The 115,343-nt window shown below is 34.5% G+C and carries 111 protein-coding genes and 1 tRNA gene; 74 read left to right on the top strand and 38 right to left on the bottom strand.

The window, feature by feature from the left end:
• Positions 1 to 512: 512 nt before the first annotated feature.
• The 3 genes from lpdA to clpB all read right to left on the bottom strand — a co-directional run bounded on the left by lpdA (position 513) and on the right by clpB (position 5,825).
• Positions 513 to 1,901 carry a dihydrolipoyl dehydrogenase gene (lpdA, locus tag NLM59_RS08785; RefSeq protein WP_304417398.1) on the bottom strand — a complete coding sequence of 463 codons (1,389 nt, stop codon included), beginning with the start codon at positions 1,899 to 1,901 and terminating at the stop codon, positions 513 to 515.
• Positions 1,902 to 2,155: 254 nt separating this feature from the next.
• Entirely contained in the window at positions 2,156 to 3,001 is an 846-nt protein-coding gene (locus NLM59_RS08780; protein WP_304417397.1) for an OmpA/MotB family protein, read from the bottom strand.
• A 232-nt stretch (positions 3,002 to 3,233) separates the two neighbouring features.
• Positions 3,234 to 5,825, bottom strand: a complete 2,592-nt coding sequence (gene clpB / locus NLM59_RS08775; protein ID WP_304417396.1) for an ATP-dependent chaperone ClpB — start codon at positions 5,823 to 5,825, stop codon at positions 3,234 to 3,236.
• A gap of 275 nt (positions 5,826 to 6,100) precedes the next feature.
• On the opposite strand from clpB, the gene NLM59_RS08770 reads away from it, so the two are divergent.
• Positions 6,101 to 6,529: a DUF2147 domain-containing protein gene (locus NLM59_RS08770; protein ID WP_304417395.1), complete on the top strand. Its 429-nt coding sequence runs from the start codon at positions 6,101 to 6,103 to the stop codon at positions 6,527 to 6,529.
• A gap of 118 nt (positions 6,530 to 6,647) precedes the next feature.
• On the opposite strand, the gene NLM59_RS08765 is transcribed toward NLM59_RS08770, so the two are convergent.
• From NLM59_RS08765 to NLM59_RS08755, 3 genes are all read right to left on the bottom strand, one after another.
• Positions 6,648 to 6,721: transfer RNA gene (locus NLM59_RS08765), tRNA-Arg, on the bottom strand.
• Between the two features lie 47 nt (positions 6,722 to 6,768).
• Complete coding sequence (locus NLM59_RS08760) at positions 6,769 to 7,746, bottom strand: YpdA family putative bacillithiol disulfide reductase (protein ID WP_304417394.1); 978 nt, start codon at positions 7,744 to 7,746, stop codon at positions 6,769 to 6,771.
• Positions 7,747 to 7,791: 45 nt separating this feature from the next.
• The gene (locus NLM59_RS08755) at positions 7,792 to 8,358 is read right to left on the bottom strand and encodes an anthranilate synthase component II (RefSeq protein ID WP_304417393.1); all 567 of its coding nucleotides are present in this window, start codon (positions 8,356 to 8,358) and stop codon (positions 7,792 to 7,794) included.
• Between the two features lie 73 nt (positions 8,359 to 8,431).
• Here NLM59_RS08755 and sbcD point away from each other — a divergent pair, with 73 nt between their 5' ends.
• Positions 8,432 to 9,646: an exonuclease subunit SbcD gene (sbcD, locus tag NLM59_RS08750; RefSeq protein WP_304417392.1), complete on the top strand. Its 1,215-nt coding sequence runs from the start codon at positions 8,432 to 8,434 to the stop codon at positions 9,644 to 9,646.
• Entirely contained in the window at positions 9,647 to 12,661 is a 3,015-nt protein-coding gene (locus tag NLM59_RS08745; RefSeq protein ID WP_304417391.1) for an SbcC/MukB-like Walker B domain-containing protein, read from the top strand.
• A 1-nt stretch (position 12,662) separates the two neighbouring features.
• Here the strand turns inward: NLM59_RS08745 and NLM59_RS08740 are convergent, their stop codons facing one another.
• From NLM59_RS08740 to NLM59_RS08730, 3 genes are all read right to left on the bottom strand, one after another.
• Entirely contained in the window at positions 12,663 to 13,361 is a 699-nt protein-coding gene (locus tag NLM59_RS08740) for a Dph6-related ATP pyrophosphatase (protein ID WP_304417390.1), read from the bottom strand.
• Positions 13,358 to 15,067, bottom strand: coding sequence for a M1 family metallopeptidase (locus NLM59_RS08735; RefSeq protein WP_304417389.1), 1,710 nt, complete (start codon positions 15,065 to 15,067; stop codon positions 13,358 to 13,360). Before NLM59_RS08735 ends, NLM59_RS08740 begins: the two co-directional genes overlap by 4 nt.
• A gap of 96 nt (positions 15,068 to 15,163) precedes the next feature.
• The gene (locus tag NLM59_RS08730; RefSeq protein ID WP_304417388.1) at positions 15,164 to 16,183 is read right to left on the bottom strand and encodes a nucleoid-associated protein; all 1,020 of its coding nucleotides are present in this window, start codon (positions 16,181 to 16,183) and stop codon (positions 15,164 to 15,166) included.
• Between the two features lie 122 nt (positions 16,184 to 16,305).
• On the opposite strand from NLM59_RS08730, the gene NLM59_RS08725 reads away from it, so the two are divergent.
• Positions 16,306 to 17,781 carry a T9SS type A sorting domain-containing protein gene (locus NLM59_RS08725; RefSeq protein ID WP_304417387.1) on the top strand — a complete coding sequence of 492 codons (1,476 nt, stop codon included), beginning with the start codon at positions 16,306 to 16,308 and terminating at the stop codon, positions 17,779 to 17,781.
• An 80-nt stretch (positions 17,782 to 17,861) separates the two neighbouring features.
• Here NLM59_RS08725 and NLM59_RS08720 read toward each other — a convergent pair whose 3' ends face one another.
• From NLM59_RS08720 to nadD, 7 genes are all read right to left on the bottom strand, one after another.
• Entirely contained in the window at positions 17,862 to 18,293 is a 432-nt protein-coding gene (locus NLM59_RS08720) for a DUF2752 domain-containing protein (protein ID WP_304417386.1), read from the bottom strand.
• 6 nt (positions 18,294 to 18,299) lie between these two features.
• Positions 18,300 to 18,644: a CD225/dispanin family protein gene (locus NLM59_RS08715; RefSeq protein ID WP_304417385.1), complete on the bottom strand. Its 345-nt coding sequence runs from the start codon at positions 18,642 to 18,644 to the stop codon at positions 18,300 to 18,302.
• A gap of 61 nt (positions 18,645 to 18,705) precedes the next feature.
• Positions 18,706 to 20,145 (bottom strand): NupC/NupG family nucleoside CNT transporter, encoded by a 1,440-nt coding sequence (locus tag NLM59_RS08710; RefSeq protein ID WP_304417384.1) that lies wholly within the window; start codon positions 20,143 to 20,145, stop codon positions 18,706 to 18,708.
• Positions 20,138 to 20,770, bottom strand: coding sequence for a bifunctional nuclease domain-containing protein (locus NLM59_RS08705; RefSeq protein ID WP_304417383.1), 633 nt, complete (start codon positions 20,768 to 20,770; stop codon positions 20,138 to 20,140). Before NLM59_RS08705 ends, NLM59_RS08710 begins: the two co-directional genes overlap by 8 nt.
• Before the next feature lie 105 nt (positions 20,771 to 20,875).
• The gene (locus NLM59_RS08700; RefSeq protein ID WP_304417382.1) at positions 20,876 to 21,817 is read right to left on the bottom strand and encodes an electron transfer flavoprotein subunit alpha/FixB family protein; all 942 of its coding nucleotides are present in this window, start codon (positions 21,815 to 21,817) and stop codon (positions 20,876 to 20,878) included.
• A gap of 18 nt (positions 21,818 to 21,835) precedes the next feature.
• Positions 21,836 to 22,582: an electron transfer flavoprotein subunit beta/FixA family protein gene (locus NLM59_RS08695; RefSeq protein WP_304417381.1), complete on the bottom strand. Its 747-nt coding sequence runs from the start codon at positions 22,580 to 22,582 to the stop codon at positions 21,836 to 21,838.
• Between the two features lie 178 nt (positions 22,583 to 22,760).
• Positions 22,761 to 23,339 (bottom strand): nicotinate (nicotinamide) nucleotide adenylyltransferase, encoded by a 579-nt coding sequence (gene nadD / locus NLM59_RS08690; protein WP_304417380.1) that lies wholly within the window; start codon positions 23,337 to 23,339, stop codon positions 22,761 to 22,763.
• 113 nt (positions 23,340 to 23,452) lie between these two features.
• Here nadD and NLM59_RS08685 point away from each other — a divergent pair, with 113 nt between their 5' ends.
• The 8 genes from NLM59_RS08685 to NLM59_RS08650 all read left to right on the top strand — a co-directional run bounded on the left by NLM59_RS08685 (position 23,453) and on the right by NLM59_RS08650 (position 29,628).
• Positions 23,453 to 23,920 (top strand): regulatory protein RecX, encoded by a 468-nt coding sequence (locus NLM59_RS08685; protein ID WP_304417379.1) that lies wholly within the window; start codon positions 23,453 to 23,455, stop codon positions 23,918 to 23,920.
• A 189-nt stretch (positions 23,921 to 24,109) separates the two neighbouring features.
• The gene (locus NLM59_RS08680) at positions 24,110 to 25,006 is read left to right on the top strand and encodes a cell division protein FtsX (RefSeq protein WP_304417378.1); all 897 of its coding nucleotides are present in this window, start codon (positions 24,110 to 24,112) and stop codon (positions 25,004 to 25,006) included.
• Positions 25,003 to 25,275, top strand: a complete 273-nt coding sequence (locus tag NLM59_RS08675) for a DUF3098 domain-containing protein (RefSeq protein ID WP_304417377.1) — start codon at positions 25,003 to 25,005, stop codon at positions 25,273 to 25,275. Before NLM59_RS08680 ends, NLM59_RS08675 begins: the two co-directional genes overlap by 4 nt.
• A complete protein-coding gene (locus NLM59_RS08670) occupies positions 25,272 to 26,066 on the top strand; it encodes an undecaprenyl-diphosphate phosphatase (RefSeq protein ID WP_304417376.1) in 795 nt (264 codons plus the stop codon). Before NLM59_RS08675 ends, NLM59_RS08670 begins: the two co-directional genes overlap by 4 nt.
• A gap of 6 nt (positions 26,067 to 26,072) precedes the next feature.
• The gene (gene truB / locus NLM59_RS08665; protein WP_304417375.1) at positions 26,073 to 26,783 is read left to right on the top strand and encodes a tRNA pseudouridine(55) synthase TruB; all 711 of its coding nucleotides are present in this window, start codon (positions 26,073 to 26,075) and stop codon (positions 26,781 to 26,783) included.
• A gap of 121 nt (positions 26,784 to 26,904) precedes the next feature.
• Entirely contained in the window at positions 26,905 to 27,483 is a 579-nt protein-coding gene (locus tag NLM59_RS08660; protein WP_304417374.1) for a PhnA domain-containing protein, read from the top strand.
• Positions 27,484 to 27,657: 174 nt separating this feature from the next.
• Positions 27,658 to 28,629, top strand: a complete 972-nt coding sequence (locus NLM59_RS08655; RefSeq protein ID WP_304417373.1) for a PDDEXK family nuclease — start codon at positions 27,658 to 27,660, stop codon at positions 28,627 to 28,629.
• A gap of 33 nt (positions 28,630 to 28,662) precedes the next feature.
• Positions 28,663 to 29,628: an endonuclease/exonuclease/phosphatase family protein gene (locus NLM59_RS08650; RefSeq protein WP_304417372.1), complete on the top strand. Its 966-nt coding sequence runs from the start codon at positions 28,663 to 28,665 to the stop codon at positions 29,626 to 29,628.
• 52 nt (positions 29,629 to 29,680) lie between these two features.
• On the opposite strand, the gene NLM59_RS08645 is transcribed toward NLM59_RS08650, so the two are convergent.
• On the bottom strand, positions 29,681 to 30,082 hold the full coding sequence (locus NLM59_RS08645) for a hypothetical protein (protein WP_304417371.1): 402 nt from the start codon (positions 30,080 to 30,082) through the stop codon (positions 29,681 to 29,683).
• 324 nt (positions 30,083 to 30,406) lie between these two features.
• Here NLM59_RS08645 and NLM59_RS08640 point away from each other — a divergent pair, with 324 nt between their 5' ends.
• Both NLM59_RS08640 and NLM59_RS08635 read left to right on the top strand, forming a co-directional pair.
• Positions 30,407 to 31,867 carry a potassium/proton antiporter gene (locus NLM59_RS08640; RefSeq protein ID WP_304417370.1) on the top strand — a complete coding sequence of 487 codons (1,461 nt, stop codon included), beginning with the start codon at positions 30,407 to 30,409 and terminating at the stop codon, positions 31,865 to 31,867.
• A gap of 24 nt (positions 31,868 to 31,891) precedes the next feature.
• On the top strand, positions 31,892 to 32,713 hold the full coding sequence (locus NLM59_RS08635; RefSeq protein ID WP_304417369.1) for a universal stress protein: 822 nt from the start codon (positions 31,892 to 31,894) through the stop codon (positions 32,711 to 32,713).
• Between the two features lie 123 nt (positions 32,714 to 32,836).
• Here NLM59_RS08635 and NLM59_RS08630 read toward each other — a convergent pair whose 3' ends face one another.
• The 3 genes from NLM59_RS08630 to NLM59_RS08620 all read right to left on the bottom strand — a co-directional run bounded on the left by NLM59_RS08630 (position 32,837) and on the right by NLM59_RS08620 (position 36,544).
• Positions 32,837 to 33,841 (bottom strand): ABC transporter ATP-binding protein, encoded by a 1,005-nt coding sequence (locus NLM59_RS08630; protein WP_304417368.1) that lies wholly within the window; start codon positions 33,839 to 33,841, stop codon positions 32,837 to 32,839.
• Positions 33,842 to 33,843: 2 nt separating this feature from the next.
• Complete coding sequence (locus tag NLM59_RS08625; RefSeq protein ID WP_369426788.1) at positions 33,844 to 35,391, bottom strand: ABC transporter permease; 1,548 nt, start codon at positions 35,389 to 35,391, stop codon at positions 33,844 to 33,846.
• Between the two features lie 97 nt (positions 35,392 to 35,488).
• Positions 35,489 to 36,544, bottom strand: a complete 1,056-nt coding sequence (locus NLM59_RS08620; RefSeq protein WP_304417367.1) for a Fe(3+) ABC transporter substrate-binding protein — start codon at positions 36,542 to 36,544, stop codon at positions 35,489 to 35,491.
• 161 nt (positions 36,545 to 36,705) lie between these two features.
• Between NLM59_RS08620 and NLM59_RS08615 the strand changes: the two genes are divergently transcribed.
• From NLM59_RS08615 to NLM59_RS08530, 18 genes are all read left to right on the top strand, one after another.
• Positions 36,706 to 37,323, top strand: coding sequence for a class I SAM-dependent methyltransferase (locus tag NLM59_RS08615; protein ID WP_304417366.1), 618 nt, complete (start codon positions 36,706 to 36,708; stop codon positions 37,321 to 37,323).
• Positions 37,324 to 37,371: 48 nt separating this feature from the next.
• Complete coding sequence (locus NLM59_RS08610) at positions 37,372 to 37,758, top strand: DUF6122 family protein (protein WP_304417365.1); 387 nt, start codon at positions 37,372 to 37,374, stop codon at positions 37,756 to 37,758.
• A gap of 704 nt (positions 37,759 to 38,462) precedes the next feature.
• On the top strand, positions 38,463 to 38,729 hold the full coding sequence (locus NLM59_RS08605; protein ID WP_304417364.1) for a hypothetical protein: 267 nt from the start codon (positions 38,463 to 38,465) through the stop codon (positions 38,727 to 38,729).
• A gap of 87 nt (positions 38,730 to 38,816) precedes the next feature.
• Entirely contained in the window at positions 38,817 to 39,188 is a 372-nt protein-coding gene (locus NLM59_RS08600; RefSeq protein WP_304417363.1) for a VOC family protein, read from the top strand.
• Positions 39,189 to 39,208: 20 nt separating this feature from the next.
• Positions 39,209 to 39,628 carry a DUF1801 domain-containing protein gene (locus tag NLM59_RS08595; protein WP_304417362.1) on the top strand — a complete coding sequence of 140 codons (420 nt, stop codon included), beginning with the start codon at positions 39,209 to 39,211 and terminating at the stop codon, positions 39,626 to 39,628.
• Entirely contained in the window at positions 39,621 to 40,118 is a 498-nt protein-coding gene (locus NLM59_RS08590) for a DUF4199 domain-containing protein (RefSeq protein ID WP_304417361.1), read from the top strand. The genes NLM59_RS08595 and NLM59_RS08590 overlap by 8 nt, the downstream gene beginning before the upstream one ends.
• Complete coding sequence (locus tag NLM59_RS08585; RefSeq protein ID WP_304417360.1) at positions 40,111 to 40,518, top strand: VOC family protein; 408 nt, start codon at positions 40,111 to 40,113, stop codon at positions 40,516 to 40,518. The genes NLM59_RS08590 and NLM59_RS08585 overlap by 8 nt, the downstream gene beginning before the upstream one ends.
• Positions 40,519 to 40,626: 108 nt before the next feature.
• Positions 40,627 to 40,959, top strand: a complete 333-nt coding sequence (locus tag NLM59_RS08580; protein ID WP_304417359.1) for an ArsR/SmtB family transcription factor — start codon at positions 40,627 to 40,629, stop codon at positions 40,957 to 40,959.
• Between the two features lie 16 nt (positions 40,960 to 40,975).
• Positions 40,976 to 41,443, top strand: a complete 468-nt coding sequence (locus NLM59_RS08575; RefSeq protein WP_304417358.1) for a DUF6428 family protein — start codon at positions 40,976 to 40,978, stop codon at positions 41,441 to 41,443.
• Positions 41,444 to 41,458: 15 nt separating this feature from the next.
• Complete coding sequence (locus NLM59_RS08570; protein WP_304417357.1) at positions 41,459 to 42,091, top strand: low molecular weight phosphatase family protein; 633 nt, start codon at positions 41,459 to 41,461, stop codon at positions 42,089 to 42,091.
• Between the two features lie 3 nt (positions 42,092 to 42,094).
• A complete protein-coding gene (arsB, locus tag NLM59_RS08565) occupies positions 42,095 to 43,144 on the top strand; it encodes an ACR3 family arsenite efflux transporter (protein WP_304417356.1) in 1,050 nt (349 codons plus the stop codon).
• Positions 43,145 to 43,303: 159 nt separating this feature from the next.
• Positions 43,304 to 44,818 carry a catalase gene (locus tag NLM59_RS08560; protein WP_304417355.1) on the top strand — a complete coding sequence of 505 codons (1,515 nt, stop codon included), beginning with the start codon at positions 43,304 to 43,306 and terminating at the stop codon, positions 44,816 to 44,818.
• A 93-nt stretch (positions 44,819 to 44,911) separates the two neighbouring features.
• Complete coding sequence (locus NLM59_RS08555; protein WP_304417354.1) at positions 44,912 to 45,466, top strand: NADPH-dependent FMN reductase; 555 nt, start codon at positions 44,912 to 44,914, stop codon at positions 45,464 to 45,466.
• 196 nt (positions 45,467 to 45,662) lie between these two features.
• Positions 45,663 to 46,913, top strand: a complete 1,251-nt coding sequence (locus NLM59_RS08550; RefSeq protein WP_304417353.1) for an amidohydrolase family protein — start codon at positions 45,663 to 45,665, stop codon at positions 46,911 to 46,913.
• A gap of 73 nt (positions 46,914 to 46,986) precedes the next feature.
• A complete protein-coding gene (locus tag NLM59_RS08545; protein WP_304417352.1) occupies positions 46,987 to 47,718 on the top strand; it encodes an MgtC/SapB family protein in 732 nt (243 codons plus the stop codon).
• 31 nt (positions 47,719 to 47,749) lie between these two features.
• Positions 47,750 to 48,922 (top strand): MFS transporter, encoded by a 1,173-nt coding sequence (locus tag NLM59_RS08540; protein WP_304417351.1) that lies wholly within the window; start codon positions 47,750 to 47,752, stop codon positions 48,920 to 48,922.
• Between the two features lie 91 nt (positions 48,923 to 49,013).
• Complete coding sequence (locus tag NLM59_RS08535; protein ID WP_304417350.1) at positions 49,014 to 49,583, top strand: YceI family protein; 570 nt, start codon at positions 49,014 to 49,016, stop codon at positions 49,581 to 49,583.
• A gap of 111 nt (positions 49,584 to 49,694) precedes the next feature.
• Positions 49,695 to 50,606, top strand: a complete 912-nt coding sequence (locus NLM59_RS08530; RefSeq protein WP_304417349.1) for a DsbA family protein — start codon at positions 49,695 to 49,697, stop codon at positions 50,604 to 50,606.
• A 143-nt stretch (positions 50,607 to 50,749) separates the two neighbouring features.
• On the opposite strand, the gene NLM59_RS08525 is transcribed toward NLM59_RS08530, so the two are convergent.
• A complete protein-coding gene (locus NLM59_RS08525; RefSeq protein ID WP_304417348.1) occupies positions 50,750 to 51,439 on the bottom strand; it encodes an ankyrin repeat domain-containing protein in 690 nt (229 codons plus the stop codon).
• 184 nt (positions 51,440 to 51,623) lie between these two features.
• Here NLM59_RS08525 and NLM59_RS08520 point away from each other — a divergent pair, with 184 nt between their 5' ends.
• The 10 genes from NLM59_RS08520 to NLM59_RS08475 all read left to right on the top strand — a co-directional run bounded on the left by NLM59_RS08520 (position 51,624) and on the right by NLM59_RS08475 (position 62,488).
• A complete protein-coding gene (locus tag NLM59_RS08520; RefSeq protein ID WP_304417347.1) occupies positions 51,624 to 52,292 on the top strand; it encodes a phosphoglycolate phosphatase in 669 nt (222 codons plus the stop codon).
• A gap of 1 nt (position 52,293) precedes the next feature.
• Positions 52,294 to 53,727 carry an FAD-dependent oxidoreductase gene (locus tag NLM59_RS08515; RefSeq protein WP_304417346.1) on the top strand — a complete coding sequence of 478 codons (1,434 nt, stop codon included), beginning with the start codon at positions 52,294 to 52,296 and terminating at the stop codon, positions 53,725 to 53,727.
• A 99-nt stretch (positions 53,728 to 53,826) separates the two neighbouring features.
• Positions 53,827 to 54,342, top strand: coding sequence for a hypothetical protein (locus NLM59_RS08510; RefSeq protein ID WP_304417345.1), 516 nt, complete (start codon positions 53,827 to 53,829; stop codon positions 54,340 to 54,342).
• A 363-nt stretch (positions 54,343 to 54,705) separates the two neighbouring features.
• On the top strand, positions 54,706 to 56,982 hold the full coding sequence (locus NLM59_RS08505) for a patatin-like phospholipase family protein (protein ID WP_304417344.1): 2,277 nt from the start codon (positions 54,706 to 54,708) through the stop codon (positions 56,980 to 56,982).
• 69 nt (positions 56,983 to 57,051) lie between these two features.
• On the top strand, positions 57,052 to 57,513 hold the full coding sequence (locus NLM59_RS08500; protein WP_304417343.1) for a YehS family protein: 462 nt from the start codon (positions 57,052 to 57,054) through the stop codon (positions 57,511 to 57,513).
• Between the two features lie 140 nt (positions 57,514 to 57,653).
• A complete protein-coding gene (locus tag NLM59_RS08495) occupies positions 57,654 to 58,463 on the top strand; it encodes an SDR family oxidoreductase (RefSeq protein WP_304417342.1) in 810 nt (269 codons plus the stop codon).
• Between the two features lie 68 nt (positions 58,464 to 58,531).
• The gene (locus NLM59_RS08490) at positions 58,532 to 59,863 is read left to right on the top strand and encodes a cytochrome ubiquinol oxidase subunit I (RefSeq protein WP_304417341.1); all 1,332 of its coding nucleotides are present in this window, start codon (positions 58,532 to 58,534) and stop codon (positions 59,861 to 59,863) included.
• Positions 59,864 to 59,865: 2 nt separating this feature from the next.
• A complete protein-coding gene (gene cydB / locus NLM59_RS08485) occupies positions 59,866 to 60,939 on the top strand; it encodes a cytochrome d ubiquinol oxidase subunit II (RefSeq protein ID WP_304417340.1) in 1,074 nt (357 codons plus the stop codon).
• 11 nt (positions 60,940 to 60,950) lie between these two features.
• Positions 60,951 to 61,256, top strand: a complete 306-nt coding sequence (locus NLM59_RS08480; RefSeq protein ID WP_304417339.1) for a hypothetical protein — start codon at positions 60,951 to 60,953, stop codon at positions 61,254 to 61,256.
• Positions 61,257 to 61,432: 176 nt separating this feature from the next.
• Positions 61,433 to 62,488 (top strand): endonuclease/exonuclease/phosphatase family protein, encoded by a 1,056-nt coding sequence (locus tag NLM59_RS08475; protein WP_304417338.1) that lies wholly within the window; start codon positions 61,433 to 61,435, stop codon positions 62,486 to 62,488.
• A 1-nt stretch (position 62,489) separates the two neighbouring features.
• On the opposite strand, the gene NLM59_RS08470 is transcribed toward NLM59_RS08475, so the two are convergent.
• On the bottom strand, positions 62,490 to 63,359 hold the full coding sequence (locus tag NLM59_RS08470) for a DMT family transporter (RefSeq protein ID WP_304417337.1): 870 nt from the start codon (positions 63,357 to 63,359) through the stop codon (positions 62,490 to 62,492).
• Positions 63,360 to 63,492: 133 nt separating this feature from the next.
• On the opposite strand from NLM59_RS08470, the gene NLM59_RS08465 reads away from it, so the two are divergent.
• Positions 63,493 to 63,990: a DUF1648 domain-containing protein gene (locus NLM59_RS08465; RefSeq protein ID WP_304417336.1), complete on the top strand. Its 498-nt coding sequence runs from the start codon at positions 63,493 to 63,495 to the stop codon at positions 63,988 to 63,990.
• Positions 63,987 to 64,424 carry a GNAT family N-acetyltransferase gene (locus NLM59_RS08460; RefSeq protein WP_304417335.1) on the top strand — a complete coding sequence of 146 codons (438 nt, stop codon included), beginning with the start codon at positions 63,987 to 63,989 and terminating at the stop codon, positions 64,422 to 64,424. The genes NLM59_RS08465 and NLM59_RS08460 overlap by 4 nt, the downstream gene beginning before the upstream one ends.
• Positions 64,425 to 64,519: 95 nt before the next feature.
• Here NLM59_RS08460 and NLM59_RS08455 read toward each other — a convergent pair whose 3' ends face one another.
• The 3 genes from NLM59_RS08455 to NLM59_RS08445 all read right to left on the bottom strand — a co-directional run bounded on the left by NLM59_RS08455 (position 64,520) and on the right by NLM59_RS08445 (position 67,162).
• A complete protein-coding gene (locus NLM59_RS08455) occupies positions 64,520 to 64,942 on the bottom strand; it encodes a single-stranded DNA-binding protein (RefSeq protein WP_369426786.1) in 423 nt (140 codons plus the stop codon).
• Between the two features lie 580 nt (positions 64,943 to 65,522).
• Positions 65,523 to 65,945 (bottom strand): single-stranded DNA-binding protein, encoded by a 423-nt coding sequence (locus tag NLM59_RS08450; protein ID WP_369426784.1) that lies wholly within the window; start codon positions 65,943 to 65,945, stop codon positions 65,523 to 65,525.
• Positions 65,946 to 66,172: 227 nt separating this feature from the next.
• Positions 66,173 to 67,162: an isoaspartyl peptidase/L-asparaginase family protein gene (locus NLM59_RS08445; RefSeq protein WP_304417334.1), complete on the bottom strand. Its 990-nt coding sequence runs from the start codon at positions 67,160 to 67,162 to the stop codon at positions 66,173 to 66,175.
• 152 nt (positions 67,163 to 67,314) lie between these two features.
• Between NLM59_RS08445 and NLM59_RS08440 the strand changes: the two genes are divergently transcribed.
• Positions 67,315 to 68,181, top strand: a complete 867-nt coding sequence (locus tag NLM59_RS08440; RefSeq protein ID WP_304417333.1) for an aldo/keto reductase — start codon at positions 67,315 to 67,317, stop codon at positions 68,179 to 68,181.
• Between the two features lie 9 nt (positions 68,182 to 68,190).
• Positions 68,191 to 68,493 (top strand): DUF3784 domain-containing protein, encoded by a 303-nt coding sequence (locus tag NLM59_RS08435; protein WP_304417332.1) that lies wholly within the window; start codon positions 68,191 to 68,193, stop codon positions 68,491 to 68,493.
• 1 nt (position 68,494) lies between these two features.
• On the opposite strand, the gene NLM59_RS08430 is transcribed toward NLM59_RS08435, so the two are convergent.
• Entirely contained in the window at positions 68,495 to 69,430 is a 936-nt protein-coding gene (locus tag NLM59_RS08430; protein ID WP_304417331.1) for a mechanosensitive ion channel family protein, read from the bottom strand.
• 236 nt (positions 69,431 to 69,666) lie between these two features.
• Between NLM59_RS08430 and NLM59_RS08425 the strand changes: the two genes are divergently transcribed.
• The 5 genes from NLM59_RS08425 (at position 69,667) to NLM59_RS08405 (ending at position 75,994) form a co-directional block, all read left to right on the top strand.
• On the top strand, positions 69,667 to 70,272 hold the full coding sequence (locus NLM59_RS08425; RefSeq protein WP_304417330.1) for a hypothetical protein: 606 nt from the start codon (positions 69,667 to 69,669) through the stop codon (positions 70,270 to 70,272).
• 42 nt (positions 70,273 to 70,314) lie between these two features.
• Positions 70,315 to 70,986, top strand: coding sequence for an RluA family pseudouridine synthase (locus NLM59_RS08420; RefSeq protein WP_304417329.1), 672 nt, complete (start codon positions 70,315 to 70,317; stop codon positions 70,984 to 70,986).
• A 30-nt stretch (positions 70,987 to 71,016) separates the two neighbouring features.
• Positions 71,017 to 71,646 (top strand): PAQR family membrane homeostasis protein TrhA, encoded by a 630-nt coding sequence (trhA, locus tag NLM59_RS08415; RefSeq protein WP_304417328.1) that lies wholly within the window; start codon positions 71,017 to 71,019, stop codon positions 71,644 to 71,646.
• Positions 71,647 to 71,847: 201 nt separating this feature from the next.
• On the top strand, positions 71,848 to 74,625 hold the full coding sequence (locus NLM59_RS08410) for an AAA family ATPase (protein ID WP_304417327.1): 2,778 nt from the start codon (positions 71,848 to 71,850) through the stop codon (positions 74,623 to 74,625).
• Positions 74,618 to 75,994 carry an McrC family protein gene (locus tag NLM59_RS08405; protein WP_304417326.1) on the top strand — a complete coding sequence of 459 codons (1,377 nt, stop codon included), beginning with the start codon at positions 74,618 to 74,620 and terminating at the stop codon, positions 75,992 to 75,994. The genes NLM59_RS08410 and NLM59_RS08405 overlap by 8 nt, the downstream gene beginning before the upstream one ends.
• A gap of 54 nt (positions 75,995 to 76,048) precedes the next feature.
• Here NLM59_RS08405 and NLM59_RS08400 read toward each other — a convergent pair whose 3' ends face one another.
• Both NLM59_RS08400 and NLM59_RS08395 read right to left on the bottom strand, forming a co-directional pair.
• Entirely contained in the window at positions 76,049 to 77,362 is a 1,314-nt protein-coding gene (locus NLM59_RS08400) for a DEAD/DEAH box helicase (RefSeq protein WP_304417325.1), read from the bottom strand.
• Positions 77,346 to 78,707, bottom strand: coding sequence for a DEAD/DEAH box helicase (locus tag NLM59_RS08395; protein WP_304417324.1), 1,362 nt, complete (start codon positions 78,705 to 78,707; stop codon positions 77,346 to 77,348). Before NLM59_RS08395 ends, NLM59_RS08400 begins: the two co-directional genes overlap by 17 nt.
• Positions 78,708 to 78,895: 188 nt before the next feature.
• Here NLM59_RS08395 and NLM59_RS08390 point away from each other — a divergent pair, with 188 nt between their 5' ends.
• From NLM59_RS08390 to NLM59_RS08380, 3 genes are all read left to right on the top strand, one after another.
• Complete coding sequence (locus tag NLM59_RS08390; protein WP_304417323.1) at positions 78,896 to 79,117, top strand: RNA-binding S4 domain-containing protein; 222 nt, start codon at positions 78,896 to 78,898, stop codon at positions 79,115 to 79,117.
• Positions 79,114 to 79,305: a YwbE family protein gene (locus NLM59_RS08385; protein WP_304417322.1), complete on the top strand. Its 192-nt coding sequence runs from the start codon at positions 79,114 to 79,116 to the stop codon at positions 79,303 to 79,305. The genes NLM59_RS08390 and NLM59_RS08385 overlap by 4 nt, the downstream gene beginning before the upstream one ends.
• A gap of 146 nt (positions 79,306 to 79,451) precedes the next feature.
• The gene (locus tag NLM59_RS08380; protein WP_304417321.1) at positions 79,452 to 80,069 is read left to right on the top strand and encodes a 2OG-Fe(II) oxygenase; all 618 of its coding nucleotides are present in this window, start codon (positions 79,452 to 79,454) and stop codon (positions 80,067 to 80,069) included.
• A 1-nt stretch (position 80,070) separates the two neighbouring features.
• On the opposite strand, the gene NLM59_RS08375 is transcribed toward NLM59_RS08380, so the two are convergent.
• Positions 80,071 to 81,735, bottom strand: coding sequence for an ABC1 kinase family protein (locus NLM59_RS08375; RefSeq protein WP_304417320.1), 1,665 nt, complete (start codon positions 81,733 to 81,735; stop codon positions 80,071 to 80,073).
• A gap of 207 nt (positions 81,736 to 81,942) precedes the next feature.
• On the opposite strand from NLM59_RS08375, the gene NLM59_RS08370 reads away from it, so the two are divergent.
• The 4 genes from NLM59_RS08370 to NLM59_RS08355 all read left to right on the top strand — a co-directional run bounded on the left by NLM59_RS08370 (position 81,943) and on the right by NLM59_RS08355 (position 86,726).
• A complete protein-coding gene (locus tag NLM59_RS08370; RefSeq protein WP_304417319.1) occupies positions 81,943 to 83,220 on the top strand; it encodes a DEAD/DEAH box helicase in 1,278 nt (425 codons plus the stop codon).
• A 383-nt stretch (positions 83,221 to 83,603) separates the two neighbouring features.
• Positions 83,604 to 85,277: a BCCT family transporter gene (locus NLM59_RS08365; protein WP_304417318.1), complete on the top strand. Its 1,674-nt coding sequence runs from the start codon at positions 83,604 to 83,606 to the stop codon at positions 85,275 to 85,277.
• Between the two features lie 36 nt (positions 85,278 to 85,313).
• A complete protein-coding gene (locus tag NLM59_RS08360; RefSeq protein WP_304417317.1) occupies positions 85,314 to 86,216 on the top strand; it encodes a universal stress protein in 903 nt (300 codons plus the stop codon).
• Positions 86,217 to 86,225: 9 nt separating this feature from the next.
• The gene (locus NLM59_RS08355) at positions 86,226 to 86,726 is read left to right on the top strand and encodes a GreA/GreB family elongation factor (RefSeq protein ID WP_304417316.1); all 501 of its coding nucleotides are present in this window, start codon (positions 86,226 to 86,228) and stop codon (positions 86,724 to 86,726) included.
• A gap of 85 nt (positions 86,727 to 86,811) precedes the next feature.
• On the opposite strand, the gene NLM59_RS08350 is transcribed toward NLM59_RS08355, so the two are convergent.
• Positions 86,812 to 87,273, bottom strand: a complete 462-nt coding sequence (locus tag NLM59_RS08350) for a hypothetical protein (RefSeq protein WP_304417315.1) — start codon at positions 87,271 to 87,273, stop codon at positions 86,812 to 86,814.
• A gap of 588 nt (positions 87,274 to 87,861) precedes the next feature.
• Here NLM59_RS08350 and NLM59_RS08345 point away from each other — a divergent pair.
• The 3 genes from NLM59_RS08345 to NLM59_RS08335 all read left to right on the top strand — a co-directional run bounded on the left by NLM59_RS08345 (position 87,862) and on the right by NLM59_RS08335 (position 90,607).
• Complete coding sequence (locus NLM59_RS08345; protein WP_369426513.1) at positions 87,862 to 89,238, top strand: NAD(P)-binding domain-containing protein; 1,377 nt, start codon at positions 87,862 to 87,864, stop codon at positions 89,236 to 89,238.
• Positions 89,239 to 89,323: 85 nt separating this feature from the next.
• Positions 89,324 to 89,890, top strand: a complete 567-nt coding sequence (locus tag NLM59_RS08340; protein WP_304417313.1) for a hypothetical protein — start codon at positions 89,324 to 89,326, stop codon at positions 89,888 to 89,890.
• A 117-nt stretch (positions 89,891 to 90,007) separates the two neighbouring features.
• The gene (locus NLM59_RS08335; protein WP_304417312.1) at positions 90,008 to 90,607 is read left to right on the top strand and encodes a nitroreductase family protein; all 600 of its coding nucleotides are present in this window, start codon (positions 90,008 to 90,010) and stop codon (positions 90,605 to 90,607) included.
• Between the two features lie 80 nt (positions 90,608 to 90,687).
• Here NLM59_RS08335 and NLM59_RS08330 read toward each other — a convergent pair whose 3' ends face one another.
• The gene (locus NLM59_RS08330) at positions 90,688 to 92,238 is read right to left on the bottom strand and encodes a M20/M25/M40 family metallo-hydrolase (protein WP_304417311.1); all 1,551 of its coding nucleotides are present in this window, start codon (positions 92,236 to 92,238) and stop codon (positions 90,688 to 90,690) included.
• A 131-nt stretch (positions 92,239 to 92,369) separates the two neighbouring features.
• Between NLM59_RS08330 and NLM59_RS08325 the strand changes: the two genes are divergently transcribed.
• Entirely contained in the window at positions 92,370 to 92,891 is a 522-nt protein-coding gene (locus NLM59_RS08325) for a GNAT family N-acetyltransferase (protein WP_304417310.1), read from the top strand.
• A 25-nt stretch (positions 92,892 to 92,916) separates the two neighbouring features.
• Here NLM59_RS08325 and NLM59_RS08320 read toward each other — a convergent pair whose 3' ends face one another.
• Positions 92,917 to 93,339, bottom strand: coding sequence for a hypothetical protein (locus tag NLM59_RS08320; RefSeq protein WP_304417309.1), 423 nt, complete (start codon positions 93,337 to 93,339; stop codon positions 92,917 to 92,919).
• A 166-nt stretch (positions 93,340 to 93,505) separates the two neighbouring features.
• On the opposite strand from NLM59_RS08320, the gene NLM59_RS08315 reads away from it, so the two are divergent.
• Positions 93,506 to 93,982, top strand: coding sequence for a hypothetical protein (locus NLM59_RS08315; protein WP_304417308.1), 477 nt, complete (start codon positions 93,506 to 93,508; stop codon positions 93,980 to 93,982).
• A 72-nt stretch (positions 93,983 to 94,054) separates the two neighbouring features.
• Positions 94,055 to 94,252 carry a GNAT family N-acetyltransferase gene (locus tag NLM59_RS08310; RefSeq protein ID WP_304417307.1) on the top strand — a complete coding sequence of 66 codons (198 nt, stop codon included), beginning with the start codon at positions 94,055 to 94,057 and terminating at the stop codon, positions 94,250 to 94,252.
• A 25-nt stretch (positions 94,253 to 94,277) separates the two neighbouring features.
• Here the strand turns inward: NLM59_RS08310 and NLM59_RS08305 are convergent, their stop codons facing one another.
• Both NLM59_RS08305 and NLM59_RS08300 read right to left on the bottom strand, forming a co-directional pair.
• A complete protein-coding gene (locus tag NLM59_RS08305) occupies positions 94,278 to 94,700 on the bottom strand; it encodes a hypothetical protein (protein ID WP_304417306.1) in 423 nt (140 codons plus the stop codon).
• A gap of 232 nt (positions 94,701 to 94,932) precedes the next feature.
• Positions 94,933 to 95,916 (bottom strand): hypothetical protein, encoded by a 984-nt coding sequence (locus NLM59_RS08300; RefSeq protein ID WP_304417305.1) that lies wholly within the window; start codon positions 95,914 to 95,916, stop codon positions 94,933 to 94,935.
• 144 nt (positions 95,917 to 96,060) lie between these two features.
• Between NLM59_RS08300 and NLM59_RS08295 the strand changes: the two genes are divergently transcribed.
• The 9 genes from NLM59_RS08295 to NLM59_RS08255 all read left to right on the top strand — a co-directional run bounded on the left by NLM59_RS08295 (position 96,061) and on the right by NLM59_RS08255 (position 107,589).
• Entirely contained in the window at positions 96,061 to 97,269 is a 1,209-nt protein-coding gene (locus NLM59_RS08295) for a class I SAM-dependent rRNA methyltransferase (RefSeq protein ID WP_304417304.1), read from the top strand.
• A 63-nt stretch (positions 97,270 to 97,332) separates the two neighbouring features.
• Positions 97,333 to 98,130: a T9SS-dependent choice-of-anchor J family protein gene (locus tag NLM59_RS08290; RefSeq protein ID WP_304417303.1), complete on the top strand. Its 798-nt coding sequence runs from the start codon at positions 97,333 to 97,335 to the stop codon at positions 98,128 to 98,130.
• 204 nt (positions 98,131 to 98,334) lie between these two features.
• The gene (locus NLM59_RS08285; RefSeq protein ID WP_304417302.1) at positions 98,335 to 100,242 is read left to right on the top strand and encodes a S9 family peptidase; all 1,908 of its coding nucleotides are present in this window, start codon (positions 98,335 to 98,337) and stop codon (positions 100,240 to 100,242) included.
• Between the two features lie 45 nt (positions 100,243 to 100,287).
• Positions 100,288 to 101,172, top strand: coding sequence for a CorA family divalent cation transporter (locus NLM59_RS08280; RefSeq protein ID WP_304417301.1), 885 nt, complete (start codon positions 100,288 to 100,290; stop codon positions 101,170 to 101,172).
• A 73-nt stretch (positions 101,173 to 101,245) separates the two neighbouring features.
• Entirely contained in the window at positions 101,246 to 103,015 is a 1,770-nt protein-coding gene (locus NLM59_RS08275) for a MutS-related protein (protein ID WP_304417300.1), read from the top strand.
• A 96-nt stretch (positions 103,016 to 103,111) separates the two neighbouring features.
• Positions 103,112 to 104,053, top strand: coding sequence for a hypothetical protein (locus NLM59_RS08270; RefSeq protein WP_304417299.1), 942 nt, complete (start codon positions 103,112 to 103,114; stop codon positions 104,051 to 104,053).
• Positions 104,050 to 106,542, top strand: coding sequence for a hypothetical protein (locus NLM59_RS08265; RefSeq protein ID WP_304417298.1), 2,493 nt, complete (start codon positions 104,050 to 104,052; stop codon positions 106,540 to 106,542). The genes NLM59_RS08270 and NLM59_RS08265 overlap by 4 nt, the downstream gene beginning before the upstream one ends.
• A 23-nt stretch (positions 106,543 to 106,565) precedes the next feature.
• Entirely contained in the window at positions 106,566 to 107,054 is a 489-nt protein-coding gene (locus NLM59_RS08260; protein WP_304417297.1) for a hypothetical protein, read from the top strand.
• 46 nt (positions 107,055 to 107,100) lie between these two features.
• Entirely contained in the window at positions 107,101 to 107,589 is a 489-nt protein-coding gene (locus tag NLM59_RS08255; RefSeq protein WP_304417296.1) for a nucleoside deaminase, read from the top strand.
• Positions 107,590 to 107,688: 99 nt separating this feature from the next.
• Here the strand turns inward: NLM59_RS08255 and NLM59_RS08250 are convergent, their stop codons facing one another.
• Positions 107,689 to 109,497: a hypothetical protein gene (locus NLM59_RS08250; protein WP_304417400.1), complete on the bottom strand. Its 1,809-nt coding sequence runs from the start codon at positions 109,495 to 109,497 to the stop codon at positions 107,689 to 107,691.
• Positions 109,498 to 110,380: 883 nt separating this feature from the next.
• On the opposite strand from NLM59_RS08250, the gene NLM59_RS08245 reads away from it, so the two are divergent.
• Positions 110,381 to 110,662, top strand: a complete 282-nt coding sequence (locus NLM59_RS08245; RefSeq protein ID WP_304417295.1) for a GIY-YIG nuclease family protein — start codon at positions 110,381 to 110,383, stop codon at positions 110,660 to 110,662.
• A gap of 595 nt (positions 110,663 to 111,257) precedes the next feature.
• Here NLM59_RS08245 and NLM59_RS08240 read toward each other — a convergent pair.
• The 3 genes from NLM59_RS08240 to NLM59_RS08230 form a co-directional block, all read right to left on the bottom strand.
• Positions 111,258 to 111,860: a hypothetical protein gene (locus tag NLM59_RS08240; RefSeq protein ID WP_304417294.1), complete on the bottom strand. Its 603-nt coding sequence runs from the start codon at positions 111,858 to 111,860 to the stop codon at positions 111,258 to 111,260.
• 1,481 nt (positions 111,861 to 113,341) lie between these two features.
• Positions 113,342 to 113,611 carry a hypothetical protein gene (locus NLM59_RS08235; protein ID WP_304417293.1) on the bottom strand — a complete coding sequence of 90 codons (270 nt, stop codon included), beginning with the start codon at positions 113,609 to 113,611 and terminating at the stop codon, positions 113,342 to 113,344.
• An 871-nt stretch (positions 113,612 to 114,482) separates the two neighbouring features.
• Positions 114,483 to 115,217 (bottom strand): hypothetical protein, encoded by a 735-nt coding sequence (locus NLM59_RS08230; protein ID WP_304417292.1) that lies wholly within the window; start codon positions 115,215 to 115,217, stop codon positions 114,483 to 114,485.
• Positions 115,218 to 115,343 lie beyond the last annotated feature (126 nt).

Here is a 115,343-nt window from a genome sequence, read left to right as displayed (position 1 = left end):
AAGTTGAATAATAAGTCCCTCAGAAGCGAGGGACTTTTTTATTGCATAAATCTTAAAACACATATCTATAATTGTTAAGTTTTTAACTAAAGATACATTACACGCCCCATATTTAATAAATTGACAAAAGTCATTAAAAGTAAATCTTCAAATTTTCATGTTTTGGCACATGAATTGGTTATATATAATTGAAGTAAAAGTTTTTTCATAAAGTTGAGAGAAGGTCCCTTGTTAATAAGGGACCTTTTTATTGTTCAAAAGATTAATTTCCCATCCATTTCATTTCAATTCAACCAGTTACAAAATCACAATACTATTCATAAATAATATTTTTCGGACTTAGTGTATTTGGCACACGAATTGCTTTTATTTAATCGAAGTAAAAGTCTTTTCATAAAAGTTGAGTTTGAGCCCCTCAGAAGTGAGGGGCTTTTTTTATGCCCAAAAAGTTGAGACCAAAAAAAAAGACACCAACCAGAGTTGATGTCTTAGATATTCTAATTAATGTGCTATTAGATGTGGATCACCTCATCATATGCAGCAGCTACAGCTTCCATCACCGCTTCTGATAATGTTGGGTGTGGGTGAACTGTTTTTAAGATTTCGTGCCCAGTTGTTTCTAATTTTCTAGCAGCAACAGCTTCAGAAATCATTTCTGTAACTCCTACTCCAACCATATGACAACCTAACCACTCACCATATTTAGCATCGAAAATAACTTTAACGAATCCAGCTGTATCACCATTTGCAGTTGCTTTACCATTCGCTGAGAATGGGAATTTACCAACTTTGATGTCATATCCAGCCTCTTTAGCTTTCTCTTCTGTATAACCAACAGATGCAACTTCTGGAAGACAGTAAGTACATCCAGGGATATTGTTATAATCGATTGGCTCTACATGCATACCTTTGATTTTCTCAACACAAGTAATTCCTTCTGCTGATGCAACGTGTGCTAAAGCTTGAGTTGGCAATACATCACCAATTGCATAATATCCAGGGATATTAGTCTCGTAGAAATCATTAACAATAATTCTACCTTTATCAGTTACAATTCCAACATCTTCTAATCCAATATTCTCGATATTTGGTGTAATACCTACCGCAGATAAAACGATTTCAGCTTCTAAAGTTTCTTCACCATTCTTGGTTTTAACCTGAGCTTTAACTCCTGAACCTGATGTATCAACTGATTCCACAGAAGCATTTGTCATAATTTTGATTCCTGCTTTTTTGAATGATTTTTCTAATTCTTTAGAAACATCCTTATCCTCTACAGGAACAATGTTTGGCATATACTCAACGATAGTAACCTCAGTTCCCATAGTTGCATAGAAGTAAGCAAACTCAACTCCAATAGCACCCGAACCAACTACAATCATTGATTTAGGGAAATTTGGTAAGTTTAATGCTTGACGATAACCAATAACTTTCTTTCCATCTTGTGGTAAGTTAGGCAATTCGCGTGAACGAGCTCCCGTAGCAATGATGATATGATCTGCTGAGTAATCTTTAGTTTCTCCGTCAGCTGAAACAGCAACTTTTTTACCTGGTTTAACTTTAGCTTCCCCGAAGATTACATCAATTTTGTTTTTCTTCATTAAAAACTCGACACCTTTGCTCATTTTACCAGCAACGTTTCTACTTCTTTGAATCACATTAGGGAATTCAAAAGAAACATCGCTTGGCTTATTTAAACCAAATTCTTCTGCATTATTGATATATTTAAAAACCTGAGCACTTTTCAATAAAGCTTTTGTTGGAATACATCCCCAATTCAAGCAAATTCCACCTAAATTCTCTTTTTCTACGATCGCAACTTTAAAACCTAATTGAGAAGCTCTAATTGCAGTTACGTAACCGCCTGGTCCACTACCAATAACTATGATGTCGTATTTCATGTGTTTATTTTTTAATGTACGCAAAGTTAATAATTTTGTTATGAATTGTTTCCATATTAAATACTTTAAAAACAGGATTTAATAGTTTCTAACTTCTCTTCGCTCAAGTTTAACTTATTTTAAAGCATAAACTTTAAAACTTAAATCCGTCTTTAATTAATTTTATTTCCTTAAGTTTTAAATAACAAAAAAAAGCCAACGATTTCTCGTTGGCCCTTTCATAGTCTAGATTTAATAGCTTAGTACGCTAGTAATTAGTCTATAGTTGTTTCTTGAATATCGATTTCTCCTTGTGATTCTAACATAGCCAAGAATTTGTCTAAGTTTGGAAGAATTACAATTCTAGTTCTTCTGTTAATCGCTCTATTTTCCCAGCTATCATTTTCAACGATTGGGTTGTAACTACTTCTGCCAGAAGCAATCATTTTCTTACCTTCAACATTGTATTGTTTTTCCAACAATCTTACGATAGCCGTTGCACGCTCAACACTTAATTCCCAGTTATCCTTAAAGTTAGATTTTCTAATTTTAGTATCATCCGTATGACCTTCAATCATAACTTCCATAGCTGGCTCTGAATTAATTACATTCGCCAATCTCTCTAATAATGGATATGCTTTTCTACTAACATCTGCACTACCTGGTTGGAATAATAATTTATCTGAAATATTAATCATTACTACCGTTTTGTCGATGCTAATATCGATATCATCAGCATCTGAACCTGTACTATCAGCTAAACCTTTCTTTAGGTTATGCGAAACTGCCAAATTCAATGAATCCTCTAAAGTTTTAGCACCAGCTAATTTTGCAGGGTCTACATCCTTCAAAGTTTCTCTCATAGATGCAAGAGATTTGTTACTTAGTGCAGTAACACCTTCTACATATTGCAACTTAGTTTCATTCTCTGCTCTCAAAGAATTGATTTTTGCGTAGTAATCATCAACTTTTTGCTGAACCTGCGTCATTTTATATTCGCAGTTATCTTTTGCAGCTAAAGTTTCTTGATACTTCGTTTCCATTTCGACATACTTTTTCTTAGACACACAAGACGTGGCCATTAAAGCTGCCGCTCCGATAAGAATAATTTGTTTGGTCATAATATAAATATTTGTGCAGTCTAAAGAAAGAATCAAACCAAAGCGGACCTAAAGAAACGTTAATTGATGTTAAAGGTCTAACTTATTAAATTACGAAATCCTACCAAACCCTTATGTAACTTGAGATACACAAGCATTTTAATTTAAATAAATTTTATCAAAAAAAGTAAAAATCCCGAGTAAAAACTTACCCGGGATTACATCAAAACTCAATTATGAAAAAAAAATACCTTTATTTTTGTGTTCTAAACACCAATCCTCCGTCTTCAAAATAATCAATCAACACTACTGAATTGTCTTGAACATTTCCTGCTAAAATTTCTTTAGACAAGTTGTTTAATACTTCTTGCTGAATTGCACGCTTAATAGGTCTTGCTCCAAACTGTGGATCATAGCCAACTTTAGCTAAATAATCAATAGCTTGCTCTGTTGTGTCTAAGACAATATCTTTTTTAGCCAAAATGCTAGACAATCCTCTTAATTGTAATTCAACAATTTCTCTAATCTGTGTCTTATCTAATGGCGTGAACAAGATTGTTTCGTCAATTCTATTTAAGAATTCTGGTCTAAAACTTTGTTTTAATAAGCCAAACACGTCATTTCTTGTAGCCTCAAGAGTAGATTCATAATCTTTATTCTCTAGATCATCAAAGTTCTCTAAAATGATATGCGAACCAATATTAGATGTCATTATAATGATAGAGTTTTTAAAGTTTACCGTTCTACCTTTGTTATCTGTTAATCGTCCATCATCTAAAACTTGCAACAAGATATTGAATACATCTGGATGCGCTTTTTCCATTTCATCTAATAGAATCACAGAATAAGGTCTTCTACGAACAGCCTCTGTCAACTGACCACCTTCGTCGTAGCCAACGTATCCCGGAGGTGCTCCTACCAATCTACTCACAGCATGGCGCTCTTGATATTCACTCATATCAATACGCGTCATAGAGTTTTCATCATCGAATAAATATTCTGCTAAAGCTTTTGCCAACTCAGTTTTACCAACTCCTGTTGGACCTAAGAATAAGAAAGATCCAATCGGTTTTTTCTCATCACTTAATCCAGCTCTGTTTCTGCGAATAGCATCCGAAACTGCTTCAATCGCTTCTTGTTGACCAATTACTCTCTTATGAAGTTCATCTTCTAAATGAAGTAGTTTTTCACGTTCAGATTGCATCATTTTCGTCACTGGAATTCCTGTCCAACGTGCTACCACTTCTGCAATATCTTCTCGCTCAACCTCTTCCTTAATCATTTTAGAATCTTGATTCGCCAATTTAGCTTCAAGCTCTTCTAATCTAGCTTCCTCTTCTTTAATTTTACCATAGCGTAACTCCGCTACCTTAGCAAAGTCACCTGCCCGCTCGGCTCTTTCTGATTCAACTTTAAAATCATCAATTAATTTTCTAGAATTCTGAATACTTTCTGCTAGTCCTTTCTCAGATTGCCAAATAGCATTCAACTCATTTCTAGTTTCATTTAACTCTGATAACTCTTGACGCAATAGCGCTAGTTTCTTTTCATCACCTTCGCGTTTAATTGCTTCAACCTCAATTTCTACCTGCGTAATTTTACGATCAATCGTGTCTAATTCTTCAGGCTTAGAGTTCATCTCCATTCTTAATTTAGAAGAAGCCTCATCTATCAAGTCAATAGCCTTATCTGGCAAAAATCTATCAGAAATATATCTTTCAGATAATTCCACAGCTGCAATTACAGCCTCATCCTTAATTCTAATTTGGTGGTGTACCTCATATTTTTCTTTAATACCTCTTAAAATTGAAATAGCATCTTCTTCATTAGGCTCAGCTACCATCACTTTTTGGAATCTACGTTCTAGCGCTTTATCCTTTTCAAAGTATTTTTGATATTCGTTTAAGGTAGTTGCACCGATTGCTCTCAATTCACCTCTTGCTAAGGCTGGTTTAAGGATATTAGCAGCATCCATAGCTCCTTCTCCACCTCCAGCTCCAACTAGTGTATGAATCTCATCGATGAATAATATAATCTGACCCGCAGCGCCTGTTACTTCTTTCACAACAGCTTTCAATCGCTCCTCAAATTCACCTTTATATTTAGCTCCCGCAATTAAAGCTCCCATATCTAAAGAGAATAGCTGCTTATTCTTAAGGTTTTCTGGAACGTCACCATCAATAATTCTGTGTGCTATACCCTCAGCAATCGCGGTTTTACCTACACCTGGCTCACCAATTAGAATAGGGTTATTCTTGGTTCTACGCGATAAAATCTGCAAAACCCTTCTGATTTCTTCGTCTCGACCAATCACTGGGTCCAACTTACCTTCAGAGGCTAAATCAATGAAGTTCTTAGCATATTTTCCTAAAGCATTATAAGTTTCCTCCTGAGATTGAGATGTAACACGTTCACCTTTTCTCAATTCTTTGGTTACTTCTAAGGTACTTTTATGGTTTACTCCTTGATCTTTCAACAACTGAGCTGCTTTGTCGTTGGAGTTAGATAAAGCTAATACCAAGTGCTCAACGCTCACATATTCATCCTTCATTTTCTGAGCTTCATTCATAGCATCATTCAGCACTCTAGATAAGTTCTGTGATACGTGCATATTTCCGCCCGAAACCTTAGAATAAGTTTGGATTAACTCATCTATTTCTTTTTTAAGATAATCTATATTGACACCTTGCTTACTCAGAAGATACTCAACCACTTGATTATCTTCTTGCAACATCCCTTTGATGAGGTGTCCAACTTCTATCGCCTGTTGACCAGAGGCTTGCGCGAGTTGCTGCGCTTTTTGCACGGTCTCCTGTGCTTTTATTGTAAATTTATTTAAGTCCATTAGGTTTTATATTAAGTTAGTTTAATTTCAAAATATTAGCTGAAAAAGAATTTTTAAATTCAATTTCAGTGACTAATAATCAAAATCAATTCCCTTTCGAAAAACTGACAAATCTTCCGTAAAACCTAAATTTTAAACCTTTAAAACTGACGATATTTCACTCACAACCAGTATTATCTGAAATATTGGCATTATTTATGAATTAGATATAAGAAATTCATTAGTCATGAATAATATTTTATTATATTTACAATCAAGAAATTAAAATTTAAATTATGAAAAATCACGTATTAGCCTTCTTGTTCCTATGCTTAGGCTCGTTCATGTTTGCACAATCACCCGTTGGTGTTTGGAAGACCATAGATGATGAAACTGGAAAAGCAAAATCACATGTTCAGATTTATGAGCAAAATGGTGACCTTTATGGAAAGGTAATTAAAATCTTAACTCCGGGTAAAGAAAACGCAGTTTGCACAGGGTGTTCAGGAGAAAAGAAAAACAAGCCCATTAATGGTTTAGTTATTTTAGAGAAAGTTAAAAAAGTAGGAAAAAACAAATGGGATAATGGTACCATTTTAGATCCAAATAAAGGAAAAACCTATTCAGTTTCGATTGAGCTACAAGATGCCAACAAGTTAAAACTTAGAGGTTACATGGGTTTCTCTCTATTAGGAAGAACACAATATTGGGAAAGAGTTAAATAAGATTAAATCTTATTAAGTTATATAAATCCTTTGATTCATTTCAAGGGATTTTTTTTGGTTTAAACCAAATTACTTCAATCGTCAGAAGCAAATAGATATTAAGCTACAAAGAAAAAAGTGACCCCGAGAGGATTCGAACCCCTAACCCTCAGAGCCGAAATCTGATATTCTATCCAGTTGAACTACGGGGCCTCTGATGAGTGGGCAAATTTACAAAATGATTTATAATAAAAATTTATTTAGCCTACATTATTCTTCGTGATGGCCGCTGTAATTCTTTCGGCATGCTCCATAGAGTTTTCGATAAAAAATCTACTGGTATGACTTCCTCCACAAACCACTCCAGCAACATACAGTCCATCTATACTCGTTTCGTGGGTATCGGGATTGTATAAAGGTGTATTATTTTCGTCGGTTTCGCAATTAACGCCGATTTTATTTAAAAAATCATAATCGGGATGATAACCAATCATTGCAAAAACAAAATCATTATCTAAATGCTTTTCTTCCCCATTTTGCTCTATAATAATGGTGTTTCGCTTAATTTCCTTAACTGTTGAATTAAAATAAGCTTTGATAGATCCTTCCTCAATTCTGTTTTCAATATTAGGTTTAATCCAATATTTTACGCTGTCTTTAATCTTATTATCACGAATAATCATGCTCACATCTGCGCCTTTATAATAAAGTTCTAAGGCAATCTGGGTTGCAGAGTTTGCGGCTCCTACAACCGCAACTTTTTGCCCAATGTATGGATGTGGCTCATCAAAATAATGCCTAACCTTCTTCAATTCCTCACCAGGAACATTAAGCTTATTAGGCTGACCATAGAAACCTGTGGCAATCACCACATTTCTTGCTTGATATAAATTTCTTTTTGTCTGAATTGCGAAGACATCATCTGGTTTAGTCACGTTCTTAACTCGCTCGTAATAGGTGACATTTAAATCCCATTTTTCTACCACTCGACGATAGTACTCTAAAGCTTCGTCTCTCTTTGGTTTTTCAAAATTTGACATAAAAGGTACGTCACCAATTTCTAACTTTTGAGAAGTCGAAAAGAAAGTCATGTTTTTCGGGAAGTGAAAAATAGAATTTACCAAAGCACCTTTTTCAATAATTTTATGCGATAGACCTGCTTTTTTAGCTTCGATAGCTACAGCGATTCCCATAGGTCCGGCTCCAACAATTAATACATCATATATTTCTTCAGGCATGACTCAATTTTAATTTAATCTTTTCTCAAACTCCATTCCACAAGATTAAAGGCTCAGCCAATTCTTTAGAATCAATTTTCCTTGTGGTGTTAGGATGCTTTCTGGATGAAATTGAACGCCAGAAATAGGATAGTTTTTATGTTTTAAAGACATAATATTTCCAAATTCATCTTTAGAAGTAATTTTTAAATCAGCTGGAAAATCAACATCATCCACTGCCCAACTGTGGTATCTACCGACTTGTAAAGGCAATTCTATGTTTCTAAATAGATTTTCATCATCAGTTTCAAGTATTTGACTAGAAACACCATGTTTTACACTATCCAATTGTTTAAGGTTTGCACCAAAAGCTTCGGCTATTGCTTGATGTCCTAAGCAAACTCCTAGGATGGGAATTCGATTTTCGTGGTTTTTAATAACATCTAATAATTTACCTGCTTCTTTAGGAATTCCAGGGCCTGGAGACAAAATTATCCTATCAAATTGCTCCAAATCTTTTAAGTCAATTTCATCATTTTTAATGACACTTACTTCCTTTCCCAAAATATCTTCTACCATCTGCACAAGATTGTAAGTAAAAGAGTCATAATTATCTAGAATAAGTAAGTTCATTTGTCATTGAAAAAAGTTAACCAAAAGTAATAGAAATTTTGAGAATGAACCGAATGATTGTTATTTTAGGAGAATGAAAATATTGCATACAGCGGATTGGCACATTGGGAAGAAACTCCATCAATTTGACCTTAAAGAAGATGTAGATCTTTTTGTGGATTGGTTGGTAGATTTAATCCAAGAAAAGGAAATTGATGTTCTACTCATTTCAGGGGATGTATTCGACTTAGCGAATCCTTCTTCTGAGGCTCGCACGCAATATTATCGGTCATTAATTAAGTTCAGACAAATTGATTGTAAAATCATTATAACCGGTGGAAATCATGATTCACCGAATATGCTCAACGCTCCCAAAGAGTTGCTCAACTTACTCAATATTCATGTGGTTGGAGGTATGCCTGAAAATATGAACGAACAAATTATAGCACTTCCGAATAACGAAAACCCGGAATTGATGGTTGCCGCTATTCCTTTCTTAAGAGATGCTGATTTACGCAAAGCTAATGAGGGAGAAACCTACGAAGATCGAATTAAAATTCATCAAAAAGGAATTGAAAATACTTATCTCTCTGCTGCCGAATATTGTTTAGAGAAGCATCCAAATATCCCAATTTTGGCGATGGGGCATTTATATACGGCTGGTGCAACGACCTCAGAAAGTGAAAGAGACATTCAAATGGGGAATCAAGCGATGTTTCATGCGGCGCGATTTGGTGATAAATATGAATATATCGCTTTAGGTCATATTCACAAACCTCAAAGAATTAATAATAATACCCCAACATTTTATAGTGGCGCACCATATCCACTTTCTTTCAGCGAAAGAAATGATGAAAAAAGAGTTTTATTAATTGATACGGAAGAAGGATTTGAACCTACTTCTATCCCAGTACCCGTAAACCGAAAATTGATTAGAATTCAAGGAGATTTAAATGAAATAAGTTTAAAATTACAATCACTTGATGCTCCATATAAATTAACTTCGTTGATTGAGATTCATATGACTGAGAAAGAGTACAGCTCAGAGAAAGTACAGGCTTTAGAGGATTTAATTAATGAATTCGACCAAAGTGGTTATGAAATTATTCATAGAACGATTGCATTTCAAAATAAGATTGTAGGAACAAGTGAATTATATGATTCGAGTCAAAATCTATCGGAATTGGCGCCTTTAGATGTTTTTAATAAAATGATAGAAAATCATGAAATGACAGAAGAAACTCGCAAGGAAATAACCAATGCATTTCAGATCATTTTAGAGGAAGTCGAACAAGAACAACAAGATTAAATGAAGATTTTAAGAATAGATTTTAAGAACATCAACTCTCTACAAGGCGAGCATTCTATAGATTTCAGAGATGCACCATTCTATGGTGATAAATTATTCGCGATTACGGGAGCTACGGGAAGTGGAAAATCAACTTTATTAGACATTCTTGTTTTGGCACTATTTAACCGTACTCCAAGGTTTTCAAAAATTAGTAAAAGCGAAATTGAGCATAATGGCGCCATACTAACTCGTGGGCAAAAAGATGCCTATGCAAGAGTCACTTATGAATGTTCTCAAGGAGAATTCGTTTCTGAGTGGTCGATTTCTACCGCAAGAACTGGCAACCTAAGAGATTATGAAATGCAGGTTTCAGACGTTTTAACCCAAACTTCTTTGGTGGATAAAAAATCAGAAGTTCCCGCCAAAAATGAGGAGTTAATTGGTTTAAAATACGATCAATTTATTAAGTCTGTAATGCTTGCACAGGGTGAGTTTGCTGAGTTTTTAGTTTCAAAGAAAGCCGAAAGAACCATTCTTTTAGAGAAAATTACAGGTACAGACATCTATCGAAAGCTAGGAATGAAGGCTTTTGATAAATATCGCAATATAAAAGGTCAGATTGAGGATTTAGAAAAAAATAAAGCCAATTGGCAAGCAGAACTTTTAGATAAGGAAGTTGTTGCTGAAATAAAAAAGAGTAAAGAAGATTTAGACAAGGACTTAAAGCTTTTATCAGAAGAACAAACTAAGTTTAAGAGCTTTATTGAGTTAAAAAACAACATCTTAAATACACAAAAAGAGCTGACTCAATGGGAAAATCAAGAAAAAGCCAACCAAGAGTCTTTTGAAAAATTTAAGATTAATGAAGGTGTTGCTCTCGAAAAGCACAAACTGGTAGAACCTATTCAGCATGATTTAATCAATTGGAATCGGATTCAGAAAGAAACTAAAGAAAATAAGAATCTACTGAATGAAAATTTAAAAGAATTCGAAAAGATTAATTCAGCTAAAAGCGAATTTAAATCTACCATAGAAAGCCTCTTAAAAAAAGAAGTTTCAGCAAAAGATTATGAGCAAGAACTTTCTAAATTCGAGCAAACTGTAGTTGAGTTAAATCGAACTTCTGAAAAACAAATCAATGAAGGAAGGTCATTAAAAAATGAAATTGAAGCACTTATTCGTCCTTTTAATTTAAAGCTTGAAAAAGAGTATTCAAAAGTAAATGAACAGTTAAAAGAAATTCAATCTAAATCCACTGCATTTATAACAGAAAATAATTTTTCTGTTATTTCTATATCTGAATTAGAGAAAAAATTGACTGAGATTGAAGTTCAGTCGGAGTTGTTGCAAAAAGCAAAAGCAGATGTCATTCATATCGAAAACACTCAGAAAGAAATTAGCACAAATAAAAAGGAAATTTCTGAAATAGAAGAGCTTATTAAAGCTTTACCTAAAACTATTTCTGAGCAGGAAGAGAAATTAAAAAATGAAAATACACTTTTAGAGAATTTCTCTTTAAAATCTGCCAATCAAAAGCTTTTGGCTTCACTAGACGATCATAGAAAGAAATTGAAGGAAGGAGAAGCTTGTCCGCTTTGTGGGGCTTTAGATCATCCCTTTGCCACACATATTCCTGAGGATAACACCGATGAGTTGGATAAACAAATCGAACTTCAAACGAATAAGGTTAAACAAATCGAAACTGACTTAAATTCTAATAAAACAACCTTTAAGCTAAAGTCTGAATCGCTTAATAAACTAAAAACTAAATTAAAAGAACTAGAAACTACTTTAGCTAAGTTAATTAATGATTTTAAGGAAAAGTATAACTATGCTTTAGACACCCATTGGGAAGAAAAATCAAAGGAATTCAAAGACGCACATCAGTTACATAAGAAGGCTATAGAATTTAAAAACCAATTAGAAATAACCTTGATTTCAATTCCAAAAATGGAGAAAATGTTGGCAATTTTGGAAAAGGCTCAAGCTACAAGCAAACAATTGAAAGAGCTTTATAGTGAGCAGGTTCCCATTGAGCAAAAAGTTAGTTCTTTAGAAAGAAAATGGAATGAAATTCAATCTGAGCAAAAGGTGCTTGAAAGCAAAAAAGAGTCGTTAGTTAAAATAGAAAAAGATCTTGAACAAGATTTAAAAGACTTGGTTCCTAAAATCAAAAGCAAAATCCAAGAAACGGACTTAAGTGATATTTCAGAGGCTTTTGCTGCTTTATTGAGTTATGAAGATTTAACTCAGTTAGAAGCTAAACAAAACAAACTTAAAGAGCATAAACAAGAAATTTCTATTAAAAAGAATAGTATTCTGGAATCTCTCAATGAGCTTAAATTAAAAGACAATCCTTTGAGTTTAGAGGAGTTGAACACTCAGTTTTCAACCTTACAAACCCAAGAAACTTCAAAGAAAAAAGACTTAGAGGAAATCAATAGAAAACTCTCTAACCAATCTGATTATCAGAAGAAAATTAAAGAAATTGAAGAAAAAATTAAAGAAGAAAGCAAAAACTCTCGCCATTGGATATTGCTCAACGAATTAATTGGAGATTCGACCGGTAAGAAGTTCAATAATTTCGCACAAGATTTAACTTTAATGCAACTTTTGCATCTGGCTAATCAACGATTGAAAATGTTGAGTAAAAGGTATATCATGGATAGTGCTACAAAAGATGAGGATGAGAGTTTGGTGGTAATAGACAAAGATATGGGAGGACAAAGACGATCGGTAAAAACACTATCGGGTGGTGAAACCTTCGTGCTTTCTCTGGCGTTAGCTTTGGCTTTATCGGATTTAGCTTCGAGCAATGTTCAGATTAATAGTTTGTTCATAGATGAAGGATTTGGAACATTAGACCCAGAAACTTTAGATCAAACCTTGACAACTTTAGAGCAATTGCAAGAAGAAGGTTCGAAAATGATTGGAATCATCAGCCATGTGAGCACTTTGAAAGAAAGGATAGCTACGCAAATTCAGATAGTTCCAAATGGACGTGGATTCAGTTCTGTGAATGTAGTGGGCTAATTTATACAAGTTCGGCCTGCCAAAAATAAGACGTGATATTTTCGCCAGTATTTAATGTAAAATCATAAGATATTTTAGAAACTTTTGGAATGGAAAACTCAACTTTCTCTTGAAAAATATCGCCATCATAAACGAGGCTATGATATTCCCCATTTTCGCCGCAAACATCAATATCGGCTGGAAATGAGTTTACTAATTCTTGACTTAAATCTTTTCCGATATAGCTTTCGTCTAATTTATCTACTTGAGTAACAATGATTTTAGCCTTCAATCCCGAGGCTAAAAATTCAGCCACTACTTCCTCTGAGGTTTTGTCCCAAAGAGGTTCTATCACTTGCATCCCTAATGGATTCAATTGTTTTTCGCGATAGGATTTAACTTCTGACAAATGAACATCACCAAAGATAAAATGCTCTACACCTTGCTGTTTAAAATCGAGAATAACCTCGGTCATCTTTTGTTCATAATTCTTAAGATTTTTAGAAATCTCTACAGGTTTTAAAGGAATTCCGATACTTTTGGCTTGTTTTTCTAAAATTTCAACTGGAATTTGGTGAATACTAGATTTTAAGTTCTCTGCACTAATGGTGGTTAAAAGCGCAATCACCTCATATTCATTTTCTTGCAAGACTTTTCTCAACGCCAAGGCAGAGTCTTTACCTCCACTCCAATTAAATACAGCCTTTTTCTTTAAACTCATCTACTGTAATTTAAATGAATATAGAAGTTCGGATCAATAATTAAATCAGATTTTCCAGTATACGTTTGCCATTCTGTTGTTGGCTGAATCCATTCCGTAGAATTATTTAATCTTAAAGGCATATTGAAACCATCAACTACATTAATCCAACGATAGTATTTTTTACCATTTTGTGACCTAATTTCTAATGTTGGAATACTAGAAGTTCTTAAATATTGATCAAAAAATGTTTTTAAATCTAATCCAGCATAATCTGCTATGAACTTCTCAATTTGAGCGGAACTCACGATATGATGATAAAACTCCTGATTCATAGAACGAATCATTCCCTTAAACTTTGAATCGTTATTCATCCAATGCCTTAGCGTGTGAATGATATTTGCGCCTTTGTAATACATGTCTGTACTACCTATTTGGTTTAGTCCATATACTCCAATAATATTAGAATTATTACTTATCAAAGCTCTCAAACCTTGAATATATTCTGCAGCAGCCTCCTTTCCAAATTGATTTTCAATATACATAGCCTCGGTATAAGTTGTAAAGCCCTCGTGCACCCATAAATCAGCAACATCTTCGGTGGTAATACTATTTCCAAACCACTCGTGACCAGATTCATGTACAATTATAAAATCAAATTTATTGCCATGGCCACTTCTAGATCTATCATCTCCCAAATAACCATTCATAAATTTATTTCCATAGGCAATTGCAGACTGATGTTCCATTCCCAAATGTGGCGTTTCCACCAACTTAAAACCATCTTCATAAAACGGATAAGGCCCCATCCAATCTTCAAAAGCTGCCATCATGGGCTTCACTTGCTCAAAATGTTTTTTAGCCTTTTCTTCATTATAGTCCAACACCCAATATTTCAAAGATAAAGTTCCTCGCTCCCCCATATACGCATCTTTAATCTCCACATAATGACCAACATAAGGAATAATATTATATGAATTAATTGGATTTCGAACCTCCCAAGTGTACACATTGGTTCCCGCTTCGCCCTTAACAAAACTCGTTTCCCACAAACGACCATTTGAAACCGCTACTAAATCTTCCGGAACAATCATCGTGATAGTTGCACCATGATCTGGCTCATCACCTTGATAATCTTTACACGGAAACCAAGAACTAGCTCCCAAACCTTGTACAGCAGCCGTCATCCAAGGTCTACCCTTTTCATCTTCTGTAAAAATCCATCCGCCATCCCATGGGGCATTTTTAGCAATTCTAGGATTTCCTTCAAAATAGAATTTTAGAGTTTTTACGCCAGATTTACTCTTAGAAAGCGAATGATAATTAATAAAAATTGTGTTATCTAATCTAAACCAATGCTTATGATCAATCGCAAGCTCATCCTGTGGTTTAACTTTCAAATCAGAGTTAGCCAATTGAACGATTTTTGTTAATTCCATAGGTTGCTGCAAATCAATTTGCATCCAATCCCCTTCTTTTCCGTTTATTTCAAATTGCATACTGAGACTTCCTGCAATATATTTTTTCTCAAAATCCGGGCTTAAAACTAAATCGTATCGCAAGACATTCCACCAATTTCTATAATCGGTATTAGAACCTCTTAATTCTTCTTTTGAATATTGTGAAGCCACTTTTAATGATTGTTCAGCCGTATCAACTGATTTAGTCACTTGTTGCGTTGAACATGCCATGATAGCCAAGAGAAAAGAAAGATATAGAAACCTCATAATGAATTTTTAATATGAATTAAAGTTAACAAATTTAAACATGAAAAAAGGGATTAAAACCTTAACCCCTCATTTGTATTGATATTTTATAAAACTTTAAGACTCTTCCTCAAAGTAAATTTTGTAAAATTTTCCGTGTGAATCTTCACTTTGTTCAATTTTACTTCTATCGCCGTGAACATAAATATGGAAATTCTTATCCAACTTAATGATACTTTTATAATGTCTTGTTTGCTTTTTTACTGCTTTTTCGGCAATTCCAAAGTGATCCGCCAACATTTCTTGCGTATCTAATTCATATTCTGACTTATAATTATTAAAACTCTCAATTAATTCTGGTTGTTGCAAAATTTGCTGAGAAAAAGCTTCAGTTTCGAACTCCTCATGCTCCTGAAAGAATTCCATAGTTCTATTTAAGAAATCAGCTTGGTCAATACGACTCATCTCAAACTCCTCTGGCATACGCTCCTCAACATAATTCTTGAAAACAGACATAGTCTTTTCTGTGTTATAAAACTCATCCTCCACTTGTTTTACTTGTAAAAACTCATCTGTCCAAAACTGAGCTTCTGTACCATTGGTTTTGTCGGCAATCGACAGTACATACCCATCTTCTTTGTTGGTATTATAAATAAAACAAGCTTTATCTAACTTATTTAAATTCACACCCTTGTCCGTTTCTAAGTCAAAGAAATAATTATCATGTTTAATTTTTAAGAACAAATCCTTATTCTCTGTTTTAAACAAACCAATTGCGTCAATAATCTCACCTTTGTAATTACAATTTTGGAAGTAAGCCGTAAAAAACTCACCCGCTTTAATCTTAGGATGTACAGATTTATCAAATAAGAACTGAGCTAAATTGATAGATTCATCATGTAGAGATTCAGGATTTTCAAAGATTCTCGTCACATAAGTAAAAACTTCATTCATACTTAGATCAGAAGCATGATAAAAATGATAGTATTCGTCTGCTTTAAATGCATTTTGAAAGAATTTCAGCATTAATTCCTTCATACTTTCATCTAATTCCAGGGGCATTTTTGATTTAACTAAATGCTCAAATCTGTTTTTATTTCCTACAATGTGGACCGAAATATTATTCAATTCTATCATACTGCAATGTTAAGGAAAATCTTATTTATTCTCTACTGCGGCGTTGAAATTAAAAGCCATTTAACAAATCCAAGTAAGGTCTAATTTAAAATAAGTATTTTTATAGTATCAAAAATATAATTATGAGAAGATCTTTACTTTTTTTATTCCTGTTTTCTGTGCTGGCACAAGCACAATACACTACACCTAACAATGGACAATCATTTAATCTCGATGAATTAGCTCAAATCGAAAATTCGGGTGTAAGCTTACTAGAGTCAGGACTCTATAACCTTTCACAAGATTTAATTATAGCAGCTAACGATACTTTGTTGATTGATGATGCCTTAACTTGGCAGATTAATTCAGATATTTTAGTTACCATAGAAGGCGCGTTTATCACAAGCTCCAGTCCTGAATCACCAATTAACATTACAGCTCAAGAAGCTGGTTTTCCGAATGCTGGCTTTCGTTTCGAGGAAGGTTCTGTTATTAACTTATCCAACACTATTTTTGAATATGGTGGTGGTTTAAGAGTATTGACTGAGGACTTTAATATGGATTATTGTGAAGTTAAATTTCAAGTAGCTGGAGCATCTACGGGTGCAGCTGTTTCTTTTTCAAGAGGTAATCCGACTGTTACCAACTCTAAATTTATTTCCAATCAACTGCCTGCCGTTGCATCTGGGGCAAATCAACAGATTGGTCTAACGTTTACAAATAATGAATTATACTATAATGGTTTATCTAATCAAAATAGACCACAAATCAACATGAGTCCGAGTGGATCTAATTCAAGTATTTTAATTGAAAATAATACGATTATTGGAGATAGAAATGCAACTAATGTAGGTGGAATTGCTATCGGAAACTTCTTTGGTTATGAGAATAATGTAGTTATTAAAAACAATGTAATCTCTGACAATAGATTCGGAATTACCTTATTAGGAAGCGTAACACACGGGGAGATTGATGGAAACACCATTTCAGATAACAACTCACAAGGAAATCCAAATTTAGGCGGTAGTGGTATCAACTTAAACGCAAGTGGTGAGACAATTTCACAAAGTATTTATATTAAAAACAACTATATCTCCAACAACCTATGGGGAATCACTATGCAAGGGAATGCCTATGCTAATCTAGGCGATGGAACTGAGTTATCTCCAGGAGGAAATACTTTTAGCGAGAATGGTTTTGATGGTGATGTTTATGCGCTTTACAACAATACACCCAATGATATTATGGCTCAAGGAAACTGTTGGATTGCTGGAGCGGAATCTACAGAAGAGGAAGTTGCAGAGGTGATAACTGACCAATCTGATATTGCGAGTTTAGGTTTAGTAGATTACTCAAATTTCATTTGTAATCTTTCTACTAACGAATTCGTAAGTAGCGCAAAGCCTAAACTTTATCCAAACCCAGCAAAAGACTTAATTATTTTAGAGGTTGAGTCAAGCGGATCGGTTGAATTCTACAATAGCTTAGGTCAATTAGTTTTAAACACGAAGCTAGAAGCGGGTAAAAACGAGATTAAGCTAAATCTTTCTTCAGGAACTTATTTTTTGAAAATCAACTCCAAAAACTCAACAAGTTTAGAAAAATTACTTGTTAAGTAATTCTCTGAAATATCTCATCTAAATGATAAAAGCACTCTGAATGGAGTGCTTTTGTTTTTATTTTCAATTTGGTTCAATATTTACCATATTGAGTTTAAAACCCTAAATGGGAAGATATTTATGTTTCTTAAAACTAAGAAAAGTAAGACTAAGATTATGTAGAAGATTCCAAACTTACTACTATACCAAAAGCTATTGGGAGACGGGATTCCATAGATGAAACGTCTTAAGGAATAAAAAATATAGTAAACCAAAAGCGGAATACTTAACACAAAAAGTGCGTTATGATCTAAAGCTGATTTCAATCGAAAATGCAATAATTCATGTACGGCTCTTTGCCCACCACATCCTACGCAATCGAAGCCCGTTGTGGCTTTCAACATACATATTGGAAAGAATCCATCATTTTTAATAGGAGAAAAGAAATAGAAATAAACTAAAATAGTCGCTATAAGCACGGAGCCTATCGCGACTATTAACCATTTTCTAAGTATGGTTTTATTATTTGTCAAAATTGATTATTGATTTGCTTGAGCCTCCTCAATCGCTTGCTGAATTAGCTCAAGTTGTTCTGACCATATTTCTGGTTGGAAAACAACAACATAAGCGCTATAAAGTGCGGAAACTAAGAATAAACCTAGGGCAACCAAAGATAAAGTTCTTGCATATTTTGAGTTTTTCTCTGCACCTTCATAATCTCCAACATTAAATCTTGCATTAACTTGAGAAGCAAAATAGATTCCTACCAATCCTAAGATAAAACCTATACCAAAAGTAGAACAGCATCCCAAAATGGTAGCAATAATGGCTAATACCATGTAGTTCTGTGGAGCTATGTAATTATCTTTATTAAATGTTTCCATAATTATTAATTTTATGCAAGATAAAAATATTTTTGATTTGTTAATCTTTTCTTAAATACTTTTAACCTAATAAAACACCAGCGATTGTTGCTGAAATCAATGAAGCTAGCGTTCCACCGATTAAAGCTTTGATACCTAATTGTGAAAGTAAAGTTCTCTTATTAGGAGCTAATGATCCAATTCCTCCAATTTGAATTCCAATCGATGCGAAATTTGCAAAACCACAAAGCATATAAGTTGCCATAATCACAGATTTATAATGTGATAAATGCAATGCAGAGTTTGGATCTTTTAAATCCGCTAATTGGATATAAGCAATGAATTCACTTGCTACTAATTTAACTCCTAGCAACTGCCCCATCAAGCTAATATCGTCTGTTGGAACACCAATCAACCACATTAAGGGTGCTAATAAATAACCTAAAATGAACTCTAATGATAAGGTTTGATAATTGGAATTGTTGGCAATTACTTCATTTAAACTCATATAAGATTCGCCGAAAGATAAACCTCCAACCCAGCCTAAAATTCCATTCATCATAGCGATGAAAGCAATAAATACAAGAAGCATAGCTGCTACATTCACGGCTAACTTTAAACCTTCTGAAGTACCATTAGATAAAGCATCTAAGAAGTTAGAACCAACATTTTCCATTTTAACTTCTAAATCTTCTGTAGGCTTTTCAATTTGTGGATATAATAATTTTGAAACCAAAATAGCTCCTGGAGCTGCCATTACAGAAGCAGCTAATAAATGACGTGCAAACTGTTGCTGCAACTCTATATCATCACCACCCAAGAATTGAATATATGCACCTAAAACACCACCAGCAACGGTAGCCATTCCACCAATCATTACCAATAAAATCTCAGAATTTGACATTCTAGATAAATAGGCTTTAATCATAAGTGGAGACTCAGTTTGACCCAAAAATATATTACCAGCTACCGATAAACTTTCAGGACCAGAAATTCCCATTAATTTGGTCATACCATAGGCAGCCCATTTCACAACCACCTGAATTATACCCAAATAGAACAAAACCGAAGTTAATGCACTAAAGAATAAAATTACCGGCAAGACCTGAAAGGCAAATATAAATCCATAGGTATTTACATCCATCAAACCACCTAATAGAAACTCACTACCTGCTCTTGTATAGCCCAAAATATTGATGAACACCTTTCCTACCGCATCAAACATATCCCCCACAAAGCCTAAACTTATTCGAGTGTCGCCAATATTAAATCCAACTGCATCACCTTTTAAGATGGCTATCCCCAAAGACAATTGAATCAACATTGCCATTCCTATAGTTCTCCATTTAATAGCAGATCTATTTTTGCTTAAGGCAAAGGCAATTCCTATTAAAACGCCCATTCCCAAAACACCTCTTAATATCGAAGTTATGGTAATGCCACTTGACTCCATTTCTGGAATAACTTGAGCAAAGGCACTAATATTTAACAATAAAAAAAAGAGTGTAAATAGCTTAGTCATTATCTTGTTGACGTTTTTCTATCTCATCACGAATTTGAGCAGCTCTTTCGTAATCTTCAGATTTCACTGCTTTATTCATCATGGATTTAAGTTCTTTGATTGAGAATTTTGAATATAAATCTTCTGCCGGTCCTTGAGGTGTTTCAGATAGTTCCTCTTCTATTTCCTTAAGCGCTTTCTGAACCGTTTCTTCTTCCTCTTCTGTCAACATTTCTAACTGCACACCTGCTCGGTCCATCACCGATTTTAGCACATAAATAGCTGCATTAAATCGAACTGCCAAAGCTATAGCATCAGATGTTCTTGAATCTAATTCTATGACTTCCCCGTCCTTATCTTCGCAGACAATGTTGGAATAGAAAATTCCATCTTCAAGTTTATAAATGGTAACTGACCTAATGATAACGTTTAATTTCTTTGCGAAATTCACAAACAAATCATGCGTCAACGGGCGAGGTGGCATTAAATCCTTTTCCAGTGCAATAGCAATAGCTTGTGCCTCGAAATTACCAATAATAATCGGCAATTTACGACCACCAAATTCTTCCTCCAAAATAAGTGCATAAGCACCTACTTGTGTCTGACTGTAGGATATACCACGAATATTTAATTTAACAAAATCCATGAAACGTAAAAGTACTAATTTAAGATTAAATTCTAATAACTAACAAAAAATAAACCTAACAACTTTCTCAAATTGTTAGGTTTAAAATTTAAATTATTCAAAAAATTAAGAATTCTTATATTTTTTGATTGATTCAATTAATTTAGGAACTACTTCAAATGCATCTCCTACAATTCCATAATCAGCTGATTTAAAGAATGGAGCTTCTGCATCATTGTTAATTACTACAATATTTTTAGAACTGTTTACACCAGCTAAGTGCTGAATAGCTCCAGAGATACCAATAGCGATATATAAGTTAGGTGCAATCGCTTTACCAGTTTGCCCTACGTGTTCGCTGTGCGGTCTCCAATCCATATCAGATACTGGCTTAGAACAAGCAGTTGCTGCTCCTAATAGATCAGCTAACTCTTCTACCATTCCCCAGTTTTCTGGACCTTTTAATCCACGACCTCCCGAAACAACGATCTCTGCTTCTTTAAGATCTAATTTTCCAGAATTGGTTTCAACATTCTCAACTTTAACTTTTCCACCAGCTGCATCAAAGCTAATGTCTTCTGAACTTCCGTCAACAGCATTTTCTTTAACTCCAAATGAGTTAGCTGATACGGTAACAACTTTTTTATCAGCTGCAGTTTCTGCCAACATAATTCCTTTACCAGAGAAAGACTTACGATTTACTTTCAATGGAGAAATTGATTGTGGTGCTTCAATAGCGTTGGTAATTAAACCAGCTTCTAAATTATAAGCTAAGAAAGGGGCAATACTAGCTCCCTCGTTGCTGTGTGCCAAAACCACAAAATTATCAGCATGCTCAGAGATTAATTTACCTAAAACTTCAGGAGAAACTTTGTGAGCATCACCTTTAGCAACCAATACTTTGCTTGCTCCGTATTTATACAACTGAGATGCATCGTCTGCGTTAATAGCTAATGCTGTAACTGTATCTCCAGCTTGATCAGCGATTGTTTTTGCGTATGAAACGGCTTCAAAAGCGTTTTTCCTGAACTTACCGTTTTCTGTTTCTGTATATACTAAAATTGACATAATTTCTTTGTTTTAATATTAGATTACTTTCGCTTCCTCGTGCAACAAACGAACTAACTCATCTACGTTATCCTTATCGATTAAGGTAACAGAAGATCTTGGTTCTGGTTTTTCGAAACCATCTGCAACAACTTTTGCTTCAGCATTACTAGAAGCTACTACTTGTAATGGCTTAGTACGCGCTTGCATAATTCCACGCATGTTTGGAATCTTAAGATCACTCTCCTCTACCAAACCTTTTTGACCTGCAACAACAGCTGGCAAAGTGAAAGAAACAGTTTCTTTACCTCCGTCGATTTCTGAAGTAGCTTTAGCGCTCTCGCCCTCTACTTCTAATCCCATACAGTTGTTTACAAAACTATAACCTAATTCTGCTGCAATAAAAGCTGGAACAGCGTTTCCGTTGTAGTCAATAGACTCTCTACCTGCTAAAATTAAATCATAGCCATTTTCTTTAGCTAATTTTGCAATTTCTTTTGCAGTTGAAATACTGTCTTTAGGATCTACGTCGATTCTAATCGCATCATTCGCTCCGATTGCTAAAGCTTTACGCATTACTGGCTCTACAGAAGCATCCCCCGCAGTTACAACCGTTACTGTAGCTCCTTGCTTCTCTTGAAACCAAATGGCTCTAGTTAAGGCAAATTCATCATATGGATTGATGACAAATTGTATCCCATTCTTATCAAAAGCTTTACCGTCTGCAGTGAAGTTAATCTTCGATGTAGTATCGGGTACACTGCTAATACAAACTAATATTTTCATGTATTTGATTATTTTACGAAATTCTTAAGCCGTAAATATACAAAATATTATTTGCTATGCACGCATAGGATGTTAGATTTTTATTCAATTGGTTATAAGAACTTAAGCAAACTTAAGCCTGCTAAATGAAAGGATTGTGAATAAGTTTTTAGAATTAATTCTTCTCACGGAAAATCTTCTAATTCTTAAACAAGCTACTACCATCTATATAATCAAAAACAGGTGGCGGTAAATAAGGCCTGTAAATCTTGCCATCCTTAATGTTTTGACGAATAAATGTAGATGATATCTCTATAATTGGAGCGTTAATCTTCTTAACTCTACTCAAATCAATTTTTGGCTTCTTTTGATCACTTGCAATTCTTGGATAAACCAAAATATCATATTCCTTCACCAAAAACTCCGCATTTTTCCATTTATGTAAACCTACCAAGTTATCCTCTCCCATGATTAAACTAAATTCATGCTGTGGATAATCTTCTCTTAGTTTAGCCAAAGTATGGGTGGTATAATTCGGTTGCGGCATATCGAATTCAACCTTACTTGATTCCAAATCTGGATAATCTTCTAAGGCTAAATTAACCATATGCAATCTCTCGTAATCATCTGTTAGCTTCACATGCTGTTTAAAAGGGCTTCGTGGCGTAACCACAAACCAAACTTTGTCTACATCGCCAAATTGCTGAATATGATTTGCAAGAATTATATGTCCTATATGAATAGGATTAAATGAACCAAAGAATAAACCGATTTTCATGAGAGTAAAAGTATAAAGATTTTTCGAAGCGAAAAAAATGAATCTGAACCACGAGCTTCAAAAGTAACTTCAATAGGCTTAATTTTAAAATAAAGACTAATTTTACCCTATCAATGAAGAAAAATCCCGAAACCGATATTCACGCTATCAAAGAAAAGCTAGCTTATTACTGCGCTTACCAAGATCGCTGTCATTGGGATGTGGAGAAAAAGTTAGATGAATTTTTCTTAATTCCCGAAGTTAGAGATGATATTCTACTTTATTTAATACGCGAAAACTTCTTAAACGAAGAAAGGTTTGCCATGAGTTTTGCTCGAGGAAGGTTTACACAAAAGAATTGGGGGAAAATTAAAATTAAAATAGAGTTAAAAAAACGTCAGATTAATGATCGATTGATTGCTCAAGGTTTGGCAGAAATAGATGATAAAGATTATTATGACACGGCTGAGAAATTAATTGAGAAAAAAGCAGCAAGTCTCAACGAGAAAAACCTTTATAAGAAGAACCAAAAAATCATCCGTTATATGCTTCAGAAAGGTTATGAATACGACGTAATTAAAACTTTTCTGGGGGATGATTAAAATTGAGCTTAGTTGAATAGACTAAAATCGATCTAAACTCGTTGATAATATTAGAATTCGACACATTTCAAAATAAGGCATACTCAAAACTTTGCCTTTTTCTGTTTTTAGTAAAGGTTTAACAAGATTGCCTATTCTAAAAGTGGGGATAAGAATGTTTTTTACTAAATTGCGCAAAATTATTTTTACATGTCCAAGACATCAGATAGAATGAACAATAGTCGCCTACGTTCCTCCAATATTACGGTGGTGGTGAGTATTGCTTTGGTATTATTTCTCTTAGGTTTATTTGGCTTAATCGTGGTTAACTCAAGCGATTATGCAGAACACCTGAAAAACCAATTTGAGATTGAGGCTTATTTCAAAGAAGCTAAAGACAAAAAGGATATTGAGAAAGAACCAGAAGTTCATAAAGCTTTCCTGGATTCCTTAAGAACCAAACCTTTCGTTAAGTCTTTGAAGTACGTTGATAAGGAAAACGCACTTAAAATGGCGAAGAACCAATTAGGCTTAACCGAAGAAGATTTAGCTTTGTTTGAAGAAGGAATTTTCCCTCCATCTGTTGTTATGACGATTCGCCCACAGTATGTTGACTCTACTCGCGTAGATAGTATTACAAGTGTTTTGGCGAGTTATCCAATCATAGACAGTGTAAACAACACATCGTCTTTAGCAAGTATTTACGAAAGAATCGATACGATTATCTTCTGGCTTATTGCTTTAGCTGGATTATTCTTAGTTATATCAATCATTTTGATTAACAACTCTATTCGACTTAAAATATTTTCCAAAAGATTTACCATTAAAACCATGCAATTGGTTGGTGCTAAACGCAGGTTTATTGTTAAACCATTCATTATTCAAAGCTTTTGGCTTGGGTTATTAGGAGCTGTTTTAGCCATTCTTGCATTAGGTGGATTATGGTATTATGCTGCACCAAAATTAGACCTTGGTTTATGGAATGAGAAGTTCCAATGGTTAATTCTTGGATTGCTTGTTACGGGTATTATTATAGCTGTCTTCAGTACATTCTGGGCAACTTGGAAGTATTTGAAATTACGAACAGATCAACTTTATTACTCATGAGAATTCCGCCAGATACATCTTTCTTATTCGGAAAGAAAAATTATATACTTATGGCGATTGGCCTAGCGCTGATTACTATTGGTTTTTTCTTAATGACAGGACCAGATGCCAACACAAGACCTGATGGCACATTTGATCCTAATTATTGGAATGAAGATATTTTTTCGTGGCGTAGAATTCGTCTAGCTCCATTTTTAGTCTTATTAGGCTTTGGAGTAGAAGTTTATGCTATTTTGGTTAATCCCGATGCTAAGAAATTAGAGGAATGAATGATATTTTAGACGCAATTCTAATTGGAATTGTTCAAGGTTTAACTGAGTTTTTACCAGTTTCATCAAGTGGTCATATCGAAATCGCAGAAGCTATTTTGGGTACCGATCAAGAAGAAAGCATGATGTTGACCATCGTACTTCACTTTGCTACAGCATTAAGTACTGTAGTAGTTTACCGCAAAGACATTTGGGAAATTATCAGAGGCTTCTTTGAATTTAAAAACAATGAGTCAACTCATTTCGTGGGTAAAATTGTGTTATCAATGATTCCTGCAGCCTTGGTTGGTTTTTTCTTAGAAGATTGGTTAGAAAAACTATTTGACGGTCAGATTCTACTAGTAGGTTGTATGCTTTTGTTGACAGCAGTTCTACTCTATTTTGCAGATAAAGCTAAAAATACAGAGAAATCAGTTTCTTATAAAGATGCCATTATAATTGGTGTTGCTCAAGCTATTGCTATTTTACCAGGAATTTCTCGTTCAGGAGCTACTATTTCTACCTCGGTTTTATTAGGTGATGATAGATCTAAAGCTGCTAGATTCTCCTTTTTAATGGTGATTCCATTGATATTCGGAGCTATTGCTAAAAAGATTTTAGATGCTGGTGGTGTTTTAGAATTTACCAATGGACCTGCTTTATTAGCTGGATTTATTGCAGCATTTATTTCAGGAATTATCGCATGTAATTGGATGATTGCATTGGTTAAAAAAGCTAAATTAACTTACTTCGCTATTTATTGTTTAATCGTAGGTAGCATCGCGATTATCTATTCATTATTTTTTGCTTAAACATATATGATTCCATTAGAAGAACTACAGAAAGGAAAGGTTTTCATCATTGATAAACCCTTAGATTGGACCTCATTTGATGTAGTTAACAAGATTCGATGGAACATTAGAAAAACGCATGGTTTACGCAAATTCAAAGTTGGCCATGCGGGAACATTAGATCCAAAAGCTACGGGGGTTTTAGTGATTTGTGTAGGTAAGTTTACCAAACGAATTTCGGAGTTTCAAAATGAGGATAAAACTTATACGGGAACTTTTAAACTTGGCGTTACCACCGAATCCTACGACACTGAACAACCAGAAAACGAAACCTTCCCGACGGATCATATTACAGAAGATTTGATTCACCAAGCAACAGAACAATTTGTGGGTGATATTCTTCAGACTCCTCCTCTACACTCGGCCGTGAAAAAGGACGGTAAAAGATTATATGAATTGGCTCGTTCAGGTTCTGAATATGTTCCAGAAAAAAGACCTGTTCATATTTCATCATTCAAAATCACCAAAATCGAAATGCCTTATGTTGATTTTGAAGTTAAATGTAGCAAAGGAACTTACATTCGTTCATTGGCGCATGACTTTGGGCAAGCCTTAAACTCTGGCGCTTACCTAACTGCACTTCGTCGAACACAATCTGGTGAGTTTTCTGTTGAACAAGCTGATAATGGTCCTCTGGAGAAAGTTTACTTTGAAGGCAGCGAACCAAGCGCTACTTAAAATATAAAATCTTATCGCCTAGAGTTTTCCTTTATTTAGTTAAAATCTACATAAGTCGGAGAAGTGCAACTTGCTATTTTTCACCATTTATTTTCACTATTTTTGTGAAAATTTAAAAATCATGAGTGTTTTAAAAGAACTACAAGATAGAAGCAATAATACCTGTGAATTATGTGCTGCAACTGAAAACCTTAAAATGTATTTAGTTCCACCAAAAACAGAAGAAATTGCTGACCACGCTATTTTAGCTTGTGAAACCTGTATCTCTCAAATCGAAGATCCAGAAAAAATTGATCCAAACCACTGGAGAAGCTTGAATGATAGCATGTGGAGTCAATACACTCCAGTAAAAGTAGTTGCTTGGAGAATGTTAAACCAATTAAAAGGAGAAGGTTGGCCAGTAGATTTATTGGGCATGATGTACATGGAGCCTGAAGAATTAGAATTTGCTAAAGCCGCTGGAGGCTTCGCTGACGACGAGGACAAAGTTGTTCATAGAGATTGTAATGGTGTGATTTTAGCTCCAGGAGATTCTGTGGTTTTAATTAAAGATTTAAAAGTGAAAGGAAGTAGTATGGTTGCTAAACAAGGTACGGCCGTGAGAAGAATTTCACTTGACCCAGAAAATGCTAACTTTATCGAAGGAAAGGTTGAAGGTCAGACTATCGTAATCATTACAGAATACGTTAAGAAAATATAATTTGACAAACGAAACACATTTATATTTACACAAAGAACTGTCCTATATGCATTTATAGGACAGTTTTATTTTCTAAAAAATAGTATTTAGCTTAACTTAAAGACTTCAACTTTCATTTCCCTCTTAAAAATAATTATCTTTAAGAGATTTTAAAAATCACCTAACACAAACCAAATGAACAACCTATCTAAAAAACAAATTGAACAAGCTTTCGAATTATTTCACTCGGATTTAATTGAAGAAGGACTCACTTTAATAGATAATCAACCTAATTCAGAACATGGACTGAATACACATCTTACTTTTGAAGATAAAGATGATCAGCGTGTACTATTGGAAATTAAACAAACCACCGTCTCCAAGTCAGATTTAGACCATCTTCTGGTTAAAAATCTTAAATATAAATTATTTAAAACACGCATTATTTTAGCTGCTCCTTTCATTCCAAAAACTTCTAGCCTTGCCTTAGAAAAAAACGGAATTGAATTCATTCAATACAGCAAAGACGATATTCACAATTTATACGAGAATTCAGATATTAAAATCGAAAATGAAACGAGTTCAACACCTAAATCAAACGATGGAAACGTTGCATTTAAGGTAAAGTATAACAATGAAGATTGGAGTCATGTTTTTGATGAAGAATTAGTGGCTTATAATTTTAAACATCAAACTTGGTCTAAAGAAGAGGTTTCATCAGCCTTAGACGAAAGCATTTTAGATGAAAACACGAGTTTAGATTTACCGACTGAGGAAGAATTTGATGCAAATATTACCATCTCTAGCTTACATGCTAAAATGGGAAAAATGGCGGTGTTTACGTCTTTAGCACCTAATCAAAAAGAAAGCGAAAGATTTATTTTTGCCATCGCACAAATGAATCATATTGAGCCAAGTGATGAAGACGAAGAAACCATTGAAGGATTTCATTGTAACAAAGAAACGGCTATCATTTTCAAGTCAACAAGACCAAAATTTTGGAAATATTATAGTAATTCCAACCCTGATCTAAAAGCTTGGAATATGGGCTTATTCAGGTACTTGAACGACAAAACAGTTATTTCAATTTTAAAGGATGTTGCAGAAACCAATGTGTACCCAAATACCTTTAAAGAGAAAGCTAAAATCCTTTTAGACGAGATTTAATTAATTGAAAATCCATCTAATTAAACCTATTTAATGCGGAAAAACATATTTTCATTAATTTTAATATTAATCACTCTCCTATCCTGCCAACCTCAGGCTCAGGGACTTTCAGATGAAATAATTGAAACCGAGTTTAGCGAAGTGGTGATTCCTCCTATCGTTGTTGATAGTGTTTTTCAAGATAGTCTACAACCTAAGGATTTATTACCGGTGCGAGTGGAATTCAAAGATGCGAATTCCATAAAACTAGTCTCTTGGAACATTCGGCATTTGGGAAGATCTAAGTCTGATGAGGAAATATTAGCCATTGCCAAAATTCTACGAAATTTTGATATTGTTGCCATTCAAGAAGTGGTTGCTAAAGATCCTGCGGGAGCTCAAGCTGTTGCTAAAATTGCAGATGAACTCAATCGAATGGGTTCTAAATGGGATTATCAGATAAGCGATCCAACAAAAAGTCCGTCGGCTAACATGAGCGAGCGATATGCTTTTCTATGGAAAACCTCTAAAGTAAGCCTACAACATCGGGCTTATCTTGATAAAGAATTAGAAGAAATTTGCTATCGCGAACCATTTATAGCTAAGTTTAAAACCAAGAAAGGTTCTGAAGATTTTTATGTCATTAATTATCACTCCAGGAAATATTACGACAAACCCGAAGAAGAAATTATTCACTTCATCGATTATCCAAAGCGATTAGAAACCGAGAATATATTGATTGCTGGTGATTTTAATTTAGATGAAAATCACGCTGTATGGAAACCTTTATACCATAAGGGCTTCACAAATTCGCTGTATCAGCAACCTACTACCCTAAAAATGAAATGCAAGGATGGCAATTACCTCAACCATGCGATTGACAATATTTACTTCTTACCGGGTATCCAACGACTCAATGCAGAAACGATTGACTTCGTTCAAAAATGCAAATACCTCGAGCTAGCCCGAGGTATTTCTGATCATTTACCCATTTTTATAGAGTTCAATTTAAAGAACTAAAAATGGTGTTTTTATAATTTCAAAAGCAAATGTTTGCCTTATATTCATTTGATTATAATGGTGCTCCAACTGGTACCGCACAATCATGTCCTGGCTGTCCGTGTGGTGGATTTACCATTCCTGAACCCGTTGGTGCAGTAGAAGGTTGATTCTGAACTGGCGCTTGAACAGGCGTCATATTTTGATTCGTCGCTGGCTTACTATTTAATGGCGCTCCCACAGGAATCGCACAATCATGACCTGGCTGACCATGTGCAGGATTTAAAGCTACATCACCTGAAGTTGTGGCATCTGCAGCTGCTCCTTCAGCTGGAACTACGAAGTTTTTATCTTTAAGTGCTTCTTTAACTTCTGGCTTAACTTGTGTGTCTTTGTTATTACATGAAACAAAAACAAATGCCGATGCAATAGGTATTAATAAAAAGGATTTCTTAGCAAAGTTTGAAATAAACATATAGAATTTAATTTAACTTGCAAGATAAGTGTTTAAAATTTACTTTGGCAAAATCAGCTTAATTTTATCATTCTCTTCACATATTTATTTTAAAATTGGTACTTAATAGTAGAGATTAATTCATTTATACCTAAAGTTTTAAGAATTAAACAATACATCTCTATCCAATGCATTTTAAGATTTGAAAAAGCAGGAACTCAATGATATCAATGACTTTTAGCTTAAAACTCCTGAAATTAAGCTAAAAAGCAGAATTCTACTTTTCTTAATTCAGTATCTTTACAATTCCGACGATTATATTAAATTATTTAGAACATTTAATTTATGAATATTACCACCGAAAACATTTTACTAATTGGTTCCTTACTTTTGTTTATTAGCATTCTCGCTGGAAAATCGTCTTACAAATTTGGTGTACCTACCCTTATTTTATTCTTAGGAATTGGGATGCTAGCAGGTACAGATGGAATTGGTGGAATTCATTTTGACAATCCAAAAGCTGCTCAATTTATCGGGATTGTTTCCCTTAACTTTATATTGTTTTCCGGTGGATTAGATACGAGCTTTAAATCCGTTAAACCCATTCTCAAAGAGGGAATTGTACTCTCCACCTTGGGCGTTCTGCTTACAGCTTTAAGCTTAGGAACATTTGTGTACTATGTTACAGATTTTACTTTTTATGAGAGTATGCTGTTGGGCTCAATTGTTTCATCCACAGATGCCGCGGCGGTTTTCTCTATTTTGAGATCTAAGAGTTTAGCCTTAAAGAAAAACATACGACCTACGCTAGAGCTAGAAAGTGGAAGTAACGACCCGATGGCTTATGTGCTCACCATTGCATTCCTAAGCTTGGTAGTGGATCAGGATCAAGACATTATATCGGTGATTCCCGTATTTTTTCAACAAATGATTCTAGGAGCAGTTGCTGGTTTTGGCTTTGGTAGATTGAGCAAACTCATCATCAATAAAATAAAATTAGGTATTGAAGGATTATATCCAGTTCTTGTGATTGCTTTGATGTTCATTACTTTCTCTGCCACAGATTTTATTGGAGGAAACGGGTTTTTAGCCATTTACATCTGTGCTGTTTTCCTTGGAAATCAAGACTTAATCCACAAAAAAACCATCCTTAAAATGTTTGATGGTTTAGCTTGGTTAATGCAAATTGTGCTTTTCCTAACCTTAGGTTTATTGGTCTTCCCATCCGAAATCATCCCATACATGGGAATTGGATTAATGATTTCTTTATTCCTGATTTTTGTAGCAAGACCGGTTGCTGTTTTTATTAGTACAGTTTTCTTTAAAATGAAACTAAGAAGAAGACTTTATATTTCTTGGGTAGGTTTGCGTGGAGCTGTTCCTATTGTATTTGCAACTTATCCCTTGTTGGCTGGCGTAGATAAAGCTCCGATGATTTTTAATATCGTATTCTTTATTTCTGTAACTTCGGTTTTAATTCAAGGAACCTCACTCACCGTAGTAGCGAAATGGCTGCGTGTTGGAATTCCAGAAGATCAAAAACGGATAACTGAAGTTGATAGAATTTTACTTGATTTCCCTAAATCATTGCTTAAGGAGTTTGATATTTTACCTGGTGCATCTGTAATTAACAAACAAATTGTTGACTTAAATTTCCCAAGCACTGCTTTTATTGTTATGATTCAACGCAATGGAAAATATATTAGACCAGGTGGTTCTACTAAGCTGGAACAAGATGATACACTGATGATATTGGCGGACACCGAAAAAGATTTTGAAGAGGTTGGTAAGAGTTTATATTCTTAAAATAATTTAATCTATATTTATAGTATGAGAAAGCGTTTTATACTACTTATTGATTTATCTGAGCACTCTAGTAATCTCATTAAATATGCTTATCAATGGAGTCTTCAGGCAAAAGCACAACTATTAATAGTACATCAATCGATTGTGCAGTCTCCTGCATTGGCCGATACCGAAGTCAAACAGCAAATCACCGCTGAAGCGAATGAAGAGGCCTTGCAGAAACTTAAAGCGCTCACAAGGGAGATTATGCCTCATCCAGAGAGTGTTCAATACCATGTTTCTGAAAACGATTTCCAGATTAGCCTTCCTCAGCTTTTAGCAGAAGATTATGAAGATTTAATTTTTGTTGGGCTTAAAGGTACTTCTATGCTAAAGAAGATTTTCTTTGGTAGTTATGCCTTACAGGTTATCAATAGCACCAACAATATTGTGGTTGCAATGCCACAAGAAATTGATGCTTATACGCATGAAAAGATATTTGTAGCTATCAATGAAAAGCATCCGATTAATATCCAAGAATTAAATAACTTCTTAGATTTTATAGAAGACGAAAATACACATCTTACCTTTTTCCATTTAGCTCAAGCAGACGAAGATACTTCTATAATCCAAGCTGAATTGGATAAACTAAAAAACATGTACGCAGATAGATTTAATACAACAACTGCTATCTACGAAGGAAAGGATAGATTAGAAGACATTAAAAAAGTTATCAATGACAAAATCGATGAAATCCTTGTCGTTCAAAGAGGTTCACGACTGTTAACTGATAAGCTTTTTAGAAGATTTTTAATCAATGATTTGGTACACGAAGGACAAACGCCATTGGTTGTTTTACCAAATTAATTCTTAAGAAATCATCAAGATTAAGTACTAATAATCATGTTATTACAAATAACAAACAAGCCTCTCAATTTCAATTAAACTGAGGAAAATTAAATTTTAAAATAGGATTTTTAAACTTAAATATTACTCTTGTTCAAACTCAAGAATATCGGTAGAGTTGAATCCAACTGTAATGGTGTCTGCAATGTTTTTATCTTTGGTCATAACCGTTAATTGCTCGCCAGATTCCAACTTTAATAATAACTGAACCGAATCACCTAACTCGATCTTCTTAATCACCTTAGCCGTGGTGATATACTCACAATCAGTTTCGTGAGAAGAAGGACTCACTTTAATTTTATCATTTCGAATCGCATGGCAACAAGTTTCCTTTAAAGGACATTTAAATGCCGTTTGTAAATTCTGGTTGATATGTACCGTGCTACCAAATAATGATGCTACATAGAGCGTATTTGGTTTCACATATAAATTTGCCGCCACATCTTTTTGAACCACTTTTCCTTTTTGCAGAATAAGAATCTCATCCGCTACAGAAAGAGCATCTTGCGTATCGTGCGTAACAAATAAAACTGTGACTTCAGTCTTTTTAATAATATCAAAAACCTCATTTCTCAATTGAGTTCTCAATAAAGTATCTAAATTACTGAATGGCTCATCTAAGATTAATAAGGAAGGCTGTGGAGCCAACGCTCTAGCTAAAGCTACACGTTGTTGTTGTCCACCAGAAAGTTGATGTGGATAACGCTTTCCCATTTCGCTTAGACCAACTAAATCAAGCATTTCTTGGGCTCTCTTCTTTTTGTTTTTACCCTTTGAAATTCCGTATAACACATTATCTAAAATAGTAAGGTGTGGAAACAAAGCGTATTCCTGGAAAACTAAACCAATTTTCCTCTTTTCAGGCTGAACGAATTTATCTAAAGAAGCAATGGTTTTTCCATTCATGGCAATACTCCCATGATCTGGTCTTTCGAGTCCCGCAATAAGCCTAACCAAAGTAGTTTTACCACTTCCGCTCTCTCCCACAATCGCACAGACCTGTCCTGCTTTCAAGTTGAAAGAGACATCTTCTAGCGCAAATGTTTTGCCTTTGTCGAAGCTTTTAGAAAGAGAGGTAATTTGTAGCATGTTTATTTTTTGATCAGTAATTTATTTAATAATATCACAGGTATCATGGCTGTAAAGATAATGAAAAGTGACGGGATTGCCGCTTCCATGACCATTTCGTCGCTGGCATATTCAAATGCCTTAACCGCCAAGGTGTCTATATGATAAGGTTTTAAAATCAATGTTAGCGGTAATTCTTTCATTACATCGATGAAAACCAAAATCACAGCACTAAACACTCCTGTTTTGATTAAAGGGAATTCGATTTTGAAGAAAGTTTTAATATTTCCTGCCCCTAAAACTTTAGATGAATCTGGAATTGAACTATCTACTTTTAAACTTGTGGAATCTATTGGATTATAAGCAACTGCTAAGAATCTTACTGCATAAGCATATAACAAAGCAATCAGAGTTCCATTGATAATCAACCCAGTATCAATTCCAAAATTACTCAACACGCCAATCAACCATTTATCTAAAGCTAAAGTTGGAATCATAATCCCAATGGCTATTACCGCTCCTGGAATTGCGTAACCTAAAACACCTACTCTAGAAATGTTTTTAATACTAGCTAAAGTACTCCACTTAGAGAAATAAATTAAAATAAGTGCAAAGAATACAGTGATTAAAGAAGATCCAATGGCAATCGCAAAACTCTGTAGCGAAATCATAATAAATTCCATGTCGAAAACCCTAGATGCTGTGATAAATGCCCAATAAATTAGTTGAGCCAATGGAATTACAAAACCTAATAAAATCGGTATAAAAACCAAGGTGAAAATCAATAAATGCATCGCCCCTTTAGGTTCTTTTCTTTGAATCTGCGTACTATTGGTTTTAGCTGAAGTAAACTTAATCTTCCTTACTTGCCATTTTTCAATTAAAATTAAAGCAAAGATTATGATAATCAATAAGGCCGATAAATAAACCGCAGTTTGAGGTTCTTCTAGTGAAAACCAAGATCTAAAAATACCTGTAGTAAAGGTATTTACGCCATAATATTTTGCCGCGCCATAATCGTTCAACACCTCCATTAAAACTAAAACTAAACCAGCCACAATAGCAGGTCTAGCCAAAGGAAGCATTAACTTAAAAAAGGTTTTCATCTCGCCAACGCCTAACATTTTAGAGGCTTCCAAAAGGTTATTGGCTTGATTTAAGAAGAATGCTCTTGCACTTACATACACATAAGGGAAAAGCGAAATACTCAGAACAAAAGCCAACCCAGATCTGTTCATGATATCAATTCGGACAAAGTTTAACCCGATTTCTCTAAAGAGCAAATCCATGCTTCCACCATAGTCAAAGACTCCGGCGTAAGCATAACCAACAATATAAGACGGTATCGCCAATGGCAGAATCAGCAGCCATTCCATTTGTTTTCTAAACAGAAAATCATAGCGTGAAACAAACCACGCCGACGAAACCCCAAATAATAAAACGAGAATACTGCAAATAAAAATAAGATAGAAGGAATTCCCGATATAATCCGGCAAAAGGTGGTCTACAATGTGATTCCACGACTCGCCAGGACCCGAGAATAGCTCTATTCCAATAAAAATAATAGGCAAGGCCAAGAAACAAACAATGGCCAGCGTAAATACTGACCACTTGTTTAGATCTCTCTTTAGCCTTTTGAGCCTAGTTTTTAAAGAGAATACTTCGTTCTTATTTCCAGCCTGCTTCATCAAAAATTAAAACCGCTTTTTTATTAAATTCTCCTAATTTGTTTAATCCTAATTGATCTTCGCTGAATTCACCCCAATCAGCAATATCTTTTACAGGTGCTACACTTTCCAAAATTGGATACTCGTAGTTGGCTTCAGTAAATACTTGTTGAGCTTCTGCGCTAATTAGATATTCAATAAATTTAATTGCATTTGCTTTGTTGGGAGCATACTTAGCAACTCCAGCTCCACTCACGTTGATATGAGTTCCTCTGTCACCTTGATTTGGGAAAAACAATCCAATTTGTTGAGCAGTTTTCACTTCTTCAGCATCTGGAGAGTTCAACATTTTCCCGATATAGTATGAATTCACAATTGCTATGTCACCTTCTCCGGCAACCACAGCCTTTACTTGATCTCTATCAGAACCTTTAGGCGCACGAGCCATATTCGCTACAATGCCTTCTGCCCAAGTTTTTGCTGCTGCTTCGCCATCGTTAGCAATAATTGAAGCCAAAAGTGACTGGTTGTAAATATTAGAAGATGATCTCACCAAGATTTTCCCTTTCCACTTTTCATTCACTAAATCTTCATAAGTACTTAAATCTTCTGGGCTCACACGATCTTTAGCATAAGCTATAACACGCGCTCTTTTAGTTAAGCCAAACCATTGATTATCTACATCTTGCAAATGAGCAGGAACTTTACTTTCTAAAATTTCTGAATCAATACTCTGTAATAATCCTTCGTCTTTAGCACGGCTCAATCTACCTGCATCTACAGTAATCAAAACATCAGCCGGAGATTGCTTCCCTTCCATTTTCATTTTTTGAATTAACTCGTCTGCACTGGCATTAATTACTTTTACTTTGATACCAGTTTCATCTTCAAACATTTTGAAAATGTTTTGATCTGGCTCATAGTGACGGTGCGTATAAACATTCACCACCTGTTGACCAGATGATTCCGCTCCGTCTGCTTTATCTGTTTTGTTGCTTTTGTTATCGCAGCTCACCAACATTGTGAAGGCAGCTACAGCTAATAATAATTTCTTCATATCAATTTTCGTAGTGCAAATATAACAATTTAGAATAGATATAAATAAACTAACATTTGTCATAAAAGCAAGAATCTTCTAAGACTAAGTAAGTCAAAAGCTAAGGTTACTACATTTTACTTAAATTAGCCGCCACTAAGATTAATCCTTAAAGCAAAAGCATGAATATTGACCGAAAGCAACATTGGGAAAAAGTTTACGAAACCAAAAACCCAAACCAAGTAAGTTGGACACAAGAAAAACCAGTTAAATCATTAGAGTTTATTCATGGATTCAATCTAGATAAATCCGCCAAAATCGTAGACATAGGTGGTGGCGACAGCAAATTGGTAGATTTTTTATTAGATGAAGGTTTTGAAAATATCAGCGTTTTGGATATTTCTGCTAAAGCTTTAGAAAGAGCTAAAAAACGTTTAGGCGATAAAGCTGACAAGGTGGAATGGATTGTGAGCGATATTACCCAATTTGAACCTCAGACAACTTATGATGTTTGGCATGATAGAGCTGCTTTTCATTTCTTAACCGAACCAGAACAAATTGAAGCATACAAGAAGATTGCTGAAAAAGCTGTGAAAGGATTTCTATGCATTGGAACCTTTTCTAAAGACGGACCAGAGAAATGCAGCGGTCTAGAGATATCACAATATGATGCAAAGGAATTAGAAGAAGTTTTTTCTCCAAATTTCACTAAAATTAATTGTGCAACAGAGGATCATGTCACGCCTTTTGACACTACTCAAAATTTCTTGTTTTGTAGTTTTAAACCTAAAGATTCTTAATCTTAGTTTTTTATGATTCCAGCAATCCAACTTAAACCAAAATTTTAAATGCAGTCATTTATCCACTATTTTCTACATTTTGGATTTCCTTTTTTTATCGCTTTTTTATTTTTCAGAAAGGATTGGAAAAAGGTTTATTTAATTTTGATTGCCACCATGTTAGTGGATTTAGACCATCTCCTCTCCGACCCTATTTTCCAGGCCAATCGATGCAGCATTAACTTTCATTTATTGCATACTTATTACGCGATGTTGGTCTATGTAATTTTATTATTTCTTAGAAAACCATTCAAGATTATTGGAATAGGATTGTTGTTTCACATGTTTACAGATTTTGTGGATTGTCTTATGACCTATGCCAAATGTGCAACTTGTTTATCTGACTCTCCAATTATTAATTTAATTGAAAATGTTGCTAATCTTCTGGGTATTTAAAATTTTTAAATAAAAATGGAAGAAAATTAATGTGTTTAAATACTCTGGCTGGACAACTCTAGCTTTCTATCTTTAAACACAAAAGACCCTTTTCAAACTAATACACTCTTCACAAACAATTTAAGAATTCAAGGCTATACCCTTAAGAAAAGGCTATATATACTTTGAATATATCCGTATTTTAACCTAAATATTTCATGATTTCTGATTTATTAAAGTTTAATTTCTTAAATTAGTAAGCAACTAATCAATTAATTGGAAAATTACAAGTGAACCTAAGCTTGTGTTTCCTTCATCTAAACTTAACTCAGCATGAAAAATCTACTTCAAATTGTACTCGTCAGCGCGTCCATTGTCATAAGTTTTGGACTTAGCTTAATGATTAAATCACATCTCAGCGAATTTATTTCATCCAAAGCACTGCTCTATATCTTATTGGTTTTGTTCACTCTAATAGGAGCAAGTGTAGTGTATAAAGGGCTTAAACCTCTTTTTACAAAAGAAGGTTCGGTTGAATAATTGATACGAAAGATTTATATTTATGTATTGAATCACTTTTCGGCTCAATTCATGTTTAGTATGCTTAACTAAAAGAATTAGCTACAGAGCGATTTAAGTGCTGAATTAAATTTCGTGAAATTAATTGCCCTGAGCATAATTTAAAACAAACATTAATGTTTAAACTTTACAATTAAGTTGATGTGATGAATAAAAATAGAATTTTTGCAGGAATTGTAGGAATCATTGTGGGAAGTCTTCTGTTTTCTCTTATTATAGATTTAATTTCTAAACCGAGTAACTATAGCTTAAAATTAGATCCCATTGATAGTTTTAGCACTTACTACTTTAGCTTCGTATACGGGCTCGGAACCGTTGGATTCATTCTTGGGACCCTACTCCTATTAGGTTATTTAGTGTTTTTCTATTTCATAGGAACATGGGTTTATGGATTAATTACCAAAGAAAAATAATCCAATGTTATATATTCGCAATAGAGTTTATGGTTTTTAATACGAATCATACAAAACTCATAAACATTCAATAAAATATATAACGCAATGAAATTAGGCGCATTTTCAATCAGTATAAACGTTAAAGACCTTAAAACTTCCAAAGAATTTTACGAGAAATTAGGTTTCAAAGCTTTCGGTGGAAGTATGGAGCAAAATTACTTAATCATGAAAAATGAAAATGCTTTAATCGGGCTTTTTCAAGGAATGTTTGAAGGAAATATTCTTACTTTTAATCCTGGTTGGGATGAAAATGCCCAAAATCTAGAAGAATTTGATGATGTTCGTGAGATTCAAAAATCATTAAAGTCTAATGAAATCAATCTGATCAGCGAAGCAGATGAAAACTCAAATGGACCTGGCAGCATTATGCTTACCGATCCCGACGGGAATATGATTCTAATCGATCAGCATAGATAATTCTTAATTTAAATTACAGTATGACCCAAAACAAAACACAACCCACTGAGGTTAATGTCATTGACTTTATACATTCTTTTGCCAATACAGACCAAAAAATAAAAGATAGTCTTGAACTCATAGAAATCATAAAAGAAGTTTCTGGTATCGAGCCTAAAATGTGGGGACCAAGCATCATTGGATTTGGTGAATATCACTATAAATACGCAAGTGGCCACGAAGGCAATGCTCCTCTACTTGGTTTTTCTCCAAGAAAATCGGCTATTTCACTTTATGTTTATTCGGGTTCAGAAGAACACAAACATTTACTCGAAAATCTAGGTAAATTCAAAATGGGAAAATCTTGTATTTATATAAATAAATTGGCCGACATTAATATTGAAGAATTAAAAACTTTAATGAAAGAAACCATTCAATTTTTAAAGACTACTTATGGCTAAGATTAAAATCGAAATTAAATGGGCGCTAATATTTTCCCTGATGACCTTGGCCTGGATATTCATAGAAAGAATTGCAGGGCTGCATAGCGAAAACATTGATTTACATCCATATCTCACCAACATTTTCGCTGTTCCTGCAATTATAGTGATGGTTTTAGCCTTAAAGGATAAAAAGAAAAACTTCTATAACGGAAGCATGACCTATATGCAAGGTTTAATTTCTGGAGTTATTCTATCTACATTTATCGCCATTTTATCTCCTCTTACTCAATGGGTGATTGCTAATGTAATTTCGCCAGATTTCTTTAAAAATATGATTGATTTTACCTTAGACCTTGGTTATTACAAAACGCAGGCTGAAGCTGAAGCCTATTTTAACTACGAGAATTATGCAAAACAAAGCGCCATCGGTGCATTTGTGATGGGCGTTATCACAACAGCGGTTGCAATGATTTTACTTCAAACTAAAAACAAAACAAAGCATGTCTAATTCAAAAGAGCCAAAAGTTACTGGAATTGGTGGCATTTTCTTCTTTTCTGATAATGTGCAAGAAATCAAAGATTGGTATAGCAAAAACCTAGGTTTTAATACCGACCAATGGGGCGCTACTTTCGCATCTAGAAATATTAACAAACCCGATGAAGTCAATTATCTTCAATGGAGTCCTTTTCAGAGTGACACGAAATATTTTGAACCTTCTAAAAAGGAATTTATGATAAATTATCGAGTTCAAAACTTAGATGCTCTTTTAGTAAAATTAAAAGAAAATAACGTTGAAATTCTAGGTGAAGTACAAACATACGACTATGGTAGATTTGTTCATATCATAGATCCAGAAGGAAATAAAATTGAACTTTGGGAACCGATTGACGACGAATTGGTTAAATAACATTTGAAAGGCTGAAATTATAATTCAGCCTTTTTTATGCAAAATATTTAAATTTTATAGCTTAGTTTAATTTCATTCATCGTAAATTTGCGATTAAACGATATAATAGTGTTACTCAACAAAAAAGATAATTATTCTGAAGAACAAAAGCAGATTGCTCTATTCGCTAAAGCCTTTGCCCATCCTGCACGTGTGTCGATTCTTCAACATTTGTTTAAAATAAATGCTTGTGTTTGCGGCGATTTGGTAGATGAAATTGGTTTAGCGCAATCCACTATTTCCCAACACTTGAAAGAGCTTAGACAATTAGGACTCATCAAAGGAACCGTTGAGGGAACTAGTGTTTGCTATTGCATCGACAAAGAAAATTGGAGCAAAATGAAAAACACCATGCTTTCGTTTTTAAATCAAGATATTCAAATAAGCGACAAATGTTGCTAAATTAAAATTATATTTCATGAAACTATCCGAAGTTAAATCAGCTTTAAAACAACTAAAAACCATAGCTTTTCAGTTACCTAATGGTGAATTAGTTCCTAATCATTTTCACGTTACTGAAGTTGGGAAAATCAGTAAAAACTTCATCGATTGTGGTGGAACTTTAAGAAATGAAGAGGTCATCAACTTTCAACTATGGAACGCTAATGATTACGACCACAGATTGCATCCAGAGAAACTGATAGATATTATTGAACTTTCAGAAAAAACTTTAGGTCTTGGAGACTCAGAAATTGAGGTGGAATACCAAGGTAACACCATCGAAAAGTATGCTTTAGATTTCGACGGAACTAATTTTTTATTAGTAAGCAAACAAACGGATTGTTTAGCTCCAGACAAATGTGGAGTGCCAGTACAAAAACCTAAAATCAAACTTTCTGAATTAAATAAAGCCAACTCTTGTGCGCCAGGTAGCGGATGTTGCTAATTCTAAAAACAAACAATGAAAGGACACGATAATAAGCTATTTCCAAAGTTAGAAGTATTTATCCAACAACTTAATCCTGAGGATATTTCTATAGAAAGAAAGGAAATCCTGCAAACTTTAATCGATTACATTCAATCAAAAGTTGATCAAAATCAAGTTGTTAATTTAAATTTCATTTGCACTCATAACTCAAGACGAAGTCATTTATCACAAATTTGGGCGCAATGTTTAGCATTCTATTTTGGTTTTAACCAAGTTCGTTGTTATTCAGGTGGAACCGAGACAACTGCGCTGTTTCCTATGGTTGTGAAAACTTTAGAAAATACAGGTTTTGAAATTGAAACTATCGCTCAAGTTGAAAACCCGATTTATAGTATAAAATATGCTCCTAACGAGCATCCTATCATTGGTTTTTCTAAGAATTTAGACGATGTATTCAATCCATCTTCTGGCTTTGCTGCGATTATGACTTGCGATTCTGCCAACGAAAGTTGTCCTATCGTAAATGGTGCAGAAATTAGAATTCCTGTTACCTATCAAGATCCGAAAGTATTTGATCAAACACCTCAACAATCCGAAAAATACCAAGAACGAAGTGGACAAATCGCCACCGAAATGTTCTATGTATTTTCTCAAATCAAAAAATAAATTATGGCAGCTAAAAAAATGAGTTTCCTCGACAGAAACCTTACCATTTGGATTTTCGTAGCCATGGCCATCGGTATTGGTCTAGGTTATTTTATCCCGAGTTTTCCAGAAATCATCAATTCATTCAATAGCGGAAGCACCAATATTCCGATTGCGATTGGTTTAATTTTAATGATGTACCCGCCTTTGGCCAAAGTAAACTACGCCTTACTTCCTAAAGTTTTTAAGGACACTAAAATTCTATCAATATCCTTAATTCTAAATTGGATTATTGCACCTGTTTTAATGTTTTTCTTGGCAATTATTTTCCTGAGAGACTATCCAGAATATATGGTCGGGGTAATTCTAATCGGACTTGCACGATGTATCGCAATGGTACTCGTTTGGAACGACTTAGCCGAAGGAAGCAGTGAATACGGCGCTGGATTAGTAGCGTTAAATTCTATTTTTCAAGTGTTTGCCTATAGTTTCTATGCTTGGATTTTCATTACCGTACTTCCACCCTATTTTGGATTTGAAGGCGCTATTGTAGACATTTCAATTGCAACAATCGCCGAAAGTGTGGCTATTTATCTTGGAATTCCGTTTGTCATGGGAATCTTGAGTCGTGTTATTTTAGTTAAATTAAAAGGTGAAGAATGGTATATGAAGAAATTCATTCCTGCTATTTCTCCTATGACGCTCATCGCCTTGTTGTTTACCATAGTAGTTATGTTCTCGTTAAAAGGAGAATTAATCGTTGAAATCCCTATGGATGTGGTGATCATCGCCATTCCATTGTTATTGTATTTCACTTTAATGTTCATCATTGGGTTTTTCTTCACCAAAGCCATGGGCGCGCCTTATGATAAAACGGCTTCGGTGGCCTTTACAGCCGCTGGGAATAATTTCGAATTAGCCATTGCAGTTGCTATTGCTGTTTTTGGATTAAATTCCGGACAAGCTTTTGCCGGCGTTATCGGCCCATTGGTAGAAGTTCCAGTTTTAATTGGATTGGTCAGCGTTTCGTTTTGGTTAAGAGATAAATATTTCAAAAAATCGAGTAATTCTTAAAGAATACTTTAATAAATAAGTCTTAAAACGCCCATTTAATTTTAATAATTAAATGGGCGTTTTGTTTATAATCAGTCTAATGGATTTCGGTTTGAATCCCGATTTTATTTAATTAACTTTAGCTATCAAAAAATTTAATTTCATTAATATTTAAATAAAATGGACGAACAAAAACCAAAATTAACTAGGCAAACCGGAGCACCAGTAGGTGACAACCAAAACGTACAAACTGCAGGACCTCGCGGACCTCTTTTAATGCAGGATGCTTGGTTCCTAGAGAAAATGGCCAACTTCGATAGAGAGGTAATTCCTGAAAGAAGAATGCACGCTAAAGGTTCGGGTGCTTTTGGAACTTTTACGGTTACACACGACATTACACAATATACCAAAGCCAAAATCTTTAGTGAAGTTGGTAAGAAAACAGAAATGTTTAGCCGCTTCTCTACGGTAGCTGGAGAACGTGGAGCAGCAGACGCAGAAAGAGATATTCGCGGATTTGCACTTAAATTCTATACCGAAGAAGGTATTTGGGATTTAGTAGGAAATAATACTCCTGTATTCTTTTTCCGTGACCCAATGAAATTCCCAGATCTGAACCGTGCGGTTAAGCGTGACCCTAAAACCAACATGCGCGATGCTAACAATAACTGGGATTTTTGGACTTTGCTTCCAGAAGCGCTACACCAAGTAACCATTATCATGAGTGATAGAGGAATCCCAAGAGGTTATCGTCATATGCACGGATTCGGAAGTCATACTTACAGTTTAATTAATAAAGATAATGTTAGACATTGGGTGAAATTTCACTTTGTTACCCAACAAGGAATCGAAAATTTAACCGATGAAGAAGCGGCGAAAATTGTAGGAATGGACCGAGAGTCTTCTCAAAGAGATTTATTTGAAGCTATCGAAAGAAAAGATTTCCCAAAATGGAAAATGTATATTCAAGTAATGACCGAAGAGCAAGCTAAAACTTACCGATTCCATCCGTTTGATTTAACTAAAGTTTGGTCTAAAAAAGATTTCCCTTTAATTCCTGTGGGTGAATTTGAATTAAATCGAAATCCAGAAAATTATTTCCAAGATGTAGAACAAGCCGCATTTAACCCTACCAATATTGTCCCTGGAATTGGTTTCTCTCCAGACAAAATGCTACAAGGTAGATTGTTCTCCTATGGTGACGCTCAACGTTATCGCTTAGGTGTTAACCACTATCAAATTCCTGTAAACAAGCCAACTTGTCCTTACCACTCTAATCACAGAGATGGAACTATGCGTGTAGATGGAAACCACGGTGGAACTAAACATTATAATCCAAATAGTTATGGACTATGGCAGGAGCAACCTGAAGCTAAGGAACCACCTTTAGAATTAGAAGGTAGCGCTTATGCTCACAACTTTAGAGATGACGACGAGGATTATTTCACTCAACCTGGAGATTTATTCCGCATTATTAAAGCCGACGGAAAAGCAGATGTTTTATTTAAAAACACAGCCGCTCAAGTGGGTGCAGCAGAGAAATTTATTCAGATTCGTCACATTAGAAACTGCTACAAGGCCGACCCAGAGTATGGTGAAGGTGTTGCAAAAGCATTAGGTTTAAGCATGGAGGAAGTAAATAACTTTGACATGACTCCTTATGATAGATGGGCTCCAAAACCTACAAACGGATAAATTAAAATCAGATAATAAATCAATATTGAAAAGCCATAAATAATTCAAATTAGACTATTTATGGCTTTCTATTTTTAAAATTAAAAATTACACATGAAAAAATACAAAGTCGCTGTAATCGTAGGAAGTTTAAGAAAAGAGTCTTACAACCTCAAAACAGCAAAAGTGCTTATGGAGATTGCTCCGGAATCTTTATCTACAGAACTTCTAGACATTGCTGGAATTCCGATGTATAATCAAGATTTAGAGGAAAACACGCCCAAAGAATGGGTAGAATTAAGAGAGAATGTAAAAAATTATGATGCTCTTTTATTTCTTACTCCTGAATATAATCGTTCTGTGCCAGCTGTTTTAAAGAATGCACTTGATGTAGGTTCTCGCCCACCAGGAAAAAGTTGTTGGAATGCAAAACCAGCTGCTATCGTAAGTGTTTCAACCGGTAGTATTAGTGGATTTGGTGCAAATCATCATTTAAGACAATCTCTAACCTTCTTAAATGTTCCAACCATGGCACAACCCGAAGCTTATATTGGCGGCGTAGCTGATTTATTTGATGATCAGGGAAATTTAACCAATAATTCAACAAAAGAATTTTTGAAGACTTTTATGCTTGCTTTCGAGAAATGGGTCATCACGCATTTAGAGTAAACAACTGATAAATAGTTAAATAACTCATAATTATTAGTTATTCTGATAAAAAATGCTTATACTAATGTTATTCTCTATTTCACAGAGAATGAATTCAAATGACTATTGCGATGATTTGTTTGCTAATCTTAAAGAGTTAGCTCAGCTAGCAATAGTCATTGATTATTTTAATCATTCAAACTAAAATAAATCTAATATGAAGAAGAAGTTTTTTAATGCAAAATTCTATCGTCATGACTCGGCAACAGAAATGATGGTTGAAAATGGAAAAATCACGCAAATTGGAACTAATTTACCTAATGCTGATGAAGAAATTGATTTAAACGGAAAATTGGTTTTACCACCTTACGTTGATCCTCATTTACATTTAGATTACGTTTATACTTTGTCTGAACTTGGTGAACAAGGCGCTGGTTCTGGGACTTTATTCGAGGCTATTGAGTTGTGGCCTAAGTTTAAAGAAACGCTCACGGTAGAAAGCGTTAAAAAATTAGCCATGAAAGGCATCAAAGACGAGGTTTCTCAAGGTGTTCAGCATATTCGAACTCATATCGACGTTACCGATCCTAATTTCACAGCATTGAAGGCGATGTTAGAAATGAAGGAAGATCTAAAACATATCGTTGATATTCAAATCGTTGCTTTCCCACAGCAAGGAATGTATACGTATAAAGGTGGGGTTGATTTAGTAGAAGAAGCTCTAAAAATGGGTGCTGATGTGGTGGGAGGAATTCCGCATTATGAACCAGCAAGAGAATTTGGAGAAAAATCGGTACATGATATCGTAAATCTTGGATTGAAATATGACAAGCTCATCGATGTTCATTGTGACGAAACCGATGATACTCATTCTCGATTTCTTGAATTATTAAATGCATTGGTTTTAATGGAGGATTATGGAAGCAGAACCACAGCAAGTCACACTTGTTCATTTGGTTCAGCAGATAATTCTTATGCGTTTAGAATGATGGATTTATTTCAAAAGAGTAAAATCAATTTTATTTCTTGTCCAACAGAAAACGCCTATCTACAAGGTCGCCAAGATACCTATCCAAAACGCCGTGGTTTGACACGAGTAAAAGAGTTTATAGAACTAGGAATTAATGTAGCGTTTGCACAAGATTCTATTAATGATCCTTGGTATCCGATGGGTAACGGAAACTTGATGAATATTCTAGACAATGGAATGCACTTAGCCCAAATTATGTCGCCAAAAGAAATCGAAACCAACTTTGATTTAATTACGTATAACGGAGCTCGCTGTATGAATATTCAAGATAATTATGGTCTAGATGTCGGTAAACCAGCCAACTTTATTGTACTCAACGAATCTAGCGTACATGAAGCGATTCGCAGACGTGTAGACGTGTTGGCATCAGTGAGAAACGGTGATTTCTTGTTCCGCAAAAAAGAAGTGGAATATGATGTAGAATTAAAACTTGATTAAATTTTATCAGCTTTAATTTTAATAATCTGAAATAAAAGAAGCAACTTTAAACATTAAAATTCACATTTACTGAATGGATGAATATGTAGTAACCTCAGAATATATTTTACGCATTCTCACCGCCTTTGTGTTGGGTGGCATCATTGGTTTTGAGCGACAGTGGCAACAGAAAAATGCAGGTTTACGCACCAATACTTTAGTTTCTATTGGTGCAGCTTCTTTTGTGCTTTTATCTCTCAACATCTATAGTTTAGCCGGCGGAGATCCTGCTCGAATTACGGCCCAAATTGTAACCGGTATTGGTTTCATTGGGGCTGGAGTTATCATGAAAGATGGTTTCAACGTTAGAGGTTTAAATACGGCTGCTACTATTTGGTGTTCGGCAGCTGTAGGTACTTTGGCAGGAATGGGATTTTACACCGAAGCCATCATAACGACGAGTGCCGTTGTATTGTCTCACCTAATTCTGAGACCTATTAGTATTCGATTATCCAAAATTTCGGCTTATCGTAAAACTGAAGTTAAAGAAACTTATTATCAAGTTTCTATTCAGTGTGACGCAAAAGATGAAGCCAATGTTAGGTTTTGGTTGTTGAATCAAATTGAAAGCAACGACCAACTATTGATGCGCTCAATCAACCGAGAGGTTTCTGAAGCTAATTCCAAAGAAATCGTGATTCAGATTGAAGTTGCGAGTATCGGAAAACAAGAAAATTTATTAGAGTCTTTAGTTGCCAACCTAATTTTAAAACTAGAGGTGACTCGTGCTGGTTGGAAAGTGATCGGTCAAGAAACCGAGTTTTAATCTTTTTTGTTGAACAAGCTTAAATCTTAAAATGAGTAATTTAAAGTCTTCTAATGTCATTAAAAGTGCATTTCCTTGGTTGTTGATGATTTTGATGTCATCGGTAACTTTTGTGGGAATTCTTTCAGAATTAATGCCGTCTGGAGTTTTACCTCAAATCATGGAAGATTTAGAAATTAGTGAAGTCCAAACCGGAAATTTAGTGGGTTATTATGCTATTGCATCCGCCATTTTCGCGATTCCATTAATTTCATTGACCATGCATTTTAATCGTAAATATTTACTTTTAACATTATTAGGCGGTTTTGCTATTTCTAATATTGTTTCAGGATTGGTGCATGATTACACGATTGTAATTGCGCTTAGAGTTTTAGGAGGAATTTGCGCGGGAGTAATGTGGCCTATGATTGCCGCTTATGGAATGCGCTTAGTAGATGAACAGCATCATGGTAAGGCCATTGCCGTAATTATGGCGGGAACCACTTTAGGAATTAGTCTTGGGATGCCGATTATGACTTCCATCGGGAATCAATTTGGATGGAGAAATGAATTTATAGGATTGGGTGGATTTATTTTATTAATCGCAGCTGTTAGTTATTTCGCCCTTCCTTCTACGCCCGGAGAAAAGCTAACTAAAAGCTCCTCTCCATTTGCCTTGCTGAAGATTCCAGAAGTGATCATCATATTAATTTTAACTTTACTAGGTGTGATAGCACATTATGGTGTTTATGTTTACATCACGAGTTTGGTAGAAGAAATTCAACTGGCTGGAGGCGTAGAAAGCGCACTCTTATTTTTCGGTATTGGATCTATGATTTCTGTTTTAATCGCTATTAAATACACCGACCAATACCTGAGATTATTGACTGTGGCCATGTTTGCATTGATTATTATTTCTATGCTCATATTTTTACTCTTTGGAGGTGCGACAGGATTTGGACATTTTGCTTTCTTTTTATGGGGAGTTTCCTTTGGACCGTTGGTAACATTATTGCAAGCCGCAGTAAGTCGACAAGTTGAAACTGCAAAAGACGTGGCTACATCGGTTCAATCATCGGTGTTTAATTTATCGATTATGATTGCATCCTCGGTCGCTGGGCTACTTTTAGGAATTTACTCTCCTATGAGTTTGGTTTATTTTGCCATTGCTCTTTCGATTCCGGGGATAATTATTTCATTATTAGCTAAAAAGGCATTAAATTAACAGTCTAGTTTAACTTTAAATTAAGTCGAACTAAATCAATTATTTAAAACTAAATTTAAATCAGAAAATTAACATTAAATACATTTATACTATGAGAAATTTTATGTCACTTATTGCTTTAGTCTTTTTGACTGTAAGCTCAATCGCACAAACAGAATGGAAAGTAGATCCATATCATTCATCTTTAAATTTCAACATTGCACACTCTGGAATCAGTTTGGTAAATGGTAAATTTTTAGATTACACAGGTAATTTGAAGAAAGATGGTGAAGCTTTAGACAATGCTAAATTTGATTTTACAGTGCAAGTAAAAAGTATTGACACCAGTGTTGAAGCTAGAGACAAACACTTGAGAAGTGCAGACTTTTTTGAGGTTGAAAAATATCCAGAAATGAAGTTCAAAAGCACTAAAATCTTAGCTACAGGTAAACCAGATCATTACTTATTATACGGTGATTTAACGATTAAGGATGTTACTAAACCTGTTATTTTTGATGTTAAATATGGAGGAACTGTAAAAAGTGATAAAGGAGAAAAGTTAGGTTTAAAAGCTAAAACAACGATCAATAGATTTGATTATAATATCAAATTCGATCCGTCAGCTGCAGGCGTTGGTAAGGATGTGAATATTGTGGTTCACATGCAATTTGCTAAACAATAAAAGAAATGCTTGGCACAGTCGCCAAGCATTTTAATTTAAAACTTAAATAAAATAAATCAGGATAGGCATTGCTTACCTGATTTATTTTTAACATTAAAATTGAATCAAATTATGTCAAAAAACAATCCGCTGATATGCGATATAGAAACTGGAATGTGCGAAACAGCTGATACAACAGCAACTCATACATCTGAAAATAAAGTTTCTTCAGATAAAAAAGCTATTCGAGTAATTTATTATACCGATCCTATTTGTTCATCTTGTTGGGGAATTGAACCACAATTGCGCAAGCTAAAATTGGAGTATGGCAATGCGATTGACATCGACTACAGAATGGGTGGTTTATTACCCGATTGGAGCTACAATAGCGGAGGCATCAGTTCTCCTGCAGATGTGGCAAGTCATTGGGACGAAGTGAGTTTGCACTATGATATGCCGATTGATGGCGACCTTTGGTTAGAAGACCCTATGGATTCTTCTTATCCGTCTTCCATTGCTTTTAAAGCAGCTCAACTTCAGGACCAACAAAAAGCCATTTTGTTTATGCGCGAAATGAGGGAAATGATGTTTTTGGAAAAGAAAAACTTGGCAAAATGGGAGAATATGGCTAAAGCAGCTGAGAAAGTTGGTCTAGATGTAAGTCAATTGAAATCTAATTTTGAAGGAAAAGCAAAAGACTTATTTCAAGAGGATTTAAAGTTAGGTCAAGAATTAGGTGTTAGAGGCTTCCCAACTATGTTCTTTGTCGACGAAGCTGGTAACCAAGAAATCGTTTACGGAACAAGACCTTATGCATTTTATGAAATGGCGATTTTAAAGTTAAACCCAAATGCCTCTAAAAGCGAATACAGCAAGAAATGGGAAGATTTATTTAAAATTTATCCAAGTTTGACCGCTAAAGAATTTTCTGAATTATCTGGAACACCAAGAGCCGATAGTGAGACTTTGTTAAATGAACTTTCGGAGCAAGGGAGTTTATCAAAATTCACGACCAAAAATGGCTCTATCTGGAGAAAGAAATAAGTTTAAAAGCTTTAATTAAATCTTAAAACTCAAAAGAGCGATTAGATAATTAATAATTTAATCGCTCTTCTTTTATAATCAACTTGGTTCTGAACTTTAAGAACCTTTTTTATTCATCACAGGGAAATTAAAATAAATACAAACTATTTAGCTTGTGATAGAATCTCTACAACTTCTGTTAATGATTTATTTTTAGCATGTTGTAAGGGAATTACGCCATCATTATCAGGAATATTAATATCAGCTCCAGCCTCGACAAGCGTTTTGACAATAGCTGTTTGAACATCACTTTTCTCACTCAAAATGACTGCTTCTAATAATGCAGTCCATCCTAATTTATTGACATGATCGATTGGGTAATCTTCTATTTTGGTTAGGATTTTCACTATTTCTAAATGTCCTTTTTCAGCTGCAGGGATTAAAGCTGTTCCTCCATATCGATTGTAAAGATTAAAATCAGCTCCATTTTCCAAGCACATTTTCAATAGTTCCACATTACCCTCTGCTCCAGCATATAAAAACGGACTATTTTCCATTGCGTCTTGAGCATTCACATCAGCACCAGCATCAATCAGTAGTTTAGCAATTTCATTATCAAAATTATAGGTAGCAATCATTAAAGCTGTTCTAGCTTTATCATCCCTAATTTCCAAATCTGGTTTTGATTTTAAAATTTCTTTAGTCGCTTGAACATCTTGATTAGCAACTGCTTTCAACAAACTGTTTTGACTTTGAGTATTTTCCATATACGTATTTCCGTTCGCGCTATTACAACTTTCTAATGAGATTAATCCAAGCATTAGAACTGTAATTAGAATTATATTAATTTTCATGATTTTGATTCAACATTCATCTCCATTTCGATATAAAACAAAGATTTATAAGCAAAAATAAGGTATTAAAAATTGAAAAAACATAATTAAACCTTCAAACTGTTTACTTCTCTGATAGCCTTATAATAGGATTCTATTTTACTAGAATTTAGAATTTCCGCATCTTTACAGCAAATTAAGCCTTGTGAATTTTAAAGACAAAGAACTTATTATTTTCGATTTTGACGGAACGCTTATTAATAGTATTCCAGACTTAACGATTGCTATCAACAAAATGTTAGCGCATTATGATTTATCGCCTTTAAGTATAGATGTCGTTACTCCTTTTGTGGGAAATGGCGCAAAACCTTTGGTGCGAAGAGCTTTAGAAGAGGCCAAGCAAGAAAAAATTGAGGAGGATTTCTTAAATGAAGCTTTTGATATTTATTTCTCTGCTTATCGAGAAGTAACCTGCGATAAGACTTTTATGTATCCTGGGGTTATGGAGACTTTAAAATATCTTCAAGAAAAAAATTACCAAATGGTCATTTGCACCAACAAGCCATTCGATTTTATAGAACCTATTTTAGACGAATTAGAAATAAAATCTTTCTTTAAATTATGGATTGGAGAAGATTCTTTAGCAGAGAAAAAACCTAATGCGGCTCCACTTTTGCACCTAGCCAAAGAGATGAATACAGAAATAGCAAAATGTGTAATGGTAGGAGATTCTAAAAATGATATCCTTGCGGCCCAAAATGCAAAAATGCATAGTATTGGTGTGAGTTATGGATACAATTACAACGAAAACATCGCCGATTACAACCCCAGCGTTGTGGTAGATAATTTTGCTGAGTTACAAGGTCTATTTTAATATGAATAAAATTTTTGATGTAGGAATTATTGGTGGTGGTGTTTCGGGTGTAGTTATCGCCCTCCAACTTGCTGAACTTGGGATAGAAAATATTTTATTTGAGCAAAAAGCTAGTGTGGTAAATGGCCCTCCATTTTGTCATTTGCATGCTGGCGGGAATCTTTATCCAGAAATTTCTGATGAGCAATGCAAGCTCTTGATGAAACAATCGATAGATATGGCGCGATTATTTCCGCAATCTATAGATGAGCGTCCTACATTCATTAGCGTTCCTAAGACTGAGAAATATAGCCTCGAAGATATTGAACGTCGTTTACAAATGTTGGTGAGCTATTATCAAGAACTTATCGACGAGGATCCTTTGAATGAAATTTTAGGCGCTCCGGCTGATTATTATAAAATTTATACCTCTGAAGATTTAAAAAAACTTAAAAACAACCCAAGCTTTAAACGCCCCAACTCACCCGATGAGTGGATGAGTAATGCAATTCAATTAATCGATGTGGATAAGCTGAAAATGCCTGTAGTTTTGGTTCAAGAATATGGTTGGAACTTATTCAGATTAGGGGCTCAGGCTCAATTAGCTTTATTGAAATCCGATAAAACTAATTTAAAATTAAACACTGAGATTCAAAACATTAAGGATGTCCGCAACGAAAATCTAGACTATAACTGGGAAATTTACACAAGTGACAAAGTATATAAAGTCAACTATTTAGTTAATTCTTCTGGATTTAAAACAGGTGAATTTGACGAGAGCCTAGATTTAAATGTGGAAAGATTGATTGAGTTTAAGGCGGCTTATGTTTCAAAATGGCAACCACAAGAAGGCTTGATTCCAGAATTAATTTTTCATGGAGAAAGAGGCACTCCCCATGGAATGGCACAGCTTACACCCTACTCCGGGGATTACTATCAAATTCATGGGATGACCAACGATATTACTTTATTCAAAAACGGTTTAGTAAAATCGAAAAGAGAGGATGCTCAGCCTGAATTTAATGAAGACATTAAAGACAAGCTAAAAAATGGATGGCCCGACGAAGAAATCGAATCTCGCACTATCAACGCTATCAATTACATAAGCAAATTTGTTCCAAGTTTTGAAACCGCTGAAATTGGTGGCCCACCTTTATTTGGAGCACAACAAATTCCAGGTAATGATCCCGAATTGAGAGTTGGCGAAGTAAGCTTCCCATGTAAATTATATGCTCGTAGTGAGATCGTTAAAGCATCTTCTGCCTTAAGTGTTGCTGAACAAATTATTGAGAAAATCCAAGAAGTTGGCTTATTAAAATCCTCTGATAAAAAACTCAATACCAACACTTTACTAGATAGCATTAGAAAAGAAGAAATCGATGTGTTAGCTGCAGATTTAGCTAAAATGCGTGGTTACCCAGAAGCCTTATCTCGATTGGTAATAGAGAAAGATTAAGTGAAATTTATAAGTTTTCAGTGTATAAACTTAGAAATCAACATTGCTAGTTATAAATTGCTTAAATTAGCTAATAGACAAGCTTTAACACGCCTCTGAATGAAACTTATTCCCTCAGAAAAAATAGAAATGAAGACGGATTTATCTATTCAAGAAGTCCGTGATATTTTGGCGAATAATATTCGTCCAAAGAAGAAAGTCTTTTTAAGTTTTACCAGAGAAAAAGAAACAAAGCGTTTCGAAGGCACGTTTAAAGATGATGAATTCAAGTTGCAGCGAATCGTTGTTGGTAAAAAATCTTTTGCGCCTCAAATTATTGGTAAAATTCAAGGTGACACAGAAGATACTAAGCTCACAATGGATATGAAACTTAGGTTTTCAACCGTTCTTTTCTTGATTTATGCTTTAGGATTCGTTTGCTTTGCTTTTATAATGGGGCTTATAGGCGTATTAAACCAAGAAACCAATCCCATTTTATTAATCTTTCCTTTCGTTATGCTCGTTTTTATTATAGGGCTTGTTCAATACAGTTTTAGCAACGAGAAAGAAAAATCGATTCAAGACATGAAAGATATGTTTGGCACGGATATGCTAAAACGCACAAAAATTAAATAAGCAATAAGTTAAATGTTTTTAATTTTATTAATTCATCCTCCTTTAATAAGAGTTGTTTAATTCTTTTCATATCAGATTTAAACAAAAATTCGATATGAATTAAGGCAATCCTAAGCGTGAAACATTGTCCATGTTAATGTATTGAAAATAGGTGCTAAATACATAGTCTGTGCTGATTCTATTCTGTTTAAGATTATTTAATTCAAGGATAAATACTCCATTTATTAATAAACTTAATGCGTATTTTTGTCAACTATTAGTATTTACAACTCATTTTTATTGAGTCATAAATTAGTTAAACGAATTATGCACATATCTTCAATTTTTAAAGATAATTTTCGCTATTTATTAGTCTTCATATTAATGGGGTTTTCTATCCATGGGTTAGCTCAAGAGAAAAAGCCAAAAGTGGCTCTGGTATTGAGTGGCGGTGGCGCTAAGGGATTGGCTCACATTCCATTATTGCAAACGTTAGATTCACTGGGGATTGTACCGGATTTAGTGGTTGGAAATAGTATGGGAAGTATCGTAGGAGGTCTTTATTCTATGGGCTATTCGGGCGATAGTATTGCGGCTATTTCTAAAACCATCAAGTGGGATCAATTGATTGGCGGTAAGGTTTCTTTGAGGAATGTGAGTGTTGAAGAAAAATCAGAATTCAATCAATATTTGGTAGAACTAAGCTGGAAACAAGGAAATATTAAAATTGGGCAGTCTCTTCTCAACGACCAAAATCTTCGTCAATTTATTTCAGATGTAGCGTTTCCAAGTTATCAGATTAACGATTTCGATAAACTACAAATTCCTTATAGAGCAATAGCAACGGATATTGTGAATGGACGAGAATTGATCTTAAAAGATGGAGATCTCTCCTTTGCTATGCGCGCAAGTATGTCGATTCCAGGGGCATTTTCGCCGGTTCCATATAAAGAAACTCTTCTAGTTGATGGTGGGTTGTTAAATAACTTCCCAGTTGATGTAGCAAAAGATATGGGAGCTGACATCATTATCGGTAGTGATGTTGGAGATGGTATGCAAGGAAAAGATGAATTAGAAAACATATCTACTCTTCTATTCCAAGCGGCCATGTTGAGTAGTAATTTAAAAAACCCAAAAAACCGCGAATTGTGTGATATTCTATTGGATCACACACCACATTTAAGCGGTTCTACAGCTGATTTCCAAAAAAGTAAACAAATTTATATTGATGGCAAAGTTGCTGTGTCAGAAAATCTCGATGCTTTAGTTGAACTAGCCGATCGTCTAAAAAACTTTGAGCAGAGAAAAATTAAACTTCCCGACGTAAGAGAAACTTTTGTTTTAGATACCATCATTTATAAAAACATCAGCAGCACCAATAGAGCCCTAGTAGAAGCAAGAACTAATATTAGAACGCACGAAGAATATTCTCGACAAGAAATTATTGATGGGATTAATCGAGCTATGGGAACCACTATTTTTGATCAGATTGTCTTCGGACCCACTTTTGAAAATGGCAAATTAGGAATTGAATTAACTGGATATGAAAGATCTAAACACCAAATCAAAGGAGCTTTGCATTATGACGATTTCCATGGTGTTGGAATTTTGGCCAACTATACCGGACGTAACATCTTAGGTGCAGCTTCAAGATCAATGATTACCCTAGACATTGCCGAACAACCTCGAATGAAAATCCAACATCAGAAAAACTTTGGTGGAGATAGAAATTGGTGGTGGCAATCTCAATTTATGGGACAAAGATTGAATCAAAAAATCTTTATTTCGGGAGAAGAAGTAGATGATGTGCGATATCGCTATTTTGATATAGATAATCAAGTGAATCGCAACTTGAACTCTATGAAAAATTATGTTGGATTCGGAGTTAAGTACCAGAACTCTAAATTAAAACCAAGAGTAGATCCCGATTTTAATGATAATGTTTATGGCTTAAGAAAATACCGTTATGAGTCAGTTCAACTAAGTGCACATTACTATTACAATACACTAGATGAGGCTCAATATGCGACACAAGGTGCTTTTTTCACGGCTAATGCTAGTCGATCTTTTTACAATAAAATCTTTGTTCAATATACGAGTCCAGAAAACCCAACCCAAGACGGTTCTACCAGTCAATTCTTTAAGTTAGGAGCTAATTACGAGAAACGTGTGCGCCTCTCTCCAGCTACAACAGGAATTTTTGGAATTTCTGGTAATTATACTTTCATGGATGATAATAAGCCCAACCATATTTCTTTCTCAGATTATGCCATTGGCGCAAAATATCTATTGGGTGGAAATCAAATAAATCCAATCAGCGATAGTTTTATTTTTCCTGGTTTGAACGAATCAGAATTAATGGTAACTCAGTTTTCTAAAATTAATATTGGTTTACAGTATAATATCAGTCCTAAAATTTATATCATTCCACATGCTGACTTTGCAACCGTAGGATTTAAAGATTTTAGCAATTATTTATCAAACATTCTAAACACTAAAGGTCGTTGGGCTGATGCAGATACTCCAAGTTTTATTTTCTCTTCTGGTTTAAATGTTGGCTATAACTCAATATTAGGACCAGTTAATTTTGACCTTTCGTGGGTGAATGGTGTTGAGAAAACCAGAGTTTACTTTGGGGTTGGATTCCATTTTCATAGATAGAGAATTCCTCTCATTTAAATCATTTTTAATACCTTTCAAAAATCTAGAACATCGCTTAAATTATAGCTCATGACAAACAACGAAATACTTAGGAAAATCCGCTACATATACGATTTTAGCGATACAAAAATGATTGAGCTTTTCAATTTAGCTGAATACGAGGTCGATAGATCCACGGTTAGCGATTGGTTGAAAAAAGACGATGACCCTATGTATGTTGAGTTAACAGATAGGGAATTAGCTATATTTTTAAATGGTTTAATCATAGAAAATCGTGGAAGACGAGAAGGTCCAACACCAGAACCAGAAGATCCGTTGAGTAATAATATGATTTTAAAGAAGATGAAAATCGCTTTAAACTTGCAATCAGATGATATTTTAGAGCTTTTTGATTCAGTAGATCGAAAATTAAGCAACCATGAATTAAGCGCATTTTTCCGAAATTCAAATCATAAGTCTTATCGTCCTTTATTAGATCAATATTTGAGAAACTTTTTCACAGCATTGCAACTTAAACATAAACCTAATTAGGTAAAACTATCGCTTAATTGAAATTAAACTCAATAAAACTCTTTGCTCATTTAATCTTAGAGTTAACATTGGTTTTAAGTAGCATAAATCATATATAAGACATTTTATATTGCTAACTTTATAGATAAATTTAGTAGCATATGAAAAGTCAAAAAGATTTAATTGTAATCACAGGAGGAGCTGGAGGAATAGGAACTGCATGTGCAAAAGCCTTTAAAGACAACCACCTTATCATCACCGATTATTCACAAGAAATGGTAGATGAGGCTGTAGAAAATCTAAAAGATGAAGGTTATAAGGTTTCGGGAATTGCTTGTGATATCACCAACCAAGATGATATAGCCAAACTAATTGAGTTTGTAAATAAAAGCGGTTCGTTCAAAGCTCTTATTCATACAGCGGGTGTTAGCGGTACGGTTAAAGATTTAAAAAAGATTTTCACCATCGACCTTATTGCTACAGAGTATTTAGTTGATGCATTCTATGAAATTGCACAGGAAGGTTCTGTAGCGATTTTACTTTCATCTATGATGGCACATAGTGTTGAGCCTAATCCTGAATATGATGATGCATTAAGAAATCCACAAAATGATGATTCTTTTGATATTGTAAGTAAATTCACAGAAGGCAACTCCAATTTAATGTATGACTATGCCAAAAGAGGAGTTCAATTATTGTCTGTTAAGCATGTTGGAAAATGGGGACAGAAAAAAGCAAGAATTGTTACGGTTTCTCCAGGTGTAATTGAAACAGAAATGGCGCTAAAAGCCGCTGAAGAACATCCAGAGAGAATGGAAATGATTAAAAAAGCAACACCACTCCAGCGAAATGGAAAACCAGAAGATGTTGTAGGAATCATTAAATTCTTAGCTAGTAACCAGGCTAGTTTTATAACCGGAACAGATGTTTTGGTAGATGGCGGAGTGATTCACAACATCAAAAAAATGTAAACTTTAAGAATAATAATTCTTTGAGCATCGGCCTGTTTTAGACCTTTGTCAAAAGTATATTACTATATATGGAAGATCTAATTTTCTACGATAGACTGCAATTCGCATTCACTATTACCTTTCACTATATTTTTCCACAACTCACCATGGGATTGTCTCTGATGGTAGTTTATTTTAAGTGGAATTATTTACGAACCAACTTAGAGAAGTACAACGATGCAGCAAAGTTCTTCATGAAGATTTTTGCCATTAATTTTACGATGGGTGTCGTAACCGGAATCCCTATGGAGTTTCAATTTGGAACGAATTGGGCCAAATTCTCCGAGCTCACGGGAAGCATTATCGGTCAAACGCTCGCCATGGAAGGCATGTTTTCGTTTGTACTTGAATCTTCCTTTTTAGCACTATTCATTTTTGGCGAAAAATTAATGGGCCAACGGCTTCATTTACTCACAGGATTTTTGGTCTTTTTAGGCTCCTGGCTGAGTGGTTGGTTTATTCTCGCTACCAATGCGTGGATGCAACATCCGGTCGGATATGAAATTTTAGATAATGGAAAATTTGTCTTAAATAATTTCTCAGAATTATTCACGAATCCTTGGTTATTACCAGCTTTCCTGCACAATCAATTTGCCTCTGTGGTGACTTCTGCTTTTGTGGTAGCGAGTATCGGAGCTTTGTACATCCTTAGAAACAAGCATGTTGAACATGGAAAACTATTCTTAAAAACTGGAGTTATATTCGGACTAATTTCTAGTATTCTGGTAGCCTTCCCCACGGGAGATTGGAACGCTAAAAACGTTGCAAAATATCAACCTGCTGCATTTGCGGCTATGGAAGGGATTTTCGAAACCGAAGAAGCTGGTGCTGAGATTGTCTTGATTGGACAGCCCGACATGGTGGAAAAGAAATTAGATAATAAAATCGCTGTACCTAATGTATTAAGCTTTTTGACCTATCAAGACTGGAACCAGCAAATTCCGGGAATGGATCAATTTGAAGAGGATGTGTTGCCAGATAATATTCCGGCGCTCTATTATGCCTATCATATCATGGTGGGATTGGGCACAATCTTTATTGGCGTAATGGTCTTGGCGGCCTTCTTTTTATGGAAAGATAAACTCTATAAAATGAAACCTCTTTTGTGGACAATTATGTTTTTGGTTCCATTTCCTTATATCGCTAATATCACAGGTTGGTACACGGCAGAGCTAGGAAGACAACCTTGGTTGGTGTATGGCTTATTACGTACAAGTGACGGGATTTCACCAACCGTATCTGCGGGTAATACTTTGTTTACATTATTAGGCTTTGTAGGCTTGTATATGCTACTTGGCTTATTGTTTTTATTATTGGTTGGTAAAACTATTTACGCAGGACCTAAAACTCAAAATCATTAACTATGGAGATTTTTTGGTATATCATTGTAGTAGCTGTTCTCACCATATTTTTCGTTTTAGATGGCTATGATTTCGGAACAGGGATTATACATTTATTTCATGCAAAAGAGGAAAAAGATAAAGAAGTAGTTGCCAAAGCAGCCGGCTTGTTTTGGGATTCTAATGAGGTTTGGCTAGTGGCTGCGGGAGGATTGTTATTTATGGCTTTCCCAACTTTTTATGCTTCAGTATTTAGTGGTTTTTATCTTCCATTAATCATTGTTTTATGGCTAATTATTTTCAGAGCCATTGGATTAGAATTTAGAAGTCAGTTTCCATTTCAAATGTGGAAAGCCATTTGGGATAAATCCTTTGGCGTATCGAGTTTACTTCTAGCATTATTCTTCGGGATTGCTCTCGGGAATGTAGTTCGTGGCGTAAATTTAGGAGAAACACAAGATGGTGAAGCCTTACATGAGGCTCATTTCTTTTTCTTGCCTTTGTGGAACAGCAGTTTTAGTCCATTAAGTGAAACCCCAGGCGTAATTGATTGGTTTACAATTATCATTGGTATTATTTCTGTTGTTACTTTATCAATTCATGGTGCCAATTGGATTATTCTTAAAACCAATTCGAGCATCAACGAAAAACTGAAAAGAGTTGTTTTTAGATTAAATATTGCATTGCTTGGTCTAACAATTTTTTCGCTTTTCATTTGGCAATTTGTAAATCCTAATATCTTTGAGAATTTCATAGATCGTCCTTATCTGATTGTTTTTCCAGTGATTTACATTACAGGTTTGATTGGATTATTCTTTAGAAAAAAATCAAAAAGCGACCTTTATCCTTTTGTATTTTCAACACTGTTGATTGTTGGAGGAATTACCTCTACCCTAGCCTCTATTTTCCCAGCTGTATTACCTTCCACGAATGATTTAAATGGACCTTTAACTATTTACAATACAGCAGCTCCTGCTTATGGCTTGTCGGTAGCAGTTTATTGGGCAATACTAGCTTTTATCCTAGTTTTCATTTATGCGATTGTTCAAAAAAGATTATTGGGTGGTAAAATTGACGAAATGGATTATGGACATTAAAAAAGATTAAATTGATTGCTTCATTCATTTCATTAGCTGGTATTTTAATGGGAATTCTAGGATCGAATTTCACAGGATTAATTCTGAAAAAGTATTCGTTGGGCTTAACCGGAAATACCATCCTTGGTGTATTTGGAAGTATTTTATTCATTAAATCATTTGGAAGACTCGGTTTTTCACCTAAAATGATTATGGAATCTGGCACTGTAGATTATATCCTACTCTTGATTAATTTCATTGTTTCTTTCATAGGTGGTGGATTATTTTTGATCTTAATTTCCTTGATTAAGAATAAAATTGAAGCTCGCAAAAAATGAGTCTTATTGATTTGTTTTAACTAAAAAGAAATCTTTGTTTAAATTTTATAATTTAAAAAGCTTAACAACTTAAATGAACGAACTGTATTTCAGTTAGTTTAACATTTAAATCATCTTAATTTTGCACTAGATGACATTAGTTGCTTATATTTAGTCTCAGAATAATTAGAAATTCAATGACGATCACTTTTATTGTTTTAGCAGTTTTACTATTTCTAATGAGTTTTTTGCCTTCGACAACCATCACTCATTGGTCGGCACGCATATTCGATTATGTTAGGATTCAGGTTTTGTTTCTGATGCTGATTATATTAATTGCTAGTTTCTTTTATTTCGATGAATTCACTAATGAAATACTCATCGGGCAAGTTCTTTTAGGAATTTCTATTCTTTATCAAGCTTATATTATTCTTCCATTTTTACCGACACATTATTTCCGTAAATCTGGAGAAAAACCTCAACACGAAGTAACTTTATTAAGTGTAAATGTTCTTCAAAGCAACACCGATTATCAAAAATTAATTGATTTAGTTCGCGAATATCAGCCGGATATTTTATTAACGATGGAGACCAACAAAGCTTGGGAAAAAGCTTTAGAAGCCATAGAAGATCAACTGCCAAACTTTCTAAAAGCACCTTATGAGAATCGCTATGGAATGCATCTTTACACTAAATTAAAAGTAAATAAAATCAAAGAACATCAATTTTTAGTTGATGATAGACCTGCCATTGAAGCTCATTTAGAGGACAGTAAAAATCATAGATTTGTATTTTGGGGATTCCATCCACCACCACCAAGTCCTACTGAAAAACCAAGCTCGCGTCAAAAGGATGGAGAGTTAATGCAATTAGCAAAATTGATTGTAAAACAAGAGGAACCTTCTTTGGTTGCAGGTGATTTCAATTCGGTTTGCTGGTCCAGAAGTTCAAAGTTATTTGCTGAAATTTCTAATCTTAATGACGCAAGAATTGGTAAAGGAATTCTAGGAACCTTTCCGGTAAGACCGAGTATTTTTAGGTTTCCTATTGATTTACTTTATTCATCTAAAGAAATCGTTGTGAATAGCATCAAAATCCTTCCAGATATTGGTTCGGATCACTTACCTATTTTCTCAACTTTTTCTGTTACTTCTTCTGTAGATCATTCAGATAAAAGAATGGAGAAAGAAGAGAAAGAGGAAGTTGAAGAACTTATTGATGAAGGCGAAGAAGCAGCTAAAGAAGAGGAATAAACTATCTCTTAATTATTGGTTTTTCGTAAAAGGTAAGTCGGATTCCAAGGAGAAGGATAATTCCACCTAAAGCCATTTGAAGCGTTACCTGTTCATCCAAAAACCACCATGCTAGAAAGGAAGCAAGCACCGCTTGTCCTAATAAACTAATCGACACTCTGGTGGCGCGAATATGCTGTGTTGCATAACTAATAAGCAGCCACGCTGTTAACTGACACACAACACCTTGCACCAACAATGACAACCAACCCATTTGTGAAAAACCTGTAAAAGGCTCATTAAATGCTAAACTCAAAATCCCTAAAGCTATCGTAGATGAAAGCATGGTTATGGACATAAAACTCATCACTTCTACCTCACTTAACACACGCTTACTCAACAACATATAAATCGCATATAGAACACCAGAGAGCATGGCGAAAATAAAAGCTAAATTAAAATCGAGCTCTAGGAAAATCTCAGAACCGACGAGTAAAACCATCCCCAACAAAGCGAATACAGTACCTATCCAAAAGTTGATTTTGGGTTTATCTTTTAAAAATAAAAATGAACCTATTCCAACCCAAACAGGTGATAAATTAGTCAACAAAGTGGCTTGTGTTGCAGTCGAACCTTGAATAGCAATATTCCAAACTCCAATGTCGAGTCCGAATATTAGACCACACAAAATAGATAGTAATAATAAATTTTTAGAAGGCCACTTAAATTGCTTTGTGATTAAGACATATGGAATTAATAGAGCTGCTGCAATGGCTACTCGATAAAAGGCCGAAACCAAGCCTGGAGATAGATTTAATTTCACCAAAATTGGAAATATTGATATACAAATAATACCAATAGCTAGTGCAATTCTTGGTTTTGTCATGGCCATAAAATTTAACCTGCAAAATTAAGACTTAAAGCCAAAATAAAACCTCGAAATTTGATTCTTTTTGTATATTTAATTTTGAATCTCTTAGAAAGGATTATTAAAATTTAATCAAATTCATCATCCACTTTGAATTATGAATTCACGACCAAGACTCAATTTAAAATTAACCACTACCGACTACATTTTAGAAGTTGTTGGTTGGCTAACTTTAATTGCGATTTGGTTCTGGGTATTTGTAAACTATAAAGACTTACCATCCATAATTCCAACTCACTTCAATGGAGCAGGAAACGTAGATGGCACAGGCCCAAAATCTACAATTATTTGGCTTCCGATAGTTGCCACCCTATTATTTATAGGTCAAACTGTATTAAACAAATTCCCTCATTTATTTAATTATCTTGGTGAAATCACCGAAGAGAATGCCGAAGCACATTATCAACTGTCGACACGCCTGATGAGATATTTAAAATTATTTATCAATATTCTCTTTTTCGCCATTACTTTCGAAACAATTTATGTTGCGTTACACCATAAAAACATTTTTGGAGTTTGGTTTTTGCCTGGAACTTTTCTTTTAACTTTCGTTCCCATTATTATATACTTAATACAAGCTAGTAAAATCAAGTGATTAGAAGATACAATACAAAGGATCAGAATAAAATTATTCAGCTTTTCAAGTTGAACGTTCCAATGTATTTTCATCCTAAAGAAGAAATGGATTTAGTCCATTATCTCGAAAATGAAATTGAGGATTACTTTGTTTTTGAGAACAATAATGAAATTTTGGGTGCAGGAGGAATTAACTACGAGTATGACAACCATACAGCTATTATTTCATGGGATTTCATTCATCCTCTTCATCACAAAAAAGGAATCGGTAGTCAGCTTATGCAGCACAGATTGGAACATATTCAATCCAAAAAAGATTTACACTCCATTAGAGTTAGAACAACTCAATTGACTTATAAATTTTATGAAAAGATGGGATTTAAACTCAAGGAAATTCAATTTGATTATTGGGAAAAGGACTTTCATCTTTACTTGATGACAAGAAGTATTTAATTGAATCCACCTCTATTTTATCATATCAAAATAAAAGCTGCACTTTAATCTAACAGATTAAAGTACAGCTTTTGGTTTAATCAAATCTCAAACCCTTAGAAAGGCAAACCGTCATCATCCACCGGAGCTTTATAGAAGTCACGCGTATTATTCACCCGCTGGACTGTATCCTTACTCCCATTGGAGCTTTTCTTGTCTAACACCATAAAAGATCTAACCTCAACTTCCGTGATATAACGCTTAACATTATCCTTGTCGGTATAGTCGCGATTGACTAATCTACCCTCAACCATTACATAAGTTCCCTTTTGAACTTGTTTCTCAATTCTTTCTGCAACAAACCTCCATCCTATGAGATTGTGCCAAATGGTGTTTTCTATCCACTCACCATTTTTACTTCTGTAGCTTTCGTTCGTGGCAAGACTGAATCTTGCTAATTTACCAGAATCTCCGAAATTCTTGATGTCTGGTGTTTGACCTACGTGACCTACTAACTGTACTTTGTTTCTGATACTCATGATTTCTAAATTTTTGGTTAAACAATTAGTTACAAAGTGTGAAAGTTTATTTTGAGTTGAACTTTCTACTGCAAATATCAGAACCTCTATTTACCTAAGTCGACATTAAAACATTTACTCTCGTTTATAGTCGTTTGCAAACGCTTGAAAACTTTTAATAAACTGATTTATAATAATATACACAAAATTTAATTAAAGCAAATATTAATTGAAATTTTCATATTCCTCCTAATTTAAAGTTTTGATTTCCAATCTATCAAACATTTCTAGGCAATAAAAAAGATCACTTATCTAACTCAAATGAGATAAAAAGTTGCCATGTTATAATTGAACCTTCATATCAGCTTCTACGCTAATTATATTATTTTTAGAATGCTGTTAGTTAGTCAAAAATAAAAGCTAACCTCTCTACAATTAACCGAGAGCCAACCAAGTTAAAAATTCTATTCATACCTCATTATAGAACTGATTACAAACTATAAAATAAGGTTCCAGCTTCATTCTAAATGAATTTATTCAATAAAAAAACTTCCTTTTCATAATTGAAAAGGAAGTTTCAATCCATATTAAAATTAGAATCCTAGAATGGAAAATTCTCGTCTTCTTCTGAAGCTTTAATTACATTTTCCGATGATGTTCCATTGGATTGATAAGATCCAGCGCTATCAGCGCTTTTCTTATCCAAGATCAAAAAGTTTTCAACTTCTACTTCTGTGATATAACGTTTTACATTATCCTTGTCGGTATAGTCGCGATTGACTAATTTACCTTCAATCATTACATAGGCTCCTTTTTGAACATATTTCTCAATTCGTTCGGCAACAAACCTCCATCCTATAAGGTTATGCCAGCTGGTTTGTTCTACCCATTGACCTTCCTTGTTTCTGTAGCCTTCGTTCGTGGCAAGACTGAATCTTGCTAATTTACCAGAATCTCCAAATTCTTTGATTTCTGGATTTTGTCCTACGTGACCTACTAACTGTACTTTGTTCTTGATACTCATGATTTCTAAATTTTTGGTTAAACAATTAGTTACAAAGTGTGAAAGTATATTTTAACTTAAACTTTCTACCGCAAATATCAGAACTGTCAATTAGCAAAGTCGACTATAAAGTATTTACTCTCGCTTATAGTCGTTTGTAAATGATTAAAAATAAATATCCATCTAAATATCATGTGATTACAAATTAACTTGAAATTGAATTATTTACCTATTTATACCCAATTAAATCACTTAGCATAGAGTTTTACCTCTATTTTACCATCATGTGTTACAGTTCCCCTAAACATTCCTGAAGTATTAAAATCCATAGCAACATTTCCATTTTTATCTAAGGCAATCATTCCTCCGTTTCCACCTAATTCAGCAATATGCGCTAGAACCGCAGCTACACTTTCATCTACTGATTGATTGGCATACATCATTCTTGCTGCAACATCATAAGCTGCTACACTTCGGATATAAAACTCTCCCCAACCTGTACTAGAAACGCCCACTTCTTTGTTTGCGTAAGTTCCCGCACCAATGATCGGCGAATCTCCTATCCTAGCCCATTTCTTATTGGTCATACCGCCCGTAGAAGTTCCGGCGGCTATATTCCCTTCTTTATCCAATGCAACTGCTCCTACTGTCCCAAATTTCCAATCTGGATATTCTTTGTCAATGGCAGATAAATCTTTCTTTTCTTCTTTTTCTAAGATATTTTGCAAAGATTTAAACCTGTCTTCAGTCCAGAAATAAACCGGACTCACAATTTCTAAGCCTTGTTCAAAAGCAAATTTCTCAGCTCCTTTTCGACTCAACATCACATGTGGCGAATGATCCATAACAGCTCTTGCCGCCAAAATTGGATTTTTGACATTGGTAACCCCAGCTACTGCTCCTGCATTTTCAGTTTTACCATACATAATGGAAGCATCTAACTCATTTCTACCATCATGCGTGAAAACAGCTCCTTTTCCGGCATTAAATAAAGGAGAATTCTCCATCACCATAATAGCCGCAGTCACCGCTTCTAAACTTGTTTTTCCTTGTTGTATTTCAGCATAACCCGCCTTTAAAGCTTCTTCTAACTTCGCTTTATAAGCTATAGCTTCTGCAGGACTTATGTTTTCTTTACTAATACTTCCCGCGCCACCATGAATTACCAAAACATATTTTTCTTGACCTATGAGCCAAGTCGACAGCAACATTAAAACTGAAAAAATTATAGTTCGCATATTTTTAAATCATTGATTGAATGCCTCAATTTATAACATTCTAAATTTTAAATCCCTATCAAATTCTTCATTTCTAAATTTCAAAACTGAAATTTTAACTAAGATTAATTAACTTGGCTTTTATAAACTCGGAATTAATTTAAAATCATAAAATGGCACAGCAATCAAAAATCATTATCGGATGTATGTCTTGGGGAAATTGGGGCAAACAATTATCTACAAAAGAACAAGCAGATTTAATTCAATTTTGCACCGAAAATGGCAATAATACTTTTGATCATGCTGATATTTATGGTGATTACACCACCGAAAGTCAATTTGGAAAAGCTTTAAAAGAAAGTGGAATCGAGCGCGAAAAAATCCAATTGATTTCTAAATGTGGAATTCAATATGTTGGAAATTCACGCGACAATAAAATTAAGCATTATGACTATTCTAAAGATTACATTATTTGGAGTGCTGAAGAATCTTTAAGAAATCTAAAAACCGATTATTTAGATACTTTTTTACTGCACAGACCCAGCCCATTAATGCATCCAGAGGAAATTGCAGAAGCCATTGCGAGTTTAAAAGAAAGTGGTAAAATCAAGCAATTTGGTGTTTCTAATTTCACAACTTCTCAAGTAGAGTTAATTTCGAGTCAGATAAAGGTTGAAGTAAATCAAATCGAGTTTTCCTTAACGCAACATTCGGCGATGCACAACGGAAGTCTTGATCAAATGATGCTGAAAGATATTCAACCGATGAGTTGGAGTCCGCTTGGAAGTGTTTTTAAACAAGATAATGAAGCAACTCAACGTATAAAACCACTTTTAAAAGATTTGGCTGAGAAATATGATATTTCTGAAGATGGAATTTTATTAAGTTGGATTTTAAAACATCCTTCTCAAGTTTCGCCTGTGATTGGAACGACCAATAAAGAGAGAATCTTAAATGCCAATAAAGCCTTGAAAATTGATTTAGAACTAGAAGATTGGTTCAGTCTTTTGGTTGCTAGCCAAGGACATAAAGTACCATAAAATTCAACTATGGAAATCATTATTCATCTTTTGATTGCTTTCTTTATTGGGCTTTTAGGCTATTTAATCAAATACAAAAAAATGCATCAGTTGATTGCTGGATTAAATGATTACCACCCTGTGAAAAATGATTATAGCGATAAATATAACATACAGCAAGTCGGAAATGTGATGGGCAATGCGTGTTTTCTGTACGTTCTTGCTATTATTCTTTCTATTGTATTAAACGTTGATGATATTTGGATTCATCTTATAGCAACAGCTTCCATGTTCATCTATATTGGAATTAACTATGCAAGTTTTAAGAAATAATCTAGCGTAAACTACCTTCCGGAAATTGAACTTTAGAAGCTGCAGCATTTAATTTATTTAAAGCTAATTTTAAAATAGCATTTCTACGAATCGTTGTATCTCTAGGCATTACAGGATAAGAAATCACGGCTTCCATCCAAGCGCGTTCATTTACCCTAAAATAAACAGCAGGCTCCCAACGTGGACTACTTACATATTTTGGATAGCGTTTTTTAAAATCCTCAATGGCAGCTTCTAACAATGTTTTTTCAATAAATTCCATATCGCTGGTAAAAGCCACCTGCAATGCGGTTTCATTCCAAATAAAAGGTGTTTGAGGTCCAGAGTAGTTGATAATTTCCTCTCTTAAAATTAAACTATTTGGGAAACGCACTACCCTTCCACTTGACCGGTCATTGCCCAAATAATCACCATTACACTCTAAAATAGACGTGTCTAAATAGCCGATTTCAACCACATCTCCTCTAAAATTCTTGATTTGAATTCTATCGCCAACCAAATACGATCTTCTAAAAATTAAATAAACCCAAGCAATGAAGGAAGTAATAGGTTGCTGCAAAGCAAAACCCAAAACCAAGGTAATCAAACCGAAGGAAACCGCTGCAGCTAAAAGGTTTTGGAACATAAATGAAGCCGCAATAATTAAACTAAATACAATCGATAAAAACCGAACGATGCGATTTAAATTATATTTATCTCCTTCTAAATAGTTCTGTTTATTGACAATGCGCGTTACAACTTTTCCAATTAAAAATATGAGAGAAATAAAGAACAGCGCAATCATTAAGTTCTTCACAAACGGAATAAACCTTTCTAAAGACTCAAAATGCTCCCAATGATCAAACACGGGAAGGTCTAAAATATAATTTATCACCAACAGCACGATTGCCGTAATCGAGTAAATTATAATCCACCGCTTGTTATTTGCATCCTCCATTTTCGATCTATACTTTATTTAAACGTGAAACTAAAGCTTTCTACCCTAAATCATGTGGTTGTTAGAACTTAATATAAAACTCAAATTTAGCTTTAATACAGCCTTTATAAAAATCTTGAATCAATATATTTGTTCTAACCTAAATTAATAAGACATATTTATTCTTAAAAAGTATAAGTTAAACCATTTAAAACTGGTTTCAACCTCTATCTAATGCAAAATTAAACTCTATAATTATGATTAAAAAAGTATTTTTCACGCTCGCTTTATTTTTCTCTTTCATTTTTGTTCAAGCCCAACAAGATTACATGGACAAAATAGCCGAAGAGGTTTGTGAGTGTATTTCTGGTAAACACAATGACAATACCGAACTCTTTAAAATGGAATTAGGTATGTGCGTCATTCAAGCTACTAAAAATTATCATACTGAACTTAAAAGGGATTATGGAGTAGATGCATCCAATCTTAATGGTCCTGAAGGCGAAAAATTGGGAGAAATCATTGGGGTTCGTTTAATTAATTTCTGTCCTGAAACTTTATTAGCTATTGGTAAAATGGTTGAAGAAGCAGAGACTTACGAGGAGACTTTTAATTTAGTTGGAACGATTGAAAAAGTGCACGAAGGACAATTTATTGTGTTCGATGTGAGAAATGAAAACAATAGAATCGAAAAGCTTTATTGGCTACTCTATATTGATTCTGAGTTTGATATGGTAAATAACTACAAAGATTTAGTAGGTAAAAAAGTTAAAGTCAATGTTTATTTAAATGAACTTTTTGATGCACGTATTTTAGAATACAGAATGTGTAACATCATTAATACTTTAGAAGTTTTAGAGTAATTGCTAAATTTTTAGAACTACCTTTGTCGCTCACAATAGCCTATGCCGCATCTACAAATTATCTTCGAAAACAAGGATTATATCGTTGTCAATAAACAAGCTGGGCTGATAAGCGAGAAAAGTCCGTACGAAGATGAAACCGTAGAAAATCAAGTTTTAAATCATCTTTCTACGTCAAAACCCCATCCTTATCTCGGTATAATTCATCGACTAGATCGGGTGACCAGCGGTGTATTGATGCTGGCAAAAAAGAAAAGCATTTTGGTTAAGTACAATGAGCTTTTAAGTCAACGAAAAGTTCAAAAAACTTATTTGGCGATTGTTAAAAATAAACCACCACATGATTCAGGAATTCTAAAGAATTTCTTGGTTAAGAATCAAAAAGAAAAGCGTGCTGAGATTATTGAAAACTCTACTAAAAACAGTTTAAACTGCTCATTATCTTATCGTTTATTAGACCAAAACGAAAAAGGTTATTTATTAGAAATTAAACCAAAAACTGGTCGATTTCATCAGATTAGAGCTCAATTGTCGCATATTTTATTACCTATTTTAGGAGATGAAAAATATGGATCACAGCAGACTTATCAACCACTTTCGATTTGTCTACATGCTTGGAAATTAAAAGTTCCCATCCTAGGAAGTTCAGAATTCGAAACATTTGTGGCTCCTCTACCCGATAATGCCTTTTGGAAGCATTTTGAAATAGATTAATTTAGCAAGACACCAAATCTAATATTTTAAATGAGTGAATATTCAGCTCGAGAAGAGAGATTGAACGTCCTAACCCATGGTTTTGGAGTGGTTTTGAGCATCATTGCTTTAGTTTTAATGCTGATTAAAAGCTTTCAAGCCAATGAGAGTTTAAGCATAATTAGCTCTTTATTCTTTGGTATAAGCTTAATCTTACTTTACTCAGCTTCAACCTTATATCACAGCGCTACCAATCCCGTGAGCAGGATTAGACTCAAAATATTTGATCATGCTGCAATTTTCCTACTCATCGCTGGAACTTACACGCCCTATTGCCTCGTCACATTAAAAGGTGAGACAGGTTGGTTAATCTTCGGTGTTGTATGGAGTATTGCCATTTTGGGGGTAATTTTCAAGTTATTCTATACCGGAAAATATGAACGCCTTTCCACGATAATGTATCTAGGAATGGGCTGGGTCATAGTTTTTGCTGCCAAACCTTTAATGGATAGTTTACCAAGTTTAGGTTTATATTGGCTCGTTGCAGGAGGTTTATCCTACACGATCGGTGCTATATTATACAGCATTAAGAGCATTCCCTATAATCACGCGATATTCCACGTGTTTGTATTAATCGGCAGCTTCTCTCACTTTTATTCTATTTATAATTATGTGCTATGATGTAAGAGTTTAAAATTTAAACTTTTAATTAATTTCAGTCTTTGAATTTAATTACACCATCTTATTGCATAGCGATGCCTAGGTTTTAAATAACTTAGGCTAATAAATTTAGTTTTAAAGGTTTCACCTTTCTCTATTTGGCTCAACTTTATTTTCTTATCTTTAATATTCAATTTTTATCAACCCTAACTTGACATATTTATGTTAGAAGAAGACTTTTCTTGGATTCAAACACACATAGAACTTACCGAATACTTAAAAACAAAAGAAAACTCACAAAAGGAATTAATTGAATTATTAAAGTCCGTTGGTGTGAGTCCCTTTAATGATCAATCCATAAAGGGCGTAAATGATATAGAATTAAGTGAAATCGACCCATTTACATTTTTCTGTTATATCTATAAATATGGCACTAAAAAACGACTTAAGATTCTACAAAAGATTGCTAAGGAATTAGATTTAAGTTACCCATTAGGAGAAAAAGGAATTCCTTCCGCACAGCCACAAAAAGTTAGATTATTTCCTTATAAATACCATCGTAATGATGAGGTTCAAAGACTTTGGGATTTATTCTATAAAGAACTTGATGGTAAAGTAACCAATGAAGAGTTTCAAGATATATGGGACATTAAAGGAGTTGGCAAGACTAAACTAACCGAAGCCTTGTTTTACATCAACCCTAAGAATAACTTGCCTATAAATGGCCCAGTTAAATCTTATCTAAAAGTAGTTTTGGACATAGATCCAAACTTTTCAAATTATACGGAATACAAAACCATCCTAGAAAAAGTAAGAAGCATAACAGACACTCCATTTCATGAAATTTCTTTTAAATCTTGGGAGTGGAATAACAATCAGAAAAAAACAAACTACTGGGTGTTCCAAGGAAACCCTAGAATTTTTGATATAGAAAAAGCTTTAAAAGATGAGATTCTAACAGATTGGACCGTAAGCGCACATAAAGATAAAATCAAAGCAGGAGATAAAGTTATTCTTTGGATTACTGGAAATAAACCAGGTATCTATGCCTTAGCAGAAGTAACATCTGAAGCTTCCTTAAAAAGCACCACTACTGACGATCATCTTTGGAAAGAGGAGGATAGAAATGAATTAAAAGCTGGTATAAAAATAACTCATAACCTCGTAGAAAACCCTATTTCAAAAGATGAAACAGAAAACATTGAAGAATTAACAGATTTAAAAGTAGGACTTCAAGGAACTAATTTTTCAGCAACGGAAGAGCAGTATGAAGAAATATTGAATTTAATTTCTAATAAAGGCACCAATTCTTTCGATAAAATTAAGAATCAAATTGAGCCAACTATTTTCAATAATTACATAAAATATCTACGACTTTTATTATCTGAATTAGAAATACAACCGAATGACCAAAGAGTTGTATTTAGTATACAAAATGAAAGCTTAAATTTTATTGTTGGACAACGATATTGTTTTAATCTTTCACCAAAAAACTCCAAAGGATTATATTTTGTAATGACAAAGGAAAAACTGAGAGACAACAGTTTTCCTTTTGATGGAACAGCACCACAACCTTTCTATACTTATTTAGATGAATTCTCACCGAATGACGATGAATGGAATAATGTTTTAACTGCTAGTGAAGAAGGATTACTAAAAACTAAAAAATCAGGATTCCTGAAATATAATAATCAAGATTTCGAAAATTTTGTATTTGCTATGGAAAATCAAAAACAACCCCAACTCCATAAAATGAATTTTCCATTAAATTCAATTTTATACGGACCTCCAGGAACCGGTAAAACCTATACCACTATTCTGAAAGCAGCCAGCATCATCGAAAACAGAGAAATAACTTCATATGATGAAGCGCTTGAAATATTTAATGCCAATCTTCATAAAAGAATCGAATTTGTAACTTTTCATCAAAACTATAGTTACGAAGATTTTATTCAAGGATTAAGACCTGATACCGAAGATGATAAACGACTAACTTTTGAAAAGAAAGATGGTGTATTTAAACGCATAGCCGACCTAGCTTTAAAAAATTTAGATGAAAGCAATAAACCAGCAATCGAAATTGAAAAACATAAAGCCTTTGAAGATGCGCTTGAGTTATTAAAAGATAAAGTAATTGAGTCTGAAGCTACCAGAACCCCAGTTAAACTAAATGAAACAGCCTATTTCACAGCAGTGGAAGATGATGCCTTTAGATATTCTGCAGATAATTGGACTTTAAATGATAAAGGTTTCGATGGATTCAGGATGAAATACTCCGATCTCATAAGGTTCTTTGAAGAAGGTGTTACCGAAAGAAAACAAATAAAACATATCAAAAATATTTCTGGCTTAGCTAAACAACATGCCACGTATTTCATTAAGGCTTATGAACTAATTAAGTCCTTGCTTCCTCAAACTCATGTTAAGACAGAGAAGGTTAGTAGAAAAAACTACGTCATCATTATCGACGAAATCAACCGAGCGAATATTTCTAGAGTCTTTGGTGAGCTGATTACACTCATTGAACCAGATAAACGTTCAGAAGGTAGTATTCCTCTTTCGGCTACTCTACCATCGGGCGATACTTTTATGGTTCCTTCAAACCTCTACATTATCGGAACTATGAATACAGCTGATAAATCGATCGCACTTTTAGATATCGCGCTAAGAAGAAGATTTGAGTTTATTCCTATGTATCCTAAGTACAATGAAGATGGTGTTGAAGTAAAAGATGAAGAAATCTTAAGATCTATTAATGATTTAATTATTAAAGAAAAAGGTCACGATTTCCAAATTGGACATTCCTATTTTATGGATTCCAATGAAGATCCTTATGATTTAGAAAAACGCATGAACCTAAAAGTGATTCCTCTTATGCTTGAATATTTTATGAATGACTTTAAAGCGGTTGCTCAGATTTTAAACTCGGCTCTTAGCAACACTGAATACCATATAGATACAAAGCTTTGGCCATTAAAATTGAGTAAAGTCAATGATTAATCTGTTTGAATATCAGAATAAAGTTAGCGTCGATAATTCATTTGATGGTTTAGAGGCTTTTCTAGATGAAATTTGGAATAAGCGCGAGAGATATTCTTATTTTTCTGAACAGGAAAATGACAAAATTGAATCTCAACGTTTTCTACAATTCATTCATAAATCCAATGAACTAAAATCCAATAAATATGTTGGAATCATTCACTATGAAGGCAAGAAAATCAATCTCTTACCTAAGATTTTCTATGATATAAATCAAGAAACCACTAGTACGGCTATCAATCAAATGCAAAATCATGTGCTTTGGTGGTTAAGTTATTGCCGAAAAATTAAATTTCCCAATTACCAGACTTCGTTGGGAAGTGCTAAAAGTGATTTTTTTGAAGTTTTAATTTATCTTTTCTCCAAATACACACGTGAACTGCTCAACTCTTCTATTTATCAACAATACGAAGAAGTCAACCGAGAACTTTCTTTTATAAAAGGCAGATTAAACACCCAAGAATATATCAACCAAAATTTAAGCAAAGGAAGGTGGCATAAACTAAATTGCACCTACGATGCTTTTGTATTGGATAACGAATTCAATAGAATCGTGAAGTATGTTACCAACCTGTTGTTTAAGGTTACAGAAAGTCCGGATAACAAGAAAAATTTAAGAGAAATTCTATTCATTTTAGACGAAGTATCAGACGAAAGAGCAACTGCCGAACAATGTGCTAAAATCAGTTTTAATCCTATGTTTGGTGAGTTTGAAACCGTGAGAGATTATTGCCATTTATTCTTAACCAATTGTGTTTCTTTTGATTATAAAAACGAACTCAAACTCTTTGCGTTTTTACTTCCGATGGAATATGTTTTCGAGGATTTTATTTTTGGGTTTATTGAAAAAGAAATAGATAGTATCAAGGCTAAATCTCAACGTGGTGATACACATTTAGATGTGGAGAAAAACTTCAAGCTTTTACCAGATTTATGGTTAGAAAAAGATAATAATTCTTTGATTGCAGACACCAAATACAAAATTGTCTATTCCGATGATAAAGATCCTAAAAAGGGTATTTCTCAAAGCGATATCTACCAAATGCTCTCTTATGCCATTCGATTCAAAGTGGATAAAATCATTCTTTTCTACCCAAATACCATCAGCCAAGATCAAGAGCAGCAGACAGAATTCATTATTGAAGATAAATGGGCGGATAACAAAGCTTTCTTCATTAAGGCTTATCAATTACCCATCATCAATCGTGCACTCATGAAAGAGAATCTTCATGAAAATATAAGTTTAAATGACTTATTTGAAGCCACTAAACTTCAACTCATCGACAAAATTACCGCTTGCTTTCCTACAGAGTTTTTAGAAAAAGAATAAAAAAACACCAGAATTATTCATTCTGGTGTTATATATTTTTAATGAGCGAATGGCTTACAACTCGTAAACTCTTACTTTTCGTTTCTTGAAATAAGTATTGTTTAATTTATTGATAAGCTGATTAGCTTTTTTACGTGGAACGGCCACAAACGCACAATCTTGCTTCAACTCGATTAATCCTAACTCTTCTTTACTCAAGCCACCTTTCTTCATGAATACTCCGGCTATGTCTCCTTTAGAAATCTTATCCTGACGACCGCCAGAAATAAATAAGGTCTTAAAGAAAGGTCTAGCTACACCCGCAACTTTCAATTCTTCAATAGGGTCGGCATCTGAGATAAAATCAGGTAATTTTCTTCCAGTATGTTTTAAAATATAAGCCGTTCCCTTCTCAGAAACACGCGCTGTACGTCCGTTTCTGTGCGTAAACTCTTCATAAGAATAAGGCAACTCATAGTGAATAATAAAATCCAACTCTGGTATATCTAAACCACGCGCTGCCAAGTCGGTAGCGACTAACAATTGACTACTTCCATTTCTGAATTTAATCAAAGAACGCTCGCGATCTTTTTGCTCCATTCCACCGTAAAAACAAACGTGCTCGATTTTATTGGATTCTAAAAATTTGCTTACCGTATCCACACTTGCTTTTAAATTACAGAACAAAATTCCATTCTGATTTCCAACATGAGTCAATAAATCTAACACTCTTTCCAACTTTTCTGATGGTTCAGTTTCCACCGCCACCAATTGTAAGTTTTCGTTTAATTTATCCTTCAGATAATTTAAAATCGTTGGTCTGCTAAAGTTAACAAACGCAGGAACTTCAACACTTTCTGTCGCCGATGTAAGAATCTTCTTCTTTAATTTCGGTAAGTGCGTAAAAATTCTGCTCAATTCATCCTCGAAACCAACTTCCAAGATTTTATCGTACTCATCTAAAACCAAAAAGTTAATCGCCGATGTATCAATGCGATTATCGGTAAAGTGATCCAGAATACGTCCTGGCGTACCAATCAAAACCGTAGGCTCATGTTTTAATTCAATTTTATCCTTAGACTTGGCGCGACCACCATATACGGCGTTCACCTTAAGCCCAGAACCCATTTGTCTAAAAACTTGTTCGATCTGAATCGCTAACTCACGCGACGGCACTACAATCAAAGCCTGAATACCTTCTTTTTCCTCCTCGATTGCATTTAACAAAGGAAGTAAGAAAGCTAAAGTTTTACCTGTTCCGGTGGGAGACAGAACGATGGTATTTTCTGTTTTTTCAATGACTGCAATGGCGTTTTCTTGCATGCTGTTTAACGCCTCAATATTTAATTTTTCTAGTATTTCTTGTTGCGTTTTAACGAAATTGGCCATTTGGTTTTCTTTTTTTCTTTGTATTAATTTTTTCAGGTTTCTCTGTTTCTTTTACATTCTGAGCCCAATAATTCGTCAGGACTTTATCCATTAACTCTTCCTTTGTTAGATGATGAAAAATCGTTTTCACTTCTTCTCTTACATCTTCTGGAATTTGACGATTGGGTTTAGTTTTGAACAATTTTCTTGCCCAAACTATTGCATTATTCTTTTCTATTTCTTGTGCATCTGCCTTGGCTACTTTCTTAAATTTAATTTCAAGAACTTGCTCAAAGTCTTTTATCTGCTCCACTTCTTCTTTCTGTAGAATCGTCATCGAAAGACCTTTCTCTCCTGCTCTACCCGTTCTACCACTACGGTGAGTATAAGCGTCATACGTATCTGGCAAATGATAATTGACCACATAAGCTAATTCTTTGACATCGATTCCTCTCGCAACTAAGTCTGTAGCAACCAAAATATCAATATATCCATTTCTGAATTGCTCCATGATTCTATCACGAATTCCCTGCGTTAAACTACCATGTAGCGCCCCCGAAGAAATCTTACGAATCGCTAAATTCTTAGCTAATTTATTTACTGCAGCTTTGGTCTTACAAAATATAATTCCACGTCCGCCTTTTTGTGAATTTAAGAAATATAATAAAACATCTAATTTCTCAATCGGATCCACCACCATAAACTGATGCTCGATATCGTCATGACCAAGATTCTCCATTTCTGAAGCTACAGAAATCACATCTTTAGACATATAATTATGTACAATATCCTTCAATCCCCCTGGCATGGTAGCACTGAATAATAAAGTACGACGTTTCTTAGGCAAGGCTTTTAAAATCGGCATTAAATCCTCTTTCAAAGCTTGGAACATCTCATCGGCTTCGTCCAACACAAGGTTTTTCAAGCCTGAAACATCTAATGCTTGTTTTTCGATTAAATCTAAAACTCTACCTGGCGTTGCCACCACAATATGACTAGGAGTTTTTAAAGATTCAATTTGTGATTTAAGTGAACTACCTCCAGAAAGCAACACCAATTGAATTTCTGGTGAGTGCTTAGCAAATGAAGTTAAATTCACGAAAATCTGTTGTGCCAACTCACGGGTTGGTGCTAAAATCAATGTTTGAACTTGGTCGTTCTCAACATGTACTTGTTGTAATAAAGGCAAGCCAAAAGCGGCTGTCTTACCCGTTCCAGTTTTAGCTAGGGCTACTAAATCTTCGTTTTGATTTAAAATCAAAGGGATAATCTGTTGCTGAATATCTGTGGCTACAGAGAAGTTGAGATCTTGTAAAGCTTGCTGAATCTGTGGATTAAATCCGATATCGGATAAGGTTTGCGACATAAAATATTTTCTGCAAAGATAGAAACTGTTTTGTGGTTTAGACTCATATCTGCTTACGATTCATTAAATTAGTTGAATTTAAGTGTTTTAATTTCAATTTTTAAGCAGTTAAAATTTGATTTTACTAAGGTTAATTCCTTTTTAAATACCTTTGCAACTTCATACGAATCAAAATATTCACCCCCCCCATGGCGAAACATACATTCAAGCTTAGCGAAAACAACGAATTCATCACTTTAGATAAACTATTGAAAATCTTAAGATTAGTTGGATCTGGTGGAGAAGCTCATCTCGTAATTTCAGAAGGTATGGTTAGCGTTAACGGCGAAGTAGAATTACAGAAAAGAAAAAAAATGCGCGCTGGAGATGTAGCTGAATTCAATGGTGAAACAATTGAAGTTGAAGCATGAGTGGCACTTTAAGATCAAATATTTCTATCGGTACTAAAGTAGCTATTGTTCTGAAACAAGATCAACGCAGTGGCAAGCTCACAGAAGGTGTGGTGAAAGATATTTTAACCAACTCTCCTAAGCATCCGCATGGCATTAAGGTTCGATTAGAGGACGGACAAGTAGGCCGTGTGAAAAAGCTACTTTGATTCAGGATTTTTAAGCCTTAAAAAAATTTAATTCCGACCGAAAAATTTAACTAAAAATATAGTTTTAGATTTTTTCAAATAGTCGAAATTGCGCTCACTTTTTTGAGTGAAATTACTCATTGAGATTTAAACTTAAATCATTAATTATGAGTGAGCAAGACCAACACGAGCTTAATCAATTTGAAGCATTAATTCAAGGTCTTTTAGACCAAAAATATGCTTATGTAGACGACTTTTTACCTGCAGAAATTATTCAAGGTTTAGTCGATAACTTATCCAATTTGTGTACATCCGATGCAATGAAATGGGCAGGCATCGGAAACAAGATGGTTTTGAAATATGATAAACTGGTTAGAAACGACCGAGTTCATTGGATTGAAGATGATTCCACCGATCCTTTTGAAAAGGTTTACATGGAAAAAATCAAGCGTTTTATTCAATATTTAAATACAACCTGTTACACTTCTATCAAGACCTACGAAAGTCACTATGCTAATTATGAAGTGGGAAGTTTTTATAAAAAGCATATCGATCAATTTAAAACAGAAAAAGGTAGAAAATTCTCTATCATTCTCTACCTCAACCAAGATTGGAAGGAAGAAGATGGCGGAAGAATTGGACTTTATCCTAAAGGAGCAGATCCGGTATATGTCTTACCAACAGCGGGCAGGATTGTTTTCTTTAGAAGTGACGAATTAGAGCACGAGGTTTTTCCTTCTCATACAAGAGAAAGAAATAGCATCGCGGGATGGATGAAAAACTAAACTATTTATTTTTTCTAAAATCGTCTTTAAAGAGAATTTGATAAACTAAATAAAAGCCTATCAGGGCCGCTATCACAAACAGGATAAACGCAAACGCTGGATATCCTCCGATATTCCATGAACTTGGAACACGAACCAACATAGCGGCTCCAATGATTAAAGCAGCGACAATTAATCCTGCCGTAATGCGATTGGCAACTTTTTGAAACGCATCAGTAAAACGCTGTTCATCAATAGCGTCTACTTCTATTTTTATCTTGTTTTCCGCTAAATTCTCCGTAAACTTATTCACTCTAAAGGGTAAATTCTCGGTGAGCTCTTTCATTTCCAAGAAAAGCTCCATCATGTTTCCAGGCTTCAAATCATCTTGCATGCGCTGTTGCATCAACTCCTGAACATAATTTTTCACTGTATTGTGCATATCATATTCGGGCGACAAGAAAGCCACAATTTGATCCATGTTGAGCAATATCTTTCCTAAAATATTTAACTCTACTGGAATATGAATCCCTTGTTTAGCAGCTAATTGATTAATCTCAATCAGAATTCTTCCGGTTTTTAAATCTTTAGCTTTCTGATTCTCACTCTCCTGAATTTTTCGTTCAATGCTTTTTCTAAATAGTGATTCATCTACCTTGTTTTCATCATATTCACTGATGCTCAACAAAACTTCATTCACGCGCTGACTATCATAATTACTCAAAGCAATCATCAACTTCAAGATGTTCTCTTGCATCTTATTGCTAAACTTCGCAACCATTCCCAAGTCCATTAAAGCCACCTTATTTTCGGGCGTTAAATAAACATTCCCCGGATGCGGATCAGCATGTGCAAAACCATCAACAATGATTTGTTTTAAATATCCTTTCACCAAATCATCCACCAAAGGGTCTAGATCCATTTCTATTCTCTTTAGCGGAGAAACTTGGGTGATTTTATTTCCTTGAACAAACTCCATGGTCAATACCCGCGAGGAACAATAATCTGAAATAGGCGCTGGAATAAATAAATGCTTAAATTCTTTTAAATTCTCTTTTAAAACACTCAGGTTTTGAGCTTCTAGAGAATAATCTAATTCTTTTAATAAAACATATCTTAATTCCTCAATCACACTATGCACCGCATAATCACGCGCTGTTTCACTATAAGTTTCAGCCTTTTGAGATAAATCCATCAAAGTATCTAAATCTTCAATGAATCGTTTTCTGATATTAGGGCGTTGAATCTTAACAGCTACAACCTTCCCCGAATGCATCACTGCCTTGTGTACTTGCCCAATCGAAGCACTCGCAATTGGCTTTTCATCAAAAGAAGCAAAAGCTTTAGAAATCCTTAAACCAATTTCTTCTTTAAAAATCTCTTCCACCACTTCATATTCCACCTCATCTACATCATCTTGCAAAGTAGCAAGTGCTTTCATAAAATGTGGTGGTAATAAATCTGGACGAGTAGACAATAACTGACCTAACTTAACATAAGTAGGCCCCATGGCTTTTAAATCCTCTACCAACTCCTCTGGGCTATCCTCATAATCTTCTATACTCTTTTCTTCATCAGAAATAACCGCATCCTCGTCTGGCATAGCAAAAACATCGCTATTCCAATATTTAGCCATAAACTTAAAAAAGCGAATATATTTGTCGTACTGTTCAGGGATAAGATTCATAATAGTAAATTTTGGGAGTTCACTGCAAAAAGCGGACTATTCTTAAATTTATATTAAAAAACCTCTTAATACAAACTTAAAAAATCAATACAGATACATTTATTTTGCATTTTTTAATGCTAAATGCGCTTAAGTGTAGTACCTTTGCGTCATTATTACACAAAGTCCCACTAAGATTCTTTTAGCTTGGGAAACAAATTTTAACCCATGCAATTTAAAGAATTACAAATCATTGAGCCTATCTTAAAGGCTTTAAAAGAAGAGAATTATACAAACCCAACATCTATTCAAGAGCAAGCTATTCCACCTTTATTAGAAGGTAAAGATGTGCTTGGTAGTGCCCAAACCGGAACAGGTAAAACAGCTGCTTTCTCTATTCCCATTCTTCAGCATTTATATAATGACCGTCAGAATGGAAAGAATTCAAGAGAAATTAAATCCATCATTATTACACCCACACGAGAGCTAGCCATTCAAATTGGCGAGAGTATCGGGATTTATGGTAAATATACCGGATTGAAGCACACTGTAATTTTTGGTGGTGTTAAACAAGGTAGACAAACCGACGCGCTAGATAGAGGTATCGATATTTTGGTGGCAACACCAGGTCGTTTATTAGATTTAATGAACCAAGGTTTTATTAGTTTAAAACATATTGAATACTTTGTTTTAGACGAAGCAGATAGAATGCTTGATATGGGATTCATTCACGATATCAAGAAAATCATCGCAAAATTACCTAAGCAAAGACAATCTCTATTCTTCTCAGCTACCATGCCCGACAATATTGTTGAGCTTTCGAATACAATCTTAAAAAATCCAGTAAAAATTGAAGTGAGTCCTGTTTCTTCTACGGCAGAAACCATTCAACAATATATTTACTACACCAATAAATCCACTAAAAATGATTTATTGCTACACATTTTAAAAGATAATAAGATTGATCAAGTCTTAATATTTTCTAGAACCAAGCACGGTGCTGATAAGATTACTAGAATTCTAAAGAAGAAAGGAATCCAAGCTGCAGCTATCCATGGAAACAAAGCGCAAAATGCTCGTCAGAAAGCACTTCAGCAGTTAAAAGATGGCGAAATTAGAGTCTTAGTTGCGACCGATATTGCAGCCAGAGGAATCGACATCGACAAATTGAAATATGTGATTAACTACGACATTCCGAATATCGCAGAAACTTACGTTCATAGAATTGGACGAAGTGGACGTGCGGGAGACGAAGGAGTTTCAATTTCTATTTGTGAGCCAGAAGAGAATGCTTTCGTTAGAGATATCGAAAAATTAATCGGTCAGAAGATTGAAGTGATTAGAGATAATCCATTTCCTCAGACAGATAAGCCAATGACGGCGCAAGAGAAAAAGGCTTATGAAAAAGAAAAAGCTAAAAAGAAACAAGAATTTTTTGCTAACAGAAAGAAATCTTCTCCTAAAAAATCAAATGTGAAATCTAAAGCTAAATCAAGAGCTAGATAAGTCAAATTATCTAACTAGATTTTCCTAAAATATAAAAGCCTCAATTTCTAATATAGAAGTTGAGGCTTTGTTTTTTATGAGAGTATTCTAAATTTCATATGGATTTAAGAAAAGATAAATACTCAAATTTTAAATTTATTTATAATTCTTAAAGAGTTTAATTATAACTCATTCTGAATAAATTGTATCGTAGAAATAAATTTAACCTATAACCAAATTAATTAAACCTAAGCATTAAACTTTGGGTTTTGTTAAAATATGTTATAATGGTGTTGGATTATTAGTTAAATAGCTTTTCGGAATTGATAAAATCAAATTCTGAGGGCTCTTTTTACTTTTAATCCTAAACACATTCTTAATTATTGTAAATAAAACATTTTAACATGTCGATTAAAGTTTCAAGAGAAGAAAGTGCTTCCAAATTCATGGGTTTAATCATCAATAAGACGGTGTTTTTCTCTGCGATTGCAGTGATTATATTCACGGTTGGATTTACCCTCATCTTCGAAGAAGAGGCTGAGCACTATTTTAATATGGCGCAAACTTTTGTTTCTGCGCACGGTGGATGGATTTATACACTTTCGGTGAATCTATTTATCGTTTTTTGTCTCTATATGGCCTTTGGTAAATTTGGTAAAATCCGGATTGGAGGCCGGAACGCCAAACCCGAATTTAGTATGTGGGCTTGGTTTGCTATGCTCTTTAGTGCGGGTATTGGTAATGGTTTGGTGCTTTTTAGTATCGCCGACCCGGTGAGAGATTATCTAGATCCACCTAGATTGGCTGGGGAAGCGCCTGCACGAATTGCACAAGAAGCCATCAACTTCTCTTTCTTACACCACGGAATCCACGGTTGGGCAATTTACTCTGTCGTAGGACTTTCGTTGGCCTATTTTACTTTTAATCGAAAAATGCCCTTAACCTTAAGATCTGTCTTCTACCCTATTCTAGGAAATAGAATTCATGGATGGATGGGTGATGTGATTGATATTATGGCGGTGATTACCACCTTATTTGGACTAGCAACTACTATTGGATTTGGTGTTGGACAAATTAATGCTGGTTTCTCACACGTTTTTGGTTTACCAAGCTCTTTGTTCTATCAAGTTTTAATTATTGTGGGAGTGACTCTAGCCGCAACTTTGTCGGCCTTTAGTGGAATTGACAAAGGTGTACAAATGCTAAGTAAAGTGAACGTACGTGTGGCTTCTGCTATATTCTTATTAGTTTTAATCTTAGGGCCAACCACCTTTATTTTTAAAGCATACATTCAAAATATTGGTAGTTATTTGGTTCACTTTATCGATATGTCTACTTGGACAGAGGCTTTACAAGGAACCGATTGGCAAAAGAAAAGAACAATTATGTACTGGGGATGGTGGATTTCATGGTCGCCATTCGTAGGGATTTTCATTGCTCGTATTTCTAAAGGACGTACGATCAAAGAGTTTATTTTATGTGTTTTAATATTACCTGCTTTAGTTACCTTTTTATGGTTTAGTGCTTTTGGCGGAACAACCATGCGCGACATTTTATTAGGAGATACAGCCATGATTGCTGCTGTAAACGATAATATTTCAACGGCTTTATATGTATTCTTTGACAAGTTTCCATTAGCGATGTTGTTGAAAATATTAGGTGTAATTTTAATCTGTAGTTTTATTATTACTTCAGCCGACTCGGGAGCATTAGTGGTAGACAGTTTGACTTCGGGTGGAAAAATGAAAACGCCAAGATACCAACGTGTAATTTGGGCAGTGTGTATTGGAGTAATTGCATCAGTTCTGATGTACGGAGGTGGATTGAATGCTCTGCAAACGGTGGTAACTATTTCTGGATTGCCCTTCGCTATTTTGTTAGTGGGGATGTGTTTCTCTTTATTTAGAGGTATTTCTGAAGATTATCAAAAAGCGGAAAGAAAAGAGAAATTACTTGAGCGCGAAAGTTATCGTAAGAGTATTCTTAATTTAGTGAACGAAGAACGACTTGAGAAGAACTTGGAAACTATTGATCCAGGAAAAGAACCCAAGAAAAATCCTAAAACAACTGACCTTTAATAAACCTTTGAAACATTTAATTTTTAAGTTAAAATCATGACCCAAAAAATAAAATTAGATAACGAGTTAACTTTAATGGTGGCATTAGACCTCACAGAAATGGATGCCATTTTGCTTTCTTATGTTAGCTTTTTGTGTAAAGTTTGGAACATTAAACAACTCTACTTTACCCACAATATCAAACAATACAAAATATATGATTTGTATGATGAGTTTTTAGAAGAAGGTATTACCATTGAAGATATTGTTGACCGTGGGATTCAAAAATCTGTGGATAAACATTATACAGCCGAAGTTCCGCACACGGTTATTATCACAACCGATGATTACACCGAGAGCATCCTTACGCACTTAGCCAAAAAGTATCACGTAGATATTATGGTTACCGGTAAAAAAGATGAGTTACAAGGTACAGGAGCTTTAAGTCAAAAGCTTGTGAGAATGTTAGATTCACATGTTCTATTGGTACCCGAAGAAGCTAAACACAACATGGGAAATGTCTTAGTTCCAACCGATTTTAGTTTGGCTTCGGCAAGATGTTTTGATGTGGCGGATAGTTTGGTAGCGAGATCTGGAGGGAATATTGAGGCTTTACATGTTTACAACATTCCGTCGTTTTTCTTCCCTTATATCAACACCAAAAAAGCGATTGATAAAACTGAAAAACATCTGAGAGAAAAAGTTAAACAGTTTAGAACAAAACATAAAATTGCAGATTCAATACCGTTTAGATATATCGATAGAGAAGATATGTCGGTGGTGGATGCCATTGAAGCTCATGCAGAAAAAGGAGCTTTCGATATTATTGTGATTTCAGCACGTGGCGGAAGTAATATCACTGCTTTGTTTGTGGGTAGTATTACCAATGATTTGCTGATTAGAAATATACACATGCCTTTGCTTATTACTAGATCTCGATCTACATCAAGGGCTAAATAAAATAAACATATGAGCCGAGGTTTTGTAAATGAAGACGATCAGGAGGAGATTCCTCTTGTCCCACCCAGGGCCGATTTGCCACAAGGTGTAACGAATTATGTTACGCAAGTCGGCATGGATGAACTTCTCCAAGAAAAGGAAGATTTGTTGAGCGAAATAGAAAATCTAGATCCCTCGAATGAAAAAGAAAAGCGAATTGCAACGAATCATATCCATGCTAAGTTGCAATTATTAAACAATCGAATTTCTTCGGCTAAAATCATAGACTTAAGTCAACAACCCAAAGATGAAATTCGATTTGGCGCATTGGTTTCACTCTTAGAAGAAGGTCAGAAAAAACCTCAGCGATATCAGATTGTAGGTGTAGATGAAGCTAATATTTCAAAAGGAAAAATTTCTTTTATCTCTCCTTTAGCTCGAATTTTAATTAATAAAAAAGTGGGCGAAAAAGCCATTCTAAATCTAGCGGATCGTAATAGAATTTTTGAAATAAAAGAGATTAAATATTAAGTCTTAATTTTAAAATTAGCAACAAAAAAAATGAATAGTATCTATAAGACGCTATTCATTTTTTTCTTTTAAAGCTTTATGAAACTTAATGTTTCTTATTCAAGTGCTTTCTCTTGTGCTTAGCTTTTTTATGCTTTTTATGCCCTTTATGTAGTCCGTTGTCACCTTTGGTTTTCACTTTCACACCACCGGGCGTAACTTTAATAGTTTGATATTTTGCTTTATGCTTCTTGTGGTATTTATAAGGCGATTTTCCTTTATAATCCGTTAGATAAATAATTTTTCCTTTGCGTAAATCATAATGTTTAAACTTAAGCGGAAGTTTTTCTGATCTTACCCATTTCGCATTATCTAAATAGATAAACCTTGCTAACTGAACATCATAATAAGCATCAATTTCTGGTAGATAATAATACTGAGCTTTTGCACCTTTTGCAGGAGCCCAAGCAGGAGGATTACCCATATTTACATTCACCGTTACTTGCGCCTGAGCCTGTGCCGTAAATACAAACAACAAACTAAAGACAAATATTTTTATAGCTTTCATAATCTTAATTTTTATTGAAATAAACTTTCTGATTCATCTTCATAATTTCAAGAGTTGTGCCACCGAATGCGTGTTCCTTCATTTACAAAGTTTATATAACAAATATTACAGCAACCCCGAACCTCATAAGGTATTGATTTTCAGTTTTCAACAATTAAAAACCATAAAACCCTCAACATTTTAAACTTTAACAATTATTATCTCTTATTAAATATTAACTACTAGATTTTCCTCTTATAAATTGAATTTTGCTCAGTTTAACTTTAACATTTTAACGAATTCGAAACTTCTCAGTCAAATCGAGATTCATTTCATTACATCATACTTAAACCCAACTTACTAAGCTTTAATTATGAAATTCGCAAAAAATGTCGTATATTGGGGTCATTGCATTAAATTTTAGTGGAACAAGCAGTTTCAAGCTTTATAATCAACTTATAGAGTTTGAACGATGGGGGCTTTAAGTCCTTATATCTTTTTGTGGCAGACATTAAGATGATTAAATAATGTAGAATTTATTTTTGAGAGCATACCTAAAGGGTGTTTTCATTAAACCTAAAATATATTTATATGAGTAAGAATAATGAAATGACAAACAAGCGAATTGGTATTATTGGAGCAGGTCCGAGCGGTTTAGCACAAATTAGAGCCTTCGAAGCTTTAGAAGCAAAAGGCTACGCTATGCCAGAGATTGTTTGTTTCGAGAAACAAGACAATTGGGGCGGAATGTGGAACTATTCATGGAGAACCGGAGTGGGTAAATATGGTGAGCCTATTCACGGAAGTATGTATAAGTACCTATGGTCTAACGGTCCAAAAGAGTGTTTAGAATTTTCAGATTATTCATTCGATGAGCACTTTGGAAAACCGATTTCTTCTTATCCTCCAAGACCTGTTTTATTTGATTATATCCAAGGTAGAATTAAAAAAAGTAAAGCAAGAGAGTTTATTCGTTTTAATACCACAGCTAGATGGGTAAGCTATGACGAAGACAGTAAAAAATTCACCGTAGTCTTAGACGACTTAAAAATCAACAAAACTTATTCAGAAGAATTCGATTATTTGGTGGTAGCATCAGGTCATTTCTCTACACCTAATATGCCTTATTTTAAAGGAATCGAAAATTTCCCTGGAACTGTAATGCACGCGCACGACTTTAGAGGAGCAGACCAATTCAAAGGTCAAAACTTATTATTGATTGGAAGTAGTTATTCTGCAGAAGACATTGGTGTTCAATGCTATAAGCACGGCGCTGAATCAGTAACTTTAAGTTATAGAAGTAATCCTATCGGAGTTGAGTGGCCAGAAGGAATCAAAGAAGTTCCGTTAGTTACTCATTTCGAAGATGATACAGCATTCTTTAAGAATGGAACTCAAGAGAAGTTTGATGCTGTAATTATGTGTACTGGATACCAACATAAATTCCCATTCTTACCAGACGAAATGCGTCTTAAAACTAAAAACAACTTATATCCAGACAATCTATACAAAGGTATATTCTTCAATGAGTTACCTCAGTTGATTTACCTAGGAATGCAAGATCAGTATTATACATTTAATATGTTCGATGCACAAGCTTGGGTTGCACGTGATTATATGATGGGCATGCTAGAGCTTCCTTCTGAAAATGAAAGAAGAGTTGATATGGACAAGTGGTTGGAAAGAAATGATAATTTAGAGAATGGAGATGATGAAGTAGATTTCCAAACCGATTATATTAAGGACTTAATTTCTATGTCAGATTATCCTCCATTTAATTTAGATGAAGTAGCTAGAATGTTCAAAGAATGGCTAAAAGACAAAGAAGATAACATCTTGACCTATAGAGACAAAACTTTCAAATCAGCTGTTACAGGAACCATGGCCGCAGAGCACCACACCGAGTGGATGGACGAATTAGACGACAGTAAAGAAAGATATCTTTATGAGCCAGAAGAGGAAGAATTAATCCCAGAGAATCTTTAATTTTTTCTAAGCATAAATTCAACCCTTGGGTTTTTACTCAAGGGTTTTTTTGTATGTTTAACTTTCATTATTAAAAACACAAAACATGAGATTATTTTTTTGGATTGTTATCCTGCTTCCTGGCTTAGCCTTTACTCAAGAAACTACACCTTCAGAAAAATTTTGGTCTAATCTAGAGCAGCATTGCGGCAAAGCTTACGAAGGTTGGATTACCGCTGGCGCCGTTCCTAAAGATGGGTTTACAGGAGAAAAACTTGTGATGCACGTTCGTGGATGTAACAAAAACGAAATTAAAATTCCATTTTTTGTAGGCGAAGACAAATCTCGAACTTGGATTTTAAAAATGAATCAAGATAAAATCATCAGTCTTAAACACGATCATCGTCACCCCGATGGTAGCGAAGAAGATTTGACACAATATGGTGGAATCAATTCAAATGTTGGTTTAGAAACAGTTCAAATGTTCCCAGCCGATGAATTCACGGCTAAAATTCTACCAGCAGCTTCCACAAATATTTGGTGGTTTACTTTAGAAGGCGATGTATTTACTTATAATTTAAGACGAATTGGCAGTGACCGAGTTTTTACAGTTAGTTTTGACCTAAGCACGCCAATCACCGCTCCTAGCAAGCCTTGGGGCTATGTAGATTAAACATTTAAAACATTATAATCTTTCGATTTACTTCTATAATTTAAAGAAATAGTCATTTAACTTAATTGGTTTAGTAATTGCCTTATATAGTCTTGAAAACAATTAAAAATTAATTCTATGAGCTTTATCAATGCTATGCAGAGTCGCTACTCGACTAAAAAGTATGATCCAACGAAAAAGATTGACCCAAAAAAATTAGAAGAACTTAAGAAGATTTTACAATTAAGCCCTTCTTCAATCAACAGTCAACCATGGAAGTTCACTTTTGTTTCGAATGAAGAAACAAAGAAAGAATTATCTAAAGTTTCTTGGCACAACACTGAGAAAATCTTGAACTGCGATACAGTGGTTGTTTTGAGTAGAATTAATGATATAGCCCTATTCGAAGAGCAAATTGAAGCTAATTTACCTGAGAGAGCTGTTGCTTATTACAATGATTTCATCAAAGGAAATCCTGAACATGAAATTCGTGCTTGGTTCGAAAAGCAGGTTTATTTGTCTTTAGGAGTGTTACTAAGCGCATGTGCACAAATGGAAATTGATGCAACACCTATGGAAGGTTTAGAACCAAAGAAATATGATGCTATTTTAGGTCAAGAGGATTACGCCACAGTAGTCGCTGTTGCAATTGGTTATAGAGATGAAGATGATTTCAACCAACCTAGCAAGAACCCAAAAACCAGACGAGACTTTTCTGAGGTAGTGAAAGATATTTAAAGCTTTGAAACTTAATTCAATAAAAAAATCCCAAATTCAAGATTGAGTTTGGGATTTTTTATTTCAAACAACAAGGATTATTACATTCCTCCTTTTCTTTCTGCCGTTCTAGGCGTTGGCCACTCTTGTGGTTTACCTGTATTTTGATCAATCGGTAAAACAATTCTTTCTTTAGAAACACTTTGCTCGTCCTCAGATGCCATATATGCCATAATCGCAACTAGAATTGCATTACTTCTCACATCGTCAAACACGATTTTATCATAGGTATCGCGGTTGGTGTGCCAAGTATAATTCCAATAATCCCAGCTCAACGAACTCAACATAAATGCAGGGGCTCCACGAGTCACAAAAGACGAGTGATCTGATCCTCCAGATGAAGGTCTACCTGGGAACGTTGTTTCAATTTCTTTGCGAATATCATTTGGAACAGCACTTAACCAACGAGATAAGAAATCATAAGAATGCAAGAATCCTTGACCATTAATTCTCACAACTCTACCCGTTCCGTTGTCTTGATTAAACACCGCTTGAATATTATTTACAATTTCTGGATGATCCTCCGCAAAAGCAGACGAACCATTTAAACCTTGCTCTTCACTTCCCCAAAGACCAGCGATAATCGTTCGTTTTGGGTTTGGATTTAATTTTTTCAATACACGCATTGCTTCCATCATCACCATGACACCTGTTCCGTTATCGGTAGCTCCTGTTCCACCATCCCAAGAATCAAAATGTGCTGAAAGAATAACATATTCTTCTGGTTTTTCACTTCCTTTAATTTCCGCAACCGTATTATACGTAGGTGCAACGCCTAAATCCTTAGATCTTGCAACGATGTTTAATTGAGGTTTATCACCATGCTCCACCATTCTGTACAGCATACCATAATGCTCAAGCTCGATATCAACAGTAGGAATCTTCTTAGTTCCTGCTCCAAAAATCTTATTTACACCAAATCCTTTAGACCAATAAGAATCAACAATTCCAGCTGCTCCAGCATTTTCTAAAGCTTCGATAAGACTACGCTTGTTATGCCCCATGTTTTTCATGTTTTCATTCCAAGCTTGGATTTGCTCTGTTCTCTCTTGTTTCATTTTCTCAAAAGAAGCTGGTGTAGCATATTCTTTCCAATTATCATCCGGACGACCTGTTGCTTCATTTCTAGCAATCATCACGAATTTACCTTTAACAGAAGGAAGCCATTTTTTAAACTCCTCTTCATTATTAACGTTTGGAAGTGTAACCAACTCCGCCGTTACTCCTTTTTTACTCGTACTTGGACTCCACGCCAATTGCGTAGCCGATAGCGACTGAACTCTAGGATAAACCATGTCTACGTGCGTAATCCCTCGCTCCCATGCTTTCCAAGTTCCATATTCTTGATTCTCAGCTGAAATACCCCAAGCGTTAAACTTCTTAACTGCCCAATCATGTGCTTGTTGCATCTGTGGCGTTCCCACCAATCGTGGACCGATATCGTCCATTAACTCATGCCCAAGAGCTTCTAAATTGGAATTTTCATTCACTTCCTTTACGATAGCATCTACTACAGAACTTGTGTCCTGAGCAAAAAAGGGAGTTGCCGTAAACAAAAACATAGCACATCCCAGTACAATTCGTCTATTCATATTAATTCGTTTGATTTTTTCAAAACATCCAAGATAAACTAAAACTCAGAATTTAAAAAACCTTCAACTCATTTGAATTTATTTATGCTTAAAAATGATAACTTAGTTTTTAATAAATAGAAAATCTCTAAATGGATAATTACCAAGCCTTCGAAACCGATAGACTCATCCTCCAACCGACCTCTACATCCGATGCTCAGCTGATTTTTGAATTACTTAATTCTCCTAAATGGCTCAAGTATATTGGCGATCGAAAAGTTCATTCGCTAGAGGCTGCCAAGGATTACATTCAACATAGAATGCTGCCTCAGCTAGAGAAATTAGGTTTTGGGAACTACACCGTCATTAGAAAAAGTGACCAAGCCAAAATGGGCATTTGTGGTTTATATGATCGTGCAGAAATGGAAGGACTTGATTTAGGTTATGCTTATGTACCTGCCTATGAAAGACAAGGTTATGCTTATGAAGCCGCTAACAAAATCCTAGAAGCAGGATTTAATGTTTTCGGTTATGATAAAATAAACGCTATAACTTCTAAAGAAAATACGGCCTCGCAAAAACTTTTAGAAAAACTCGGATTTCAACTTCATGGCACTACGCAACTCCCACAAGAAACAGAGGAACTCTTGCTTTATTTTAAAGAGAAAAAGTGAATTGAGTGATAGAAGTGGATTTAATTCATAACCACTTTCTTACCATAAAAGCTACTGCATCGCCATAAATTGCATGCGCAAAAGTCCAAAATACCCAAGCAACTATATCATTATACGCTGGCGGTTGATCTGATAAGGCCGTAAGAAAAAACAAAGCGCCACCTCCTAAAGTGTAAACCAAAATATAAGGCCAATCTTTCTTTTCTAAATTCCAGTTTCTCAGGATATAATAAAGTCCGATAACACTAAAAATACAAGTCAAAAAATGAAAAACATACCCAAACAGCCAAACGGGTTTTAATTCATTTAAAACAGGAACATAGTCAAAGTTAAACAAGAGATTATAAGCAGTATTTCCTGTAAAAAACATTAATAGCTTTAGCACAAGCATTAAAATTAAACCTGCGATAATTCCAATAAATGAAAGTTTTAATATTTGTTTAAGCATAACTAATTTTTAAAATTAATTTGTTAAATATAAGCTTTTTAGACTATTATATTCGATAGATTTCTCTTTAAATAATACCAACTTTACAAATAATTATTTTTTATTCCTATCTTTCTTTTATGTCCAACTTATGCGCTAAGTTTGATATTTGTAAGGATTAAAAGATATGAAAGCAGTTTCCGTAGTTAAGATTAGAAAAGAATTACATCATCGTTCACACGACGAACTCATGGAGCTTTGCCTGCGCTTATCTAAATTCAAAAAGGAAAATAAAGAATTGCTTACGTATTTATTATTCGAAGCACACAACGAAGAACAATACATAGAAACTGTAATTGAAGAGCTCGATGAACAATTTGAGACGATCAATACCAATTCCTTTTATTACATCAAAAAGAGCATTCGCAAGATTCTTAGAAACTTAAAAAAGTATGCTCGCTATTCTCAAAAAAAGGAAACCGAAGTTGAACTCCTACTCTATTTTTGCCAGAAGTTAAACGACTTCACACCGAATATTCATAGAAATATTACCTTAAGTAAATTATATGATCGACAAATTTTAAGCATCAAAAAATTAGTTGCAGGCCTACACGAAGACTTGCAATATGATTATAATTTAAGGCTCGAAGAACTCGAAGATTAATAAGGTAATTTAATCGAATCTGGCTCAATAAAATCCAAAGAATAAGGATTGATAAAAAACCAAGTCTTGATTATGGAAGGATTAGATTTAGGTTTTGCTTATTTACCTACTTTTGAAGCACAAGATTATGATAAAATAAACGCTATAACTTCTATAGAAAATACGGCATCGCAAAAACTTTTAGAAAAACTCGGATTTCAACTTCATGGCACTACGCAACTACCACATGAAACAGAGGAACTCTTGCTTTATAGTATGGAGAAAAAGTAAATCTGGTGATAGAAGTGGATTTAATTTATAACCATTTTCTTACCATAAAAACTACCGCGGCACCTGAGATGCCATGGGCAAAAGCCCAAAACAACCATGAAACTTGATCGTAGAACGGTGGTGTCTGATCTAATAAGGCGGTAAGACAAATCAATGTACCACTACCCATCGTGTAAACCAAAATATAAGGCCAATCTTTCTTTTCTAAATGCCAGTTTTTAAGAATGTAGTAAAGCCCGATTACACTCAATATACAAATCAAAAAATGGAATAAATATCCAACGAGCCAAACAGGTTTAAACTCATTTAATACAGGTACGTTATAAAAATTAAATAGAAAATCATAAGCAGGGCTGCCAGTCAAAAATTTTAATAAGCCTAATACTATCATTAAAATAAATCCTACAACAATCCCAAAGAGTGAAAGTTTAAGTATTTCTTTAATCATAGCTAATTTTAAAATCAATATGTTAAATATAAGCTATTTAAGATAAAAATAAGACAGTTTTATCTATAAAAAAACATCACTTCCATAAATATTTAACTTTTCTTCCTATTTTCTAATTTGCCTAACTAATGCGCTAAGTCTGATAATTGTAAGGATAAATTTATATAAAAGCAGTTTCCGTAGTTAAGATTAGAAAAGAATTACACCATCGTTCTCACGATGAACTCGAAGATTAATAAGGCAACTTAATCGACTCTGGCTCGATAAAATCCAAAGAGTAAGGATCGATTAAGAAACTAAGTCTTGGTTTTTGAAATTGTATAATATCATCCTTTTCAATTCCGTAGACTTGCCAATAATTAGATAATAATTGAGCGAAAGTATCCTCGTCCCAAAAACCAAATACAGGATTTGTTGGCGTAGATTCCATCGGTAGAGATGTAATAAACAAACCGTCATCTGTAGGCTCAATCTCATATTTTGGAGTTTGTTTCATAATATAATCAGCAAAGTGAAACCTAGCATATAACTCCTCGAACTGCACCGGATGCAATACTTTCCCTTCAATTTGGTCTAAGATTTCTTTTTGCTCCTCGCCAATCACACCATTGTCTTGCAAACAAGCAATAAACCCAAATCCATTAACCCCAAACTGGAATAATAAATTCACAGAATCATTTCTGAAACTTAATATATCAGCTGAATATTTTAATTGAAAAACAGCAATACTCCAAGGTTTTCTTTCTTTAAAATAAACCGGCTCTACAAGCGATTGCAGCATTAAATGAAAATAACTGAAACGTTTTCTTAACTCAATAGAAAGCTTGAATTCCTTGCCGATGCGCAACAATCTATCGCGCTCGTAAATCATTTCATAATACAGCATTCCATAAACAATGCGCCCAGTCCACAAGAAAATTGTATGCTCATCTAAGGCTTTCATACCTTCGTAACCTTGATCAAAAGCCGCTTTGAATTTAGCGTCTAAAGCTTCAAAAGCATTTTTAACCTCCAAACTAACAGGCAACTTCAAGTCACTATAATTATAGGACTTAGACTTATCCATCATTTCGATTTGCTCATCACGCAATTTGAAATGATCCATCAACCAATCTGGATAAACCGTCATTTCTTCATTCGTAAGCGAACCGGTCAAGAAACAAAAACGCTCATCGAATGTTAAATCTAGAAATGGATTAAATAATTCTTCAGCCATAAGTTTGTTATAAAATTTACTTTTAAAACTGAGGCAAAGATAGGCAATCGATGTGTTTTTGTTTTATGATATAACTCTTATATCTCCTTCATTAAAACACAATCCTAAAATTTTTCACTACTTTCGTTTACTGATTTATTCCAAATGAAAATCCCTTCTAAAATCGCCATTAAACTCAGAAAATCTGCTGAAAAAGCAGTTAAACAAGGTCATCCTTGGGTTTTTGAACAAAGCATTGAAAAAGGTCCTGCCGAAGATGAAGCTGCAGGAAGTCTTTGTATATTGTTTGATCAACGAACCAACAAACCTTTTGCTTTTGGTCTTTGGGATCCCGATGAAGTCATTAGGATTAAGATTTTTTATTTAGGCTCTCGCTTACAATTGAATGAAGAATTTTGGAAATCTCAGCTCGAGAAAGCTTACGAAAAAAGACAAGGCTTAATTCAGAAAGGCATAACAGGCTACCGAGGAATTCATGGAGAAAATGATAATTTCCCAGGTTTGGTATTAGATGTTTATGCCAAAACAGGTGTACTTAAAATCTACTCCGAAGTTTGGAAACCTTATGTCGACAGCCTAATCCCAGCAATTCAGGAGCAGTATGACTTAGAAAACATCGTCATTAGATTTAGTCGTAAGATTCAACAAAACAATATTTTCCCTTATCAAGAAGGAGATGTGGTAGGCTCAACTTTGGAGGATGAGAAAGTCAGCTTCGAGGAATATGGTGTTAAATTCTATGCTTACACCCAATCTGGACATAAGACTGGATTCTTTTTAGATCAACGCCCGAATCGCTTATGGGTTCAGCAAAATGCAGACGGCAAAAGCGTTTTAGATGTGTTTAGTTATGTTGGTGGATTTGGAATTCATGCCCTAAAAGGAAATGCTAAATCTCTAACTTCCATAGATATCAGTACTCACGCCATGGACGTAGCTTTAGAAAATATTGAGTTGAATGAATTAGATAAATCTATATGGACGCCGCTAGCACAAGATGCTTTTGAGGCTTTAGATCAACTTATACAGCAGAATAAAAAGTTTGATATCGTGATTATAGACCCACCTTCTTTTGCCAAACAAGCGAGTGAGGTTCACAATGCATTAAAGCAATACGAGAGATTGGCCAACATAGGTAAGAAATTGGTGGCACATCAAGGTTACCTCATCTTAGGTTCTTGTTCGAGTCGTATTAGTTTAGAAGATTTCGAAAAAGCACATCAAAATGCAAGAATTAAAGGTGCTAAGAATTGGCAACATCTTCATACGACTTTACACGACGATGATCATCCGATTGGTTTCCCAGAGAGTAATTATTTGAAGACCATCTTCTATCAAAAATACACAGAATAGATATTTCTTTTGTCTAATTAATTTTAACTTTATAACTTACTCATATTCAATAAACTTAAAATTATGATAAAAAAATTACTATTTATTAGCGCCTTGTTATTTGCATTTTCAGCTCAGGCGCAAGTTATTTTTGAAGAGACTTTTGATGATGAAAGCTCGTTAAACAATTGGACCTTAGGAGATCGTGATGGCGATGGCGAATTTTGGGAGTTTGCAGATGCCGGAGATCAAGAAGTGGATTCATTTACCACAGGATTTCTATGGTCATTTTCGTGGTATTTTGAAGTATTTACCCCAGACAATACCTTTATCAGCCCAGCGATTAGCCTTCCAGCAGATAGCAATTTAAATTTAAGCTTTAAGGTAGCAGCATTTGAAGACGATGAATTATTCCAAGAACATTATGCTGTTTATGTAATCCCATCCGACGCAAGTTTTGAAGGAACAGAAACCGCTGTGTTTGAAGAAACTTTAGACGCCGCTTATTATGACCCAGCTAAAACAGTAAATGTTGACATCAGCGAATTCGCTGGTCAAGATGTGAAACTTGTTTTTAGACATTATGACTCTACAGATATTTTCTATATCAGTATGGATGACGTAAAAATTGAAATTGGAAATTTAGGCACAAGCGATTTAAGACAAGAAAAAATCAAAATTTATCCTAACCCAACTACTGATTTTGTAAGCATTAAGGGACTTGATAACGTGAAAGGTATCAGGATTTTCAATTTAGAAGGTAAGATGATGAAAGAAGTAGCTTCGAGCACAGCCAGTATGAAGGACTTAGTCCCTGGTATGTACATCATAAACTTTTATACGGATACTGAAGTTATTTCAAAAAAAGTCTTGAAGAAATAGGGTTTAAAATTTAAGAAATTAATTTAAGGCCACTTTAGAGTGGCTTTTTTCATGTTTAAAAATATGATTTACGTGGTCTATTTTTTAAGAACGAAATAACTTTCAAAGGCTGATTAAATCGTCAATTCAAAACTAATTCCTTATTTTTACTACTTCTGAAAATGGAATATCGTTTCAGAAATTAAATCAGTAAATTTTAGTAAAATGATAAAAAACGCATTCCTAATTGTAGGATTAATACTGAGCAGCACATTGATGAAAGCACAAAATGTTATGACGCCAGAAAAACTTTGGGAAGTTAAAAGATTAGGCGTAATCGGAACGGATAAGGATCTTAATACGATTTATTACAAACTTACGACGCCCAACATTGCCGAAAATGGATTCGATTCCAAATATTATAAAATGCCTATCCTTGGTGGAGCTATAGAGGAAATCGACGCAGCGCATTTGAATGCAGTAGATAAAAATGTTTCTCCAGATGGAAAACATAAATTATTTCACCAAAAAGTTTTAATTGAAAACATTAAAGGAAGTGACGTTTATAAGCATTTAGATAAATCTGATGTTTACATTTATTCAGACTTAGATATTCGTCATTGGGACACTTGGGAAGACGGAAATTTCAATCATTTATTCTACAAAGAAGTGGGTGCAGATGATGCAAGCGGCATCGACATTATGCACGATCAACCTTTCCACACGCCACAACGTCCATTTGGTGGTGACGAGGATTATATCTGGTCGCCTGACGGAAAAGACATTTATTATGTGAGCAAAAAGAAAAAAGGAAAAGCTTATGTAACTAGTACCAATACAGATATCTTCAAGTATAATCTTGAAACGAAAACTACCGAGAATATTACGGAAGATAACAAAGGATATGATACCAATCCTGCGTTTTCATCGCAAGGAGCTTTGGCTTGGTTACAGATGAAAACCGATGGAAACGAAAGTGACAAAAATGATATTGTTGTTTTAGAAAATGGTGTTAAACAAAATCTAACCGCTCAATGGGACGGAACTGTTCGCAGCTTTTTCTGGGATGAAAAAGGTAGAAACATCTTCTTCGTTGCACCTGTAGATGGTACGATTCAATTGTTTAAGGTGAACTATCCTGGAAAAAGAAGAATTGCTCCTGTAGTAGAACAAATCTCTAAAGGACAGTTTGACGTAACCAGCATTATCGCTAAAAAAGGTGATCATTTAATCGTTACAAGAAACGACATGAATCATGCTGCGGATATCTTTAGCTATGATTTAAAGAAGAAAAACTTTAAGCCTTTAACTAACGTTAACCACGATATTTATAGCAAAACTGACTTACCTAAAGTTGAGAAAAGATATGTTACAACTACAGATGGTAAGCAAATGTTGGTTTGGGTAATTTTACCGCCAAACTTTGATCCGAACAAGAAATACCCAACTTTATTATATGCTCAAGGTGGTCCACAATCTCCACTTTCTCAGTTCTATTCTTACCGTTGGAACTTCTCACTAATGGCTTCTCAAGGCTATATTGTTGTAGCTCCAAACAGACGTGGAATGCCAGGTCATGGTGTTGAGTGGAATGCGGAAATCAGCAAAGATTGGGGTGGACAAGTAATGCAGGATTACTTATCAGCAATTGATGATGTAGCCAAAGAACCTTACGTAGACAATGATAGAATTGGTGCGATTGGAGCGAGTTTCGGTGGATATTCTGTTTTCTATCTTGCAGGAATGCACGATAAGAGATTCAAAACTTTCATTGCTCATGATGGTGTTTTTGATACCAGAACCATGGCGGGAACTACAGAAGAATTATTCTTCTTGATCAATGAATTTGGAGGAATGTATTGGGAAGATAATGAGAATACGCGCAAAGCTTATAACGAGTTCAACCCAATCAACATGGTGTCTAAATGGGATACACCTATCTTAATCATTCAAGGTGGAAAAGATTACCGAGTTCCGATTGAACAAGGATTATCAGCTTTCCAAGCGGCACAAATGTTAGGTTTAAAATCTAAATTGTTATATTTCCCTGAAGAAAATCACTGGGTTTTAAATCCACAGAATGCTTTGATTTGGCAAAATGAATTCTTTAAATGGTTAAAGGATACACTTTAATCAAAACTGAGGAAAAACTCGAAGTGAAATAAAAATAAAGGCCTTATGGATTATTATTATAATGAAACCAACTTCGAGAATTTCCTTTGGATAGATATTAGAAATCCGAACAAGGAAACATTAGATAAAATAGCTCTAGACCACAATCTAGAGCTATTTCAAATTAAAGACTCCCAGCAAGTCGGACATTTACCTAAAATCGAAAAGCTTCCTAATTATGATTTTTTAATTCTGCGTGCTTTTAGTTCTCAACCACAAAATAGAATTACCAGCATCAACGAATTATCTAATAAAATTGCCTTTTTCTACAACGAAAAAGTACTCATTACTACGCATAGCGCCTACTTCACTTTTCTAGAAGATGTTCCAAAACATTTTAAAGGTCCAGAGCATTTCATGCTATATCTTATTCACAAGATGCTTCAAACTTTCGAAGAACCTGCTCAATATCTAGGCGATCAAATTGATGAAATGGAAGAGTCTATCTTCTTAAGAAATTATCATAAAATTTCATTGGAAGACCTTTATTTCAATAAATCACAAACACGTATTACCAAGAAATTACTTCAAATTACCCAGTCGGTAATTCAACAACTTGAAGTTTCTGAAGAAAATAAAATGTCTTATCAAGATATTAATGATAGATTGGTTAGATTTAATTTAATGTATGATGAAGTTTTAGAAAGTTCTAATAACTTATTGAATACTTATCTCTCGGTGAGCTCCCAAAAGAGCAATGATGTCATGAAACTACTCACTGTTTTCTCGGCATTTTTTCTCCCGCTTACCTTTATTGTAGGGCTTTACGGAATGAACTTCGTCAACATGCCCGAACTCGAATGGCAATATGGTTATCCGATTGTTTTGGTGGTGATGGTCATCATTTCTATCATCATTTACTTTTGGTTTAAAAGAAAAAGATTTCTTTAAATTCAAAGAATCCATCTATTTCCAACTAAATTTGCACAGCTATTGCCTATAGCCTTTATCAACAAAAATATACATGACCGATCCTATACAATTCAACGAAGCAGAAAAAGCCAAACATCAAACGAATTTAGCTGCTTTAAAGAAAAAACTCAACATTTCTAGCAGCATCAGATTAATTCTTTTTATCGCTATTATTGTTGGAATCTACTTTTTCTGGAGCAATCTCCAAATCGCCATTGGTATTGGGGTTTTGGGAATTATTGCCTTCTTAATTTTAGTTTCAAGACATTCAAATCTGCAATATCAACGTGATTTCACCAAAGAGTTACTTGAAATAAATGAAAAAGAAATTCGCATTAAAAACGGAGATTATTTAGAATTAAACGAAGGCGAGACTTTTGAAAATCCGAAACATTTTTATAGCTACGATATCGATTTATTTGGAAGAGGCTCTCTCTTTCAATTTATGAATAGAACGGTTACCCAAGAAGGTGAAGCCGAGTTTGCAAAACAGCTTTCATTGAACCACATCGAAAATATTAAGCAAAAACAAACTGGGATTAAAGAGCTTTCAGCCATGCCAAATTGGAGACAAGAATTCTCAGCAATTGGAAATTTAGTTAAAGTTCAACATAAGGCTCAAGCTATTATTGCTTGGATTAAAGATTACAAAACCAGCCTGCCGAATATTATGTCGTTGTTGCCACAAATATTTACGGCTATCTCTGCCCTACTTCTAGCTTTAGTATTCTTTGATGTTATTAGTTATCAAATCCTTATGCTTTGGTTCCTAGTTGGATTAGGAATTTCAGGAGTTTATTTAAAAAAGATCAATAAAATCTATAACGAGGCAGGAAAAGCAAAAGACACTTTTTCTCAATACTATAAACTCTTAGACAAGATTGAAAACACAACATTCACTTCAGAGGTTTTAATCGCTCAACAAGAAAGAATTAAATCTGAAAACGAAAAAGCCTCCTTAATTTTTAGAAAATTCTCTAAAACTTTAGACAGCTTCGATCAGCGTAATAATATGATCATGGCTTTGGTGGGGAACGGCTTTTTATTATGGGATTTAAACTATGCCTTTAAAGTAGAAAAATGGCTAGAAACCTATCATAACAAGGTGGAAGATTGGTTTGAAGTGATTACTTTTTTCGATGCACAAAATAGCTTAGCCAATTTTGCATTTAATCATCCAGACTATGTTTATCCCAACATCAACCAGGACCAAAATGTCATTAAAGCCACACAATTAGGTCATCCTTTATTGAAAACAAAAAAACGTGTAGACAATGATTTCTTAATCGAAAATCAACAGTTTTTCATTATTACAGGAGCTAATATGGCAGGAAAAAGCACCTTTCTGCGAACAGTTTCCCTTTCCATTGTTATGGCCAATATGGGGCTTCCAGTTTGTGCTGAATCATTTGATTATTCGCCGATAAAGCTAATTACTAGCATGCGCACCTCCGATTCCTTGGCGGATGATGAATCTTATTTCTTCTCGGAATTGAAACGTTTAAAATTCATTGTAGAAGAGATTAAAAACGATAACTACTTCATTATTTTAGATGAAATTTTAAAAGGAACCAATAGCACCGACAAAGCGATTGGATCTAAGAAATTTGTAGAGAAATTAGTCGCTTCCAACTCCACTGGAATTATTGCTACCCATGATTTAAGTTTATGTGAAATAGAGAATGAATTGCCCGAAATCAAGAATTATTATTTCGATGCAGAAATCATTAATGATGAGCTTAATTTCGATTATCGCTTGAAAAACGGAGTTTGCAAAAATATGAACGCATCTTTCCTTTTAAAGAAAATGGAGATTGTTTAAATTCCAAAAAAGCAGATAAAAGCTTATATTTGTTAGGAATCTTCCCTCCTCCTAATGAATAAATTAAGCCTCATATTAGTCTTTTGCTTCCTATTTTTGAATTGCGAACAAAAACCAAGAGAAGCGTCCTTTTATTATTGGCGAAGTTCATTAGAACTAGATCAAACCGAAAAAGAATTCCTGGATGAAAGCAATGGAACTCATTTATTCGTTCGATTTTTTGATGTAGACAAAGTCAATGGTAGGTTTGAACCACAGGGAATCATTACCAAAAAAGAATCTTTCCGCACGGATAAAGAAATCGTTCCAGTTATTTTCATCACCAATAGAACTTGGTTTGATATTACTTCAGAAGATTTAGATTTCCTTGTTGAAAAAGTTTCTGAAAGCATTTATTCTAGAGCAGACGAATTGGATTTAAGCTTGGCGAATGAAATTCAAATTGATAGTGATTGGACACCAAGTACAAAACAAGATTATTTTGAGTTTTTGAGGAGATTAAAAACTCAAACACAAAAAGAAATAACTTCTACCCTTCGTCTACATCAATTAAGAGATTTAGAAAACAATGGCGTTCCACCGATTAACAAGGCTTATTTAATGTGCTACGCCACTTCATCTCCCTTAGAAGACACCGAAGTCAATTCTATTTTAAATTATGAATTACTCCAAAGCTATTTATCCAGTGTAGAGGATTATCCTTTAGAATTAGACTACGCGCTTCCAATTTATTCCTGGGGAATTGTTACCAATCAATTAGGCAAGAAAAGATTGATCAATGGACTGTCTACACAAGTGCTAGACACAACAGCAGGAATCGCTAAAATAGCAGAGAATCAATATGAAATAGAAAAAGATGGTTTCTATTTCAATCAGTTCTTAAACACAGGTTTCAAAATCAAAATCGAAGAAATCCCCAATGAACTTATCGAAAAAAGTATTAATTTAATTGACCAGAAAACTCAATCTAAAGCTCATATCCTTTGGTATCATTTAGATTCAAGATTTCTAAAAAACCGAAAAATCCTACAACTATGAAAAAGTTTTTATTAAGCGTTCTTATATTCTACCTTGGAATACAGCAGAGTTTTAGCTGTTCATGGCATGATCCAGACTCAGATTACTTCAATCTCTTTGTACAGGAATTAGTTCAAGAAGAGGCCTATTATCCTTTTTTGTTTACCCTAAATTCCTCCTACTACGGCGATGACAGTTTTTATGGAGATAACCAAAAGAAAGCCCCCTTTATCTTAGATGAAAATATTGAAAACTGGGTTTCTTATTTTCAACATGAACTTAGCTATGAGGAAACCAATGCACTGGTTAAAATCATAGACAGGAAACATTTATACAATTGGAAGAAAGGAAATCTTAGTCATGAATTGAGCAAAAAAATGGGCGCCGATTTCTATCACAAATATCAAGAAGGTCTAGCCTATTTGGCCTATGCTAAATACCTAGCTCCTTATATGATGATAACCTATGTTCCGAGCAATAATTGGTATTCAGAGCGATCTGAAGATGATTTAGATGTTAGCAAGCTTGATTATAATGAAGTTTTAAAGGTTTTAACAAAAAGCTACGACCTAACAGATAATCAAGACATTAAACTTAGATATGCTTATCAAATCGTAAGATTAAACCACTATTCCCGAAAGTATAATGAAGCCATTGCAGCTTTTAATACATATGTTGAGCCACTGAAAAAAGATACGCCTATGTATTGGTATGCACTCGATCAGATGGCGGGAGCACAAAGAGGTTTGGGCATGTTAGAAAAAGCGAATCAAAATTTCTTTCAAGTTTTTATTCACTCTAGAAACAAGAAAAAAAGCGCTCATGCCTCTATGCGATTAAATGAATGGGATGAGTTTGAAATGCTTTTAAAAAGTGCTAAAACTAAGGAAGAGAAAAACATGGCCTATTTCCTTTTAGCTTATAATGACTTCTCAAATCCGGTGTATTTCATGAATGAAATGCTGAAAATAGATGCGAATTCTGATATTTTAAAAGTATTGACCGTAAGAGCTTTAGATCAATTAGAAAGAAATCATTTGCCGGTTTATTTCCAGTGCAATGATGACCAATGCGCACACAGCAAAAGATTACCCTTGAAAGCTGGTGATGACTTCTATTCCAACACGTTTCGACAACTCAATGACTTAAAAAATATTATTAAAACAGCTCAAAAAGCCTCAAAGGATGAGTTTTGGAGCTTAAGTTTAGCGCATATTTATTTCCTAGAAAAGGATTATGATTCTAGCACTTCGATTTTAAAAAATATTAAAACCAAGAATTCATTATATCAGAAGCAAATCAACCAAATGTTGGTATTAAACAACATTGTCGCTCAACCAAAGATTGATGCCACTTTTGAGGCTAAAACTTTTAGTACTTACCCAGATTTATTTAAGCCAAAAGGAAATAGCCAGTTCACCGATGACGCAAAAGATTTCATTCGAGATATTTTGGCCAATCGCTATTTCTTACAAAATGATTTAGCTAAGTCGTTTTTAATGAGCAATCAACTTTCGGCGTTGCAATACAACCCTAATTTAAAACTTACGCAACAACTCGATGCCTTTATTCAAAAATCAAATAAAAACGCTTTTGAGCAATGGTTGGTTTCCAATCAAAACGATATGGGAGATATTCAATCGTTCTTTGCGTTGATTTATGGAGATCATGCGATGCGAAATGCTGATTTTGATAAAGCTGTAGCATATTATCAAAAGGCACAAAAGTTCAATGGAATTCAGCGAGATTATTACCTACTCGACCGTCAAACTTGGGAAACGGTGGATAAGTTACCTAAAACCGCATATAATGGATTCAATAATATTTCGAAGTACATCTTCGGACAAGAAAAATGGGTGAGCTATCAAAGTCCAGAGCATATTTCACTAAAAGTGAACAACTTAAAGGATTTTCCATTCTTAAAAGATAAAATGAATAAACTTGAATTGGCACAAGCACTTCAAGCACTAGAAAAAATCGGAAAAGGCAAGGATGCAAAAGCCATGAAGGCCAATGAACTCATTGGGAATGCATTATTCAATACTTCTAAGCTGGGCTATTTCAGACATGTGTTAGTCATGGACCTCAACAATGCCAATGGTCCTAAGTTTGAATTCAATAGTCGGGCACAGAAAAATCAGCTTTATTATAAATACTTCACCGATTATAGTCATATCGAAGATGATAATTATGATTTATCGATTCAATATTATCAGAAAGCCCTAACTTTAAGCAATGATCGCGAGAAGAGTGCTAACATTCTCTTTCAAATGGCGAAGGCCGAGCAAGGAAAGTACTATATTTGGAAAGGCAGCCAAAATTGGTATATTGACTGGAACGATCCAAATTATCGACAAAAGCAATTTGAACAAGAAGACTTTCAGCTAAAAACCAAGCGCGAAAATTATAGAAACTATTTCGCGATTTTAAAGCGCGATTATGCCAACACACATACGGCCAATCAATTGCTTCAATCTTGTTCGTATTTCAGCTATTACATGCTGTATTAAATTATCCAAAAAACATTCAAAACATGAAACTAGAATTTAAAGAAACTCAAAAACTAAGTCAGTGGTGGCTTTGGTTGGTATTATTGACCAGTGCTGGTTTCATGATTTTCAAAACCTATCAACATATTTTCCTTGAAGTGCAAGATGGGAATATTCCAATCTCGAATGAGGCATTGGTGGTTCTAACCATTTTACTCATCGGCTTGATTGTCATTTTTGGAATGATGAAACTTAAAACCGAACTCAATCAACAAGAGCTTAAAATCAGTTTTATTCCTTTTAGCAAGAAGCACTTTTATTGGAAAGACATCAAAAGCGCTAAAGTGATTGATTATGGTTTTGTTGGTGGTTGGGGACTACGTTTTTGGACGGCTCATGGTACGGTTTATAATACTGGTGGGAATATTGGATTGGCCCTAGAGTTTAAAAATGGAGATAAATTCCTCGTAGGAACTCAAAGGGAGGAAGAACTGAAAGAGTTTTTAAAAGACCTAGACCTTGAAAACAAATAACTTTTATTTTTGAAATAAATGCATTAAAACATTTGAATTTATAAAAATGAATGAAATCGATTTAAAACATTTAGAGCACTGTGTAGAATTAGCTGAAAAAGCCTTAGAACATGGCGACGAACCTTTTGGTTCGGTACTCGTTTCGGCAGATGGAGAGGTATTGTTTAAGGATCATAATCATGTTGCCACAACCGGCGACAATACACAGCATCCAGAATTTGCCATTGCACGATGGGCTGCTCTCCACATGACCGCTGAGGAGCGCTCTAAAGCTACTGTCTACACTTCGGGTGAACATTGCCCTATGTGTTCGGCTGCACACGCCTGGAATGGCCTCGGACGCATTGTATACGCTAGTTCGTCTAAGCAGTTAAGCGAGTGGAAACAAGAAATGGGAAATGCTTACTCTCCCATCAAAGCTTTATCCATTCAAGAGGTTGCTCCACAACTACAAGTAGAAGGTCCTGTTCCCGAACTTGCAGAGAAAATCAAAGCATTACATATTAGATCTTTTCAATCCAAAAAAGATAAATAATCTAAAAAGCCTTAAAAATCGATTGATCTTTAAGGCTTTTCTTTTAAATTTTATAACTGTAGCTATTTAATATGTTTCAATCATTAAATTTAAAACTTATTAAATTGCATATTCTTCGTCATACATAACTTGCATCAAGGCCTCTTTAGCTTCCAACAATTGTTGTTGAATCGTTAAGTTCTCAACCGTTTTTGGTGTAGAGAAAAGCTCTTGGTAATATGCAATACCATCAGCGATATTCGCTTTAAAGGCATCCCATTTTTTAATTTGTTTCGTGCTAACTTCTTCTGTATAAGATTCAATTTCTTTTTGAAGATAATCTACATACATATTCAATTCCTTCACAAACATATTCGGACGGTTTTCATCTTTCATGATTGAAATCTTACCATAAATATGCTTCAACATTTGCTTAAGAGAAACCTCCTTGTCAAAATAAGCGATATTCGGTCCTGGACAAATTACCACACCTTGATCTTGTCCTTTAATCGGAATCTCATGATCCATTAAAGCTGCATTGGCTAAACCAACACACAAACATGCTTTCTCGGTAATCTTAAACTTGGTATCATTATAAGCTTTCGTCGATATATCCTCTTTTTGAGCTTCTAAATCTTTCAATTTTATATCTTGAAATTTCTTAGCTGCTGTACAGATACCTTCTTTCCCAAACTCTTGATTCAAGGTTAAGAATTTCTTCGGACAAGAGCTTCCTGCCTTACCTTCTGCAATTCTTTTGTTCTTGAAGAATTCATTAGAAGTTCCTTTCACAGTATTAAACGGAACACCTAAAGGTGAAATCCCACTTAAATATAAATCTTCCTCTTTGGCTTTCCCTAATAAAGTTCGGGTTTCCTTATCCACAGAAGTAGCTTCAGGAACCATTAAAAATGGTGAACCCCATCCTACTGAATCAACCTTATAATGATTGATTAAAAATTCGTGCTCATCTGAAGTTCCAACTCCACCCTGAACGGTGATTTTCAATTCTAAAGGTTCTTGTGGAATAGGCAACTCTTTTTGTTCTAAAGCCTTCACCAAGATCTCATGCGTTTCTGCAATTAAATCTTCTTTCTTGTTTTTAAACTCTTCTAAGATCGGACCTAATAAAAATCCATTGGTAGCAAAAGCATGCCCACCACAGTTTAATCCAGACTCCACGCGATACTCAGAAACCCAAAGGCCTTTCTTGGCCAAGAATTTACCTTGAATAATCGCTGAACGATAATCACTCACCTTAAGAATAATTTTCTTTTTCAATTCGTTTTTCTCGTTCGGGAAGAAATCCTCAAACTGCTCAAAATAACTATACAATCTTGGGTTCATTCCAGCAGATAATACCAAAGATGAACTCAGATTACTCTTCGCAAAACCTCTCAAAGAAGCATGCGCGTCATTAAATTCAATCGGTAGTTTCTCACCTTTCACATAATTATCCTTGTCGATTTTGGTCATGATATTCACATCAATCTCGCCTGGCTTTAAATGTGTTTCTAAATAATTAAGGATATTTTCCTTCATTAGCGTTCCCTCGTCCATCATATTAGACAAACCTTGTCTAAGGTCTGATGAATTAGGTAACATTTCAATAAAGTTGTCTAAAGCTGCTTTATTCTCAGCTAACTCACACTTGAATTTTTCAAACTTTTCCTTTACAATTAGATCTACTAAATTCAGGTAATTGGTAATTCGTTGTGCTCTATGGTCTTGTTCTTTTTTGGGTGTTTCTACATACGGAAGGTTAAACTTCTTACTGTAGAATGAATTCATTTTTTCAGCAAGTTCATCGTCAATGATCGAAATCACAGAAGAAATACCATATTGTGCCACTCTAATGGGGCTGTCTATAGTAAAAGCTAATCCCATCACAGGGATATGAAAATTATGAATTGTTTTTGAGGCTGTCATCATCTTGTTTTTTGGCTAAGGAAGAAATTTGTAGTTATTTCAAAACTGATTGAAATCTAGAAAACTGAGTTTCTTTCATCCTTCCCGGTACTTATTATTTGTTCTTAATTCAGTAAAAATACAGCTAAATTTTTGATATTTCACACAATAAACCTATAGATTCAATATACTATTCATAAATAGTATTATATTTTTAATGATTATTCAATAATAATTTATCCTAAATTTTGTGTAATAACATACCTAATGACTGATTTTGCTCTTAAAAATTTAGTTTCCCTCCCATTCTACTGAAAACTCACGAATGCAACTTATTTCAAACTTTTTCAAATTCCGCCTAAATAAGTATCAAAGGAGCATGAGATGAAGTGGTTTAAAGGTGTTTGATAGTAGTTTAAAGTGGTTTAATAGGTTTAAAAATAGTTTAATATGGTTTAATTCGTCTCAAGCTTATTTAATTTTCACTTATAATTCTAAACCAGAAGCGTCATTTAATATTAAACCCGTAGCGTCACTCTGAACTTGATTCAGAGTCTTTTAAAATTAAACGAATATTAAGCCAGATGCTAAACCAAATCCAGCATGACGTATGGTGCTTAACTACAACCGCTCAATCTAAACCCGAAGCGTCATTCCGCACTTGATGCGGAATCTTTTTAATCAAACCCAACCATTCCACTAGATGCTGAATCAAGTTCAGCATGACATGCGCTTAACTACAACTGCTAAATCTAAACCCGTAGCGTCACTCTGAACTTGATTCAGAGTCTTTTAAAATTAAACGAATATTAGGCTAGATGCTAAACCAGATCCCGCATGAGAAATATATTTTTTCAATTATTAAAAGGAAATCTTTATCTTGTTTGAGCTTAAATAACTAAAAATGAACAACTACTACATTTACATTTTAAGCAATAAAAACAGAACCACATTTTATATCGGGGTTACTCATCATCTCACAAAAAGAATATTAGATCATGCTAATAATCAAGGTAGTGTTTTTACTAAAAAATATCAATTAACCGATTTAGTATATTACGAAGAGTTTCTTGATATTAATCAAGCTATTTTACGGGAGAAACAATTGAAGAATTGGAAGCGAAAGTGGAAAATAGATTTGATAAAAACAATCAACCCAAATTTAGAAACTTTGGAGATTATATAATTTCTTGATGCCATTAAGGAATTTAATTGCAAATAATTGATGAGATGCTGAATCAAGTTCAGCATGACAGGTGATGCTTAACTACAACCGCTTAATGTATACCCGAAGCGTCATTCCGCACTTGATGCGGAATCTCTTAAAACTAACCCATTCATTCCAAAAGATGCTGAATCAAGTTCAGCATGACAAGTTATGCTTAAATACAACTGCTAAATCTAAATCCGTAACGTCATTCCGCACTTGATGCGGAATCTCTTAAAACTAACCTATTCATTTCAAAAGATGCTGAATCAAGTTCAGCATGACAGGTGATGCTTAAATACAACCGCTAAATCTAAACCCGAAGTGTCATTCCGCACTTGATGCGGAATCTTTTTAATTCACCCGAATCACACCGCTAGATGCTGAATCAAGTTCAGCATGACGTGTGGCGCTCAACTACAACTGCTAAATCTAAACCCGTAGCGCCATTCCGCACTTGATGCGAAATCTTTTTAATCAACCCCAACCATACCGCTAGATACTAAACCAAATCCAGCAAGCCATTGATATAGTTTAAAAAATCATATTAATAAATAATAAAACAAACCTAAACTTAGTCCCTCAGCACAGGTGGGTCTGAACGATTTTCAGCTAAATAATCTTTCAAATGACGCAACTCCTTTATATAAGCCATCACTGCAGGTCTATCCTTCTGGATCGGATCTACGAAAGTAGCTCGACGATTTTCTCGATCTAATTCTAATAGCTCTATGGTAGCCTTTTTCTGCTTTTCCGTCAAGTAAGGATTGCTATTAATTTCTTTAATTTCATTCTGAAAATCTGCATCCGAACTAATATGGGACTCTATTTTCAAACCAGCGAGAACTTGATTTATTCTATTTTCTGTGTTTTCAAATTCTTCAACCTCCCAACCCATTTGGACTATTAAAACCTCACGCTGAGAATAGTACTTACGAATGGCTTTATCATCTACATTCCCCTGCGAACGAATTTCCTTGTGTAATTTAAAGTCCTCTATACGCGTAACAATATAATCTCTAACAATAGATTTTGTAAGAGCTGCTTCCCCTCTAAGAGCTTGACTTGTTTCGACATTTATATTAGCAGACTCTGAACTTGATTTTATTTCCTGACCATTTATCGGAAGTATGCTGAAAAGACAAAAGGCTATCAAGATATGTTGTAAAGTTTTCATAGTTGAGTTATTTAATTGGTAATCAATCTACAATTTAGGAATTTTTTAAATCCGAGCAAAAAGCGATGTAGAAACTCTCTTTTCAGTTTGAGTGATTTTGTGAAACAAAATTGTATCGAAGACTAAGACAAGTATGAATTGTTAAATTTTGAATTCTAAATTTTGAATTATTCCTCATACTGCAACACTGTGAACCTCTAAACCCTAAACCTTACACTCTACACCCTAAACTAATTACTGACTACGAAGCACTAACTATTCGTTACTTCATACTAATGTAGAACCCCTCAGTCCTACGGACAGCTCCCCTTAAAAGAGGAGCAGTTTCTTCGCTCCAAACTTTCGAGATAAGATATAAAAGTTTTCTTCGAATAGCTAAAACTATATTCCGGGTCTAGCCCGGAATGACAAGCGCCTTGGCTTTCCGTTAAATGAAACCCCGAAGCGTCATTCCACACTCGATGCGGAATCTCTAAAACTAACCCATTCAATCCAAAAGATGCTGAATCAAGTTCAGCATGACGCGTGGTGCTTAACTACAACCGCTAAATACATACCCGTAGCGTCATTCCGCACTTGATGCGGAATCTCATTCTCAAGTGGGTTAAAGGTGGTTCAAAAGTAGTTTAGATAGTTTAAAGGTTGTTTAACTCGAAGCCTCATATAAGAGAAAAGCGAAGCACGTCAATCTCCTTTTCTGTCGACATTTCGATACATTTTTCTCTATCGAGAAAAACACTCAATGTGACAGAAAAACTCTACACCTTATACTCTACACCCTAAACTAAACAAGCATTTACATTCTACTATCGACTTGAGTTTTGAGCCGGAGCCCTTCAGAAATCCATGTTTAATGGTGTTCAGCGTGCGCGTCCGCGGCCTATAGCCGTTGGGCCCTGGGAAGGCAAGCCGATGATCATCCATGTTCCCGCCACGTAAATAACATAAAGAAAGATAAAAAAGTTGGTAGGCGGGAAAACATTATTTCTGATTGATTTTTTGGTTCGTTTTTGATCAAGCAAAAATGAACAAGAAAGATTAATGTTTGTAGCTTTTAATATCTCCTCCAAGTGACTGAAAACCCAACACGCTACACCCTAAACCTCACTATTTTTTCAAGTTAAAATTGATTTATAATCTTGCTGAATTCAAGTGTATTTTACTATAAAATCATCAAAAAATGATGTAAAATTACGCCATTTTTAGTCTCAAAACAGACCCAAAATGAGATATATTTGCAACAAAATTTGCACTATTAGAGGTTGGAAATAGATGAATTTCACCAAATTTCAGTTCATCTGCATGATATTTTATTTCATCTAGATGATGAAAACACTTTATGCGCATGATGTAACAACTTTATGCGGATGAAATTTGCAAAAGATGCGGATGAAAGCGACTGAAAATGCGGATGTTTTTAGCAAAAAAATAGCCTGAAACAAAATTTCAGGCTATTCGATATATGTCTTTTATACGTTGTTTTAAGTCACAACACCCCTTCGATAAGAGTTAATTTCAGCTTTACAAAAATGATTTTGCACTCCATTTTCATGGTCAAAAATTGAGAAGATTTTCACAGACGAAATAATTCCCATAGAATTAATTTCCTCCTGGAATTTTAATACGTTTTCAGGTGCTTCAAGAGTAAACTTAAAAAGTAAGTTTAGGAGAGAGATAAATAAAATCTCAACAAAGGATATAACATCCCATGCTGGAGAAGAATTTCGATTTAATACATAACTAAGTTCCATTATCTTAATTAACTAATTGCTACACCACTAATTTACGCCTTTAACATTAAATCTACTAAGCGAAACCAATGAGTTTACTCGTCGTTTTTCCTAGTTATTGATTTTCAATGATTTAATTTGGGTTTAGAAGAAAAAGAGATGCTGAATCAAGTTCAGCATGACAGGTGATGCTTAAATACAACCGCCAAATCCAAGCCCGAAGCGTCATTCCGCACTTGATGCGGAATCTCTTAAAACTAACCCATTCATTCCAAAAGATGCTGAATCAAGTTCAGCATGACAGGCGATGCTTAAATACAACCGCTAAATCTAAACCCGAAGCGTCATTCCGCACTTGATGCGGAATCTCATATTCAAGTGGTTTAAAGGTTGTTTAAAAGTAGTTTAATATTGTTCAATTGGCCTAAAATTTAAGGTCGTAAAGCCTCTTGTCAGACTGAGTGATTTTGTGCAACAAAATTGTATTGAAGACTTAGAAAAGAGAATAAAGAAAAGAATTGAAAAGTACACTAACCTCCTTTCTGTCGACATTTCGATACAAATTTTTCTAAGGAAAAATTCACTCAATGTGACAGATAAACTCTACACCTTATACTCTACACCCTTAACCAAACATACCCGAAGTGTCATTCCGCACTTGATGCGGAATCTCTTAAAACTAACCCATTCATTTCAAAAGATGCTGAATCAAGTTCAGCATGACAGGTGCTAGAATAAAAACTTTAAATACATAAATCAGAAAAACTCTACACCCTACACGAACTACTGACTACTGTCTACCACCTACTAACTACTGATTACCACCTACTAAACAAAAAAAACCCTGACGAAATAATCCATCAGGGAATCTAAAATCTAAATTGAATATAATTTAGTCCTCAAGTAGATCAATCTGATCTTTAATAGCTTCTTTAATCTCTTCTGCTAAATCCTGATTTCCATCTTCGTCTTCTGGGCTGATCTCAATCAAACCATCTCCGTTGCCATCTACAGCTGTAGATAAATCTACACTAGAGTCTAAGTTAAATACTGCGTTTAAATCAAAATTTATTACCACTGAATTATGATCATGCGAAATAATAGAATTCTCATCACCTGCCTCAAATTCAAGCTCAATCTCCTCTTCGAAGTCATGCCAAAATACGAAAGGTGTACCATTGATACTTCCTTCCATCATCATACTCTTGTTATGCATCAAGCTCTCGGTATCTATACTCTTATCGAATTCAAACTCAATCTCTTCTAACCTTCCATTAGGCAGCTCCAAATTCACAAACTCCATAGGTGTACCAGAAAGCAAGTCCATCTCAAAAGGTCCTTCTAACTCTACATCGTCGTCGCTATCGTAGAAATTATCATCATCTATAATGTCATCAAATTCTAACTCAATCTCGGTGAAATTAACCTTGAAACTACTTAGCTCTAAACTTCCGTTTCTACTGGTTTTGTCGGCAACTCCTGGCTGATAAGTCGCCATAGCAGCTATGCTCAATCTACCTTGGTCGGGACTAAGACTGTCGCTTGTGTCGTCATCTGAACAAGAAACCAATAATCCCAAAACGCCAAAGGCTAGGAAAGATGTTTTTAATTTTTGCGTGATCTTCATGCTTTATTTTTTTTGATTATGCCTTAATAACGCAGCTAATCTTGGAAATCATATAAAAACTTTATTAATCATTTGGTAAAATTTTTAATCAAGATGTTAAAAGTGATTAAACTTTAGACTTAGTTT

The organism is Profundicola chukchiensis (assembly GCF_029664245.1).
In the GTDB taxonomy this organism is placed as follows: domain Bacteria; phylum Bacteroidota; class Bacteroidia; order Flavobacteriales; family Weeksellaceae; genus Profundicola; species Profundicola chukchiensis.
This window is presented reverse-complemented; position numbering and strand designations above follow the sequence as displayed.

Coding starts and splice junctions, on each gene's coding strand:
- lpdA (WP_304417398.1), bottom strand. CDS start 1,901: ATGAAATACGACATCATAGTTATTGGTAGTGGACCAGGCGGTTACGTA.
- NLM59_RS08780 (WP_304417397.1), bottom strand. CDS start 3,001: ATGACCAAACAAATTATTCTTATCGGAGCGGCAGCTTTAATGGCCACG.
- clpB (WP_304417396.1), bottom strand. CDS start 5,825: ATGGACTTAAATAAATTTACAATAAAAGCACAGGAGACCGTGCAAAAA.
- NLM59_RS08770 (WP_304417395.1), top strand. CDS start 6,101: ATGAAAAATCACGTATTAGCCTTCTTGTTCCTATGCTTAGGCTCGTTC.
- NLM59_RS08760 (WP_304417394.1), bottom strand. CDS start 7,746: ATGCCTGAAGAAATATATGATGTATTAATTGTTGGAGCCGGACCTATG.
- NLM59_RS08755 (WP_304417393.1), bottom strand. CDS start 8,358: ATGAACTTACTTATTCTAGATAATTATGACTCTTTTACTTACAATCTT.
- sbcD (WP_304417392.1), top strand. CDS start 8,432: ATGAAAATATTGCATACAGCGGATTGGCACATTGGGAAGAAACTCCAT.
- NLM59_RS08745 (WP_304417391.1), top strand. CDS start 9,647: ATGAAGATTTTAAGAATAGATTTTAAGAACATCAACTCTCTACAAGGC.
- NLM59_RS08740 (WP_304417390.1), bottom strand. CDS start 13,361: ATGAGTTTAAAGAAAAAGGCTGTATTTAATTGGAGTGGAGGTAAAGAC.
- NLM59_RS08735 (WP_304417389.1), bottom strand. CDS start 15,067: ATGAGGTTTCTATATCTTTCTTTTCTCTTGGCTATCATGGCATGTTCA.
- NLM59_RS08730 (WP_304417388.1), bottom strand. CDS start 16,183: ATGATAGAATTGAATAATATTTCGGTCCACATTGTAGGAAATAAAAAC.
- NLM59_RS08725 (WP_304417387.1), top strand. CDS start 16,306: ATGAGAAGATCTTTACTTTTTTTATTCCTGTTTTCTGTGCTGGCACAA.
- NLM59_RS08715 (WP_304417385.1), bottom strand. CDS start 18,644: ATGGAAACATTTAATAAAGATAATTACATAGCTCCACAGAACTACATG.
- NLM59_RS08710 (WP_304417384.1), bottom strand. CDS start 20,145: ATGACTAAGCTATTTACACTCTTTTTTTTATTGTTAAATATTAGTGCC.
- NLM59_RS08705 (WP_304417383.1), bottom strand. CDS start 20,770: ATGGATTTTGTTAAATTAAATATTCGTGGTATATCCTACAGTCAGACA.
- NLM59_RS08700 (WP_304417382.1), bottom strand. CDS start 21,817: ATGTCAATTTTAGTATATACAGAAACAGAAAACGGTAAGTTCAGGAAA.
- NLM59_RS08695 (WP_304417381.1), bottom strand. CDS start 22,582: ATGAAAATATTAGTTTGTATTAGCAGTGTACCCGATACTACATCGAAG.
- nadD (WP_304417380.1), bottom strand. CDS start 23,339: ATGAAAATCGGTTTATTCTTTGGTTCATTTAATCCTATTCATATAGGA.
- NLM59_RS08685 (WP_304417379.1), top strand. CDS start 23,453: ATGAAGAAAAATCCCGAAACCGATATTCACGCTATCAAAGAAAAGCTA.
- NLM59_RS08680 (WP_304417378.1), top strand. CDS start 24,110: ATGTCCAAGACATCAGATAGAATGAACAATAGTCGCCTACGTTCCTCC.
- NLM59_RS08675 (WP_304417377.1), top strand. CDS start 25,003: ATGAGAATTCCGCCAGATACATCTTTCTTATTCGGAAAGAAAAATTAT.
- NLM59_RS08670 (WP_304417376.1), top strand. CDS start 25,272: ATGAATGATATTTTAGACGCAATTCTAATTGGAATTGTTCAAGGTTTA.
- truB (WP_304417375.1), top strand. CDS start 26,073: ATGATTCCATTAGAAGAACTACAGAAAGGAAAGGTTTTCATCATTGAT.
- NLM59_RS08660 (WP_304417374.1), top strand. CDS start 26,905: ATGAGTGTTTTAAAAGAACTACAAGATAGAAGCAATAATACCTGTGAA.
- NLM59_RS08655 (WP_304417373.1), top strand. CDS start 27,658: ATGAACAACCTATCTAAAAAACAAATTGAACAAGCTTTCGAATTATTT.
- NLM59_RS08650 (WP_304417372.1), top strand. CDS start 28,663: ATGCGGAAAAACATATTTTCATTAATTTTAATATTAATCACTCTCCTA.
- NLM59_RS08645 (WP_304417371.1), bottom strand. CDS start 30,082: ATGTTTATTTCAAACTTTGCTAAGAAATCCTTTTTATTAATACCTATT.
- NLM59_RS08640 (WP_304417370.1), top strand. CDS start 30,407: ATGAATATTACCACCGAAAACATTTTACTAATTGGTTCCTTACTTTTG.
- NLM59_RS08635 (WP_304417369.1), top strand. CDS start 31,892: ATGAGAAAGCGTTTTATACTACTTATTGATTTATCTGAGCACTCTAGT.
- NLM59_RS08630 (WP_304417368.1), bottom strand. CDS start 33,841: ATGCTACAAATTACCTCTCTTTCTAAAAGCTTCGACAAAGGCAAAACA.
- NLM59_RS08620 (WP_304417367.1), bottom strand. CDS start 36,544: ATGAAGAAATTATTATTAGCTGTAGCTGCCTTCACAATGTTGGTGAGC.
- NLM59_RS08615 (WP_304417366.1), top strand. CDS start 36,706: ATGAATATTGACCGAAAGCAACATTGGGAAAAAGTTTACGAAACCAAA.
- NLM59_RS08610 (WP_304417365.1), top strand. CDS start 37,372: ATGCAGTCATTTATCCACTATTTTCTACATTTTGGATTTCCTTTTTTT.
- NLM59_RS08605 (WP_304417364.1), top strand. CDS start 38,463: ATGAATAAAAATAGAATTTTTGCAGGAATTGTAGGAATCATTGTGGGA.
- NLM59_RS08600 (WP_304417363.1), top strand. CDS start 38,817: ATGAAATTAGGCGCATTTTCAATCAGTATAAACGTTAAAGACCTTAAA.
- NLM59_RS08595 (WP_304417362.1), top strand. CDS start 39,209: ATGACCCAAAACAAAACACAACCCACTGAGGTTAATGTCATTGACTTT.
- NLM59_RS08590 (WP_304417361.1), top strand. CDS start 39,621: ATGGCTAAGATTAAAATCGAAATTAAATGGGCGCTAATATTTTCCCTG.
- NLM59_RS08585 (WP_304417360.1), top strand. CDS start 40,111: ATGTCTAATTCAAAAGAGCCAAAAGTTACTGGAATTGGTGGCATTTTC.
- NLM59_RS08575 (WP_304417358.1), top strand. CDS start 40,976: ATGAAACTATCCGAAGTTAAATCAGCTTTAAAACAACTAAAAACCATA.
- NLM59_RS08570 (WP_304417357.1), top strand. CDS start 41,459: ATGAAAGGACACGATAATAAGCTATTTCCAAAGTTAGAAGTATTTATC.
- arsB (WP_304417356.1), top strand. CDS start 42,095: ATGGCAGCTAAAAAAATGAGTTTCCTCGACAGAAACCTTACCATTTGG.
- NLM59_RS08560 (WP_304417355.1), top strand. CDS start 43,304: ATGGACGAACAAAAACCAAAATTAACTAGGCAAACCGGAGCACCAGTA.
- NLM59_RS08555 (WP_304417354.1), top strand. CDS start 44,912: ATGAAAAAATACAAAGTCGCTGTAATCGTAGGAAGTTTAAGAAAAGAG.
- NLM59_RS08550 (WP_304417353.1), top strand. CDS start 45,663: ATGAAGAAGAAGTTTTTTAATGCAAAATTCTATCGTCATGACTCGGCA.
- NLM59_RS08545 (WP_304417352.1), top strand. CDS start 46,987: ATGGATGAATATGTAGTAACCTCAGAATATATTTTACGCATTCTCACC.
- NLM59_RS08540 (WP_304417351.1), top strand. CDS start 47,750: ATGAGTAATTTAAAGTCTTCTAATGTCATTAAAAGTGCATTTCCTTGG.
- NLM59_RS08535 (WP_304417350.1), top strand. CDS start 49,014: ATGAGAAATTTTATGTCACTTATTGCTTTAGTCTTTTTGACTGTAAGC.
- NLM59_RS08530 (WP_304417349.1), top strand. CDS start 49,695: ATGTCAAAAAACAATCCGCTGATATGCGATATAGAAACTGGAATGTGC.
- NLM59_RS08525 (WP_304417348.1), bottom strand. CDS start 51,439: ATGAAAATTAATATAATTCTAATTACAGTTCTAATGCTTGGATTAATC.
- NLM59_RS08515 (WP_304417346.1), top strand. CDS start 52,294: ATGAATAAAATTTTTGATGTAGGAATTATTGGTGGTGGTGTTTCGGGT.
- NLM59_RS08510 (WP_304417345.1), top strand. CDS start 53,827: ATGAAACTTATTCCCTCAGAAAAAATAGAAATGAAGACGGATTTATCT.
- NLM59_RS08505 (WP_304417344.1), top strand. CDS start 54,706: ATGGGGTTTTCTATCCATGGGTTAGCTCAAGAGAAAAAGCCAAAAGTG.
- NLM59_RS08500 (WP_304417343.1), top strand. CDS start 57,052: ATGACAAACAACGAAATACTTAGGAAAATCCGCTACATATACGATTTT.
- NLM59_RS08495 (WP_304417342.1), top strand. CDS start 57,654: ATGAAAAGTCAAAAAGATTTAATTGTAATCACAGGAGGAGCTGGAGGA.
- NLM59_RS08490 (WP_304417341.1), top strand. CDS start 58,532: ATGGAAGATCTAATTTTCTACGATAGACTGCAATTCGCATTCACTATT.
- cydB (WP_304417340.1), top strand. CDS start 59,866: ATGGAGATTTTTTGGTATATCATTGTAGTAGCTGTTCTCACCATATTT.
- NLM59_RS08475 (WP_304417338.1), top strand. CDS start 61,433: ATGACGATCACTTTTATTGTTTTAGCAGTTTTACTATTTCTAATGAGT.
- NLM59_RS08470 (WP_304417337.1), bottom strand. CDS start 63,359: ATGGCCATGACAAAACCAAGAATTGCACTAGCTATTGGTATTATTTGT.
- NLM59_RS08465 (WP_304417336.1), top strand. CDS start 63,493: ATGAATTCACGACCAAGACTCAATTTAAAATTAACCACTACCGACTAC.
- NLM59_RS08455 (WP_369426786.1), bottom strand. CDS start 64,942: ATGAGTATCAGAAACAAAGTACAGTTAGTAGGTCACGTAGGTCAAACA.
- NLM59_RS08450 (WP_369426784.1), bottom strand. CDS start 65,945: ATGAGTATCAAGAACAAAGTACAGTTAGTAGGTCACGTAGGACAAAAT.
- NLM59_RS08445 (WP_304417334.1), bottom strand. CDS start 67,162: ATGCGAACTATAATTTTTTCAGTTTTAATGTTGCTGTCGACTTGGCTC.
- NLM59_RS08440 (WP_304417333.1), top strand. CDS start 67,315: ATGGCACAGCAATCAAAAATCATTATCGGATGTATGTCTTGGGGAAAT.
- NLM59_RS08435 (WP_304417332.1), top strand. CDS start 68,191: ATGGAAATCATTATTCATCTTTTGATTGCTTTCTTTATTGGGCTTTTA.
- NLM59_RS08430 (WP_304417331.1), bottom strand. CDS start 69,430: ATGGAGGATGCAAATAACAAGCGGTGGATTATAATTTACTCGATTACG.
- NLM59_RS08425 (WP_304417330.1), top strand. CDS start 69,667: ATGATTAAAAAAGTATTTTTCACGCTCGCTTTATTTTTCTCTTTCATT.
- NLM59_RS08420 (WP_304417329.1), top strand. CDS start 70,315: ATGCCGCATCTACAAATTATCTTCGAAAACAAGGATTATATCGTTGTC.
- trhA (WP_304417328.1), top strand. CDS start 71,017: ATGAGTGAATATTCAGCTCGAGAAGAGAGATTGAACGTCCTAACCCAT.
- NLM59_RS08410 (WP_304417327.1), top strand. CDS start 71,848: ATGTTAGAAGAAGACTTTTCTTGGATTCAAACACACATAGAACTTACC.
- NLM59_RS08405 (WP_304417326.1), top strand. CDS start 74,618: ATGATTAATCTGTTTGAATATCAGAATAAAGTTAGCGTCGATAATTCA.
- NLM59_RS08400 (WP_304417325.1), bottom strand. CDS start 77,362: ATGGCCAATTTCGTTAAAACGCAACAAGAAATACTAGAAAAATTAAAT.
- NLM59_RS08395 (WP_304417324.1), bottom strand. CDS start 78,707: ATGTCGCAAACCTTATCCGATATCGGATTTAATCCACAGATTCAGCAA.
- NLM59_RS08390 (WP_304417323.1), top strand. CDS start 78,896: ATGGCGAAACATACATTCAAGCTTAGCGAAAACAACGAATTCATCACT.
- NLM59_RS08385 (WP_304417322.1), top strand. CDS start 79,114: ATGAGTGGCACTTTAAGATCAAATATTTCTATCGGTACTAAAGTAGCT.
- NLM59_RS08380 (WP_304417321.1), top strand. CDS start 79,452: ATGAGTGAGCAAGACCAACACGAGCTTAATCAATTTGAAGCATTAATT.
- NLM59_RS08375 (WP_304417320.1), bottom strand. CDS start 81,735: ATGAATCTTATCCCTGAACAGTACGACAAATATATTCGCTTTTTTAAG.
- NLM59_RS08370 (WP_304417319.1), top strand. CDS start 81,943: ATGCAATTTAAAGAATTACAAATCATTGAGCCTATCTTAAAGGCTTTA.
- NLM59_RS08365 (WP_304417318.1), top strand. CDS start 83,604: ATGTCGATTAAAGTTTCAAGAGAAGAAAGTGCTTCCAAATTCATGGGT.
- NLM59_RS08360 (WP_304417317.1), top strand. CDS start 85,314: ATGACCCAAAAAATAAAATTAGATAACGAGTTAACTTTAATGGTGGCA.
- NLM59_RS08355 (WP_304417316.1), top strand. CDS start 86,226: ATGAGCCGAGGTTTTGTAAATGAAGACGATCAGGAGGAGATTCCTCTT.
- NLM59_RS08350 (WP_304417315.1), bottom strand. CDS start 87,273: ATGAAAGCTATAAAAATATTTGTCTTTAGTTTGTTGTTTGTATTTACG.
- NLM59_RS08345 (WP_369426513.1), top strand. CDS start 87,862: ATGACAAACAAGCGAATTGGTATTATTGGAGCAGGTCCGAGCGGTTTA.
- NLM59_RS08340 (WP_304417313.1), top strand. CDS start 89,324: ATGAGATTATTTTTTTGGATTGTTATCCTGCTTCCTGGCTTAGCCTTT.
- NLM59_RS08335 (WP_304417312.1), top strand. CDS start 90,008: ATGAGCTTTATCAATGCTATGCAGAGTCGCTACTCGACTAAAAAGTAT.
- NLM59_RS08330 (WP_304417311.1), bottom strand. CDS start 92,238: ATGAATAGACGAATTGTACTGGGATGTGCTATGTTTTTGTTTACGGCA.
- NLM59_RS08325 (WP_304417310.1), top strand. CDS start 92,370: ATGGATAATTACCAAGCCTTCGAAACCGATAGACTCATCCTCCAACCG.
- NLM59_RS08320 (WP_304417309.1), bottom strand. CDS start 93,339: ATGCTTAAACAAATATTAAAACTTTCATTTATTGGAATTATCGCAGGT.
- NLM59_RS08315 (WP_304417308.1), top strand. CDS start 93,506: ATGAAAGCAGTTTCCGTAGTTAAGATTAGAAAAGAATTACATCATCGT.
- NLM59_RS08310 (WP_304417307.1), top strand. CDS start 94,055: ATGGAAGGATTAGATTTAGGTTTTGCTTATTTACCTACTTTTGAAGCA.
- NLM59_RS08305 (WP_304417306.1), bottom strand. CDS start 94,700: ATGATTAAAGAAATACTTAAACTTTCACTCTTTGGGATTGTTGTAGGA.
- NLM59_RS08300 (WP_304417305.1), bottom strand. CDS start 95,916: ATGGCTGAAGAATTATTTAATCCATTTCTAGATTTAACATTCGATGAG.
- NLM59_RS08295 (WP_304417304.1), top strand. CDS start 96,061: ATGAAAATCCCTTCTAAAATCGCCATTAAACTCAGAAAATCTGCTGAA.
- NLM59_RS08290 (WP_304417303.1), top strand. CDS start 97,333: ATGATAAAAAAATTACTATTTATTAGCGCCTTGTTATTTGCATTTTCA.
- NLM59_RS08285 (WP_304417302.1), top strand. CDS start 98,335: ATGATAAAAAACGCATTCCTAATTGTAGGATTAATACTGAGCAGCACA.
- NLM59_RS08280 (WP_304417301.1), top strand. CDS start 100,288: ATGGATTATTATTATAATGAAACCAACTTCGAGAATTTCCTTTGGATA.
- NLM59_RS08275 (WP_304417300.1), top strand. CDS start 101,246: ATGACCGATCCTATACAATTCAACGAAGCAGAAAAAGCCAAACATCAA.
- NLM59_RS08265 (WP_304417298.1), top strand. CDS start 104,050: ATGAAAAAGTTTTTATTAAGCGTTCTTATATTCTACCTTGGAATACAG.
- NLM59_RS08260 (WP_304417297.1), top strand. CDS start 106,566: ATGAAACTAGAATTTAAAGAAACTCAAAAACTAAGTCAGTGGTGGCTT.
- NLM59_RS08255 (WP_304417296.1), top strand. CDS start 107,101: ATGAATGAAATCGATTTAAAACATTTAGAGCACTGTGTAGAATTAGCT.
- NLM59_RS08250 (WP_304417400.1), bottom strand. CDS start 109,497: ATGACAGCCTCAAAAACAATTCATAATTTTCATATCCCTGTGATGGGA.
- NLM59_RS08245 (WP_304417295.1), top strand. CDS start 110,381: ATGAACAACTACTACATTTACATTTTAAGCAATAAAAACAGAACCACA.
- NLM59_RS08240 (WP_304417294.1), bottom strand. CDS start 111,860: ATGAAAACTTTACAACATATCTTGATAGCCTTTTGTCTTTTCAGCATA.
- NLM59_RS08235 (WP_304417293.1), bottom strand. CDS start 113,611: ATGGAACTTAGTTATGTATTAAATCGAAATTCTTCTCCAGCATGGGAT.
- NLM59_RS08230 (WP_304417292.1), bottom strand. CDS start 115,217: ATGAAGATCACGCAAAAATTAAAAACATCTTTCCTAGCCTTTGGCGTT.